116 protein-coding genes, 1 tRNA gene and 2 pseudogenes (2 of these 119 running past the window's edge) are annotated in these 115,343 nt (G+C 41.8%); 78 read left to right on the forward strand and 41 right to left on the reverse strand.

Features of this window, described 5'->3' with window-relative positions; translation table 11 throughout:
* From LQ216_RS03110 to LQ216_RS03120, 3 genes and pseudogenes are all read right to left on the reverse strand, one after another.
* Positions 1-880 (reverse strand): annotated as a pseudogene (locus LQ216_RS03110) (M20 family metallopeptidase) (it extends 323 nt beyond the left edge of the window).
* 360 nt (positions 881-1,240) lie between these two features.
* Entirely contained in the window at positions 1,241-2,635 is a 1,395-nt protein-coding gene (locus LQ216_RS03115) for a hypothetical protein (RefSeq protein WP_230126653.1), read from the reverse strand.
* 148 nt (positions 2,636-2,783) lie between these two features.
* On the reverse strand, positions 2,784-3,296 hold the full coding sequence (locus LQ216_RS03120) for an antibiotic biosynthesis monooxygenase (RefSeq protein ID WP_230126654.1): 513 nt from the start codon (positions 3,294-3,296) through the stop codon (positions 2,784-2,786).
* Positions 3,297-3,809: 513 nt separating this feature from the next.
* Between LQ216_RS03120 and hemE the strand changes: the two genes are divergently transcribed.
* From hemE to LQ216_RS03140, 4 genes are all read left to right on the forward strand, one after another.
* The gene (gene hemE, locus LQ216_RS03125) at positions 3,810-4,850 is read left to right on the forward strand and encodes a uroporphyrinogen decarboxylase (RefSeq protein WP_230126655.1); all 1,041 of its coding nucleotides are present in this window, start codon (positions 3,810-3,812) and stop codon (positions 4,848-4,850) included.
* A gap of 85 nt (positions 4,851-4,935) precedes the next feature.
* A complete protein-coding gene (gene hemH / locus LQ216_RS03130) occupies positions 4,936-5,871 on the forward strand; it encodes a ferrochelatase (RefSeq protein ID WP_230126656.1) in 936 nt (311 codons plus the stop codon).
* Positions 5,872-6,096: 225 nt separating this feature from the next.
* On the forward strand, positions 6,097-7,533 hold the full coding sequence (hemY, locus tag LQ216_RS03135; protein WP_230126657.1) for a protoporphyrinogen oxidase: 1,437 nt from the start codon (positions 6,097-6,099) through the stop codon (positions 7,531-7,533).
* A gap of 101 nt (positions 7,534-7,634) precedes the next feature.
* Positions 7,635-8,036, forward strand: a complete 402-nt coding sequence (locus tag LQ216_RS03140) for a thioesterase family protein (RefSeq protein ID WP_230126658.1) — start codon at positions 7,635-7,637, stop codon at positions 8,034-8,036.
* Between the two features lie 164 nt (positions 8,037-8,200).
* Here LQ216_RS03140 and yhfH read toward each other — a convergent pair whose 3' ends face one another.
* Entirely contained in the window at positions 8,201-8,335 is a 135-nt protein-coding gene (gene yhfH, locus LQ216_RS03145; RefSeq protein WP_230126659.1) for a protein YhfH, read from the reverse strand.
* A 172-nt stretch (positions 8,336-8,507) separates the two neighbouring features.
* On the opposite strand from yhfH, the gene LQ216_RS03150 reads away from it, so the two are divergent.
* From LQ216_RS03150 to LQ216_RS03160, 3 genes are all read left to right on the forward strand, one after another.
* Complete coding sequence (locus LQ216_RS03150; RefSeq protein WP_230126660.1) at positions 8,508-9,242, forward strand: MBL fold metallo-hydrolase; 735 nt, start codon at positions 8,508-8,510, stop codon at positions 9,240-9,242.
* Positions 9,243-9,287: 45 nt separating this feature from the next.
* A complete protein-coding gene (locus tag LQ216_RS03155) occupies positions 9,288-10,277 on the forward strand; it encodes a lipoate--protein ligase (RefSeq protein ID WP_230126661.1) in 990 nt (329 codons plus the stop codon).
* A 282-nt stretch (positions 10,278-10,559) separates the two neighbouring features.
* Complete coding sequence (locus LQ216_RS03160) at positions 10,560-12,110, forward strand: fatty acid--CoA ligase family protein (RefSeq protein ID WP_290369215.1); 1,551 nt, start codon at positions 10,560-10,562, stop codon at positions 12,108-12,110.
* A 25-nt stretch (positions 12,111-12,135) separates the two neighbouring features.
* On the opposite strand, the gene LQ216_RS03165 is transcribed toward LQ216_RS03160, so the two are convergent.
* Positions 12,136-13,131 (reverse strand): cation diffusion facilitator family transporter, encoded by a 996-nt coding sequence (locus tag LQ216_RS03165; RefSeq protein WP_230126662.1) that lies wholly within the window; start codon positions 13,129-13,131, stop codon positions 12,136-12,138.
* Between the two features lie 214 nt (positions 13,132-13,345).
* Between LQ216_RS03165 and LQ216_RS03170 the strand changes: the two genes are divergently transcribed.
* The 8 genes from LQ216_RS03170 (at position 13,346) to LQ216_RS03205 (ending at position 20,550) form a co-directional block, all read left to right on the forward strand.
* Positions 13,346-14,122, forward strand: coding sequence for an enoyl-CoA hydratase-related protein (locus tag LQ216_RS03170; RefSeq protein ID WP_230126663.1), 777 nt, complete (start codon positions 13,346-13,348; stop codon positions 14,120-14,122).
* A gap of 216 nt (positions 14,123-14,338) precedes the next feature.
* A complete protein-coding gene (locus tag LQ216_RS03175; RefSeq protein ID WP_230126875.1) occupies positions 14,339-14,881 on the forward strand; it encodes an HD domain-containing protein in 543 nt (180 codons plus the stop codon).
* 290 nt (positions 14,882-15,171) lie between these two features.
* Positions 15,172-15,903, forward strand: coding sequence for an AzlC family ABC transporter permease (locus LQ216_RS03180; RefSeq protein ID WP_230126664.1), 732 nt, complete (start codon positions 15,172-15,174; stop codon positions 15,901-15,903).
* The gene (locus LQ216_RS03185) at positions 15,896-16,201 is read left to right on the forward strand and encodes an AzlD domain-containing protein (RefSeq protein WP_230126665.1); all 306 of its coding nucleotides are present in this window, start codon (positions 15,896-15,898) and stop codon (positions 16,199-16,201) included. The genes LQ216_RS03180 and LQ216_RS03185 overlap by 8 nt, the downstream gene beginning before the upstream one ends.
* A gap of 40 nt (positions 16,202-16,241) precedes the next feature.
* Positions 16,242-16,472: a hypothetical protein gene (locus tag LQ216_RS03190; RefSeq protein WP_230126666.1), complete on the forward strand. Its 231-nt coding sequence runs from the start codon at positions 16,242-16,244 to the stop codon at positions 16,470-16,472.
* 355 nt (positions 16,473-16,827) lie between these two features.
* Positions 16,828-17,385, forward strand: coding sequence for an isochorismatase family protein (locus LQ216_RS03195; protein WP_230126667.1), 558 nt, complete (start codon positions 16,828-16,830; stop codon positions 17,383-17,385).
* A gap of 833 nt (positions 17,386-18,218) precedes the next feature.
* Entirely contained in the window at positions 18,219-19,472 is a 1,254-nt protein-coding gene (locus LQ216_RS03200) for a M48 family metallopeptidase (RefSeq protein WP_230126668.1), read from the forward strand.
* Between the two features lie 268 nt (positions 19,473-19,740).
* The gene (locus LQ216_RS03205) at positions 19,741-20,550 is read left to right on the forward strand and encodes a YitT family protein (protein ID WP_230126669.1); all 810 of its coding nucleotides are present in this window, start codon (positions 19,741-19,743) and stop codon (positions 20,548-20,550) included.
* A gap of 74 nt (positions 20,551-20,624) precedes the next feature.
* On the opposite strand, the gene LQ216_RS03210 is transcribed toward LQ216_RS03205, so the two are convergent.
* Positions 20,625-20,861, reverse strand: coding sequence for an IDEAL domain-containing protein (locus LQ216_RS03210; RefSeq protein WP_230126670.1), 237 nt, complete (start codon positions 20,859-20,861; stop codon positions 20,625-20,627).
* Positions 20,862-21,190: 329 nt separating this feature from the next.
* Between LQ216_RS03210 and LQ216_RS03215 the strand changes: the two genes are divergently transcribed.
* Positions 21,191-21,766, forward strand: coding sequence for a competence protein ComK (locus LQ216_RS03215; RefSeq protein WP_230126671.1), 576 nt, complete (start codon positions 21,191-21,193; stop codon positions 21,764-21,766).
* A 58-nt stretch (positions 21,767-21,824) separates the two neighbouring features.
* On the opposite strand, the gene LQ216_RS03220 is transcribed toward LQ216_RS03215, so the two are convergent.
* Positions 21,825-22,211 carry a hypothetical protein gene (locus LQ216_RS03220; protein WP_230126672.1) on the reverse strand — a complete coding sequence of 129 codons (387 nt, stop codon included), beginning with the start codon at positions 22,209-22,211 and terminating at the stop codon, positions 21,825-21,827.
* A 310-nt stretch (positions 22,212-22,521) separates the two neighbouring features.
* Here LQ216_RS03220 and LQ216_RS03225 point away from each other — a divergent pair, with 310 nt between their 5' ends.
* From LQ216_RS03225 to LQ216_RS03265, 9 genes are all read left to right on the forward strand, one after another.
* On the forward strand, positions 22,522-23,133 hold the full coding sequence (locus LQ216_RS03225) for a TVP38/TMEM64 family protein (protein WP_230126673.1): 612 nt from the start codon (positions 22,522-22,524) through the stop codon (positions 23,131-23,133).
* A gap of 45 nt (positions 23,134-23,178) precedes the next feature.
* Positions 23,179-23,739, forward strand: a complete 561-nt coding sequence (lepB, locus tag LQ216_RS03230; RefSeq protein ID WP_230126674.1) for a signal peptidase I — start codon at positions 23,179-23,181, stop codon at positions 23,737-23,739.
* 209 nt (positions 23,740-23,948) lie between these two features.
* Positions 23,949-27,449 carry a helicase-exonuclease AddAB subunit AddB gene (gene addB / locus LQ216_RS03235; protein ID WP_230126675.1) on the forward strand — a complete coding sequence of 1,167 codons (3,501 nt, stop codon included), beginning with the start codon at positions 23,949-23,951 and terminating at the stop codon, positions 27,447-27,449.
* The gene (gene addA / locus LQ216_RS03240) at positions 27,446-31,228 is read left to right on the forward strand and encodes a helicase-exonuclease AddAB subunit AddA (protein ID WP_230126676.1); all 3,783 of its coding nucleotides are present in this window, start codon (positions 27,446-27,448) and stop codon (positions 31,226-31,228) included. Before addB ends, addA begins: the two co-directional genes overlap by 4 nt.
* A gap of 131 nt (positions 31,229-31,359) precedes the next feature.
* Positions 31,360-32,952 carry a long-chain-fatty-acid--CoA ligase gene (locus LQ216_RS03245; protein ID WP_230126677.1) on the forward strand — a complete coding sequence of 531 codons (1,593 nt, stop codon included), beginning with the start codon at positions 31,360-31,362 and terminating at the stop codon, positions 32,950-32,952.
* A 278-nt stretch (positions 32,953-33,230) separates the two neighbouring features.
* Positions 33,231-34,430, forward strand: coding sequence for a DUF418 domain-containing protein (locus tag LQ216_RS03250; RefSeq protein ID WP_230126678.1), 1,200 nt, complete (start codon positions 33,231-33,233; stop codon positions 34,428-34,430).
* On the forward strand, positions 34,427-34,951 hold the full coding sequence (locus LQ216_RS03255) for a DNA topology modulation protein (RefSeq protein WP_230126679.1): 525 nt from the start codon (positions 34,427-34,429) through the stop codon (positions 34,949-34,951). Before LQ216_RS03250 ends, LQ216_RS03255 begins: the two co-directional genes overlap by 4 nt.
* 60 nt (positions 34,952-35,011) lie before the next feature.
* On the forward strand, positions 35,012-35,908 hold the full coding sequence (locus LQ216_RS03260) for a fumarylacetoacetate hydrolase family protein (protein ID WP_230126680.1): 897 nt from the start codon (positions 35,012-35,014) through the stop codon (positions 35,906-35,908).
* 86 nt (positions 35,909-35,994) lie between these two features.
* Positions 35,995-36,339 carry a YisL family protein gene (locus LQ216_RS03265; protein WP_230126877.1) on the forward strand — a complete coding sequence of 115 codons (345 nt, stop codon included), beginning with the start codon at positions 35,995-35,997 and terminating at the stop codon, positions 36,337-36,339.
* 346 nt (positions 36,340-36,685) lie between these two features.
* Here LQ216_RS03265 and LQ216_RS03270 read toward each other — a convergent pair whose 3' ends face one another.
* Complete coding sequence (locus LQ216_RS03270) at positions 36,686-37,258, reverse strand: DUF2777 domain-containing protein (RefSeq protein WP_230126681.1); 573 nt, start codon at positions 37,256-37,258, stop codon at positions 36,686-36,688.
* Positions 37,259-37,469: 211 nt separating this feature from the next.
* On the opposite strand from LQ216_RS03270, the gene asnB reads away from it, so the two are divergent.
* Positions 37,470-39,323, forward strand: a complete 1,854-nt coding sequence (asnB, locus tag LQ216_RS03275) for an asparagine synthase (glutamine-hydrolyzing) (protein ID WP_230126682.1) — start codon at positions 37,470-37,472, stop codon at positions 39,321-39,323.
* A gap of 27 nt (positions 39,324-39,350) precedes the next feature.
* Here the strand turns inward: asnB and LQ216_RS03280 are convergent, their stop codons facing one another.
* Positions 39,351-40,712, reverse strand: coding sequence for an MATE family efflux transporter (locus LQ216_RS03280; protein WP_230126878.1), 1,362 nt, complete (start codon positions 40,710-40,712; stop codon positions 39,351-39,353).
* Between the two features lie 239 nt (positions 40,713-40,951).
* On the opposite strand from LQ216_RS03280, the gene LQ216_RS03285 reads away from it, so the two are divergent.
* On the forward strand, positions 40,952-42,487 hold the full coding sequence (locus tag LQ216_RS03285; RefSeq protein WP_230126683.1) for an alpha-amylase family glycosyl hydrolase: 1,536 nt from the start codon (positions 40,952-40,954) through the stop codon (positions 42,485-42,487).
* Between the two features lie 70 nt (positions 42,488-42,557).
* Here the strand turns inward: LQ216_RS03285 and LQ216_RS03290 are convergent, their stop codons facing one another.
* From LQ216_RS03290 to LQ216_RS03310, 5 genes are all read right to left on the reverse strand, one after another.
* Positions 42,558-42,956: a VOC family protein gene (locus tag LQ216_RS03290; protein ID WP_230126684.1), complete on the reverse strand. Its 399-nt coding sequence runs from the start codon at positions 42,954-42,956 to the stop codon at positions 42,558-42,560.
* Between the two features lie 284 nt (positions 42,957-43,240).
* The gene (locus LQ216_RS03295; RefSeq protein ID WP_230126685.1) at positions 43,241-44,110 is read right to left on the reverse strand and encodes an SDR family oxidoreductase; all 870 of its coding nucleotides are present in this window, start codon (positions 44,108-44,110) and stop codon (positions 43,241-43,243) included.
* A 317-nt stretch (positions 44,111-44,427) separates the two neighbouring features.
* Positions 44,428-44,919, reverse strand: a complete 492-nt coding sequence (locus LQ216_RS03300; protein ID WP_230126686.1) for a YajQ family cyclic di-GMP-binding protein — start codon at positions 44,917-44,919, stop codon at positions 44,428-44,430.
* A gap of 125 nt (positions 44,920-45,044) precedes the next feature.
* Positions 45,045-45,176, reverse strand: a complete 132-nt coding sequence (locus tag LQ216_RS03305) for a DUF3941 domain-containing protein (protein ID WP_230126687.1) — start codon at positions 45,174-45,176, stop codon at positions 45,045-45,047.
* 65 nt (positions 45,177-45,241) lie between these two features.
* Positions 45,242-46,108 carry a DegV family protein gene (locus LQ216_RS03310; protein ID WP_230126688.1) on the reverse strand — a complete coding sequence of 289 codons (867 nt, stop codon included), beginning with the start codon at positions 46,106-46,108 and terminating at the stop codon, positions 45,242-45,244.
* A gap of 152 nt (positions 46,109-46,260) precedes the next feature.
* On the opposite strand from LQ216_RS03310, the gene LQ216_RS03315 reads away from it, so the two are divergent.
* Both LQ216_RS03315 and LQ216_RS03320 read left to right on the forward strand, forming a co-directional pair.
* Positions 46,261-47,103, forward strand: a complete 843-nt coding sequence (locus tag LQ216_RS03315) for a YitT family protein (RefSeq protein ID WP_230126689.1) — start codon at positions 46,261-46,263, stop codon at positions 47,101-47,103.
* Positions 47,104-47,209: 106 nt separating this feature from the next.
* A pseudogene (locus LQ216_RS03320) lies at positions 47,210-47,509 on the forward strand (general stress protein); the annotation flags it as partial.
* Positions 47,510-47,798: 289 nt separating this feature from the next.
* Here the strand turns inward: LQ216_RS03320 and LQ216_RS03325 are convergent.
* From LQ216_RS03325 to LQ216_RS03335, 3 genes are all read right to left on the reverse strand, one after another.
* Positions 47,799-48,002, reverse strand: coding sequence for a DUF3813 domain-containing protein (locus tag LQ216_RS03325; RefSeq protein WP_230126690.1), 204 nt, complete (start codon positions 48,000-48,002; stop codon positions 47,799-47,801).
* Positions 48,002-48,154 carry a hypothetical protein gene (locus LQ216_RS03330; protein WP_230126691.1) on the reverse strand — a complete coding sequence of 51 codons (153 nt, stop codon included), beginning with the start codon at positions 48,152-48,154 and terminating at the stop codon, positions 48,002-48,004. The genes LQ216_RS03325 and LQ216_RS03330 overlap by 1 nt, the downstream gene beginning before the upstream one ends.
* A gap of 118 nt (positions 48,155-48,272) precedes the next feature.
* On the reverse strand, positions 48,273-49,091 hold the full coding sequence (locus tag LQ216_RS03335) for a Cof-type HAD-IIB family hydrolase (protein WP_230126692.1): 819 nt from the start codon (positions 49,089-49,091) through the stop codon (positions 48,273-48,275).
* A gap of 179 nt (positions 49,092-49,270) precedes the next feature.
* Between LQ216_RS03335 and yjfP the strand changes: the two genes are divergently transcribed.
* The 4 genes from yjfP to LQ216_RS03355 all read left to right on the forward strand — a co-directional run bounded on the left by yjfP (position 49,271) and on the right by LQ216_RS03355 (position 51,198).
* The gene (yjfP, locus tag LQ216_RS03340; RefSeq protein ID WP_230126693.1) at positions 49,271-50,059 is read left to right on the forward strand and encodes an esterase; all 789 of its coding nucleotides are present in this window, start codon (positions 49,271-49,273) and stop codon (positions 50,057-50,059) included.
* Between the two features lie 59 nt (positions 50,060-50,118).
* The gene (locus LQ216_RS03345; protein WP_230126694.1) at positions 50,119-50,427 is read left to right on the forward strand and encodes a metal-sulfur cluster assembly factor; all 309 of its coding nucleotides are present in this window, start codon (positions 50,119-50,121) and stop codon (positions 50,425-50,427) included.
* A gap of 86 nt (positions 50,428-50,513) precedes the next feature.
* Positions 50,514-50,996 carry a hypothetical protein gene (locus tag LQ216_RS03350; RefSeq protein ID WP_230126695.1) on the forward strand — a complete coding sequence of 161 codons (483 nt, stop codon included), beginning with the start codon at positions 50,514-50,516 and terminating at the stop codon, positions 50,994-50,996.
* On the forward strand, positions 50,980-51,198 hold the full coding sequence (locus LQ216_RS03355; protein ID WP_230126696.1) for a hypothetical protein: 219 nt from the start codon (positions 50,980-50,982) through the stop codon (positions 51,196-51,198). Before LQ216_RS03350 ends, LQ216_RS03355 begins: the two co-directional genes overlap by 17 nt.
* A gap of 52 nt (positions 51,199-51,250) precedes the next feature.
* Here LQ216_RS03355 and LQ216_RS03360 read toward each other — a convergent pair whose 3' ends face one another.
* Positions 51,251-51,943 carry a Crp/Fnr family transcriptional regulator gene (locus LQ216_RS03360; protein ID WP_230126697.1) on the reverse strand — a complete coding sequence of 231 codons (693 nt, stop codon included), beginning with the start codon at positions 51,941-51,943 and terminating at the stop codon, positions 51,251-51,253.
* Between the two features lie 319 nt (positions 51,944-52,262).
* On the opposite strand from LQ216_RS03360, the gene moaA reads away from it, so the two are divergent.
* Positions 52,263-53,279, forward strand: coding sequence for a GTP 3',8-cyclase MoaA (gene moaA, locus LQ216_RS03365; protein WP_290369219.1), 1,017 nt, complete (start codon positions 52,263-52,265; stop codon positions 53,277-53,279).
* Between the two features lie 281 nt (positions 53,280-53,560).
* On the opposite strand, the gene ric is transcribed toward moaA, so the two are convergent.
* Positions 53,561-54,259 (reverse strand): iron-sulfur cluster repair di-iron protein, encoded by a 699-nt coding sequence (gene ric, locus LQ216_RS03370; RefSeq protein ID WP_230126698.1) that lies wholly within the window; start codon positions 54,257-54,259, stop codon positions 53,561-53,563.
* 542 nt (positions 54,260-54,801) lie between these two features.
* On the opposite strand from ric, the gene LQ216_RS03375 reads away from it, so the two are divergent.
* The 9 genes from LQ216_RS03375 (at position 54,802) to LQ216_RS03415 (ending at position 65,410) form a co-directional block, all read left to right on the forward strand.
* Positions 54,802-55,536, forward strand: coding sequence for a YwiC-like family protein (locus LQ216_RS03375; RefSeq protein WP_230126699.1), 735 nt, complete (start codon positions 54,802-54,804; stop codon positions 55,534-55,536).
* Positions 55,537-55,729: 193 nt separating this feature from the next.
* The gene (gene argC / locus LQ216_RS03380; protein ID WP_230126700.1) at positions 55,730-56,764 is read left to right on the forward strand and encodes an N-acetyl-gamma-glutamyl-phosphate reductase; all 1,035 of its coding nucleotides are present in this window, start codon (positions 55,730-55,732) and stop codon (positions 56,762-56,764) included.
* Between the two features lie 18 nt (positions 56,765-56,782).
* Complete coding sequence (gene argJ / locus LQ216_RS03385; RefSeq protein WP_230126701.1) at positions 56,783-58,015, forward strand: bifunctional ornithine acetyltransferase/N-acetylglutamate synthase; 1,233 nt, start codon at positions 56,783-56,785, stop codon at positions 58,013-58,015.
* An 11-nt stretch (positions 58,016-58,026) separates the two neighbouring features.
* Positions 58,027-58,800, forward strand: a complete 774-nt coding sequence (gene argB, locus LQ216_RS03390) for an acetylglutamate kinase (RefSeq protein WP_230126702.1) — start codon at positions 58,027-58,029, stop codon at positions 58,798-58,800.
* Positions 58,797-59,954 (forward strand): acetylornithine transaminase, encoded by a 1,158-nt coding sequence (locus LQ216_RS03395; RefSeq protein WP_230126703.1) that lies wholly within the window; start codon positions 58,797-58,799, stop codon positions 59,952-59,954. Before argB ends, LQ216_RS03395 begins: the two co-directional genes overlap by 4 nt.
* A 71-nt stretch (positions 59,955-60,025) precedes the next feature.
* Positions 60,026-61,108, forward strand: a complete 1,083-nt coding sequence (locus tag LQ216_RS03400; RefSeq protein ID WP_230126704.1) for a carbamoyl phosphate synthase small subunit — start codon at positions 60,026-60,028, stop codon at positions 61,106-61,108.
* Entirely contained in the window at positions 61,101-64,220 is a 3,120-nt protein-coding gene (locus LQ216_RS03405; protein WP_230126705.1) for a carbamoyl phosphate synthase large subunit, read from the forward strand. Before LQ216_RS03400 ends, LQ216_RS03405 begins: the two co-directional genes overlap by 8 nt.
* On the forward strand, positions 64,217-65,173 hold the full coding sequence (gene argF, locus LQ216_RS03410) for an ornithine carbamoyltransferase (protein WP_230126706.1): 957 nt from the start codon (positions 64,217-64,219) through the stop codon (positions 65,171-65,173). Before LQ216_RS03405 ends, argF begins: the two co-directional genes overlap by 4 nt.
* A gap of 57 nt (positions 65,174-65,230) precedes the next feature.
* A complete protein-coding gene (locus LQ216_RS03415) occupies positions 65,231-65,410 on the forward strand; it encodes a YjzC family protein (protein ID WP_117308758.1) in 180 nt (59 codons plus the stop codon).
* Between the two features lie 264 nt (positions 65,411-65,674).
* On the opposite strand, the gene LQ216_RS03420 is transcribed toward LQ216_RS03415, so the two are convergent.
* Entirely contained in the window at positions 65,675-65,863 is a 189-nt protein-coding gene (locus LQ216_RS03420) for a YjzD family protein (RefSeq protein ID WP_230126707.1), read from the reverse strand.
* A 245-nt stretch (positions 65,864-66,108) separates the two neighbouring features.
* Here LQ216_RS03420 and LQ216_RS03425 point away from each other — a divergent pair, with 245 nt between their 5' ends.
* The 4 genes from LQ216_RS03425 to LQ216_RS03440 all read left to right on the forward strand — a co-directional run bounded on the left by LQ216_RS03425 (position 66,109) and on the right by LQ216_RS03440 (position 69,044).
* The gene (locus LQ216_RS03425; protein WP_230126708.1) at positions 66,109-66,834 is read left to right on the forward strand and encodes a hydrolase; all 726 of its coding nucleotides are present in this window, start codon (positions 66,109-66,111) and stop codon (positions 66,832-66,834) included.
* Between the two features lie 82 nt (positions 66,835-66,916).
* Positions 66,917-67,723 carry a hypothetical protein gene (locus tag LQ216_RS03430; protein WP_230126709.1) on the forward strand — a complete coding sequence of 269 codons (807 nt, stop codon included), beginning with the start codon at positions 66,917-66,919 and terminating at the stop codon, positions 67,721-67,723.
* A 162-nt stretch (positions 67,724-67,885) separates the two neighbouring features.
* Positions 67,886-68,839: a BMP family ABC transporter substrate-binding protein gene (locus tag LQ216_RS03435; RefSeq protein WP_230126881.1), complete on the forward strand. Its 954-nt coding sequence runs from the start codon at positions 67,886-67,888 to the stop codon at positions 68,837-68,839.
* A gap of 19 nt (positions 68,840-68,858) precedes the next feature.
* Complete coding sequence (locus LQ216_RS03440) at positions 68,859-69,044, forward strand: ComZ family protein (protein WP_230126710.1); 186 nt, start codon at positions 68,859-68,861, stop codon at positions 69,042-69,044.
* Positions 69,045-69,155: 111 nt separating this feature from the next.
* Here LQ216_RS03440 and LQ216_RS03445 read toward each other — a convergent pair whose 3' ends face one another.
* Positions 69,156-69,377, reverse strand: coding sequence for a hypothetical protein (locus LQ216_RS03445; protein WP_230126711.1), 222 nt, complete (start codon positions 69,375-69,377; stop codon positions 69,156-69,158).
* 204 nt (positions 69,378-69,581) lie between these two features.
* Here LQ216_RS03445 and LQ216_RS03450 point away from each other — a divergent pair, with 204 nt between their 5' ends.
* The gene (locus tag LQ216_RS03450) at positions 69,582-70,514 is read left to right on the forward strand and encodes a beta-ketoacyl-ACP synthase III (RefSeq protein ID WP_230126712.1); all 933 of its coding nucleotides are present in this window, start codon (positions 69,582-69,584) and stop codon (positions 70,512-70,514) included.
* Between the two features lie 92 nt (positions 70,515-70,606).
* Positions 70,607-71,845, forward strand: coding sequence for a beta-ketoacyl-ACP synthase II (gene fabF / locus LQ216_RS03455; RefSeq protein ID WP_230126713.1), 1,239 nt, complete (start codon positions 70,607-70,609; stop codon positions 71,843-71,845).
* 105 nt (positions 71,846-71,950) lie between these two features.
* On the opposite strand, the gene LQ216_RS20320 is transcribed toward fabF, so the two are convergent.
* Positions 71,951-72,073: a hypothetical protein gene (locus LQ216_RS20320; RefSeq protein WP_290369216.1), complete on the reverse strand. Its 123-nt coding sequence runs from the start codon at positions 72,071-72,073 to the stop codon at positions 71,951-71,953.
* Between the two features lie 214 nt (positions 72,074-72,287).
* Here LQ216_RS20320 and LQ216_RS03460 point away from each other — a divergent pair, with 214 nt between their 5' ends.
* Positions 72,288-73,055 carry a DUF2268 domain-containing putative Zn-dependent protease gene (locus LQ216_RS03460; protein ID WP_230126714.1) on the forward strand — a complete coding sequence of 256 codons (768 nt, stop codon included), beginning with the start codon at positions 72,288-72,290 and terminating at the stop codon, positions 73,053-73,055.
* A 154-nt stretch (positions 73,056-73,209) separates the two neighbouring features.
* The gene (locus tag LQ216_RS03465) at positions 73,210-73,965 is read left to right on the forward strand and encodes a YjbA family protein (RefSeq protein WP_230126883.1); all 756 of its coding nucleotides are present in this window, start codon (positions 73,210-73,212) and stop codon (positions 73,963-73,965) included.
* A gap of 29 nt (positions 73,966-73,994) precedes the next feature.
* Here LQ216_RS03465 and trpS read toward each other — a convergent pair whose 3' ends face one another.
* Together trpS and LQ216_RS03475 are read right to left on the reverse strand one after the other, a co-directional pair.
* Positions 73,995-74,981 carry a tryptophan--tRNA ligase gene (gene trpS, locus LQ216_RS03470; protein ID WP_230126715.1) on the reverse strand — a complete coding sequence of 329 codons (987 nt, stop codon included), beginning with the start codon at positions 74,979-74,981 and terminating at the stop codon, positions 73,995-73,997.
* 113 nt (positions 74,982-75,094) lie between these two features.
* Complete coding sequence (locus LQ216_RS03475; RefSeq protein WP_230126716.1) at positions 75,095-75,439, reverse strand: DUF3899 domain-containing protein; 345 nt, start codon at positions 75,437-75,439, stop codon at positions 75,095-75,097.
* Between the two features lie 367 nt (positions 75,440-75,806).
* On the opposite strand from LQ216_RS03475, the gene LQ216_RS03480 reads away from it, so the two are divergent.
* The 6 genes from LQ216_RS03480 to LQ216_RS03505 all read left to right on the forward strand — a co-directional run bounded on the left by LQ216_RS03480 (position 75,807) and on the right by LQ216_RS03505 (position 83,034).
* Positions 75,807-77,513 carry a peptide ABC transporter substrate-binding protein gene (locus LQ216_RS03480; RefSeq protein WP_230126717.1) on the forward strand — a complete coding sequence of 569 codons (1,707 nt, stop codon included), beginning with the start codon at positions 75,807-75,809 and terminating at the stop codon, positions 77,511-77,513.
* A 149-nt stretch (positions 77,514-77,662) separates the two neighbouring features.
* On the forward strand, positions 77,663-78,592 hold the full coding sequence (gene opp3b / locus LQ216_RS03485; protein WP_230126718.1) for an oligopeptide ABC transporter permease: 930 nt from the start codon (positions 77,663-77,665) through the stop codon (positions 78,590-78,592).
* The gene (gene opp3C / locus LQ216_RS03490; protein WP_230126719.1) at positions 78,592-79,626 is read left to right on the forward strand and encodes an oligopeptide ABC transporter permease; all 1,035 of its coding nucleotides are present in this window, start codon (positions 78,592-78,594) and stop codon (positions 79,624-79,626) included. Before opp3b ends, opp3C begins: the two co-directional genes overlap by 1 nt.
* A gap of 17 nt (positions 79,627-79,643) precedes the next feature.
* A complete protein-coding gene (locus LQ216_RS03495; RefSeq protein ID WP_230126720.1) occupies positions 79,644-80,687 on the forward strand; it encodes an ABC transporter ATP-binding protein in 1,044 nt (347 codons plus the stop codon).
* A complete protein-coding gene (locus LQ216_RS03500) occupies positions 80,687-81,628 on the forward strand; it encodes an ATP-binding cassette domain-containing protein (RefSeq protein ID WP_290369220.1) in 942 nt (313 codons plus the stop codon). The genes LQ216_RS03495 and LQ216_RS03500 overlap by 1 nt, the downstream gene beginning before the upstream one ends.
* A gap of 200 nt (positions 81,629-81,828) precedes the next feature.
* Complete coding sequence (locus tag LQ216_RS03505) at positions 81,829-83,034, forward strand: putative glycoside hydrolase (RefSeq protein ID WP_230126723.1); 1,206 nt, start codon at positions 81,829-81,831, stop codon at positions 83,032-83,034.
* A gap of 124 nt (positions 83,035-83,158) precedes the next feature.
* Here LQ216_RS03505 and LQ216_RS03510 read toward each other — a convergent pair whose 3' ends face one another.
* Entirely contained in the window at positions 83,159-83,347 is a 189-nt protein-coding gene (locus LQ216_RS03510) for a hypothetical protein (RefSeq protein WP_230126725.1), read from the reverse strand.
* Between the two features lie 138 nt (positions 83,348-83,485).
* On the opposite strand from LQ216_RS03510, the gene LQ216_RS03515 reads away from it, so the two are divergent.
* From LQ216_RS03515 to pepF, 6 genes are all read left to right on the forward strand, one after another.
* Entirely contained in the window at positions 83,486-84,061 is a 576-nt protein-coding gene (locus LQ216_RS03515) for a GNAT family N-acetyltransferase (RefSeq protein ID WP_230126727.1), read from the forward strand.
* A gap of 506 nt (positions 84,062-84,567) precedes the next feature.
* Positions 84,568-84,963: a transcriptional regulator SpxA gene (spxA, locus tag LQ216_RS03520; protein ID WP_230126729.1), complete on the forward strand. Its 396-nt coding sequence runs from the start codon at positions 84,568-84,570 to the stop codon at positions 84,961-84,963.
* Between the two features lie 488 nt (positions 84,964-85,451).
* Positions 85,452-86,123, forward strand: a complete 672-nt coding sequence (gene mecA, locus LQ216_RS03525) for an adaptor protein MecA (protein ID WP_230126731.1) — start codon at positions 85,452-85,454, stop codon at positions 86,121-86,123.
* 159 nt (positions 86,124-86,282) lie between these two features.
* Positions 86,283-87,791 carry a cardiolipin synthase gene (gene cls / locus LQ216_RS03530; protein ID WP_230126733.1) on the forward strand — a complete coding sequence of 503 codons (1,509 nt, stop codon included), beginning with the start codon at positions 86,283-86,285 and terminating at the stop codon, positions 87,789-87,791.
* A 434-nt stretch (positions 87,792-88,225) separates the two neighbouring features.
* Positions 88,226-89,512, forward strand: a complete 1,287-nt coding sequence (locus tag LQ216_RS03535) for a competence protein CoiA family protein (RefSeq protein ID WP_230126736.1) — start codon at positions 88,226-88,228, stop codon at positions 89,510-89,512.
* Positions 89,513-89,606: 94 nt separating this feature from the next.
* Positions 89,607-91,424: an oligoendopeptidase F gene (pepF, locus tag LQ216_RS03540; RefSeq protein ID WP_230126737.1), complete on the forward strand. Its 1,818-nt coding sequence runs from the start codon at positions 89,607-89,609 to the stop codon at positions 91,422-91,424.
* A 451-nt stretch (positions 91,425-91,875) separates the two neighbouring features.
* Here the strand turns inward: pepF and LQ216_RS03545 are convergent, their stop codons facing one another.
* From LQ216_RS03545 to LQ216_RS03560, 4 genes are all read right to left on the reverse strand, one after another.
* Positions 91,876-92,742 (reverse strand): ClpXP adapter SpxH family protein, encoded by an 867-nt coding sequence (locus LQ216_RS03545; protein ID WP_230126884.1) that lies wholly within the window; start codon positions 92,740-92,742, stop codon positions 91,876-91,878.
* Between the two features lie 35 nt (positions 92,743-92,777).
* Positions 92,778-93,182 (reverse strand): globin, encoded by a 405-nt coding sequence (locus tag LQ216_RS03550; RefSeq protein WP_230126739.1) that lies wholly within the window; start codon positions 93,180-93,182, stop codon positions 92,778-92,780.
* Between the two features lie 248 nt (positions 93,183-93,430).
* Positions 93,431-94,117, reverse strand: coding sequence for a lytic transglycosylase domain-containing protein (locus tag LQ216_RS03555; RefSeq protein WP_230126741.1), 687 nt, complete (start codon positions 94,115-94,117; stop codon positions 93,431-93,433).
* A gap of 42 nt (positions 94,118-94,159) precedes the next feature.
* Positions 94,160-94,738, reverse strand: coding sequence for a CYTH domain-containing protein (locus tag LQ216_RS03560; protein ID WP_230126743.1), 579 nt, complete (start codon positions 94,736-94,738; stop codon positions 94,160-94,162).
* A gap of 140 nt (positions 94,739-94,878) precedes the next feature.
* Between LQ216_RS03560 and LQ216_RS03565 the strand changes: the two genes are divergently transcribed.
* The 4 genes from LQ216_RS03565 to LQ216_RS03580 all read left to right on the forward strand — a co-directional run bounded on the left by LQ216_RS03565 (position 94,879) and on the right by LQ216_RS03580 (position 98,089).
* Entirely contained in the window at positions 94,879-95,247 is a 369-nt protein-coding gene (locus LQ216_RS03565) for a hypothetical protein (RefSeq protein WP_230126745.1), read from the forward strand.
* A 157-nt stretch (positions 95,248-95,404) separates the two neighbouring features.
* Entirely contained in the window at positions 95,405-96,046 is a 642-nt protein-coding gene (locus LQ216_RS03570) for a GTP pyrophosphokinase family protein (RefSeq protein ID WP_230126747.1), read from the forward strand.
* A 315-nt stretch (positions 96,047-96,361) separates the two neighbouring features.
* Positions 96,362-97,156 carry an NAD kinase gene (locus tag LQ216_RS03575; RefSeq protein WP_230126749.1) on the forward strand — a complete coding sequence of 265 codons (795 nt, stop codon included), beginning with the start codon at positions 96,362-96,364 and terminating at the stop codon, positions 97,154-97,156.
* Positions 97,157-97,174: 18 nt separating this feature from the next.
* Positions 97,175-98,089: an RluA family pseudouridine synthase gene (locus LQ216_RS03580; protein WP_230126751.1), complete on the forward strand. Its 915-nt coding sequence runs from the start codon at positions 97,175-97,177 to the stop codon at positions 98,087-98,089.
* Between the two features lie 66 nt (positions 98,090-98,155).
* On the opposite strand, the gene prpE is transcribed toward LQ216_RS03580, so the two are convergent.
* Complete coding sequence (gene prpE / locus LQ216_RS03585; protein ID WP_230126753.1) at positions 98,156-98,899, reverse strand: bis(5'-nucleosyl)-tetraphosphatase PrpE; 744 nt, start codon at positions 98,897-98,899, stop codon at positions 98,156-98,158.
* Positions 98,900-99,093: 194 nt separating this feature from the next.
* Between prpE and mgtE the strand changes: the two genes are divergently transcribed.
* On the forward strand, positions 99,094-100,455 hold the full coding sequence (gene mgtE, locus LQ216_RS03590; protein WP_230126755.1) for a magnesium transporter: 1,362 nt from the start codon (positions 99,094-99,096) through the stop codon (positions 100,453-100,455).
* A gap of 60 nt (positions 100,456-100,515) precedes the next feature.
* Here the strand turns inward: mgtE and LQ216_RS03595 are convergent, their stop codons facing one another.
* A complete protein-coding gene (locus LQ216_RS03595; RefSeq protein ID WP_230126757.1) occupies positions 100,516-101,358 on the reverse strand; it encodes an ABC transporter permease subunit in 843 nt (280 codons plus the stop codon).
* Positions 101,351-102,262 carry an ABC transporter ATP-binding protein gene (locus tag LQ216_RS03600; protein ID WP_230126759.1) on the reverse strand — a complete coding sequence of 304 codons (912 nt, stop codon included), beginning with the start codon at positions 102,260-102,262 and terminating at the stop codon, positions 101,351-101,353. The genes LQ216_RS03595 and LQ216_RS03600 overlap by 8 nt, the downstream gene beginning before the upstream one ends.
* Positions 102,263-102,472: 210 nt before the next feature.
* Here LQ216_RS03600 and fabI point away from each other — a divergent pair, with 210 nt between their 5' ends.
* The 7 genes from fabI to LQ216_RS03635 all read left to right on the forward strand — a co-directional run bounded on the left by fabI (position 102,473) and on the right by LQ216_RS03635 (position 106,508).
* The gene (gene fabI, locus LQ216_RS03605; protein WP_230126761.1) at positions 102,473-103,243 is read left to right on the forward strand and encodes an enoyl-ACP reductase FabI; all 771 of its coding nucleotides are present in this window, start codon (positions 102,473-102,475) and stop codon (positions 103,241-103,243) included.
* 193 nt (positions 103,244-103,436) lie between these two features.
* The gene (locus LQ216_RS03610) at positions 103,437-104,003 is read left to right on the forward strand and encodes a hypothetical protein (RefSeq protein ID WP_230126763.1); all 567 of its coding nucleotides are present in this window, start codon (positions 103,437-103,439) and stop codon (positions 104,001-104,003) included.
* A 56-nt stretch (positions 104,004-104,059) separates the two neighbouring features.
* A complete protein-coding gene (locus LQ216_RS03615) occupies positions 104,060-104,425 on the forward strand; it encodes a DUF1360 domain-containing protein (protein WP_354958351.1) in 366 nt (121 codons plus the stop codon).
* Positions 104,426-104,946: 521 nt separating this feature from the next.
* Positions 104,947-105,438: a YhcN/YlaJ family sporulation lipoprotein gene (locus tag LQ216_RS03620; protein ID WP_230126765.1), complete on the forward strand. Its 492-nt coding sequence runs from the start codon at positions 104,947-104,949 to the stop codon at positions 105,436-105,438.
* A gap of 83 nt (positions 105,439-105,521) precedes the next feature.
* The gene (gene spoVAE / locus LQ216_RS03625; RefSeq protein ID WP_230126767.1) at positions 105,522-105,878 is read left to right on the forward strand and encodes a stage V sporulation protein AE; all 357 of its coding nucleotides are present in this window, start codon (positions 105,522-105,524) and stop codon (positions 105,876-105,878) included.
* Positions 105,879-105,986: 108 nt separating this feature from the next.
* Positions 105,987-106,115, forward strand: a complete 129-nt coding sequence (locus LQ216_RS03630; RefSeq protein WP_117307726.1) for a YjcZ family sporulation protein — start codon at positions 105,987-105,989, stop codon at positions 106,113-106,115.
* A 135-nt stretch (positions 106,116-106,250) separates the two neighbouring features.
* Positions 106,251-106,508 carry a stage VI sporulation protein F gene (locus LQ216_RS03635; protein ID WP_230126769.1) on the forward strand — a complete coding sequence of 86 codons (258 nt, stop codon included), beginning with the start codon at positions 106,251-106,253 and terminating at the stop codon, positions 106,506-106,508.
* 157 nt (positions 106,509-106,665) lie between these two features.
* On the opposite strand, the gene LQ216_RS03640 is transcribed toward LQ216_RS03635, so the two are convergent.
* A complete protein-coding gene (locus LQ216_RS03640; protein ID WP_230126771.1) occupies positions 106,666-108,918 on the reverse strand; it encodes an ATP-dependent helicase in 2,253 nt (750 codons plus the stop codon).
* 162 nt (positions 108,919-109,080) lie between these two features.
* On the opposite strand from LQ216_RS03640, the gene LQ216_RS03645 reads away from it, so the two are divergent.
* Positions 109,081-109,395 (forward strand): hypothetical protein, encoded by a 315-nt coding sequence (locus LQ216_RS03645; RefSeq protein ID WP_230126773.1) that lies wholly within the window; start codon positions 109,081-109,083, stop codon positions 109,393-109,395.
* A 32-nt stretch (positions 109,396-109,427) separates the two neighbouring features.
* On the opposite strand, the gene LQ216_RS03650 is transcribed toward LQ216_RS03645, so the two are convergent.
* The 7 genes from LQ216_RS03650 to LQ216_RS03680 form a co-directional block, all read right to left on the reverse strand.
* The gene (locus tag LQ216_RS03650; RefSeq protein WP_230126775.1) at positions 109,428-109,904 is read right to left on the reverse strand and encodes a spore coat protein; all 477 of its coding nucleotides are present in this window, start codon (positions 109,902-109,904) and stop codon (positions 109,428-109,430) included.
* Positions 109,905-109,973: 69 nt separating this feature from the next.
* The gene (locus tag LQ216_RS03655; protein ID WP_230126776.1) at positions 109,974-110,300 is read right to left on the reverse strand and encodes a hypothetical protein; all 327 of its coding nucleotides are present in this window, start codon (positions 110,298-110,300) and stop codon (positions 109,974-109,976) included.
* Between the two features lie 149 nt (positions 110,301-110,449).
* Positions 110,450-110,875, reverse strand: a complete 426-nt coding sequence (locus LQ216_RS03660; RefSeq protein WP_230126778.1) for a GNAT family N-acetyltransferase — start codon at positions 110,873-110,875, stop codon at positions 110,450-110,452.
* A 4-nt stretch (positions 110,876-110,879) separates the two neighbouring features.
* The gene (locus LQ216_RS03665) at positions 110,880-111,395 is read right to left on the reverse strand and encodes a YjcG family protein (RefSeq protein ID WP_230126780.1); all 516 of its coding nucleotides are present in this window, start codon (positions 111,393-111,395) and stop codon (positions 110,880-110,882) included.
* 88 nt (positions 111,396-111,483) lie between these two features.
* Positions 111,484-112,206 (reverse strand): alpha/beta hydrolase-fold protein, encoded by a 723-nt coding sequence (locus LQ216_RS03670; RefSeq protein ID WP_230126782.1) that lies wholly within the window; start codon positions 112,204-112,206, stop codon positions 111,484-111,486.
* Between the two features lie 119 nt (positions 112,207-112,325).
* Positions 112,326-112,538: a hypothetical protein gene (locus LQ216_RS03675; protein WP_230126888.1), complete on the reverse strand. Its 213-nt coding sequence runs from the start codon at positions 112,536-112,538 to the stop codon at positions 112,326-112,328.
* Between the two features lie 151 nt (positions 112,539-112,689).
* Positions 112,690-113,235 (reverse strand): DsbA family protein, encoded by a 546-nt coding sequence (locus LQ216_RS03680; RefSeq protein WP_290369221.1) that lies wholly within the window; start codon positions 113,233-113,235, stop codon positions 112,690-112,692.
* 229 nt (positions 113,236-113,464) lie between these two features.
* On the opposite strand from LQ216_RS03680, the gene LQ216_RS03685 reads away from it, so the two are divergent.
* A tRNA-Val gene (locus tag LQ216_RS03685) sits at positions 113,465-113,536 on the forward strand.
* 296 nt (positions 113,537-113,832) lie between these two features.
* On the opposite strand, the gene LQ216_RS03690 is transcribed toward LQ216_RS03685, so the two are convergent.
* Positions 113,833-114,549, reverse strand: coding sequence for a 3-ketoacyl-ACP reductase (locus LQ216_RS03690; RefSeq protein ID WP_230126786.1), 717 nt, complete (start codon positions 114,547-114,549; stop codon positions 113,833-113,835).
* Positions 114,550-114,833: 284 nt separating this feature from the next.
* Here LQ216_RS03690 and LQ216_RS03695 point away from each other — a divergent pair, with 284 nt between their 5' ends.
* A protein-coding gene (locus LQ216_RS03695) for a S8 family peptidase (protein WP_230126788.1) crosses the window boundary here: on the forward strand, positions 114,834-115,343 show its 5' portion. It continues 456 nt past the right edge of the window; only the first 510 of its 966 coding nucleotides appear in the window; the start codon lies at positions 114,834-114,836; the stop codon falls past the right edge of the window.

The following is a 115,343-nucleotide window of genomic DNA, read 5'->3' on the forward strand; positions in this document are numbered from 1 at the left end:
AATACTCATATTCATATGAACAGTTGGCTGCCATGCAGATGCCAGCCACTATTTTTTCAATTTCCGCTGCAATAAAATCCTGTACATCTTCTTTAAAGGTCCGAACGGTTCCAACCAGCCTTACTTTATCAGCAATGATATTGAAAGCATTTTCCGCTACAAACGAAGCTACAGTCACGACAGCGGAATCGATTGGGCTGACTCTGCGGCTGACAATTTGTTGAAGAGCAATGACGAGCTGAGATGCTGTTACAATCGCATCGTTTGTTTTATGTGGCTGAGCGCCGTGTCAGCCCCTGCCCTGGATTTGGATTTCAAATCGATCGGCTGCCGCCATGAACGGACCGAAGCGGTATTGGATTGTGCCGGTTGGGGCTGTCGCCCATAAGTGGGTCCCGAAGATTACATCAACCCCGTCAAGACAGCCATCTTCAATCATCGGCTTTGCCCCTCCAGGAGCATATTCTTCAGCATGCTGATGGATGAAAACATATTCACCTTCCAGTTCGTTCTTTAATTCATGCATGGCCTTTGCGAGCATGAGGAGGGTAGCGGTGTGGCCGTCATGTCCGCATGCGTGCATGACTCCGGGAATTGTAGATTTATATGGAACATCCTTTTCATCCTGGATCGGCAACGCGTCAAAATCGGCTCGTAACGCCACCGTTTTCCCGGGCTTTGAACCTTGGATTCTGGCAACCACACCATTCCCGCCAACTCCCGTACGGATTTCTATTCCAAGCGCGTTGTAAAATTCAGCTATATACGCTGCTGTTTTTGTCTCCTTAAATGATAATTCCGGATGCTGATGAAGGTAGCGGCGAATTGAAACCATTTCGTCAAAAGATTCTTCAAGAAGCATATATAATTGATTGATCATGACAGCAAGACCCCCTTATCGCTTAATTGTGGAAATATTGTAATAATTATAGCATATAGGGGTGAGAAGACTGACTTTTAGAGGTTTTGACGGTGAATTGTTATGAATGAAGGGGAAGTAGCCTATTTATGCTTAATTTAATAGGTTTTCAGTGTGAGTATTTTACAGTAATTTACAAATTATCAATTTGATAAATTGATTTGAACGGAAATTCGGTCCATTCAAACGAAAATAACGATGATTCAAACGAAATTTGAAGTGATTTGAACGAAACCACAGCTCATTTAAACAAAACCTTACTTTGCCGGCCGAGCAGGATGAACAGCTAGCATGTGTCCAGCGCAGCCGGCATTATTTCCATTAGATTAAAAACATCGCCACAATCGTCGTGACCACCAGCCCAATTGTTACTGGCAGGATATTTCGTCTCGCCAGTTCAAACGGATCGACATTACATATAGCTGCTGCAGGAATAAGAGCCCATGGAATAATTGTCCCTCCTCCGACCCAAATTGCGGAAATCTGCCCTAATGCTGTTAGTGTAGCAGCTCCGCCGTCCATTTCTGTTGAGAACAGGTTTGCAACCGATCCGGCAAGGGAAATCCCGGAAAATCCGGATCCATCCAACCCTGTTATTGCGCCGATAGAGGTTAAGGTCACTGCTGCAATTTCCTTGGTTAATGGGACGGAATGGGCCAAGGCCACACCGAGGTCATTGACGATCCCTTGTGAAGCTTCTGGCAAATACTCACCGATGATTTTCGTGAATCCGGCATCGCCTAAATAAAAGAAAGCCGCAATCGGGATGACAGGCCCGAATACTTTAAACCCGAACTGAAATCCTTCGATTAAATAACCCGTCGCCTTTTCCAATCCGTGATGGTTGTGGGCGGTGAGGGAGAGAATCAGCAAGATAAAGACGGAAGTGCCCCCGATCAATGCGGTAGCATCTCCACCCTGAAGATTTAACGTTAGCATCGCCGCTACATCAAGTGCAAAGGCAAGAGGTATGAGAAAGGCAAAGAATTTCTTTTTTCCTGATGATAATAGTGAGTGATCTACATCGGTGTCCGTTTCCTTTATCTCGGAGAAAGGCATATCCTGTAGTTTTCCACGTTTCATGTCCCGTTTTAAGAATAAAAAGGCCGTGACTGTCGTGACGAGCCCCATCGTTATTACAAGCGGTATGCTTGCAGTTATGACATCGCCAACTGGCAGAGAAGCGGCGTCTGCGGTTAATTTTGGAGCGGCCTGTATAATAAAATCCCCTGATAATGCAATTCCGTGGCCGAACAGGTTCATTGCCATGGCAACACCTAAAGCTGGAAGGCCGACTCGTATCGCAACCGGAAGGAGCACCGCACCTAAAAGGGCAACGGCAGGAGACGGCCAGAAAAACCAGGAAATAACCATCATTAAGATCCCGATCACCCAATAAGCGAGGGCCGGTGTGCGAATGAATTTTGCGAAAGGAGAAATCATTGCATCATTGATTCCAGTCTTGGTTAAAACGCGGCTCATGGCAACGATGATCGATATAACGAGGATTGTCGGTAACAATTCAGTAATCGCATAGATAAAACTGTTGAAAATGCCGCTGATCGAGCCCGAAAAGCTACCGGTAGCGGTAATCGCCAAGGTGAAAATCCCGATAATGCAGACCAATGTCGTATCGCGGCGCATCACCATAAAACCGATAATTAACACAATAAACAGTACGTAAATCCAATGGAGGGCCAATAATTCGACTCCCATCCCGCTTCCTCCTCTCAGATAAAAGGATAGACAAATGCCCACTCTTATTACAGAATATGACGGCTGCCAGAGTTTAGTGAGAAGAAGGAAGAGAAAAAATAAGCGGCTCATTCAGTTGAAAGAATGAGCCGCTTATTTCTTGAATATTTTATTTTTCTTCGTCAGCAGACAAGGAATACTGTGTGATATAGGAGGAGCCTGAGAAGATTTTTTTGTTGAAATCTACGTTTTCACTGGCCGGTTTTTTGTGAGCCTCTTGAAAGGAACTGGAGGTTTGCCAGTTTTTAAAGGCTATTTGGCTTTCCCACTGCGTGAAAATCACATAGGTGTCAGAATTTATCGGACGAAGCACGCGGACGGCAATGAAACCGGGTTCCTTTTCGATTAAACCCACCCTGTTTTTAAAACGGAATTCGAATGCTGGGCGATCTTCATCTGTAACAGGAATGTTATTCATGACAACAAAGCCTTCCTCTTGGATTTCTCCTTTTGAATCGATGACTTCAAATTTGCGCGGGGAATTAAAAACGGTTTTTTCGTTTGTTTCATGAAGAAGAAGGGAATTCTCGGCATTTTGCATTAAGAACATTTTTTCGTTGGGGTGCTTTTCTTTTTTGATTTTTAAAAACTCACTGGTTCCGGTTGTCAGATAGATATTCATTTTTTCACCTCTTTTATTAAATCTACAATTATATTTTACCCTATATAGTCTTAGTTTTTCCTCTTTTCCGAATAAGGTAAACCAGACTGGATAAAAAACGGCGATTTTTTGACAATTTGCGCTGTTTTCTATACATCTTTAGGAGAAAAGGCTATAGTAAAACAGAATATATTTGAAAAATATGGTCTGCATGCTATCCTATGTAAGGATATAATTATGAATTGGATTTTTTATTTAAAAGAAATTAAAATTTTAAACTTAGAAAGGTGTCTAGCTACAGCGCCTAGCCTCGACGCACAGGACGTGCTAGTGCCGACGTCGCCACAGGACGTGGCGATTTTAGTCGACCAAACCACTGTGGTGGCTGGAGAACTGCCTCCTCGCGGTTCGTCTTATGCTTGTCGGGGGCCCACAGGATGTGGATCAGAACGACGTTGCCACAGGACGTGGCGATCTTAGTCGTTCTTCCATACTGTAAGGCGCCTGCGCTTTTCTTCTGAAAGGTGGATATGAATGTCTAAGGTTTTTAACGATACATTTTTAAAGGCTGCGAGAGGGCAGGCCACTGGCCATGTGCCAGTATGGTATATGCGGCAGGCAGGGAGGTCGCAGCCGGAATACCGCGCTATAAAAGAAAAGTATTCTTTATTTGAGATTACGCACCAGCCGGAACTATGTGCATATGTGACCAGGCTTCCGGTTGAACAATATGATGTCGATGCGGCAATCCTTTATAAAGATATCATGACTCCGCTACCGGCAATCGGCGTTGATGTGGAAATTAAAACAGGGATCGGCCCTGTCATTGACAATCCGATTCGTTCCCTAAGCGATGTGGAGAAACTAGGTGAATTGTCCCCGGAAGAGGATATTCCTTATGTGCTTGAGACGATCAAATTGTTAACGACCGAGCAGTTATCCGTTCCTCTCATCGGTTTTTCCGGGGCCCCGTTCACGATTGCTTCTTATATGATTGAAGGCGGACCGTCGAAAAACTATAACAAAACGAAGGCGTTTATGTATACGGAACCAGAAGCATGGTTTGCGTTGATGGACAAGCTCGGCGATACAGTCATTACATATGTGAAATCACAAATCAAAGCGGGTGCAAAAGCGATCCAGATTTTTGATTCCTGGGTAGGCGCGTTGAATGTGGAGGATTACCGCACGTTTATCAAGCCTGTCATGAATCGGATTTTTTCTTCCTTAAGAGAAGAAAATGTCCCGTTGATAATGTTCGGTGTAGGTGCGAGCCACCTGGCACTTGAATGGAATGACCTTCCGCTCGATGTAGTCGGTCTTGATTGGAGGCTGCCGATTTCTGAGGCGCGCAAAATGGGAATTGACAAAACGGTTCAAGGAAATCTCGACCCTGCCATTTTGTTGTCTTCATGGGATGTAATTGAAGAGAGAGCAAAAAAAATTCTCGATATGGGCATGGAACAACCGGGGTATATTTTCAACCTGGGCCATGGCGTCTTCCCTGAGGTTAACCCGGAGACATTAAAGCGGCTGACTGCTTTCATTCACGAATACTCCGCAAGCAAAAGATAATTTTACCTGAGCGGACTGTTTGCAATAAAACATCCTTCTTATGCACAATAATATAGAAGAAATTCTCCAAACGAGGTGCGAGTTAATGTCAAGAAAGAAAATGGGCCTGCTTGTCATGGCTTATGGTACACCGTATAAAGAAGAAGATATCGAACGTTATTACACACATATCCGTCACGGGAGAAGACCTAGCGACGAGCAGCTACTCGATCTGAGAAACAGATATGAAGCAATCGGTGGGATTTCCCCATTGGCTAAAATAACAAAGAACCAGGCAGAAGAGCTGGAAAAACGCTTGAATGAAATGCAGGATGATATTGAGTTCAAGGCTTATCTTGGATTGAAGCATATTGAGCCGTTCGTCGAAGATGCGGTGAAACAAATGCATGAAGACGGAATTACCGAAGCTGTAAGTATTGTATTGGCTCCGCACTTTTCAACATTCAGTGTCAAGTCTTACAACGGGCGGGCACAAGAAGAAGCTGAGAAATTAGGCGGTCTGCAAATTACTTCGGTTGAAAGCTGGTATGATGAACCAAAATTTATTCAGTACTGGGTCGATCAATTAAAGGAAACGTATGCGAAGATGCCGGAAGCCGAAAGAGAAGATTCCGTCTTGATTGTTTCCGCCCACAGCCTACCGGAAAAAATCCTCCAATCCGGGGATCCGTATCCGAATCAGCTTAAGGAAACAGCCGAAATGATTGTTGAAGGCGCAGGCGTGAAAAACTACGCGATTGGCTGGCAAAGTGCTGGCCAGACACCTGAACCATGGTTGGGACCTGACGTCCAGGACTTGACAAGAGACCTGTACAAGGAAAAAGGATATAAAGCTTTCATTTATATTCCTGTCGGTTTCGTTGCCGAGCATCTGGAAGTGCTTTACGACAATGATTATGAATGCAAAGTGGTTACAGATGAAGTAGGCGCAGCTTATTACCGCCCGGATATGCCCAATGCCAACCCGGCATTTATTGATGCCCTGTCCACAATTGTCCTGAAAAAAATTGATAAACAATAATGTGAAGCCTATGTCAGTGATGAAATGATCTGATATAGGCAAATTTTTATCCCGCTTTAACGGGTAGTAAGACCCCACTTCAAGACTTGGATGGAAAACAAGGATCAGTGGGGGAACACTGCCCGTAAAAGTCCGATTGGTTCAACTAACCATCGGTTGGGGGATGAACTAAACCCCCACCGATGGAAGTTTCACTTTATAAATCAAAAAAGAAGGCGATGAACCGTGAGTCAACCAAAACAGAAGATAGCCGTTATCGGAGGAGGCATCACCGGATTAGCTTCTGCTTTTTACCTTCAGAAGAAAGCCAGGGAAGAAAATCTGCCCTACGATGTAGTATTAATCGAAGCTTCACCCCGTCTAGGCGGAAAAGTGCAAACAGCGGTCCGTGACGGTTTTGTCATTGAGAAGGGACCGGATTCATTCGTTGCCCGAAAGGCGAGTGCATCCCGGCTTGCGAAGGAAATAGGGATGGAAGATAAGCTTGCTTATAATACTGCCGGTAAATCATATGTCCTTGTAAAAGGTCACCTTCACCCAATGCCTGGAGGTTCGATTATGGGGATCCCGACTGAGATAGGCCCTTTTGTAACAACCGGTCTATTTAGCCCATTTGGCAAATTTAGGGCAGCTGCTGATTTTGTCCTTCCGCGTTCTGATAAAAAAGGAGACCAGTCACTCGGTGAATTCTTCCGCCGCCGTCTTGGCAATGAAGTGCTGGAAAACTTAATCGAGCCTTTGTTGTCCGGAATATATGCCGGTGATATCGACCGATTAAGTCTGATGTCGACATTCCCGCAATTTTATCAGGTAGAACAGGAGCATCGCAGTTTAATTGTCGGAATGAAGAAGACAACGCCGAAAGCACCAAAAAATGCATCGAAAAAAGGTAATTTCCTGACCTTTACTACCGGCCTTCAATCTTTCATAGATGCGATTGAACAGCATTTAGTCCCAGGGTCAGTCTTAAAAGGGGTTCGTGTCGAGGATATTGTTCATGAAGGTAAGCAGTATAAACTTGATTTAAACAACGGGGAAGTAATCTACACCGATGCTATCATCGCTTCTGCCCCACATCAAGCGATTTCCGCAATGTTCTCACGCTATCCGTTTTTTGCACCGCTTAAAGAAATGTCAGCAACGAGCGTCGCTACCGTGGCGATGGCGTTTGAAGCTTCAGCCATCAAACAGGATATTGATGGCACGGGCTTTGTCGTTTCGCGAAACAGTGACTATACGATTACAGCCTGTACATGGACGCATAAAAAGTGGCCGCATTCCACACCTGATGGTAAGGTTTTACTTCGTTGCTATGTCGGACGTGCCGGTGATGAAACGATCGTCGATTTGTCGGATGAGGAAATTATCAAAATCGTTCTCGAAGACTTAAACAAGACCATGTCGATTACCGACAGGCCTGATTTCTCTATCGTCACACGCTGGAAAGATTCCATGCCGCAATATACAGTGGGACATAAGCAGCGAATCGAGAGCGTGAAAAATGATGTCATGAAAGAATTGCCCGGGGTATTTCTGGCAGGTGGTTCATTTGAAGGAATTGGGCTGCCTGACTGTATTGACCAAGCTGAAAGAGCTGTAGAAGACGTTGTTCAATTCCTGAAAAAAAATCAAATCTTACGCGAAAAAGAAACTGTCCAATGATTTTTGGGCAGTTTTTTTCCATATTAGAACGAAAAAGGAAATTATTATATAATGTAATTAAGTACTAAAAAGTGGATTGAATAAAGACTGGGGGAATGATCATGTTTTTAACAACCATTCAGCCGCGCATTTCAGAAACAGACGGTGCGGGACATATCAATAATACTACGATTCCAATTTGGTTCGAGGCAGGCCGCGATGAAATTTTCAAGCTATTTACTCCGAGCATGCAATTTAAAGATTGGAAGCTGCTTCTCGTCAATATGAATATTGATTTCACACATGAAATTTTTTATGGTAGGGAAGTTATGGTTAAAACATGGATTGAACGCCTCGGAAATTCCAGCTTTACGATTAAAGAAGAAATTTATCAGGATGACATTTTGTGCGCAAAGGGATCTTCGGCATATGTCAATTATAACTTTCAACTTAAAAATTCAGAACGAATCCCGGATTACATACGTGAACAATTAAAAGGCCACTTAGAAATAATTGAAACTTAAGTCTATTCTTCTCTGAACATAGATTAGTAAAATAATTGATAAAAAAAGACCAGTCGCTCATTCAAGCGGCTGGTTTTTGAATGGATGCGCTTGTGAGATAAGGAACGCATCTTATGGAAGCATCTGCTTTTATGAAAAGCAGAAGGTGAACACGGTATTAAAAATTAATTGACTGATGAATGGAGGCAATGATCGCACTTGCTGCCATAACATTCGTGCTGTTCTTCGATTTTGTGGCCACACTCTGAACATTGCTTGGCCGGTAAGTTCTTGAAAAATTCAACACTGCTTTGAATCATATTAATCAACCTCCATTAAATTTTCTGAATATTATTAACTTAATTTCATTGTATTATAACAGATAATTTTTGTCAACATATGTTTTATAACAAATTTCAAAAAGATGAAATAATGATTACAATGATTTATGCTATGAGTAACTGATTGATACTGTATAAGGAGAGTGTAAGTATGAAGATAACGGTGATTGGGTGCTGGGGAGGATATCCGGCGAAGAATGAGGCAAGCTCCGGCTATTTAATCGAATATGAGAATTATCGGATCCTCCTGGACTGTGGCAGCGGAGTACTTTCACAGCTACAAAACCATATGAAACCGGAAGAATTGGATGCAGTTGTCTTAACGCATTACCATCCAGATCATGTAGCAGATATCGGTGTGCTGCAGCATGCTGTATTAATACAGAGCATACTCAATGGCTCGAAGACAAACATTCCGATCTATGGTCATACAATGGATGTGGCCGAGTTTGAAAAGCTTACTTATAAGGACATTACCCATGGAATGGCTTATTCGGAAGATGAACCCCTGCAAATCGGACCACTTACATTAACCTTTCTACGTACCAAGCATCCTGTTCCTTGTTTTGCGATGAGAATTGAAGCGGGAGGACAAGTTATTGTCTATACCGGAGACAGTGCCTATATGGAAGAACTTGCCGACTTCGCAAGTAATGCTAATGTGTTGCTGTGCGAGAGTAATTTTTATGGCGATATGGACGGTTCCGGCCCTGGGCATATGACCGGAAGAGAGGCTGGGAAAATAGCTGAAAAAGCGGATGTGCAGCTTTTACTCCTGACCCATCTTCCTCATTATGGTGATCATACACAGCTGAAAAAGGAAGCAGGGGAAAGCTTTAAGCGCGAAATTGCCGTCGCAAGGAACGCAATGGAGTTTCAGTTATAGAAAATTTGTGTTAAACCGGAAAGCGATTATAGGAGGAACGTTAACATGTTATTTATCGATAACAAAGGAATTACAGACCCGCAGATTAATCTGGCAATCGAAGAATATGCGTTGAAAAACCTGGACATTAATGAAACGTATTTATTATTTTATATAAATGAACCATCTATTATTATCGGGAAAAATCAAAACACGGTTGAAGAAATCAATACCGATTATGTAGAGCAGAACGGCATTAAGGTTGTCCGCCGCCTTTCCGGTGGTGGTGCTGTATACCATGACACAGGTAATCTTAATTTCAGCTTTATCACTAAGGATGATGGGGAGAGCTTTCATAACTTTCAGAAGTTCACCGAACCGGTTATCAAGGCGCTTAAAAAGCTTGGCGTAAACGCAGAACTGAGCGGCCGGAATGATATTTTGGCAGAAGGAAAGAAGATTTCCGGAAACGCACAATTTTCAACAAAAGGCCGGATGTTCAGCCACGGAACGCTGCTGTTCAATTCAGAAATGGAGCACGTAGTTTCTGCATTGAAGGTCAGAAAGGATAAGATTGAATCAAAAGGAATTAAGTCCATTAGAAGCCGAGTGACGAATATATCAGAATTTCTTAAAGAGCCGCTGATTATCGAGCAATTTAGGTCGCTGCTTTTGAGAAACATTTTTGAAGATAACGAAGAGATCCCGGAATATGTTCTCACAGAACAAGATTGGGTGAATATTCATCAGCTTTCAAAAGAGAGATATCAAAACTGGGACTGGAACTATGGAAAATCGCCGAAATTCAACCTCCAGCATTCGCATCGATTCCCTGTTGGATCGATTGATATCCGTCTTGAAGTAAACAAGGGCACCATCGAAAATTGTAAAATCTACGGTGATTTCTTTGGGGTCGGGGATGTAAATGATATCGAGGAAAAACTAAAAGGCATTCGTTATGAAAAAGAATCGATTGAAAAAACGCTTGCAAATGTGGATGTTAAACATTATTTTGGTGATGTAACAAAAGAAGAAATAGTTGGATTGATTTATTAAAAGAGGCCGCCTGTTTTGACAACAGGCGGTTAATTTATATTTGGAATTTAAATCTGTGTTCGATTATGGGGTTTTCTGTTCGTTGATTTGAAATTGTGCTCGATTATGGGGATTTTCTGCTCGATAAATGAAATTTGTGCTTGAAATCCAGAGTTTTTTCAACAACTTAGTCACAAAATGTTGCTACCTTTATTTTCTTTTAATATAATATATTTTGAATATTGTAATTTAGAAAATGAATGATTACTCATTCATAAAATTCAATAGGGGAGGTAGGAATGTTTGAATATTACAGAACAACTTCATGAAACAGCAGTGAGAATTGCTGGAAAACCAGCTTATTACTTCATGGACCAGGCAACATCTTATGGGGAATTGGATGGGGCGGTCACAAAGTTTGCAGATGGCTTACATAAGCTTGGTGTTTCAAAAGGGGATCACGTTGCATTGCTTTTAGGAAATTCACCGCATTTCATCATTGGGATGTATGGGGCTTTAAGAGCAGGTGCCACCGTTATACCGGTCAATCCGATTTATACTCCAGACGAAATTGGTTATATCCTGAATAATGGCGATGTAAAGGTGGTCATCGCATTGGATCTTCTGGTTCCGCTGTTAGAAAAATTGAATCCGATGCTGCCGAGCGTCGAGCATATGGTGATTTGCGAGACGCAGCAGGAAAAAGGCGAAGCGGATATCAGCAAGCTTTCTATTTATCCCAAAATGAAATCGTTTACAAGTATGGTTGCTACCGGAGACTTGAGTTTTACCGGTCCGGCTGTTGATGAAGAAGATACCGCGGTCATCCTGTATACCTCTGGAACAACCGGAAAACCAAAAGGGGCCATGCTGACACATAAAAATCTTTATTCTAATGCAAATGATGTTGGCGATTATTTAAAAATCACAGAAGATGACCGCGTTGTCACGACATTGCCAATGTTTCATGTGTTCTGTTTGACAGTTGTATTTAACGCACCTCTCATGAGGGGAGGTACATTGATTGTCGTTCCTAAATTCAGCCCCCAAGAGATTTTCAGGCTTGTGAAAAAATATGAAGCGACGGTGTTTGCGGGGGTACCGACCATGTATAACTTCCTCCAGCAATTCCCTGATGGAAATCCGGAAGACTTTAAGTCACTAAGACTATCTATTTCAGGAGGCGCATCACTTCCAGTTGCGTTATTGAAAGCGTTCGAGCAAAAATTCAATGTGTTTGTTTCAGAAGGGTACGGTTTATCTGAAGCATCCCCTGTAACAACCTTTAATCCACTTGACCGCCCACGAAAACCAGGTTCAATCGGGAGGAACATTCAAAACGTCGAGAACAAAGTTGTTAATGAAATGGGCGAAGAGGTTCCGATTAATGAGGTTGGTGAACTGATTGTCAAAGGGCCGAATGTAATGAAGGGGTATTATAAGCTTCCTGAAGAAACAGCTGCGACGTTGAAAAACGGCTGGCTTTACACTGGTGATTTAGCACGAATGGATGAAGAAGGCTATTTCTACATCGTCGACCGCAAAAAAGAATTGATTATTGTAGGCGGTTACAATGTCTACCCTCGTGAAGTGGAAGAAGTATTATTTGCTCATCCGGATATTGTGGAAGCTGCTGTAATTGGCGTGCCTGATCCGAATCAGGGAGAAGTGGTACAAGCATTTGCCGTGAAAAAAAACGACGCGCTTACTGAAGCGGATTTGCTGACTTATTGTCGGGATCATCTTGCAAAATACAAAGTGCCGAAGAGCATTGAGTTCATAGACGAGCTACCGAAAAATACAACAGGTAAAATTTTAAGGCGTTCACTAAAAGCTCAAGTGCTCCAGAATTAAACAATTCATTCAAAAGGCGGGAGACTCATTCTCTCGCCTTTTTTTCTTCGGTAAATTGTTGATCTTTAACAGAGCTCCACTTCGTTACTCCGTCATCTTCATCGAATTCAATCGTCACCTCGGTAACACCTTTTTCAGCCATAATCCTTTCTTCCAGCCTGTCTTTTATGTTATCCGCTTCGGCGATGGTCAAGTTCGGGTCTATTTCAATCTCTAATTCAACATGAAGGTCCTCTCCTTCTTTTAATACGGTTACCATCTGGATGTCCTTTACTCCCGAATCTTTCATCGCTATGTCGCCGATTTTTTGTTCCATATATTCATCCGCTTCTCCAAGGACACCCGCTGCATTATCAAGGAATACCTTACCGACTACAAAAAACATCATGACTCCGATTAAGATGGAGGCGATCCCTTCTGCCTCATGGAAGGGGGTGAATTTAGAAATGATAATGGCCATTATGGCGAGAAGCCCTCCAAGTGTTGCGACGATATCCTCCAAGAATACGAGTTTGGTAGCGGGTTTTCCTTTTTTAAAGCTGGCAAAACTTTTAGGAATGATTTCAAGTCCTTTGGCTTCAACTCCGGCATCATGAAGAAGCTCTTTCATCGCCTTATAGAGGACAAATGCTTCTAAGATTACTGCTGTCCCTAAGACCAACACATTGAGAAGGAATCCCTCAGATTCTACCGGATGAATGATGTGATGGTATCCTTCGATAATCGTCTCATAGGACATGATGCCGACAATCAATACAGCACCGAGGAGTACAAGATGCACTAAACGTCCGAAACCACCCGGAAAGCGATCAGTTGGTGCCTTTTTGCTCAAGGCAGAACCGGTAAAAACAAAAAATTGGTTAGCTGAATCTCCTATACTATGCATTGTTTCCGCAAACATGGCTACATTGCCCGTCAATACATAGGTGCCTCCCTTTATTACAGCAATCACGGCATTCACTAAGGCAGCTATCAAGGCCGACTTATTCCCTTGTTTTAACAAGACTAATAGATCCTTCAAAAGACTCCCCCCTTAATTGTTTTGATTAAGTCTTATATTCCCTTGTTGAATGCAGAAAAACCTCAAAAGACTACGAAACAAAGTTTATACGTTCCTTAGGATAAAGATTTATAAACTGAGGGAATTTTGCGTTTTGTGGCTTACACTTTACTGAAAACGGGAAAAGACTCAGTAAAGTAAGACAGCAAGAAAAAATTGGAAGGAAGTGGTAACCATGCCCTCCATCTTATATGAAGTACGTTCAAAAATCGCATATGTCACGCTCAATCGCGAGGAGGCATTAAACTCACTAAACTCCACAACTATTGAGCGACTCAGTAATGTTGTGAGAGATATTTCAATTAACCCACAGGTGAGTGTGGTCATTATAAGCGGTAGTGGAGATAGGGCTTTTTGTGCAGGGGCAGATATTAAGGATCCTGATTTTCAATCACCATCAAAGTTAGTACAAGCGTCAAGGAAGCTTGGCGAGTTGTTCGATGCCATTGAAGACTTGCCTCAGCCAACGATTGCGGCGATAAATGGGTATGCATTTGGGGCGGGGTTTGAATTGGCGTTGGCCTGTGACCTGCGTATAATCGTGGACCAAACGCTGCTTGGGCTTCCGGAAACAAAGCTCGGCTTAATACCTGGAGCCGGAGGAACCCAGAGACTGCCGCGGCTGATCGGAGAGTCACGGGCCTTGGAATTGATATTGTCAGCTAAAAGAATCACTTCATTGGAGGCTTATCAGTACGGGATTGTGACTAAAGTTGTTTCCAATAATGAGCTTGAGGAAGAGGCTTTTCACCTTGCGTATCTAATTTTGGATAACGCACCAATCGCCGTGCAACAAGCAAAGTTTGTTGTGAAACATGGGATGAAGACAGATCTTCGGACTGGTTTAAAGTTAGAGAAACTCGGATTTATAAAAACAGTTACGACTGAAGATAGAGAGAAAGGCTTAGCAGCATTTTTTGAGAAAACACCACCGGAATTCACCGGTCATTAAATCCGGGCAGTTTGGATAAAATAGTTGTACCTAACAAAAGACTCCTTTACCGGAGTTTTTTTGCAGCCAAGTATTGCATAAAACTTTCTTACTTGCATAAGGGCCACTACGGTTAATCTCCTCCTTACAATCGCGAATCAGCAAATTTTCTTTATTGATATGCGCATATTTTCAAGGTATCATATTTGGAAAAATATTTATTAGAGGAGAGATATGATGAGAGATGTTAGCTTGCTGGAGATTTTTAGACATCACATCACCCAAAAATATTTGAACCGATCCGGGATGGCCCACGCGCTGGCCGTTTCTTATCATGCCTTTAACATGGCAAAAGCACAGGGAGAGGATGTTGATATTGCCGCAAAAGCGGGACTGCTTCATGATATGGGGCATTTCACCTGGTATCGGAACGGCAAATGGGATTACGATCTTTATAAACAGAATGACATCCATGCAATCAAAGGTGCCGAAAGAGCCCACAAGCTCTTAATCCGCCTTGGAGAAAATCCGGTTAAAGCAAAAACGATTTCGCTTGCAATTTTGTTTCATACCGATTCTTTTCTTCCGACGAATGATATTGTTCGCACAAAGCTGCAGCAAATCGTAAAATGGGCCGATGAAAAGGATGAGGAAGAGGGCGGCCTGCATCATTATCGCAAGATCGATTTTGAAAGAGCGGAACAAAGCATCATCCGCCTTGATGAAAGGATCGATGAGGAAGAACAGAAAAAGCAGATCGACGAAGGAACCCCCACATAAACCATTATGATAACATGATGGTTACTATGTGCAGATAGTAAATGATGAACTTTTCCTATCTGCCTGTACAATGATGCTTAATGCCTCTAAAAAAGACTCGCCAATCGGAAAGTTTTGATCATCCCCTTTTAGAGAATCTTCTTTTCCCTGACAACCACACCAAGCTCTTCATTTACCTATTAACAATCCATAAGTTAAATTAAATTCTTTCGTATTTTGAAAAATTAGTTGAAAAAATGTCAGTATTTTAAGAAAATATAAGGAACGATGATTTAAAGGGGGAAAGAACGGTGGCAGTCACAGCATTAGAAGGAGAGGCTCCGCAATTCAAGCAGGGCCTTCAGGCGGGAATCAGCATTGCCATAGGTTATGCCCCTATCGCTTTGACATATGGACTTTTGGCGAAAACAACCGGTTTGACGATGACTGAAACCGTATTAATGAGCCTCATTGTATTTGCCGGAGCCTCGCAGTACATAGCACTGAATTTATTGGCACTGGGAACAGGTGCCTTTGAAATTATTCTTGCAACATTTATTGTGAATATCCGTCATTTTTTAATGTCTACGGCTCTTAATGAAAAGAGTGACGAAGAAGATAGCCTCCTGAAAAAGGCGGCATATGCATTTGGTTTAACCGATGAAACGTTTTCGGTTGCGGCAACAAGGCCGGATACGGTGACGGCGGGTTATATGTTCGGTTTGATATTGATGGCCTACTCGAGCTGGGTCATCTGCTCGGGACTTGGGCACCTCTTTGGGGCGGGTTTGCCTCAGACCCTTCAGGAAAGTATGTCCGTCGCTTTATATGCCATGTTTATCGGATTGCTTGCACCGTCGATGAAGGGTGCGAAGAAGGTTGTTTATCTGGCTGCCGTAGCAGCTTGCTTTAATAGTGTTTTTACGTTTACGGAAGCGATGAGCAGCGGCTGGTCAATCGTACTATCGACATTGATATCATCATTCTTAATTGAATTAATCGGATATACGAAGCAGAAGAAAGGGGGCCGCAGCGTTGGATAGTACAGTCATTTGGATCATCATTGGCATGGCAGTGGTAACCTATATTCCCCGGCTGCTTCCTTTTGTCTTATTTAAAGGGAAGGAAATGCCGCCTTTTTTACAAGGGGTTTTGAAAAATATTCCTCACGCCACACTGGGTGCACTGATTTTTCCCGGCATTTTGCTGATCCAGGAGGATATCACGTATGGCTTGATAGGGGCAGCGGCCGCTTTTCTGATTGCCTTTTTAGGTGCTAATGTCATTGTTGTAGTTCTTGGAGCGATAGCTGTATTGAGCGTTTATACAATGTTTGTCTAGTATTTTTAAACCATTTTATAGTGAACCAGAGGTGTAGCAAATGGATGCGAATAAAAGAATGGCTCCGAACGAATGGGGATGGCTTGGATCTTCTAAATGGGTTGTCCGATCATTACGGAATTTTGATAAGCAAATCACGAATGAGTTTGTAGAAGCATTTGATCATTTTTATAAAACGGGCAATAAAAACAAGATCGTTAAATTTACAGATCAAGTATTATCATCGTATGGCGGTCGCTTATTTAACGGATTTTTACTGGGGGAAAAATAACACATATTCCCCGGTATTTTGCTGATCCAGGGGGATCTCACTTATGTCTTGATAGGGGCAGATAGCTGTATTGTGTGTTTATACTATTTTTATGCTGCTCTAAGTTGAAAAGTATATATTGAGTGACAATAAAGTCCTTTAAATCATAATAAAGTTGTTTAAAAACGTCAGTCATGTATTCCTTTTGTGGAATAACAAAAGGAAAAAAGTTACATAGGATACTAGGTTGAAAAAGAGATTTTTATGGTTATAACAAAATAAGTTCAAAAGTTAAAGGGGGCGTTATTATGAAGAATAAAATGGAAGAAAAGTTTGGGGGCCAGGGTAAAATTTATAATGAAAAGGAGTTTTTATATTGAAACAAGCTTTACTTATAATTGATGTACAACAAGAATTAGTGGATGGCAACAATGAAGAAAAAAGTGTGTTTAATAAAGAAGCATTGTTAGATCACGTTAATTTGGTAATTAATCAAGCACTAGAATCACATGCTTTAATCGTCTTTATAAGGGATAAAGATGTTGCTGACGGCAAAGGTCAAGGATTCCAAATACACCCAAACGTAAAAGTGCCTGCCACAGCAACAATCTTTGATAAAGCGGCTACAAATTCGTTTTATGGAACGCCATTAATGGGCTTTTTAAAGGACAACGAGATTGAACATCTTGTTATCATGGGATGTAAAACAGAACACTGTATTGACACGGCGGTTAGAACTGCAACAGTTAATCATTTTGATGTTACTTTAGTTGAGGATGGGCATTCGACGACAGATTCTTCAACCTTATCGGCCGAAAAGATAATAAATCATCACAATGAAATACTTCATGGTCATTACAATGTTGACCATTTTTCCGTTGTTCGGACTACTCAAGAAGATTTGTTTCAACCGATTCATGACAATTACCGATAAATGATTTTTACAGTTTTTTAAAGATATGAAGCATATACAGCGACCCAACTTCCAGGCTTCGAAGATGAAAATGACGGAATATTAAAATCTCAGGTTTTTTTAGAATCTAAATGTTCTTTGTTGATTTCCGTAGATATTATACTCTCGTCGATTCACATGCTCATAGTATGCTAAAAACAAACTTCGGTTGCAGTAAGGTGGTATGAGTATATCCAAAAATTTTGGCTCAAGGGATTTCATATTATTCCAATGGACGGAATTTACGATAAACTCGTTCTGCTTGTCGTTGCTATAGTCATTATTTAATAAAAAAAAAAGATAAAAAATAGCGTATTTAAGCCTATTTTTCGTCTTTTTTTCCCTTTTCGGGAGTGCCGAGTTTCAGTTCAGTTCCCTCTCCTGGTTCCGAACCATTTTTGCTTTCATCATCTGCGGCCCCGCAACCTGTTAACAAAAACATAAAAAGAATAATACTAACGACCTTCACGTATACCACGGACCAATTTTATTGTAATACGATTTGTCGAGTTAACCATATAGTCTGCAACTTTGTTCTTTCCTGTTTTTAGATCCGCAACCAATTCAAAAGGCCGAGCAACCATGACCAATAATAGATTGCTCTTTTGATTAGATTGTATTTTACTTATATCCACTGTGAAATTAACTATGCCTTTATTGTTAACAGTAATAAAAGGATTTTTCAATGAGATCTGTGTTGCAGGATATCACTCGAAAGCATCCTAGACGTTTTTCTTTTTATTCTTATTTGTCGTTCTAACTTGTCTCTTTTTAACTACAATAAGTAAAGAAGGTTTGTCTAAGGGGGTACAGGTATGGCCAGAAGGTGGGCAAGTGTTGCGGTGATTATGTATTTATTGATTTGCGCTTTGATGTATTGGTTTATTTTTCAGGGTGCTGATCAATCAATCCCGGCAGCGTTGAAGGGGACAGCGGCTGACCCAGCGACATTTTTAAACGCGAGGGAATTAATGCTTACCGAGGAATACTCGGGCATTAAAAACTTTTTATTTTTTGCTTCCACACCATATGAATGGCTGTTTTATTTTTTGATTTTATTATTCGGCTTGTCACGAGCCTTTGAAAATTGGGCGTCTGTATCAAAGCGTAGAGTTCCCCAGACGGCGATTTATCTGTTTTGGTTATCGATTCTTTCATATATCGTCGTCTTTCCGTTTAATTATATAAGCTACAGCCTAAGCAAAAGATACAATATCAGTACGCAAAGCTTTACCTCGTGGATGAAGGAGGAAGTGATCGATTTTTGGCTTGGCTTTGGGACGATGATTCTCATAGTCTCGGTTTTATACTGGTTGATGAAAAAGAGTACAAAAAAATGGTGGCTGTATGCGTGGCTGCTGTCGGTTCCGTTCTCCCTGTTCATGATGTTTGTCCAGCCCGTTTTGATTGATCCACTATATAATGATTTTTATCCGCTTAAAAATAAGGAACTGGAAACGAAAATTCTTGAGATCGCCTCCAGAGCAGATATCCCCGCTGACCATGTATACGAAGTAAATATGGCAGAAAAAACAAATTCACTGAATGCCTATGTAACCGGAATTGGTTCCAATTCGCGAATCGTGTTATGGGATACCACCCTGAACAAACTGGAAGACAATGAAATTCTGTTTATAATGGCCCATGAAATGGCCCACTATGTGGAAAAGCATATTTATATCGGTATCGCCGGATATTTAATACTCTCCTTGGTTGGCCTGTGGTTGACGGCGAGATTAATGGATTACATCGTCAGGCGCTGGGGAAAGGTATTGAAAATCCCGTCAGTCAGCAGCATCAGTTCATTGCCGCTGTTCCTGCTAATAACAGCTGTGCTTCTATTTACATCCAGCCCGCTTTCGAACTACTTATCCCGCTATCAGGAATCGCGCGCCGACAAATATGCGATTGAAATGACAGGGGACAGGGAAGCCGCAATCAGCAGCTTCCAGGAACTGACCAGATCCGGGCTGAGCGAGGTAAATCCTCCGCTGATCGTGAAATGGTTTAGGTACTCACACCCGACCATGCTTGAGCGGATTTCAACGATAGAAAACCATGGAAAGTAACTTGAACCGTCAGGTGAGTATGGATAATAAACCCTACAGCTTGGATAATAAAATCTGGGTTTGGATAATAAACAGGATGATTAGGATAATAAAAATAGGCCAGTTGGATAATAAAACAAAAATACGCCTGGGTGACTCAACCAAGGCGTTTTTTTATGTAAATTAGGGATTGGGTTTATGTATTATCTGAATAAACAATTACTTTTTTTCTTCGTGAATTCTCTTTTATAATAAATAGAGTTTAAGTTCGTTTCGAAGGAGTTAGTCGATGTACAGAATACTCACGATCATTACGGGCTCCCTCATCGTTGGTGGGGCATACAATTTATTTTTGATCCCTCATAACATTTTGAGCAGTGGATTGAGCGGAATTGCCATCATGTTTGGGATACTGACACCATTAAATACGGGGATTTTGAATTTTCTGTTGAATCTGCCTCTCTTAATCCTCGGGGTATTAAAGCTGGGGAAACAATTCATCAGCTACACGATCTTATCAGTCGTTGTGTTATCGGTCAGCTTATATGTCATACCTGTTCAGGCCATTAGCACAGAACCGATTTTGTCGTCTCTGTTTGGCGGAGTTTTAACCGGTATTGGTATCGGCTTGATTTTCCGGGCGTCGGGTTCATCCGGGGGCTTCGACATCATCGCCATGCTGTTAACGAAAAAAAGGGACTTTCCGCTGGGTGCGCTCATTTCAGCAATGAACGCTGTCGTCGTTGTCTTGTCAGGCTTTGTGTTTAATTGGGATGCGGCTTTGAATACGCTTGTGGGCATTTATGCAACGGGAAAGGTTATCGATACGATCCATACGAATCATATTAAGCTGACCTTGATGATCGTCACAAAGAATGGGGAAGAGATGAAGGCGAAGCTGCTTGCCAATTTATACCGGGGAATTACCATTATGGACGGGGAGGGGGCTTATTCGGGAGAAGGGCGGAAAATCCTCATGACCGTCATCACCCGCTATCAGCTTACCGATGTGAAAACGATGATAAATGAAATAGATCCTGACGCCTTCGTGAACATTACTGAAACAACCGAGGTTATGGGCTCCTTCCACAAGGCGTAGGCTGTTCCGGAAAAAATCCTCCTGATGGTTATCAGGAGGATTTTTGCGATTAGTGGCTTGATCATCAGGTTATTTTAAGTGCCGAACATTTTGTTAACTTCATTCCATTCATTACTTAACAGGACGAATTGTTTCTTATCTTTAGCGTCCAAGGCTTCATCAATCTGCCGCCCTAGCTGTGTCTTTTTATAGGTAAGAACGGACTCGTGGATAATCATGTCAATCAGCAGTTCCTTCAGGTAGACATCTTTTTTACTTTTGTTCATCGCATAAGACTTTACCAGTTCTGAATATGATTTCTCATTTTTCATGAAACCCACCCCTGACACCTTTTTATTATTATATGGGATTTATATATATAAAATCAACGGAATATTTAAAATATTTTTACTATGTTAAATATCTCTGTTGATTTTTGAGTCATTTGCACCCTAATCGTTTCATGGATGGAGAGTATGAACCAAAAATGAAATATATCAACAATACTTTATAACATAGCCAAATTTTAATGACAGGGTCAGATAAAAAATGACAGGATGTTGGGAAAATTATAAATATTTTGTTTCCTTTGGATATTTTATGGTAGAATGAGGAATAAATTGGAAGATGAAAAGATATTATAGAAAAGGAGATCCCTTATATGAAGGATGAGAAACCGCATTTAATTGAAGAATATGAAATTACTCCTTACACCCTATTAATTAGCCCTATAACGTATGGCAGTAAAACGTATTCGCATATTGTTGAGCTTGAAGATGAATACATATCCCCTTTTAAGCCTATCGACATCATTAAAAAAAGCTGTCATTATTTCGGGGTCAGTTATGAAGGCAGGAAAGAGGGAACCCGGCAGCTGATCGGCGTTACACATAAGGCACCGATTGCGATTAACCCTACAAGCTCCATGTTTTTCTTTCCCACAACTTCTCCTTTGCGTCCCCATTGCATATGGGTCTCACTAGAACATATTGAAAGATTCAGCCGAGTGGATATGTCCCAGACATCTGTTACATTCAAAAATCATCAGCAGATGGATTTGCCTATTTCAACAAGCTCTTTTGAAAATCAATACATGAGGACCGTTTTCCTGAAAGACAAGCTAATTCAAAGAATTGAAGAAACAGAACGCAAATACTATTATCTGCATGCGAATACACTCCAACCAAAAACATCTGAGAAATCACTAAAATATAAAAAATACAGAGAAGATCACTAATGATCTGTAAGGGGGCCCTCATGGCCCTCATACGGTCATTAATCTATTGCCTTTCTCATCAGAGAAGGGCATTTTGTGTTTCATCAGGGATCAGTCTTTTATATAAAAAATACTCTAGCAGTTCCACCACCCGGTTGCGCAGCCGCAGATTGAAGTAATTGTGGCGTTCCTCGTACCCCTTGTAAATGAAACAGTAAACAGTAAATGTGTCATCCCGCTTCAGTTTACTCACTTTTATATTTTCCTGGCGTAAATATTTCCTTACATTGACCAGTTCTCTTTGGACTGTCTTAAGGGCATCCTCAATCATGTCCAGATAAGGCTGGGGCAATTTTAACGGACTTTTTTCAATAATCGTTCTGTCCCGGTTTAAGATAGTGATGACCATCGGAAGATAGATGGATTGTTCGATTATGCTGCAGTCCTGCTCGGGAATGCGGGTCATGGGCAATTCCTCCTTTCTAAATGAGAATTCTAATAATTATATGTATGAGTTTTTGAATAAAATAGGAACATTTGTTCTATAATAATTAAAAAATTCCTTAGGTGCAAGTCTGTTTCGTGAATTTCCATAAAAAAGATTATGATTGTGTGTAAAAGGGAAATGATTATATATAGCTTTTCTGTAGAAAAGAAGATTAATGCTTGTATTTTCAAGGTAACGTGATATATCTAATAATTAACGGTATTGACTAAGATAAGAGCATTTACCGTTTTCTTTATATGTATAAGACAGCCTGCCTAAGGAGATTATTATGGATTTTGACGCATTACGAGAATGGTTTACGCTTGAGAATATATTGGAGCTTATCCAGCAATACCGGTCTTTTGGACCCATTCCTGGCATATTGTTGCCTATGCTTGAAGCATTTCTGCCTTTCTTGCCGCTCGTCGTTTTTGTTTTGGCAAATGCCAGTGCTTTCGGCCTATGGTTTGGATTTTTGTTTTCGTGGATTGGAGCGGTAAGCGGCTCGATGATTGTTTTCTTTATTTTTCGCAAATACGGAAAAAAGCGGATGCTCAAATTCCTGCACAAGCATAAACAGGTTCAAAAGCTGATGAATTGGGTTGACCGCCATGGATTCGGACCATTATTTTTGTTGCTGTGTTTTCCATTTACACCCTCGGCAATCGTTAATATTGTAGCCGGGCTTTCAAAAATAAGCCCGTGGCAATATGGGTTAGCTGTTATGGCAGGGAAAATGGTGATGATTTTTACAATCAGCTTTGTCGGCTACGATATTGTTTCCCTGATTAATCAGCCGATAAGAACGGTAATTGTTTTGTTCATTATTTTTATACTCTGGTATGTGGGGAAAAGAATTGAGATAAGATTAAATAAGAGCATGAAAAGAGAGAATGGATAATTATTATCCGATCAACCAGGCTCTTTAGCATTGGAGGCTGAAAGAATGGCAGCTGAGCGAAAAAATCTCTTTCTGGAATGGTCTAAAGCCGGTGTGATTGCTTTTGTGTTATTCATTTTTATCCGAGTCTTTTTCTTTTCCAGCTATGAAGTGGATGGAAAGTCCATGCAGCCCACACTGCAGGATGGAAACAAACTTGTCGTGAATAAGATAGGCTATCAAATCCAGGATATCCGCCGTTTTGATATTATTGTTTTTCATGCAAATGATAGAGAAGACTATGTCAAAAGGGTGATCGGGCTTCCGGGAGATACAATAATTTATAAGGATGATTCGCTGTACGTAAACGGTGTGAACTATCAAGAGCCATACTTAAAACAATTCAAGCCGTTTCCCGGCCAGAATCTCACCGGCGATTTCACGCTTGGAGAATTAACAAATTCTCAAAAAGTACCAGACGGAAAATTGTTCGTCATGGGCGATAACCGGTTCGAGAGCATGGACAGCAGGCACTTCGGATTTATTTCGATCGATGAGGTCGTAGGCAAGGTCGATGTGCGATATTGGCCTTTGGACAAGTTCAATACAAATTTTAGAGGCACTTAACCCGGCTAATAGGCCGGGATTTTTTATGAAAGGAGTGCGAACGTATGATTGCGTTTCGGGTGAGGGAGCAGTAGAATATACCTATGGATATTAATAACAACCTGCCTCTATTAAAAAAATGACACGATTTCTGATATGATAGGATGTAAGGAATTCGTCCGCTAAAGCCGCTTTATCAGGCTGCAAAGCGGGATGAAGGAGGAAAAAGTATGTCACTCCGTTTTTTACTCGGAAGATCCGGGACGGGAAAAACAACAAGAATTCTTGATGAAATCCGCGGCAAGTTACAGGAAGACGCGGAAGGAAACCCGATCATTTATCTTGTTCCTGAACAAATGACGTTCTTGTCTGAATATAAATTGATTACAACACCGGGACTCGATGGTATGATCCGTTCTCAGGTGTTTAGCTTTACCCGGCTAGCGTGGCGCGTGTTGCAAGAAACCGGCGGGATGAGTCGGACCCATCTCGATAGTGTCGGGATGAACATGCTGATCCGCAAGATTATTGAAGAGAAGAAAGATGACTTGAAAATGTTCCGCCGTTCTTCTGAAAAGCAAGGCTTTATTGCCCAGCTCGAAGAAATGCTGACGGAATTTAAACGCTACTGCATCAATCCGGAAGAAATCAGGGAATTCATGGGGGACCCGGCCCTGCAGACGGATAAAGAAATAAATGGGGGACTGGAAAACAAGCTCCATGATCTTGAAATCATCTATCAGGCTTTTGAGGATGAATTGGTCGGAAAATATTTAGATTCCGAGGATTATTTTAAGCTGCTCGTTGAAAAGATGGCTGAGTCCCCTTATATCGCAGCAGCCGAGATTTACATTGACGGTTTTTACAGTCTCACGCCCCAGGAATTGCTTGTTGTTGAAGAATTAATGAGGCTGAGCAAAGGCATAACGGTGTCCTTGACGCTCGACCAGTCTTATAAACACAATCAGCCCGAAAACCTGGATCTTTTCCGGCAAACAGCCGGACTCTATCACAGTATTTATAGGGCAGCGGAACGGCTCGGGATTTCCTGTGAAGAAGACATCATCCTATCTAGCCCGAAACGATTTGCCCAAAGTCCGGCTTTACAGCATCTCGAAGCGAACTTTGCGATCCGCCCCGCCCGAACATTCCTGGAGGAAACAGCTGTCACTTTATCCCCTGCAGTGAATCGACGGTCAGAGATTGAAGGAACGGCGCGCACGATTTTAAGACTGGTCCGTGAAGAAAATTACCGCTGGAAAGACATTGCGATTTTAGTCCGTAATGGTGATTCTTACCATGATATCATCCAGACTGTTTTCCGGGATTTCCAGATTCCGATTTTCATTGATACGAAGCGTTCGATGCTGAATCATCCATTAATAGAATTGATTCGTTCCACGCTTGAGATCCTGCTTGCGAATTGGAGATATGAACCGGTTTTCCGTTCTATTAAAACAGAGCTTCTCTATCCGATTGACCAGAGTCAAAATAGCATGAGAGAGCAGGTGGACAGGCTTGAAAACTATGTGCTGTCCCGGGGAATCAAAGGTACTAAATGGACATCCAAGGAGCGCTGGGTCTACCGGAGGTTACGGGGGCTCGAGCTTGATGAACGAATACAGACGGATAAGGAGAAGCGTACAGAGGACGAACTGAATGAACTGAAGCAGCTTTTCACCGAACCGATTCTCCGCTTGTCACGCCGTCTGAAACGGGCCGGGAGCGGAAGGGAATATTGTGAAGCTCTATATTTGTACTTGGAAGAATTGCATATTCCGGAAAAACTGGATAAATGGAAATTCGAAGCGGAAGATAAAGGCGATTTGGTTTCAGCCCGCCAGCATGAACAGGTCTGGGATGCGGTAGTGAAGCTGTTGGACCAATTTGTCGAAATGCTGGGTGATGAGCCGATCAGCTTGAAACAGTTTTCGACAATTATTGAGACTGGCATAGAGTCGATGAAATTTTCGCTCGTCCCTCCGGCGATTGATCAGGTACTGGTGGCGAATCTCGACCAATCGCGTCTGGATGATATAAAGGCGGCATTTGTCATTGGGCTGACAGAGGGAGTATTACCGGGGAAAGCAAGCGCTGACGGCATCATTTCTGATAGTGACAGAGAGACGTTAGCACAGGCAGGCCTGGAGGTTGCACCAAGTTCGATAATCCGTCTGATGGATGAGGAGTTTACGGCCTATAAGGCTTTTATGACCCCATCCCATCAGCTCTATCTCTCATACCCTCTTGCTGATGAAGAAGGAAAATCACTATTACCGTCTTCATATATTAAGAGAATAAGAGAAGTGCTTCCGAATCTGAAGGAAAATGTTTATACGGGCGACCCGTCAGATTTGCCGGCATCCCTGCAGGCAGAGTATGCCGCTAATTATGATGTCGCTTTATCCTATCTAACAGCCCAGCTGCAGCTGAAAAAAAGAAATTATCCAATCCATCCGCTTTGGTGGGATGTATACAATTCATATATGGATAACGACATCATTAAACCCGAAGCGGAACGAGTGCTGTCAAGCTTATTTTATCAAAACAAGGCGAAGAAATTGTCAATGGATACGAGCACGAAAATATACGGGGAAAATATTACGACGAGCGTTTCACGTATGGAAATGTTCAACAGCTGTGCGTTTTCACATTATGCAGCCCACGGGTTGAAGCTTCAGGAACGTAAAATATACCGGCTTGATGCACCAGATATCGGAGAGATGTTTCATGGTGCGCTTAAGCTGATTTCGGATTATTTACGGGATCATAATATTTCCTGGGCATCGCTGTCAAAGAGGCAGTGCCTCCAGCTTGCAAAAGAAGCAGTGGATAGGCTTGCCCCGAAGCTCCATAATGAAATCCTGCTGAGCACAAACCGCCATCACTACTTGCGGAGAAAGCTTGAGGACGTAATTGGACGGGCATCGATGGTGCTCTGCGAGCATGCAAAAAACAGCGGCTTCTCGCCAGTTGGCCTTGAACTTGGATTCGGGAAGGACGGTCAGCTTCCACCGCTTTCCTTTACTTTGAAAAACGGGACGAAAATGGAACTAATCGGAAGAATCGACCGCGTCGATAAAGCGGAAGAAAACGACAGCGTCTACTTGAGGGTGCTTGATTATAAATCCAGTGAAAAGGATTTGAACGCCAGTGAAGTCTATTACGGGCTTGCCCTCCAGATGCTTACCTACCTCGATATCGTGATCACCCACTCGCGTTCGTTAGTAGGCAAAGAGGCCTTCCCTGCAGGCGCCCTGTATTTCCACGTTCATAATCCGGTCGTGAAAAGTAACGGAATGCTCGGACTTGATGAAATCGAAAAAGCGATTTATAAAAGCTTCAAGATGAAAGGGCTTTTGCTCGGTGATCCAAATGTGATCCAGCTCATGGACAAATCTCTTGAAACCGGCCAGTCTGAAGTGATTCCGGCCGGCTTTAAAAAGGACGGCAGCTTACAATCAAAATCAAAGATTGCGAGCATGGAAGAGTTCTCGCTTTTGAAAAATCACGTCCGGACTATATATCAGGATGCTGGAGAGTCAATCATTGGCGGAAAGGTTGATATCAAGCCTTATAAATTAAAAGATAAGATCCCGTGTACGTTTTGTTCTTTCAAATCGGTCTGCCAGTTCGATCAGACACTGGAAGATAACCAGTTTAGAATCTTAACACCAAGAAAACAGGATGATGTATTGGAGATCTTGCGGAGGGAGGCTGCTGTTGAATGAGTAAAACAATGATTCCGGCAAAGCCGGCGGATGTTACCTGGACAGAGGATCAATGGAAAGCAATCTGGGCGAAGGACCAGGATATTCTCGTAGCGGCAGCTGCTGGATCCGGGAAAACGGCCGTGCTCGTCAACCGGATTATTCAAAAAGTCCTTTCAGAAGAGGAACCGATGAACGTAGACGAATTGCTCGTCGTGACCTTTACCAATGCTTCCGCAGCGGAAATGAAGCATAGAATCGGAGAGGTGCTTGAAAAAGCAATCAATGAAAATCCGCATTCTCAGCATTTGCGAAAGCAATTGAGTCTCATTAACCGGGCCTCGATTTCGACGCTTCACTCGTTTTGCCTGGAGGTTATAAGGAAATATTATTATCTGACTGAAATCGACCCCGGGTTCCGGATTGCCGACTCTACAGAAGCAGAATTGCTCCGCGATGAAGTGATGGAAGACTTGTTCGAGGAGCATTACAGCCATAGTGATAATGAATCCTTTTTTAAGCTGGTGGATGCCTATACGAGCGACCGGAACGACGCAGCCCTGCAAACCATGGTGCGCTCGCTCCATGACTTTTCAAGGTCGCATCCCAACCCGGATCAATGGCTTGATAATCTTATTGGAATGTATGATGTCAAAGAAGATGCTCGAATCGAAGATCTTATTTTTCTCGACGCTCTCACTTTTGACATTAAACTGCAATTAGAGGCGGCAAAGGATTTATTGCAGCAGGCGATGGATCTAACGGTAGTACCGGGCGGACCTGCGCCAAGGGCTGAAAACTTCATGGACGATCTGGCAATCGTCGAGCGGCTATATCAGGCCAATCAACAGTCGTGGAGTAAGATGTACGAGGAGATGCAGTCCTGGAAATTCTCGACCGCCAAACGCTGTTCCGGAGATGATTACAACCAAGACCTCGTTGAATTAGCGACAAAACATCGTAACAAGGCAAAGAAAATGCTTGAAACATTGAGAAGCGAGCTATTCTTGAGAAAACCTGAGAGTTTTATTCGCGAGATCCGCGAGCTCAAAAACTATGCAGAAACGCTTGTCATGCTTGTTAAGCAGTTTGATGAACGTTTCTTTGCGGCAAAAGCAGAAAAGAATCTCGTTGATTTTTCAGATTTGGAGCATTATTGCCTCGACATTCTAACCGGTGAATACGCGGGGTCTGCAAGGATTCCGTCAATCGCAGCAAAAGAGTACCGCAGCCAATTTAAAGAGGTGCTCGTCGATGAGTACCAGGATACGAATCTTGTCCAGGAGTCCATTCTGAAATTGGTGACAGCGGATGGCGAAGATAGCGGGAATATGTTTATGGTTGGTGACGTAAAGCAATCGATTTACCGCTTTCGTCTGGCGGAACCAAACCTGTTTCTCGGCAAATACACACGTTTCACCCATGATGGCAATGAGACGGGCCTCCGGATCGATTTGAACCGAAATTTCCGAAGCCGGAAAGAAGTTCTGGATGGCACGAACTTTTTGTTTAAGCAGCTGATGGGAGTTACTGTGGGGGAGATTGAGTATAATGATGATGCTGAGCTAAAAAAGGGAGCATCCTATCCGGAGGAAACCTATAATCCAATCGAACTTTATCTGATTGATAACAGTAGCAATGAAGAAGAAATGCCAGCTCTTGCATCGGAGGATGAGGAAGATACATCTGATACGGTATTTGATACTGAGGAACTGGAAAACGCTCAGTTGGAAGCGAGAATGATGGGGAGACTCATCAAAAAAGCGATTCATGAAAAACAGCAAATATTCGATGCGAAAACAGGCACATACCGTTCCATCACATACCGCGATATTGTCATTCTGCTGCGTTCAATGCCGTGGGCTCCGCAGATTATGGAAGAGTTTAAGAGACAAGGCATTCCTGTGTATGCCAATTTATCAACAGGCTATTTTGAGGCGACGGAAGTAGCGATCATGGTTTCTTTGCTGAAAGTGATCGATAACCCGCAGCAGGATATCCCGCTCGTTTCCGTGCTTCGTTCACCGATTGTCGGCCTCAACGAAGAGGAATTAGCACAAATCCGGCTATTTAATTCCGAGACCTATTATGAGGCGATGGCTGATTTTTGCAGAAATGCTGATCCTGCTGAATATCCCAGATTCCATGAAAAGGTAGTATCATTCAATCGCAAACTGGCCAAGTGGAGACAACTGGCGATACAAGTTGCACTTTCAGATTTAATTTGGCAGCTCTACCGCGAGACGGGATTTTATGATTTTGCCGGCGGCATGCCGGGAGGGAAACAACGCCAGGCAAATCTGAGGGCCTTATATGATCGTGCAAGGCAATACGAAGCCAGCTCCTTCCGCGGCTTGTTCCGTTTCTTGCGCTTCATTGAAAGAATGCAGGAGCGAGGAGATGACCTCGGGGCTGCTAGAGCGCTTGGCGAGCAGGAAGATGTCGTCCGGTTGATGACGATCCACTCCTCCAAAGGGCTTGAGTTCCCTGTTGTCTTCATCGCGGGGCTATCGAAGCAATTTAATATGATGGATATCAGGAAATCCTATTTACTGGATAAAGATTTCGGCTTCGCTTCCAAATATGTTAATCCCGAGCTTCGGATCACCTATCCATCGCTACCTCAACTAGCGTTCAAAAGGAAAAAGCAGCTGGAAATGATAGCTGAGGAGATGCGTGTACTTTACGTTGCCTTAACAAGAGCAAAAGAAAAATTGTACTTGATCGGGACTGTTAAAGATGCGGAAAAAAGCCTGCAGAATTGGTTAGCGAGTTCCGCGCATGGCGATTGGCTGTTAAAGGACTATGTCCGGGCAGGTGCTAAAAGCTATATGGACTGGATAGGCCCGGCAGTGATTCGGCACCGTGACAGCAGCAGTTTAATCGACAATCAGGATACCGTGTTCCGGCGTAACGAAGAAATTTCTGCCCATCCTTCAAACTGGCTGATCCAAGTTGTTCCAAATGCGGAATTGCAAGCAGTGGAGGATGAAGAGGCGATAGAACAAGAAAAGCTTTTAGAATCCGTAAGGAATGCGGAGAGAGTAAACTCGGAATCAGAATATAAAGGAAAGATTCTCGAACAATTAAACTGGAGCTACTCCAATAAGGACGCGTCCGTTCACCGTTCCAAGCAATCGGTGTCTGAATTAAAGCGGCAGGCTGAATTCAAGGATGACCAGAGTTCGACAGAGCTGCTTCGGAAATTCAAGCGGCCGATTTTGACAAGACCGGCTTTTATGCAGGAAAAGGCGTTGACCCCTGCCGAAAAAGGAACAATCACGCATCTGATTATGCAGCATATCGATGTGGAGAAGCCTGTCACGGAAACTACCGTGGATGAAGTCGTTGAAGACTTGCTTAAGCGTGAGTTGATAACAGAGGAACAAAAAGCAGCTGTCGATACCTCAGTGGTTGTACGTTTCTTTGAAAGTGATATCGGCCGGCGGATGCAACAAGCTTCTTCCGTCAGGAGAGAAGTACCGTTTACGATGGCATTGCCGGCAAATGAAGCCTATAATGACTGGAAAAAGGGCGAAGAGCTTATTATGGTTCAGGGAATTATCGATTGTATTTTTGAAGACGAGCAGGGGACGCTTGTTCTCCTGGATTATAAAACAGATGCGATCACAGACCGGTTTGCAAATGGATTCGAGGGAGCAAGGGAGATTCTCGCGGACAGATACCGTCTACAGCTTCAACTATATACACGTGCCATTGAAAGCATTTTGAAGAAAAAGGTGAACGAACGATATTTATTTTTCTTTGACGGGGCACATTTACTTGAAATGAATGACTGATGGAAAAGGCGAAACCTCGAGGTTTCGTCTTTTTTATAGCTTACGGTGCTTAAGTTACTGTTTATTTAATAAGTGATATGCTAGTATAAAAATAATTTAGAATTTTTAAAACTTTAGCCGAGGTGAAGAATATGAATGTACCTTTAGTGTTGCCGGAATTTCTGGACAGGGCCGTATCTTTATACGGAGATAAGCAAGCTGTATTTTGCGATGAAAGGGTGTTTACATATCGGGAATTAAACGAAAGAGTCAATCAGCTTTCACACGGTTTAAGGGACCTGGGAGTAAGAAAAGGGGACAGGGTTGCCTATTTGGCACCGAACACGGTTGAAATGCTTGAGGGATTCTATGGAGTTTTCCAGCTTGGAGCCATCATGGTGCCGCTCAATATTCGTTTAACGCCTGAAGATTATTTATTTATCCTGAACCATAGTGAATCAAAGGTTCTACTTGTTGACCAGGATCTATACCACATGATTCAGCCAATTAAAGATCAACTTGAGACCGTCGAGCATATTATCGTTCATTATAAAGAGACGGATACAAATGAAACCGATTACAACGGATGGCTGGCAAGGTATTCCGGTGCCTCATTCGATCGGGCAGACCTCGATGAAAATGATGTCTGTAGCCTGCTTTACACTAGCGGCACGACAGGCAATCCGAAAGGCGTCATGCTAACACATCGCAATAACTATCTGCATGCATTAAGTACAATGCATCATTTACGGGTAAGCGACCGGGACGTTTACCTCCATGTCCTGCCGATGTTCCATGTAAACGGATGGGGCTCCCCCTTTTACTATACAGCAAATGGCGCGACCCATATTTGCCTGAAAAAAGCTACACCGGAAGCTATTTTTACAGCGTTGAAAGCTCATAAAGTATCTGTCTTGCATATGGCTCCAACGGTATTGAATTCACTGCTGCAGTATTATGAAAAAAATGCACCTGTAATGGAACAGGATGTGCGTGTCGTGATTGCGGGTTCTGCACCGCCGCCGGCTTTCGTGACAAGGGTGGAAAAAGAATTAGGCTGGGAATTCGTCCAGGTATACGGAATGACCGAATCTACCCCATTAAGTCTGGTTTCGACGATTCGCTCACAGTTTGCACATCTTCCGCTTAAGGAGCAATCCAGAATGAAAGCAAAGGCGGGGCATCCAATGATCGGTTCCATTGTAAAAGTGATGAACGAAAATGGGGAAGTGGTAGCCCATGACGGAAAAGAAATCGGTGAAGTGATTGTAAGAAGCCATGGCGTCATGAAAGGGTATTGGAAAAATGAAGAAGCGACCATGGAAACGATCAGAAACGGGTGGCTTCACACGGGAGATATGGGGACGGTGGATGAATACGGCCATATCGATATCGTCGACCGGAAGAAGGACATTATCATTAGCGGCGGGGAGAATATTTCCTCCATTGAAGTAGAAGGGGTCTTGTATGAGCACCCGGGAATCTTGGAAGCAGCTGTCATCGCTGTCCCCCATGAGAAATGGGGGGAAACACCGCATGCCTATGTGGTATTAAGAGAAAACCAAGCCATAAGCGAAGCGGAAATCATTGCTTTCTCCAGAGAGAAATTGGCTCACTTTAAAGCAATTACAGGCGTAACGTTAGTGGGTGAGCTTCCAAAAACAGCCTCCGGGAAAATCCAAAAGGTTCACCTTCGGAATGAATATTGGAACGCCAAAGGGAAAACCGAGCGATTTATCAACTAAAACATACAAAAACTGCTCTTTTTAGTAAAGGGCAGTTTTTTTTGCAGAGAAATGAAGATTCCACTTTTTTATAGCGGTTATAGAGGTTTACGAGTGGTTATGGAGAATTACGAGCCATAATTGAAATTTACGAGCGATTATCCAATTTTATGAGCGGCGCCTCAAATTTACGAGCGATGCCCTAAATTTTTTATTTACGATTTTAAAGGATCTGCCGTACTTTACGGGAATCGTCCATTTAGTATAATGATAGTAAATCGAATGGACTGGGAGTTGTGATGATGAACAATGTGCAAGAAGCCGAAAGGATTGTAAGCATAGATATTCTCAGAGGGTTTTCAATATTGGGGATCTTTCTTGTCAATATGCCAGCCTTTCATACGCCGATGTTATACATAAATCCATTGAGTTGGTGGGATAAGAATCCGGATCGAATTCTCTATATTTTAACGGATATCTTTGCCCAGGCGAGTTTTTATCCTTTATTTTCCTTTTTATTCGGCTTCGGAGCGATTTTGCTTGCTGAGAGAATAAATCAGCGGGGCCAATCCTTTCCGCTTCTCTTTTCGAGAAGGATGCTCGCACTGCTGTTGTTTGGCTGTATTCATGCCTTCCTCATCTGGCATGGGGACATCCTGATTAATTATGCATTATTTGGGTTTATTTTTATTCTTTTTTATAAGCTGAGCGGTAAATTACTGTTGATTTTAGGTGCCCTTATTTATCTCATTCCTTTCCTTATGTTAGCCATGCTTACGATAGCGGCACAAACATTTGGAATGGATGGGCTGGAGATTCCTACAGATCAGGAGGCAGTCAGGCAATCGTTGGAAGTGTATCAAAATGGGACATTCATAGAAATCATGTACCAGAGATTCAATGACTGGTATTCAGTGAATAATCTCGTGAGTGCGATTATCTTATTTTTATCGATATTCCCACTGTTTTTGCTCGGAACAGGCTTTGCGAAGTTACGGCTACTGGAACGGCCCGACGTTTACAGAACACATTTACGCATCATCATGGCTGTGTCACTTGTATTAGGCTTGCTTTTTAAGCTGATTCCTTATCTAACCGCTAATAATTATGCAACTGTCTTTTTACAAGACACATTCGGCGGGCCCATGCTGTCTTTGTTTTATATAACGGCAATTACGCTGCTGCTGCAAAGAAATCTCATTTATAAGGTTATGCTTCCTTTTTCGTATATTGGCAGACTTTCGATGAGCAATTATCTTTTTCAATCAATAATTGGGACTCTGATTTTTTACTCATACGGTTTGAGCTTCTACGGCCGAGTCTCTTTCACCACGGGTTTGGTGCTTGTAGGTGGAATTTTTGTGATCCAGATACTGGCCAGCAAATACTGGCTTAAATATTTCCTGATGGGGCCTATTGAGTATGTATGGCGGGTATTTACGTATTGGAGAAAGCCTTCGATCAGAAGGATTAAGCATGGAAAAGGGGGACAGCATTGAAGAAGATTATGATTCTGGGTTGCCCGGGAGCAGGGAAATCTACTTTGGCAAAAAGATTATCCGGAATTCTGCATATTCCTGCCATCCATCTGGATGCGCACTTTTGGCAGCCAGGCTGGATTGAGATGCCGAGGGAAAAATGGCAGGCAAAACACGAGGGTCTTATGGCGGGAGATTCATGGATTATGGATGGACATTATAGTACTACGATAGGTAACAGGTTTGTAAATGCCGATACGGTCATATATCTTGAGTTTCCGACTATCGTATGTCTGTATAGAATTATTAAGAGGAGATTTCAATACCACGGGGAGACTCGACCTGACATGGCTTCCGGATGTCCTGAAAAAATCGATTGGGAGTTTTTTAGCTATGTCGCTACTTTCAATCGGCAAAAGGCACCTATCTTAAAAGAGAGGATAGCAAGCCTGTCAGGCAAAAAAATTATGGTGTTAAAAAATAGGAGACAGATAGAAGCATTTCTGAAACAGACTAATAGATTTGCCACCAGTAAAGAGTAAATGACACGGCAATACAGAAGTATTTGCTACACAAGTGTACATAAAAGGAGTGAACGAATAATGAAGTTTGCGACAGTCCAGGTCAACGGTGAAAATAAAATTGTCATGTCAGACAAAAATGAATCAAAGTTTTTACTTCTTCATGAAGCTGCAAAAAGAATCGGAGACCCATCCCTTTCATTACCTGCAACGCTTCTGGAATGCATTCAGGAGGGGGAAAGCTTTATCGAAAAAGCCAATAAGCTTTTTCAATCAGCGGACGATGCTTCGTTGTTTATTGCTGAAGCAGATTTCGAATGGCAAGCGCCGATTCCCCGGCCGGCGAAAAACATTTTCTGTGTCGGCAAAAACTATGCGGAACATGCGATTGAACTTGGAAGCGAAGCGGACATCCCGCAACATATCATGCTTTTTTCAAAAGCACCGACAACAGTCATTGGGCATAAAACGGCGATCCCGAATCATCAGGGAGTTACGGATGAACTGGATTATGAAGGCGAGCTTGCCATTGTGATTGGCCAATCCGGCCGGGCCATTAAACAGGAAGAAGCGCTGGATTATGTGTTTGGATATACGATTATCAATGATGTGACAGCCCGTGACATGCAGGCTAAGCATAAGCAATTCTTGCTTGGTAAAAGTCTGGACGGGTCATGCCCGATGGGTCCCTTTATCGTCCATAAATCAGTGATTGATGACCCAAATCATCTTCAAATCGAAACCAAGGTGAATGGTGAAATACGCCAACAGTCCAATACAAAGCAGTTTATTTTCCCTGTGGAAGAAATTATCTCAGTGATTTCAAAAGGGATGACCCTTGAGCCAGGCGATATCATCGCCACCGGCACACCTGCGGGAGTGGGTAAAGGATTCAATCCACCTAAATTTCTTCAATCCGGCGATTCCGTCGAAATCACCGTTGAAAAAATTGGGACGCTCGTTAACAGTATCGAATAGAGCGGTTTTAAATTTTGTTTTTCCATAATTGTCTATGATATGATGTAGGAGATTATTGATTTAGGAGGAATTTTAACATGGAAGGCATGACTCATATTCATATCACGACCTGGGTAGTCGCCCTGATCCTCTTTTTTGTAGCAGTGTCTATGAATAAGGATGCAAAAGGCTTTAAAATCGTACATATGATTCTGCGCGTTTTTTATGTGTTGATCATTCTTACCGGCTTCGCATTAATTGGCAGCCAATTTGGGTATTACGCAATTAAGGCGATTGTAGGTATCATCGTCATTGGAATGATGGAAATGATCCTCGTACGTTCTAAAAAAGGAAAAAGCACAGGAGCTTTATGGGCAGTGTTTGTCGTTGCCTTTGCAGCTGTACTATATCTCGGACTATCCTTGCCGCAAGGTTTCCAACCATTTGGTTAAAAGTAAAGCACCGTCAAAATTTGACGGTGCTTTATTTAATGAGTTTCGTAGCGGGAAATTCGTTTTTGTAGTGAGTTTCCAGCAGAAAGTAGCCGGTTTGATGAGTTTTGTAGCGAGATTTTCAATTTTGTAGCCAGTTCTAAATTTCATAGCGGGAAATTCGTTTTTGTAGCGAGTTTCCAGCAGAAAGTAGCCGGTTTGATGAGTTTTGTAGCGAGAATTTTAATTTTGTAGCCAGATCTAGATTTCGTAGCGAAAATTTCATTTTTGTAGCGGGTTTTCACGAGAAAGTAGCTGTTTAGAGGGAGCTGCATCAAAATCAAAATCAGCTGCTAAAATGCGCTACTCAAGAGGGCTGTGAATTCAGTTTTTCAATCACAATTCGCTTACCCGTGTTCAGGGTGAACTCAAAGCGGTCATGCTCATTTTCCGAATAGCAAAAGTGATGCTGGACGGAACAAAGCAGGAGGCCATTATCGAAAACAAAGAAGTTGACGCCGGATTGGGTCGCGGCTTCCCTCAGGAAGGTGAGCTGGTTATAGCTGTATATGCAGTCATATACGGAGAAATCGAGTGAATTCAAGGTGGTAACAAACTGAAAGAAAGAATCATCATTCAGTTCGTCGAGCAACCTTTCAAATGAATAAATAAGTTGTTTTCGGATGCGAATCTGTTCGCCATTCTGTAATTGAATCAGCTGATTGTTATGTTTAACGGCACCATTTTCCTCGATGCAGCCTTTGCGCCAGCGGTTTCCTCTAAATACCTCGATATCATGCTCTACATAATCCTCAAAGGAAGAGGCCTCATCGGTTTCATTATCAAAGAATATCCATTGGTGATTAATGTATTCCACCGTTCCTTCTGAAAATGCCCTGGTTTGGCGGTTGAAAAGTTTATCTCTATGCTGCTGACTCATATATTAGACCCTCCAAAAAGTGGTATACCTCACCTTCTTCTTTGACAATTTCCAAGGAAAATATAACTCCTTCATTTTATTAGCGGGACAATTAACCATCTTTTTTTTTCTGCATAGGCTAATTTATACAAAAAGCTGCTTTGCTCATCTTTTCTTAAACGAGTGAGTACTGATGAATTTTTATTATCGGGTTCAGAAAGGATGATAACGTATGTGTGGGATTACGGGATGGGTCGATTTCCGGAAAAATGTTGGCAGAGAAATAGAAGTAGTGGAAAAAATGACGGAAACACTGGCGAAACGCGGTCCCGATCAATCAAATGTATGGGCCGACACTCATGTGGCTTTTGGTCACAAGCGTCTGACTGTCGTCGATCCTGAGGGCGGCAGCCAGCCAATGCTGAAGGAAGATCACGACCGCGAGTTCATACTGTGTTATAATGGCGAACTTTACAACACGGAAGATATCCGAAAAGAACTATTATTAAAAGGATATTCCTTTAAAGGCCATAGTGATACAGAAGTTTTGTTAACTTCTTACATCGAATGGAAAGAAAAGTGTGTGGATTTTTTTAATGGGATTTTTGCTTTTGCGATTTGGGATGCAAAAGAGCAGAAACTGTTCATGGCAAGAGACAGATTGGGCGTCAAACCGTTATTTTATAAGGAGCATGAAGGGGGCTTTCTTTTTGGATCAGAAATGAAAGCAATTTTAGCCCATCGGGACGTAAAGACAGAAATTAGCGGGGATGGGCTTGCTGAGATTTTTGGCTTAGGGCCGTCCCGCACTCCGGGGTCAGGGGTTTTCCGCGGGATTCAAGAATTGCGTCCCGCCCATGCTTTAACCCTATCGGCGACGCAAGGATTACGAATATGGCGCTACTGGAATGTTAAAAGTGAAGAGCATACCGACACGTTGGAGGAAACGGCAGAAAAAGTTCGTTTTCTGGTCAATGATGCAGTCACCAGACAGCTTGTTTCGGATGTACCGCTCTGTACATTTTTATCAGGTGGAGTGGATTCGAGCGCGATCACGGCGATTGCCGCAAAAAGCTATAAGGAGGCAGGTCAAGGCAGGCTTCATACGTATTCGATTGATTATCAAGACAACGATTTGTTCTTTCAGGAGAATGATTTTCAGCCGAATTCTGATGGACCGTGGATAAAGATGATGTCTGATGGCTTTCATACCGTCCATCATAGTTCGATTATTTCACAGGAAGTTCTTGGCGATTATTTAACTGAAGCGGTTCACGTAAGAGACTTGCCGGGAATGGCGGATATCGATTCCTCGCTGCTCTGGTTTTGCAAGGAAATCAAACGCGATTTCACGGTAGGCTTGTCAGGCGAATGCGCTGATGAAATATTTGGAGGCTATCCATGGTTCCACAGAAAAGATGATCTAAGCAGGAAAGGGTTTCCGTGGATGCGTTCGACAGAAGCTAGGGTGTCCCTTTTGAAGAAGGGCTGGCAGGACAAATTAAAACTGGAAGAATACGTGCAGGATAAATACGCCCAGACCGTGGCGGAAACACCGAGGCTCGAAGGGGAAACATCTGAAGCGGCAAACCGCAGGGAGTTATTTTATTTAAATATCCTTTGGTTTATGACAACGCTCTTGGACAGAAAAGACCGGATGAGTATGGGGGCGAGTCTTGAGGTGAGGGTCCCATTTGCCGATCACCGTCTTGTTGAATATGTCTGGAATATTCCATGGGAAATGAAGATGATTGGGAACATGGAAAAGGGGATTCTTCGAAAAGCCTTGGAGGGTATTTTGCCTCAGGAGGTGCTTTACCGGAAGAAGAGCCCATACCCAAAAACGCATAACCCGGCCTATACAGATAAAGTCCAATCCTGGCTGAAGGAAATCCTCACTGATCGCAATTCTGCGCTTCATGAGTTTTTTGAAAAAGAAAAGCTGCGCGATATCATCGAATCAAAAGGGGAATCCTTCGACATCCCATGGTTCGGTCAGCTCATGTCAGGGCCTCAGCTCCTTGCCCACCTGGGACAAATTCATGTTTGGTTTAAAGACTATGACATTCAAATTATCGAATCATAGTAAACAGGGACTGGCGGACAGTCCCTGTTATTCGTTTATTTTAGCTTCTGAAGGGACTATAAAACTCTTTTTCATCCAGACTTTAGATTTCCATCTCCACAGCATCAATAAGCCTCGTAACCATTCGTCGGCAGCAAAAGCGATCCAAATTCCGATCAGTCCAAGGCCAAGTTTGATTCCGAGCAAATAGGCAAGTGTGACGCTCACACCCCACATCGATAAGATTCCGACATAAACAGGGAATTTGACATCGCCGGCAGCTCGCAATGAATTAATAATCACCAAGTTAAAAGAGCGGCCGGGCTCAAGAATGATCGTCAGCAAGATTAAGATACTTCCCGTCGCTATGATGCTTTGATTACTGGTGAAAATGGATAACAATGGTTTGGAGAATAGAGAGAATATTAGCGCAAACAAAGTAGATAGGATCATGGCCAGCCTAAGACTTCTCAGGCAGCGATGATAGGCTTCTTCGTATTTCTTTCCTCCAATCATGCGGCCAATCAAGATTTCTGTCCCTTGGGCGATGGCAACAGCAAACAGATAGATGAACATCATCAGATTTTGGGCGTATACCTTGGTTGTCAACGCATTGGTACCCATGATGGTAACGAAATAGGTGATGACCATTTGAGACCCATTATAGGAAAGATGCTCTCCCGCGGAGGGCAGGCCAATAGCAAGAAGATTTTTCATATGACGGGAAGGCAGAGAAAAAATTTTTTTAAATGGCAAGCCTTCTGGGACACGTTTTACCAGCAAAAATAGAATGACAGCAAACCCGATGAACCGGCTAACTGCCGTAGATATCGCAACCCCCTCAACGCCTAAGATTGGAAGGCCAAAAGGACCATAAATGAATATGTAGTTTCCGATAATGTTTAAGATGTTCATTCCTAAGGTTACAAACATGGCGTCCCTTGTGAACCCATAGCTTCTGATTATCGAGCCTGCGGTCATGATCAAGGCCTGGATAAACAAAAAACCTCCGACGATACGTAAATAGGCATCTGCTTCATCCAATAGTTCAACCGGCAAATCCATCAGCTGGAGCAGTGGCTTGCTGAAAATGACTAGAATAACACTTAAAAGCAAACCGAAAATGAGGTTGGCTGCCAGGGAAACGACGGAGACAGCGCTTGCTTCATCTTCCCTGTTTGCCCCTAGACTTTGCGCTACGAGAACGGAAGAACCAATGGCAACAAAACCGAACATGACGATGATAAGCGACAGAATTTGATTGGCGACACCCACAGCGGCAACGGATTGATCGGAATATTGGCTCAGCATGAGTGTATCCGCGTTGCCCATCAGCATATGGAGGGAAATCTCAATGAAAATCGGCCAAGTAAGGGCGAAAAGAGTCAATTTGTTTTTTGGTTTATCCATCATGTCACACATCACCCCATTGTCATTCTGTTGGCCGAAAAACATAATCTTAGATATTAAGATTATGTTTTCCTCTGTACATTATACAACTACATAGTTATTAGTAAATCGCAATCATTTATGCCAGAAAAATTCTTTGAATTGTCACAAGTCCGTGGGAAATTCATTTTTTCGTTTGACGGTCAGGTGACAAAAGGCTAATCTTAAAGGCGTAGATAAGTATAGTAGGAGGAGCGGACATGCGAAAAAGAGTGCTGTCACTCGTTTTGGTTCCGTTTCTTCTTTTTTACGCCCTTCCCGTAGGAGCTGTTGAAAAAGAAGAACGCAAGTGGCAAGACGAGGTCATTTATTTTTTAATGATTGACCGGTTTAGCGATGGAAATCCAAGCAATGCTGAGGATGTTGACGTTAACGACCCGGATACATATAACGGTGGTGATTTCAAAGGAATTGCTGAACGGCTGGATTACCTGAAGGATATGGGGTATACGGCCATCTCGCTTACGCCAGTATTTGATAATGAAGACAGGGGCTATCATGGTTACTGGATAAACGATTATTATCAGACTGACGAGCATTTTGGAACAATCGAAGATTTTAAGAAGCTCGTAAAAGAAGCTCATAAGCGGGATATGAAAGTTATGACGGAGTTTGTTGTCAATCATGTAGGCCCAAATCATCCATGGTTGAGTGACCCTGAAAAAGAAGATTGGTTTCATGAAAAAAGGGACGTGACAAACCCTGACGACCCAGAGGATATCGAGACTGCGTGGATCGATGGTTTACCGGACCTGAACCAGAATAACCCGGAAGTCAGGAGCTATTTGCTGGATGCAGCAAAATGGTGGATGACAGAAACAGGGGTTGATGGCTACACCCTTGATGGGATGAACTATGTGCCAAAGGACTTTTGGAGTGACTTTTCAAAAGCAGTAAAATCCGAGAAAGAGGATTTTTATTTGTTGGGTGAAGTGTTGCATAATGATGCGGAAATAATCTCTGGTTATAAAAATACAGGCATAGACGGATTCCTAGATTTTCCGTTAAATGAGAATTTAAGGACTGCTTTCACGGAACCGGACCAAAGTCTCGACGGACTATTTTCCATTTATAATAGAAACGAATCATTATTTGATAAACCCGAACTGATGAGTAACTTCATGGACAATCATCAGATGGCCCGTTTCACGAACGACGCTGTTTTAAAGAAACAGCAGCCTGGAACGCGCTGGAAAATGGCGCTGTCCTACTTGTATACAGTTCCGGGAATACCGATCGTTTATTACGGCTCAGAAATTGCGATGAACGGTGATAAGGTGCCGGGAAATCGCCAGTTAATGGCATTCAAGGCGGAGAAAGAGTTAATCGATTACATTACCAAGCTGGGAGAACTCAGACAGCAGCTTCCGTCCTTAACAAGAGGAGATTTTGAACTTTTTTATGAAAAAGCGGGCATGGCCGTTTTTAAGCGAACTTACAAGGATGAAACAGTCGTTGTGGCCATAAACAATACCTCTAAATCACAGACGGTCACCCTTAATGAAGGGGTTTTAGCAAAGAATCAGGAATTGAGGGGCTTGCTTGAGAATGATCTTGTCCGGAGCAAAGGAGACAGTTATACCATCATTCTTGACCGCGAAAAGACAGAAGTGTATGCCCTTGCTGATAAATCAGGTTTGAATATTCCATATATCATAATTATGGGAGTCGTGTATGCTGCATTTATTGCATTCATCATCCTGGTATGGAAAAGGTCAAAACGCAGGAAAACATAAAGGGAGCCCTCGGGCCCTGGGTGATAGATAAGAAAGCGAAGAAAATGTGAAATCTTTCTTCGCTTTCTTATCATTGGTCTTTGGATAGATTAAGCTCCCAGGTAACGCCGTACTTATCCGTCACAACCCCATATCTTGAATTCCAGAACGTATCTTGGAGTTCCATTTTCACTTGACCTGCACGAGTTAATTCCTGATAAATCTTGTTGATTTCTTCTTCCGTTTCCAAGTCGAGCATTAGCCATATATTTGTTCCGTTTGTTAATGGACGAAATACATCTGCAAAATAAATGATACAAGACGAATTGATATGTAATTCCGCGTGAATGTATTTACCTTCGTGGCCATTGAAACCTTCGATTCCGTCTGCCAATTGGGTGTTTATGATCTCTCCGCCAAATACTTGTTGATAGTAGTCCAAAGCATCCTTGCAATTTTCCAGATAAATGTGAGGTAACAATCTTTTCATCGTTTTAACCTGCCTTTGTTTTTAGTTTTCTCAAGAATATCTTTCTATATTATTATCCAAATTACCTGCCTATTAAAAAAGCGTCAACAAAATTGTGGAAATTTCTGGATAGATGAGACGCTTTTAGTATTTAAACGAACACAGAGTTTTTTTAAATGCAAGTCATGGTGATTTAAACGAAACACATTTTCGGTATTATTTTAGCCACGCAAAAAAACCAGCCAAATCGGCTGGTCAGTGCCTGAGAAAGTACCCATCTTCTCTACACAAGCTGAAGTTCCGGGTTATCCATTCACAACGCTGCCGCCGTTCACATGGATAATCTGGCCGCTCACATAGGAGGAATCGTCGCTGCCGAGGTATACATAAGCCGGTGCGAGTTCCTCGGGCTGTCCTGCCCGTCCCATAGGACTGTCTGTGCCGAATTTGGCTACCTGGTCCTCCGGGAAGGTCGAAGGAATGAGCGGTGTCCAGATTGGTCCAGGCGCCACACCATTGACACGTATGCCGTCCTTGACGATCGAATTGGACAGAGCCCTTGTCAAGGACACGATCGCGCCTTTCGTGGAAGAGTAATCAATCAGCTGCGGGTTACCTTGATAAGCTGTGATGGAGGCGGTATTGATGATGCTGCTTCCTTTTTGCATATGAGGAAGGGATGCTTTTGTGAGATGGAACATGGAAAAGATATTCGTTCTGTAGGTTTTTTCAAGCTGTTCGGCGGTTATGTCTAAAATGCTTTTTTGTGGATGTTGCTCTGCAGCGTTGTTCACAAGAATATCTACCGTGCCGAATTCACCAACCGTTTTCGCAACAACTTCCTTACAAAAGCTTTCGTCACCAATATCACCGGAAAGAAGAAGGCATTTTTGCCCTTCCTGTTCTACTAATTCTTTCGTTGTTTGGGCGTCATCATGCTCGTCCAGGTATACGATTGTTACATTTGCGCCTTCTTTAGCATAATAAATCGCAACGGATTTCCCAATCCCGCTGTCACCTCCGGTAATAATCGCTGTCTTGCCTTCTAATTTCCCGCTTCCTTTATACTCGGATTTCACAGATTCGGGGTTTGGGCTCATTTCCGTCTCAATGCCAGGCTGACGCTCCTGGTGCTGTGCCGGAAATCCTTGTTTACTTTTCTCCTGACTGCTCAAAAAAAATCCCTCCAATTATTTGTTCTCCTCTTACATATTCCATTCATTGGAGCAAGGAAAACATGGAAAGATTTAACACCATATGTTTTTAAAAAAAGGCTCTGTTAAACGATAATGTTGTTTTTGGGAAGGGAATCTGCGAGACTCCTGCGGAAAAACGGGCTGGCAAGACCCCGCAGCGAGGTACGAGTGAGGAGGCTTGCCAGTTCGTCCGCGGAAAGCGAGTAGATTCCATGACCATTTGAAAATCAACAATGGAATTTAACAGAGCCAAAAAAAAAACAGCTGCGGCGAATCGCCATACAGCTGTTTCCAAACTAACGATAGTTTAAAAATTGTACATCAATGGATAAATCGGCTTCACGGATAGCGGCCATGATGCCCTGAAGCTCATCCCTGCTTTTTCCTGTTACGCGAATTTGATCATCTTGAATCTGGCTTTTCACCTTTAAGCCGCTGTTTTTAATGATCGTGTTGATTTTCTTGGCCTGCTCTTTATCGATTCCCTGGACGAGCTTTGCCCGCTGGCGGACGGTTCCGCCCGATGCTCCTTCAATTTTGCCGTAATCAAGGTTTCTAATCGGAACATCCCGCTTCACAAGCTTGCTGATTAGAACATCCTTCAACTGGTCCAGCTTATATTCATCATCAGAAACTAAAACCAGTTCTTCTTTATCAAGAGTAATATCACTTTTGCTGCCTTTAAAATCATAGCGGGTTTTGATCTCCTTCAATGCCATGGTCACGGCATTGGTTACCTCTGAAAAATCAACCTTCGAGACGATATCAAATGAACTTTCCTTTGCCATACTCTACCTCCAGCTGGGATTATTTTCTTTCTTTATTATAGATAATCACTGTAGGGATGACAACTGAAGCATTTTAAAATCAGAAAACAGCAGGGGCCCTTTAAGAGAGAGGGACCCCTGCTGTTTTATTTATGATCAGTTTTTTTGGAATAAGAGTGTTTGCCTGCCTGCCTGTTTTTTTCACGAAGTTCGTTTCTCCGTTCATTGAGTGCCTGATTATCTTTAGGCCTTTTATCGTCATCTGTTGTTCTGGACATGGTTATTACTCCCTTCATCAATTGTCTATTTAGTGTTCGTTAAAAGAAAAGGGAGTATGTATCCTTCATTCCTGTGGCGGCAGTTCGTTTAGAAAATATACAGCCATCGTTCCAGGGCCGACATGCGAGCCAATCGCAGAACCAATCGTATTGATGAGAAAATTGCTTGTCCCGAATTCATCCTGGATTGCTTGTTTCCATTCAAGGGCCGTTACCTCATCATCCCCATGGCTGATCCCTACAGTTTGAGTGTTTATTTCAACACCGCGTTCATGCATTAGCTCTATCACACGCTTTAGCAATTTCTTTTTGCCGCGAATTTTCTCGATGGGAATCAATTTACCTTCCTCAACATGAAGAAGCGGTTTAATGTTTAACAAGCCACCGACAAAGGCTGATGCTTTTGAAACTCGTCCGCCTCTTGCAAGATACTCAAGATCATCGACAGTAAAAAGGTGTTCCATGTGCTTGGCACGGAAGGAGATATCCTTAAGAATTTCTTCCTTTGAGGCACCTGCATTAGCCATTTGGGCCGCTTTATATACAACAAGACCATAGCCTACAGAGGCGCATTTGGAATCGATCACTTCGATGTCTAGTTCCGGGTAATCCTCTTTTACCTGGTTTAAAACCATAACAGCTGTTTGATATGTACCTGATAATTCAGAGGAGATAGCAACATAAATTCCCTGTTTCTTCTGCTGGGCAATCTCTGTAAATATCTTCAGGAAATTTTCCGGTGATACCTGGGACGTTTTCGGAGCTTTTCCTTCCCTCATTGCATCGTATATTTCTTTTGGCTGAATCGTTTTCAAATCCTCGTAGGTCTTGTCGTCTATGAGAACCTGTAAAGGAGCTAAATTAACATTATTATCTTTATAGAATGACAACGGGAGGTCACACGCGCTGTCTGAAATTATCTGTATAGTCATATTAAACACCAGCTTTCCTTTTTAAGATTTTTCTACTTATTTCTTTGTATATTAGTGTAGCATTTCGCTGAAAAAAAACAATCCATTCATGTATAGAATAATCGCTTGAGGGTATCAGGATACTATGTATGTTGAAGATAGGAGGAACAACGATGAATTTCACAGAGGTAAAAAAAGTAATTATCGTCATTATCGGCGCATTTTTGAATGCTATTGCGATGAATCTATTTTTAATTCCCGCGGATGTTTACGCAAGTGGATTTACAGGAGCAGCCCAATTGCTCTCCCGATTAATCGGATCTTTTGCACCATTCAACTTATCTACCGGAATTTTATTGTTATTATTGAACATTCCAGTCACGATCATCGCCTGGAAAAGAGTCGGGAAATCATTTACGATATACAGCTTTTTAAGCGTTGTCCTTATGTCACTCTTTCTGGAAATCATCCCGATCAAACATGTTTCGCCGGACATTTTGCTGAACGCTGTCTTTGGCGGGGTCATTGCTGCGGTGGGCGTGGGAATAACGCTCAAGTACGGAGCTTCAACAGGCGGGATGGATATTATCGCCATGCTGCTTTCACGAATGAAAGACAGGCCGGTCGGTACATATTTTTTCATGTTGAACGCCATCATCATTGTTACAGCAGGTAGTCTCTATGGATGGGAAAAGGCACTTTACACGCTTGTGACTCTATATGCCTCAACCCGGGTAATTGATGCGATTCACACTAGACATGAAAAATTGACGGCCATGATCATAACCAAGAAAAGCGAAGAACTGAAAAAAGCAATTCATGGCAAATTAGTGCGGGGGATAACGATGCTGCCTGCAAAGGGTGGCTTCTCCAATGAAAACCGGGACATTATGATGATCGTTATCACCAGGTATGAGCTGTATGATTTAGAGAGAACCATCCGGGAGGTTGATCCACAGGCATTTACAAATATTACGGAAACCGCAGCCATTTTCGGTTCATTCCGTAAGGATTAAGAAGCATTTTATGGTAATTGGGGTTTTACCGTTTAATTATCCCTAAAAAAGGCTAATTCACCAATGTATGCAAGTACAGAAAATCTTTAAGAGGAGTGATTTTAAAATGGCTAACAATAACGGTAAAATGAGCAGAGAAGAAGCGGGACGTATGGGCGGCGAAGCTACTTCGAGAAATCATGATAAAGATTTTTATCAGGAAATTGGCCAAAAAGGCGGAAAAACTACCTCTACAAATCATGACAGGGACTTCTACCAGGAGATCGGCCAAAAGGGCGGCGAAGCCACTTCCGAAAATCATGACACAGAATTCTATCAGGAAATCGGGCAGAAGGGCGGCGAAGCTACTTCTGATAAGCATGGCAAAGAATTCTATCAAGAAATTGGCAGAAAAGGCGGCGAATCCGCTTGACCGTGAATTCTTATGAGGAAATCGGTAGTTATAACGATTAATTGGACAGACAGGATGAGTCCAAAGTATACAATTGTAACCATTGGACTCATCCTCATTTTTTCGGCAAGTTTTTGGATTTATTATCGAGTTTCGCAGACTTATTTTCAAATTTTAGACTTTATTATCAACTTCCAGACATTTATTATCAACTTTTTTCATATATCGATTTCTCGACAATAATCGACACCACTTTGCACAGATAAATAAAAGAGCCGACGAAAGTTACGTCGGCCCCCATTCTTCATTTTTTCGTTGCAAAATCTTCGTCCTCAAGCTGATGCTGCAGTTCACTTAACTGAGCCTGCTCAGCAGGAGTTGAATTGGCAAAAGCTGAAGAGATCGCATTTTTGGCAACTTCCAGCTTTTCCGGCTGTTCGGAGGAATTGCCGCCATTCAAAAATTGTCCGACAAATTTTCTAGCTTGTTGAAATAGAGGATTGCCCATCAGAAGCCACCATAGCTTGCTTCAGACATGGATTGAAGCTTTTGAGCTTCCGCTTCTGCGTACGTTGTGTGATAAGGGATTTTTTCGGCATGCTTTGATACAGTATTTGAGCCTTGCTGTACAAAACGTTTCGACTTATTGCTTTTTCCCATTATTATCGCCTCCGCGCATATAAGCAATTTGACACTGAAGATAGGTGTCACTATATATTGTGGTTTTAAGCATAAAGATTTAAAAGCTTTAAAAAATGGGAATTGTAAAGCTGTTGATTTAAGCGATTTTAATATTGAATTTTTCTTCAAGAAATACAGCGATGCCGTCTTCCTGATTGGTTAATGTAGTTGTATTGGCGACACTCTTCAATTGGGAAATCGCATTCCCCATGGCCACTCCGGTCCCCGCGTAGTCAAGCATTTCGAGATCATTATCTTCATCGCCAAAGGCAATGATTCTTTCCTTGGGGATATTGAAGGATTTTGCAACCTTCTGAATGCCGACAGCCTTGTTAAGTCCTGCGCTGATGATTTCGATGACATGAAAAGGGTCAGCCCAGCGGCGATGATCGATTAATTCCGCGTGAACATCTGATAAATGCTTGCGAATCTGCGCCACTTGCTGCTCTTCAGTATGTATCAGCATACTTGTAGGAGAATCCTCAAGGAAATTTCTCAAATCACCCGTTGTTACCCTCGGATTTCCCATTTTAAAAATATCAATAAGCTTTTCATCATGGTAGTGGAAGTAAATATCATCCCGAACCTCGGCAATAATATTATGGTATTGAAATTGATCACACGCTTCGACGATTTCTTTGGCTACGGATATGTCCAATGGGGTATGGAACGTTCCCCAGCTGTTATTCAACGGGTGATGCACAAACGCGCCGTTAAAATTAACAATCGGTGTCTTCAACTCAAGCTCATGATAATATATTTCACTGGAACGATAAGGACGCCCGGTGGCAATCATCACCTCATGACCATCGTTTTTTAATTTTGTTAAAATGGCTTTGGAGCGCGGTGAAATCTCTTTTTCATCAGTTAATAATGTTCCGTCAAGATCGAGACAAATTAAATGTTTCTCTGTCATAGTCGTCACCTTCAATTTCATTGTTTATTAATGCATGAGCATAATGTTTTATTATATGCATTTAATATTACCTTGATTTTAAGGAAAGTTAAATCTTTTTCATTCTTTCAGCTTTCGAGGTATAGTTACAACTATAAGTAATTTATTAAAGTAAGTAAACTATCTGGAGGGTACCCGCATTGGTTATTATTGAGAATGAGCGCATTCAAGATATCCCAGTCCTGCATATGGCAAAACAGGAAAGCTGGAAGGAAAAACTTCCTTTAGTTATTTTTAATCATGGCTTCACAAGTGCAAAGGAGCACAATCTGCATTATGCGTATTTAATGGCTGAAAAAGGTTTTCGCGTCGTCCTTCCGGATGCCTTATATCACGGGGACAGAGCCTCCAGTTTCGATGAAAAAAAATTGATGGGTCATTTTTGGAATATCGTGATTTCGACGATCCAGGATCTACCGGTGATAAAGGAAAACTTATCAGAACGGAATCTAATCGATCCCGAGAAAGTAGGGCTTGCCGGCACGTCCATGGGCGGAATTGTCACGCTCGGTGCACTGGCCGCTTATGATTGGGTCCATACAGGGGTTAGCTTGATGGGAAATCCCGCTTACGTCTCGTATGCGAAATTGCAAATGGATACACTTAGAAAGCAAGGGATGAAAATAGAGATGTCTGATGAAGAAATTCAGAAGACACTCGATCTGCTGGCGAAATACGATCTCAGCCTTCAGAAGGAAAAAGTAGCAGGACGCCCGTTGTTGTTCTGGCATGGCGCAAAGGACGGTGTGGTTCCTTACCAAAATGCCTATGAATTATATGAATTATTACGTCCGGCATATGAACAATCTAAGGATAAGCTATCGTTTATTTTAGATAAGAAAGCGGACCATAAAGTAAGCAGAGCAGGGGTTTTACAAACGGCTGAATGGTTTGAAAAGCATTTAAGCCCAGTCGTGCAAAACGCTTAATTAGCTAATGGAATTCTGTTATGATGTAATAAGGATACATGAAAAAGGAGTGTTGAAATATGGATCAGGATCTTAAGGATAATATTTTTGGTGCTCTTGAGCAGGTAATTGACCCTGAGCTTGGGATTGATATCGTGAACCTCGGTTTAGTATATGATGCAGAGATGGATGATGAGGGTGTTACGACGATAACAATGACTTTGACAGCGATGGGCTGCCCGCTCGCAGGGACGATTGTCGACCAGGTTAAGCTTGCACTGGAGGACATTCCGGAAGTGAAAGAAACCGAAGTGGATATCGTTTGGAATCCGCCATGGTCAAAAGACCGCATGTCCCGGTATGCAAAGATCGCCCTTGGGATTAAATAAGATTGTTGATTTACAGATAAAGTCGGCAGAAAGAATGGTAAATATGATTCTTTCTGCCGGCTTTTTATTTTATATGTTTTCGTTTCATGGCAACAAAACAGAAATTTCGGCAACAGAAGTCCTCGGACTGGCAACAAAAACAGGGAAAGTGGCAACAAAATCTGAATTTCGGCAACAAAAATCAGAACAGGCAACAAAACAGAAATTCCGGCAACGAAAGTCCTCGGACTGGCAACAAAAACAGAGAAAGTGGCAACAAAATCCGAATTTCGGCAACAAAAATCAGAACAGGCAACAAAACAGAAATTCCGGCAACGAAAGTCAGCGGACTGGCAACAAAATCAAGGAAAGTGGCAACAAAATCTGAATTTCGGCAACAAAAAACGGAACAGGCAACAAAACAGAAATTCCGGCAACAAAAGTCCTCGGACTGGCAACAAAAACAGGGAAAGTGGCAACAAAATCTGAATTTCGGTAACAAAAAACGGAACAGGCAACAAAACAGAAATTTCGGCAACAGAAGTCCTCGGACTGGCAACAAAAACAGAGAAAGTGGCAACAAAATCTGAATTTCGGCAACAAAAAACGGAACAGGCAACAAAACAGAAATTTCGGCAACAGAAGTCCTCGGACTGGCAACAAAAACAGGGAAAGTGGCAACAAAATCTGAATTTCGGCAACAAAAAACGGAACAGGCAACAAAACAGAAATTCCGGCAACGAAAATGGGAACCATCGGCGGGAAGCTACGTTTCAGCATGGCGGAAAGTAGTTGTTTCAAACGAATGAGCTCAAATCCTTAACTTTAAGGGCATATGCTGCCATCATTCGATACTGCAATAAATAGCGGGGCAGTTCTCACAGCCAATTTCATTCTTTAAGTATGGAAGGTCATGGATGGTAATATGCCCTTTATTAATAGAGAGGACATGTTCCCGTTTTAAAGAATTGAGCATCCGATTGACGCTTTCCCTGGAAGAGGCGCAAAAGTTTGCGAGCTCCTGGTTAGTCAAATGCAAATCAATTAAGATTCCATCTTCTTTTTCAACCCCAAAGCTATTGGTCATTCTGATAAGCGTAGAGTATAACGCACCCTTTTTCCCATTTAAGACTAAATCACGAAATTTTGTCTGGGTCCTGCGGGAATGATCGCTCATCCATTTCATGACTTCAAGAGCAAGCGCAGGGTCTTCAAACATCCTTTGTTCCAATCTATTCTTATTTACCACGGCAATTTCTGCAGCTTCAAGGACTCTCGCACTTAATAAATATTTTGCCGACTCTGTAAAGAGTGTAAGTTCCCCGCAAATATCATTTTCTCCGCAAATGCGAAGCGACAATTCCTGTCCCTCCATCGTTATCTTGCCTATTTGCACCCTTCCTGACAAAACTACAAATAATTCGGCAGCCTCCATTCCTTCTCTATATAGGAAAGCATCCCTTTCAAGATGGATGGTTCTGTCCGCAATCTTTAACAGTTCTTTTATTTGAACGGAATGAGTTTGTTTGACAAGCACTTTTCATCATCACCTTTTGAAAATGATCGGTTATTAAATATAAACACTATACTTTTAGTGAAAAGGCATTTTCTTACTCTTATTATAAAGAATCTGCAAGAAGGAAATATGGAATAATGAGGCGATATTTTGAACTATTTTTGACGAAATCATGACAAGTGATCAAAAACTTATATAGTGATATTAGACAATCAATCATTGCTGCTGTATAAATCTGAAAGTGGCAAAACGGTGTTAAAAGTGAACGAACCATGATACAATCAGATGATATCAGTGTATTTATTTTTTGCGATATCAAATTTCTAAGGGAGTGAGCACAATCGACATAATCAAAGTTAAAGATGCTTTGGATAGACCCTTAAGAGATTTACGGATTTCTGTTATTGATCGCTGTAACTTAAGATGTCAATATTGTATGCCTGCGGAAATCTTTAACGAAAGCTTTCAATTTCTTCCCCGCAGCGAGCTTTTATCTTATGAAGAAATTGAACGGGTCTCGAGAATATTTGCAAGTCTTGGTGTTGAAAAGCTAAGAATAACCGGCGGGGAACCGCTGCTCAGAAAAAATCTTCCTCATTTGATCAAAAATCTTTCTAAGATAGATGGCATTAAAGATATCGGTTTGACGACTAATGGAGTATTCCTGAAAAGGTATGCGTCTGAATTAAAGGAAGCCGGATTACATCGCGTAAACGTCAGCCTTGATAGCATGGATGATGAGCTTTTCAAGGAAATTAACGGCAGAAAAGTCGGGACCGCCCCAGTGATTGAAGGAATGCGGGCTGCCAGGGATGCTGGACTTGGGGTTAAGGTTAATATGGTCGTTAAAAAAGGGCTGAATGAGTCGCAGATTCTGCCTATGGCCCGTTTTTGCAAGGATGAAGGATTGCAGCTGCGCTATATCGAATTCATGGATGTCGGCAGCACGAACGGCTGGCAGATGGATAATGTGGTCACCAAGAAAGAAATCTTTGATAGGCTTGCAGCTGAATTTGAGCTGGAACCGGCAGATCCTGATTATTACGGTGAGGTGGCCAAAAGATATCGGTATAAAGGGACAGATACACAGGTCGGCTTTATTACTTCCGTTTCCGAATCCTTCTGTGGTAGCTGCACCCGTGCCCGCATATCCGCTAAAGGGGACATTTATACTTGTCTTTTCAACGGTAACGGCCACGATATTAAATCGCTGCTTCGTACCAATATGACAGACGAAGAGCTTACCAAACATATTGCTTCTATTTGGAATCATCGTCGCGATCGCTATTCGGACGAGAGGGCGGAAGGCAAAAATAAAGATCAGGAAAAAATCGAGATGTCCTATATAGGCGGTTGAACCTCTGCTTTTCGCAGAGGTTTTTCTATATCTCAGGAAGAAACAATCCGAAGTTAAGAAGGAGGATTATCCCTTCCTTTTAGAAGTGGGTGACGGTACAAAACTTGATAATTAGAATGTCAGTACAAAAACTAGAACCGGCTACAAAATGAAAATTTCCGCTACAAAAGCCGAATTTTCGCTACAAAACTAGTCAACTCGGCGACAAAGTCAAAATTTCGGCTACAAAAACAAAAACGGCAAGGACAGCAATAATGATTTCTGTCCTCACCGTTAAATTATCAAGCTGAAGTATATCTTGGAAATAAGATATGGTTCTCTAAGTGGATATGCTTAAAGGTGGTATCTTCGACGCTTTCAAGACGATTGAATACCAGCCTGAATGTTCCGCAAGCATTCTGTGGCGGTGTGAAGTCGTCGGTAAGTTCCCTTAGTTCCTTTAAAATGTCACCGGATTTTTGATGTTCATTTTCAAGCTCGAGAATCGCGCGGCTAATTACATCCTTGGAGACCACCTGTGCCTGCTTGTCGAGGATAAGAGGGAAGACAATATCTTCTTCCTTTTGCATATGTTCAAGCATCTCTTCTTTTAAGGCGAAGAACAGCTCCCGGATTCTAAGTAGTTCCGGATGTCTTTCACCATGAACTTTAACTACCTTGGTTACATAAGGGCTTAATTGTTTAAATTCTTCTATCGTCGGATTATGGAACTTCGCGATAATCGTCTCAATTAGATCTGTTGATTCGGCTTGTTCCCACTCTGGCGTTTGCAGCTCTACATCTTCTTCACCTGCATATTTATCACGCAGTTGCTCCATCAGTTCTGAAGCATCCAAGCCACGACCTTCTGCCGCTGCTTTGATCGAAATGTTGCCGCCGCAGCAAAAATCAATCCGGTGTTGTTTGAACACATCGCTTGATTTAGGAAATACCGTAACAGCGTCTTTCACCAATATATCTTCAGTAAAGGGTAGATTCATGTTTGTTACCTCCTTATAATTCTTCCAATACAAACATAAACAAAATATTTGTCTAAGTACGTGATATAAATCACAAAACCCATGCATTTTTTCCCAAAGTAGAAAAGATAAGGTTCTTCATCACCAAAAGAAGTGGTTTAAGCTTTGACTATCCGTTGATTTCCGCTCCAGGCGCTCGCTTTCCGCGGGCAGTCCGGAAGCTCCTCGGCAAAGGGCAGGCCTCCGGGGTCTCCCTTGGCCTGCTTTTCCCGCAGGACGTTGAATCATCATCCATGCATAGGCACCGCACGAGAAAATGCGTATGCATTTTCGAGGAGTTCGCACCTTCCTCTCCAATCAACTTTGTTGCAAAATTGACTGAGATATTACGTTAATCAATATTAAACCACCAGTTATGGTGAAGAGCCAAAGATAAATGTACAAATTTCCATAAGTGCAACCTCAGCTCTCTAAGTAATGATTAATTGTTGTGATTTCTTTCACACAAACTTTTATTACCCTGCAGTATATTAAAAGTGAGAACTGTGAAATGGGTGATGACCATGAAATTATTTTTGCCGAAACAACACGGTGCCTGGGCCATGTTGATTATTCCATTTTGGCTGGGGGTGTTTGCATCGCAGTTTAAGTGGTTGCATATTCCGCTTTTTCTTGGCTGGGTATTTCTTTATCTTGCTACGTACCCGATGCTGCTGTTGTGTAAAAGAAAGAAGAAGCAGCAAAGGTTTTATGCTAAATGGACCGCAATCTATCTTGGAATCTCCCTGCTTTTGCTTAGTGCTCCATTAGTCAGTGAACCGGGGCTCTTCATGTTTGCTCTTATCTTTTTACCGTTTTTCCTGCTGAATGGGTATTACTCTTCTGTAAATAAAGACCGGGCATTAACGAATGATATCAGTGCCATTGCGGTTTTCTGCCTGGCCGGAGTAGCAAGCCATTTTTTTGGGGCGAGGGAAATGCATAACAATGGCTTCCATGTTGCCGCAGTTTCGTTTTTGTTTTTTCTGGGCAGCACCTTTTATGTAAAAACGATGATCAGGGAAAAAAAGAATGCTTCGTTTAAAACGATCTCTTGGGGGTATCATGGTTTGGTGGTTTTATTTTGGGCATTTACCGGTAATTGGCTCGTATTGCTCGCATTCACACCCAGCCTTGTAAGAGCCATTGCCTTTTATGGCAGAAAGCTTTCGGTGATGAAAGTGGGTATTTACGAAATTCTCAACGCGGTCATTTTTTTCCTTGTCATGGCCGTTGAGATATTTAAAGAAGCTCACTGATTGGCTAGACTCGGGAGACGGCGATTAGCAGTGTGCAAAAAAATATATACTTTCCAAATGAAAGCCGGCAAATTGTTGCCGGTTTTTTAAAAATGAAAAAATTTATAAAAATACAATTGATTTTATTTTTATTCAGTCATATAATGATAGAAATTAAGATTGACAGTGAACTTTATGAACTGGAGATGATTATTTGAAAGTTTCTATTGTAGGCGCGACCGGTTATGGAGGACTGGAGCTGATCAGGCTGCTCGAGAACCATCCCCATTTCGAGATTGCTTCCCTGCATACTTCTTCTACACCTGGACGTCAAATTTATGAAGAAAACCCGCATTTGATGCATAAGGAATATACACTCGCGAAAATTAACCCGGAAGAAATCAGAAAAAAATCAGAACTGGTCTTTCTGGCTACACCCTCTGGAATATCATCTGAGCTAGCCACGGTATTTAACGAACTGGGAATGAAAGTAATCGATCTTTCAGGTGACTTACGGCTTAAAAATTCTGAGGTATATGAAAAATGGTATCAACATTCTCCCGCACCTCCTGAGATTATCCAAAAAGCGGTTTATGGATTATCCGAGTGGAATGCCGGCGTGATCCGACAGGCACAGATTATTGCAAATCCCGGATGCTATCCAACGGCAACACTACTTGGTCTCGCTCCTTTGTACACGGAGCAATGGGCAGTTGGTTCTGATGTAATTGTCGACGCGAAATCAGGAGTATCCGGTGCCGGAAAATCACCGAATGCCGCAACCCACTACAGTGAAATGAATGAAAACTTCAAAATATATAAGGTCCATCAACACCAGCATATTCCCGAAATTGAACAACAGCTCACGCAATGGTTCGAAGGTTCGCAGCCTATTTCCTTCAGTACGCATCTGGTGCCGATGACAAGAGGCATAATGTCAACGATGTATGTGAAACTGCGAAGGCAAACTTCCACTGCAGAATTAGTAGATTTGTATAAAACTGTTTATGAAGACCATCCATTTGTCCGGATACAGCCGCAAGGCAACTTTCCATGCACGAAACAAGTATATGGATCTAATTTTTGTGATATCGGGGTTGCCTTTGATGAAAGGACCAATAAAGCGACCATCGTTTCCGTCATCGATAATCTAATGAAAGGAGCGGCCGGTCAGGCCGTTCAAAACGCCAATATATTGTTTGGCGTAGAAGAAACGGCAGGACTTAAGAATATTCCGGTGTACCCTTAAACTACTTGGAGGTTAGTCATGAAAACACTTAACCCTGTTGAAATGGTTCAACAGATTGATCAAGGAAATATTTTATCGCCACGAGGCTATAGAGCGGCAGGAGTCCATGCAGGATTACGTTATTCCAAAAAAGATATCGGAGCTATTTTATCCGACCGCCCCGCGGCTTGTGCAGCTGTTTATACCCAAAGTGTCGTTCAAGCGGCGCCACTTGATGTAACCCGGGAGAGTATTATGCTTGAGAAAACACTTCAGGGCGTGATCGTGAACAGCGCTTGTGCCAATGCCTGCACAGGCACCAAGGGTCTTGAGGATGCATATGAAATGAGAAGCGAGGCCGCCAAAAAATTCGGAGTGCCAGCCCATTATATGGCGGTTGCCTCTACAGGCGTAATCGGAGAATATATGCAAATGGATAAAATTAAGAATGGGATATCGATGCTTGCGCCCTCGGCAGCTTCGGATGCCGCTTGCGATTTCGAAACGGCGATATTAACCACTGATACGGTTACGAAGAACTGTGCCTATGAAGCCATAATCGATGGCAAGAAGGTGATGATGGGCGGTGCCGCGAAGGGATCCGGAATGATTCATCCGAATATGGCAACGATGCTTGGATTCATCACGACAGATGCTTCAATTGACTCAGCAGACCTGCAAACAGCCTTATCCGCTGTTACGGACGATACCTTTAATCAAATTACCGTTGATGGCGATACATCAACGAATGACATGGTCCTTGTTCTCGCAAACGGCGAAGCAGGGAACCAGAAGCTTTCATCTATTCATCCTGAATGGGAAATCTTTCTTAAACTATTAAAGAAGACATCTGAAGATCTCGCAAAGCAAATTGCCAAAGATGGTGAAGGCGCCACAAAGCTGATTGAAGTGAACGTGCAGGGCATGAAAACAAAGAAGGATGCTCAGGCCATGGCAAAACTAATCATTGGCTCTAGTCTGGTGAAAACGGCTGTTTATGGCTCAGACGCCAACTGGGGAAGAATCATTGCCGTAATGGGCAGAAGCGGTCTTCATTTCAATCCGGAAACGATAAATATTTCATTTGGCGACATCAACGTTTTAGATCATGGAATGCCAGTGGATTTTTCTGAAGATGAAGCTAAAGCATACCTGGAGAACAAGAATATTATCATCAATGTGTTATTGCAGGAAGGCAACGAAAAAGGCACAGCCTGGGGCTGTGATTTGACATATGACTACGTCAAAATAAATGCCAGCTACCGAACGTAAGGAGGCAATAGATGAAGATATTGGTCATAAAATGCGGCGGAAGCATTATCGATGAATTATCACCAACATTTTTTGCAAGCGTGAAAGATTTGCGGAAACGCGGTTACCAGCTTGTTTTTGTCCATGGCGGGGGTCCAGATATAAATGCGATGCTTACCAAATACGAAATTGAACCGGTGTTTGAAAACGGGCTGCGAAAAACGACGGATGAAGTTTTGAATATCGTGGAATTGGTACTGTCAGGTCAATCAAACCGAAATCTCGTTCATAAGCTCGAGATAAACGGGATTAAGGCCATTGGTTTAAATGGATCAGACACAAAGCTGTTGACAGGGGAATTCATCGATGAATCAGCACTCGGCGCAGTCGGAGAAGTTAAAAATGTGAATACAGGACTTCTGGAACTGCTTCTGGAACGTGGGATATCACCAGTGTTAACACCGATCTCCATCACTGACTCCGGACGAAAACTCAATGTAAACGCCGATATGGCAGCGGGGGCAGTCGCTAAGGCGCTAAATGCCGAAATGTGCCTGTTCGTGACTGATGTAAAAGGTGTGCTTAAGGATGGCAAAATACTTGAGGAGCTTACTGAATCAGAAATTCAAAGCTTAATCAATGAAGGCAGCATTCATGGCGGAATGATTCCAAAGGTGAAAACAGCGTTATCCGTCCTGAATAAAGGGATCAATGAAGTAATGATTGTGAGCGGAAAAGAATGCTTTTTCAATAATGAACAATTTATCGGGACAAAAATTGTCTGTGAGGAGGAGGTATATCAGTGAGCGCATTATTCCCTACTTATCAAAAGTGGAACATCGAACCTGAAACTGCGAGTGGTTCATGGTTAACGGATAAAAACGGAAAAAAATATCTCGATTTCACCTCTGGAATCGGAGTTTTGAATCTCGGACATTGCCATCCAGGGGTAATGCAGGCGGTAACGAACCAACTGGAGAAGTTTTGGCATACCTCCAATCTGTTCCAAAGCAGTGGGCAGGAAAAAACGGCGGATGCTCTGGCACAGTCCTCAAGGCTACAGCAGGTCTTTTTCTGTAATAGCGGGGCGGAGGCAAATGAGGCGGCGATCAAGCTGGCAAGGAAGGCGACTGGCAAGAGTAAAATCGTTACGTTTCATCAATCCTTCCATGGACGAACATTTGCGACGATGGCTGCTACGGGTCAGGAGAAAGTAAGGACCGGATATGGTCCAATGCTTGAGGCTTTTGAGTATGTGACCTATAACGATAGCAAACAACTGGCCGAAGCAGTCGATGAAAACACAGCTGCAGTCATGCTCGAAATCGTACAGGGTGAAGGCGGCATTCATATAGCAGAGCCTGATTTTCTAAACATGATAAAAGATGTTTGCAAGAGTTCAGGCGCGTTGATCATCGTTGACGAAATTCAAACCGGGATAGGAAGAACCGGTAAACCGTTTGCCTATCAGCATTTCGACTTTCAACCGGATATCGTGACATTAGCGAAGGGGCTTGGCAACGGACTTCCGATTGGAGCAATGATTGGGAAAAAAGAGCTAGAAGAATATTTTGGACCAGGAAGCCATGGTTCGACTTTTGGCGGCAACCCGGTCAGTGTGGCGGCTGCGGGAGCGGTTCTTCAAGAGATTCTTGATCCCCGTTTTTTGGCAGAGACGGTTGAGAAAGGACAACATTTGCTTGTCGAACTGAAAAATGCATTACATCAAGCGGAAGACGTAAAGGAAATCCGCGGACTTGGGTTAATGATTGCGATTGAATTGAAACAAGAGGCACAACCTATCCTGATTAGGCTTCAGGAACAAGGACTGCTTACCCTCACAGCAGGTCCTAACGTATTACGCCTGCTTCCGCCGTTGACAGCAGACAAAAAAGAACTCGACATTGCCGTTGATATGATCAAAAATGTAATCCATACAAAAGCAGCCATAAAGGGCTGAATTTTTATAGAAATTCATGTATAAAAATACTGAAAATTATTTAAATATTCGTCATCCAGAGAGGTGAAAGTATGAAAACCTATTTACATTTAGCAAATGGTAACACTTTTGAAGGAAAGATTATCACAAAGCCTATGAATGGGGAGATTCAGGGGGAAGTCGTCTTTTTTACTGGAATGACCGGTTATCAGGAAGTTCTGACAGATCCGTCCTATAAAGATCAGATCATTGTCTTTACCTATCCGCTCATTGGTAATTATGGAATCAATGAGGACGATTTTGAGAGCAAGAAACCGCATGTCGCGGGAGTGATTGTCTACGAAGGCAACTTGAACCATTCTCATTATCAGGCGAAATATTCTTTAAAGGATTATCTCGATAAATGGAATATCCCGCTTCTATCCGGCATCGACACCAGGACGCTTGTGAAAAATATCCGCGTAGAAGGATCGATGGAGGCTGTGATCACGAGGGAAAAACATTATGATCCAGCGGACTTGGTCATGGAAACAAAGAACGTGATTCAGAAAGTATCATCACAAAAAATCCAAAGTTTTGGAAAAGGCAGCACTCATATTGTTCTCATGGATTTTGGCTACAAAAAATCAATTCTTGAAGCGCTGCTTGAGCATGATTGTAAAGTAACCGTCGTTCCATATGAGACAGCATTGGAAAAAATAAAGCCATTAAAACCTGACGGCATTCTCCTTTCCAACGGACCTGGAGATCCAAAGCAGTTAGAGACATTATTAGGAAATATAAAAGAGATTATTTCAGCCTACCCGACTATGGCCATTTGTCTTGGACATCAGCTGACTGCACTTGCCTTTGGTGGAAATACGAAAAAAATGCTTTATGGGCATAGAGGGGCAAATCAGCCTGTCGTCGATCTGCAAACCAAGAAAGTTTATATGAGCTCTCAAAATCATAGCTATGAAGTGGATGAACCAAGTTTAAAAAACACCCCTTTGCGCGTGCGTTTCCGGAATGTGAATGACAGCACGGTAGAAGGATTGCTCCATTCGACATTGCCGATTATGACCACGCAATATCATCCAGAGGCTAATCCGGGCCCGGTTGAAAGCAGCAAACTTTTCGAAGAATTTTTACAGATGATAAACGAAAATAGCGGGAGAGTTCAAGCATATGCCTAAAGACACATCGATCCAAACCATCCTAGTCATCGGGTCAGGGCCGATAGTGATCGGCCAGGCCGCAGAATTTGATTATGCAGGCACACAGGCCTGCCTTGCTTTGAAGGAAGAGGGCTATAAGGTCATTCTTGTCAATAATAATCCCGCTACGATCATGACGGATAAGATAAATGCCGATGTGGTTTATTTCGAGCCGTTAACCTGTGACGTAGTTGCGCGTATTATCGAAAAGGAACGTCCTGATGGGTTGCTTGCCACCCTGGGCGGCCAGACTGGCTTAAACCTTGCCTACCAATTACATGAGCAGGGAATTCTGGAAGCAAATCATGTAAAGCTTTTGGGAACGCCCATCGATTCGATCAAAAAAGGTGAGGACCGAGAGCTTTTCCGACAGTTGATGTTTGAAATAAATGAACCGGTGCCTGAAAGCCAAATCGTCCACACGATAGAAGAGGCGGTTGAATTCGCCGAGATAATAGGGTTTCCTATCATCATCCGCCCTGCATATACACTAGGCGGAACAGGCGGCGGGATTACGGACAATATGGAAAACTTCAAAGAGCTTGTCCGCGGCGGCCTTCAGGAAAGCCCAATAACTCAATGCTTGATTGAAAAAAGCATTGCCGGTTATAAAGAAGTGGAGTACGAAGTAATGCGGGATGGCAACAATACATGCATTACTATTTGTAATATGGAAAACATCGATCCGGTAGGAATCCATACCGGGGACTCCGTGGTGGTCGCGCCCTCCCAGACGCTTACAGATGAAGAGTTCCATATGCTTCGTGCGGCTTCGATAAAAATCATTTCATCGCTTGGCATAATCGGGGGTTGCAACATTCAATTTGCATTAGACCCAAACAGTAAAAATTATTACTTAATCGAAGTCAATCCACGGGTAAGCCGTTCGTCTGCCCTGGCTTCCAAGGCAACGGGGTATCCAATTGCGAGAATCGCAGCAAAACTTTCGGTCGGTTATTATTTATCTGAGCTTGTTAATCCTGTAACTAAGAGCACGTACGCAAGCTTTGAGCCGGCGCTTGATTATGTGGCCGTGAAATTCCCGAGATGGCCGTTCGATAAATTCACGACAGCCAATCGCAAGCTGGGGACGCAAATGAAGGCAACCGGGGAAGTGATGGCACTCCACAGAAATTTGGAAGGTGCCATACAAAAAGCAGTCGATTCCCTTGAATTAAAAACGGTGGGCCTGCAACTTAGCGCATTAAAAGAAAAAACGGTACCGGAATTATGGGAGATGCTTTCCCAATGCTCGGATGAAAGAATCTTCGTTATTTTTGAAATGATCCGTAAAGGCGTCATTGTTCAAGAAATTCATCAGGCAACCGAGATTGATTATTTTTTCTTGCATGCATTTGCATCGATTATCGAAATGGAACAAATAGCCGCTGTTTCAAAACCGCTTTCGCTTGATGAAGAAGAATTGCGGCTCATGAAGGAAAGAGGGATATCTGACCGCTATCTGGCATTCGTTTGGAACCTGAAGGAGCATGAAGTTCGTAACTGGCGGAAAACAAAAGGTGTGCTTGCTGCTTATAAAACGGTTGATACATGTGCTGCCGAATTTGAATCACACACGAATTATTATTATTCCACTTATTTTGGTGAAAATGAACAGCAGCGATCGGAAAAGCCAAAAGTGCTCATGATTGGCAGCGGACCGATTCGGATCGGCCAGGGGATTGAGTTCGATTATTGTTCTGTCCATGGTGTGTATGCTCTTCAGCAGGAAAACGTGGAAACGATCATGATCAATAATAATCCTGAAACGGTCAGTACCGATTTCGCAACGGCAGATAGATTATACTTCGAGCCATTAACCTTGGAATACGTCTTAAATGTAATTGAGGCGGAAGGGATCACGGACGTAATTGTTCAATTCGGCGGTCAGACAGCGATAAACCTTGCACAGGGATTAGAAGAAAATGGTGTGAATTTACTCGGGACATCCTTCGACATTCTTGACCAACTCGAGGATAGAGACCGGTTCTATCAATTGCTAAGAAAACTGGACATCCCGCATGTACCTGGTACGATGGCCCATAATAAAACGGAGTTGATCCAGCATGCAGAGGAGATAGGATTCCCTGTTTTATTAAGACCATCTTACGTAATCGGAGGCCAGGGAATGGAAATCTTCCCAGATAAAGATCGTTTACTGAATCGGCTTAAAAATGGCACAGCTTATGTATATCCCGTTTTGATCGATTCTTATATTCCAGGCAGGGAAGCGGAGATCGATTTAATCGCAGATGGAAAGGATGTTTATATTCCAATCATTGCTGAACATATTGAAAAAGCAGGGGTTCATTCCGGAGACAGTATGGCGATATTTCCCGCTCAGAGCTTATCCGTTCAGGAAAAAGAGAAAATCGTCGCTTATGCAAAAGCAATAGTGACAGAACTTGATTATAAGGGCCTGATGAACATTCAGTTTGTGTTAACAAATAAAGAGGTTTACGTACTTGAAGTGAATCCCCGGGCCAGTCGAACCATTCCAATTATTAGTAAAATTACCGACTTACCGATGGTTCAGGCAGCGACAAAAATATTGCTTGGGAAATATTTTTTGTCGAATTTGTTCGAAAAAACAGGATTAAGCGAAGATATTCCATACATTGTCGTCAAATATCCAGTATTTTCAACGTTTGCCTTAAGCGGATTGGATTCGAAAATCGGACCGGAAATGAAATCGACAGGTGAAGGAATCGCGATAGGCGAGGAAAGAACGGAAGCTCTTGCCAAGGTTTTTCATTTGAATAAACCATCACATGACAAAGAAATATATCAGGCTGATTCCGTCTTTCTAGAAAAAGATATCCTGCGGGAAATGGAACAATTGGGCTATAAGGCCGTAACCGTTGAATTTGATTCATGGCTGGTATCGAAACAAGGATCAGCCGTTCTTGCATATGGAGACAGTGATAATGATAAACATGTAAGGCACATGGCTTCAAAGTACCGATTGCCTGTTTTTACAGAGGAAGAAAGCTTCAGGGCTTATTTAGAGGGGTTATCAAATAAAGAGCCGGGGATTTCCTCTTTGCAAGAATGGCTGTTAAGACATTCAAAAGGAGTGACTCATGTATGAGAGCGGCGCAATTAAAAAAGAGGAATATATTGCAGCAAAAGGACTTTCTTGCACTAGCCGATATTCCGGGTGAACAGATTATAAAGCTAATTGAACTTGCCAAAAGCATCAAAAAAAAGCATGCGATGGGTGAGGAATATCAGCCGTTAACCGGCAAAACGCTTGGAATGATTTTTGAGAAATCGTCGACGCGTACCCGTGTTTCTTTTGAAGTAGGAATGCTGCAATTGGGGGGACATGCGCTGTTTTTAAGCGGCAATGACCTTCAAATAGGAAGAGGGGAAACGGTAACGGACACCGCGAAAGTATTGTCACAGTATGTGGATGGAATTATGATACGCACGTTTGAACATAAAAAAGTAGCCGAACTTGCTTCCGCTGCGACTATTCCTGTGATTAACGGACTGACTGATACGGCCCATCCTTGTCAGGCTCTTGCTGACTTATTAACGATTCAGGAAGTGAAGGGGCGTCTGACAGGGTTGAAAATGGCTTATCTTGGTGATGGGAATAATATGGCTCATTCACTTATGATGGCATGTGCCAAAACGGGAATGGACTTTGCGATAGGCTGCCCTAAAGAATACGAGCCCGATTACAGGATTTTCGAGCAAGCGCAAAAAGAAGCCGCCTTTCACGGTTGTTCTATTGAAATTCATTCTTCTCCAGAAGCGGCGATAAAAGAAGCTGACATTGTTTATTCCGATGTTTGGACATCGATGGGTCAGGAATTAGAGAATGAGCTCCGTCTGCAGGCATTCAAGGACTATCAAATCAATGCCGAACTAATCAAGCATGCAAAAAAAGACTATATGTTCATGCACTGTCTTCCCGCCCATCGCGGGGAAGAAGTCACAAGTGAGATTATAGATGGACCGCAATCGATTATTTTTGATCAGGCAGGAAATCGACTCCATGCACAAAAGGCAATTTTAGTGGATCTTATGTCATAAATAAGATTCAGACCCAGAGGTAACAATAAGGGTAGCACGCGCAAAGGGGGGAAGACGATGGGACAAAATCATCAGTTCAGGCCGGGGCAAAAAGCTCCCAACAATGGTTTTTATGTCGAGATTGGCGAGACAGGAAGCATGGTTGTAAACCCTCAGAAAATCAAATTGAATGCGGGAGACCATTTTCCTGAAACGGCTAATCATAATCGTCTCTGGACTTATCAACGGAAGCCTTAATCACTTTGGAGTCAGACCTTCACAAAAAAGGTCTGGCTTTTGTTCCTTTCTAGCTACAGCGCCCAGCCTCGACGCACAGGGTGGCGGTCTTAGTCGTTCTTCTACTCTTGCCAGGGCGCTTGCGCTTTTCTTACTTTCTGGGATATAAAGAAAATTCGCCGATGACATAGTTGTGCTTACGCATATACGAACGTTTATACTTTTCTGTGCCAAAAAGGACATCCCAAACACTTGGGATGTCCTTTACTTACATAAAAAATGGTATTAATGATCTGTTTTTTCAATCGGATCATTCGGAAGCAAGGCAGGTACAATCATGATTAATATGGTTGCCCCAACCCCTAAAATCGTGGCCGTTGTAAAATCGTATGAAGTCCCGATCATATTGGAAACCACATAAGTAAGCATATGAACTAATATCAGCGTCCAGAAAAACGTCATAAAGTATCGCATTGAATTCACCTCGTTCCACTACAATCGTTGTTTATTTTACCACACCTAGTTTACTTATAGCATTTATTTTAAATAAATTATTTGAAAAAATCTAGACAATTGCTCCTATAGAATATTATAAATGAGTTAAGCAATTTTTCAAAATAAAGCCGGAAATAGGCGTTATATGATAGGCATATAAACTTTCTGAATTCCTCGCCAGACATATAGTAATACAGGCAATTTCCCAAAAAGGAGCAGTACTTATGGAACAGCGAACATTTCAAAGTGAAGGCCAATGGAATATCGTCTATTACCCGATGAAGCCCAGCGGTTTTTCGGTGCTTATCATTGGAGACCAAAACCATTTTGTTGAGGAAGAAAATAGTTATTGGCTCCAGCATCCGGGAAGATTACAGATTTTAGACCTTTTAAAAGAATATGGCTATATGGTTTTCTCGTCCAATTTTTACAAAAGCGGATGGGGGAGTCAGAAGGCTGTGGAATTGGCGAAAAAAATATATTTTATCATGATGAAGAATGAAATATTAAATAGCAAAATCCATATCTTGGCTGAAGGGACGGGAGCTCTTACCGCAGTGAAGCTGATGGATGACATGAAGGAGCAAATCAGATCGGTTGTTTTAGTTAACCCATGTTTATCATTAAAAGCGTATCTAAAGAAAGAAAAGGAAAATAAATTTTTTTATAAAACACAGCTTAAAGAAATTTCAAGAGCGTTCGGTATGAAAGAAGAGAGGTGCGAGCAACTCATTATATCTTCTGAGGAGACATGGCCGAATAAAGAAATTCCCTTGAAAATCATTCAAGTCGTCGAAAGCATGGAAAAGGGTCAGACGGATCTATACAGAAGGCTTGAGCAGCAATCCGAAAGAGCGGAAACAGATATCACGTATTTGCTACCGGAAAAGAGATACAAAATCCCTTTGCAAATTCAACAATTCTTTAAGAAATATGAATCTTCTTTATAGTAATAGATATATTTCCATGATTGCCTGCATACGATACAGCATGCGTACGGCAGTATAACAAACAAGGTCGGGGGGCTTAATCATGGAATTATCCATTGTTTTAGGAGCCTATCAGTTTATCGGGTTTCATGTGTGTAAGTATTTGCTGGATCAGGGCATTGAGGTGCTCGGTGTCGATTGGACCGAGGATTCTCCCGACTCCGATCCTATAATAGAAGAAAAGCAAATGGAGATAGGAAGAAATTCCAATTTTACTTATCTGCAGCTAAATCAGCTGGAAGCTAATGCAGGAACAAGTAAGACAACACTCTTTATCAGCTGGTATGATGTCATCAAAGCCAGAAATAGTATGGATAAGGGTGTAAAAAACACGATTCAAAATTTGATAAACAAGTTCCATGAACGGGCTGAAAGGCCCCGCATTGTTTTGTTATATCCGCTTGGCTGCGGGGATGAAGAAAAAATCTCTACAGCGGATCAAATCATTTATCTTCCAACCATCTATGGGCCATGGCAACATGAAAACATGGTATTCGAGCAAGGAATACGAAGCAATAGTGCAGCTAAATTAAAATCAGCCCTTGAAGATGAATATACGCTTGACGCGATATATATAAACGACCTCCTCGACTCTTTTGAAAACATGCTCAGTCAAGCTGAAAAGAAGATCATAGCGCGCAGCTCCCTAGAAGATCAATGGGCTCTCGCAGCAAGGGAGCTATTTGACACCCCTATGATCGATGAAGTGGCTCCTGGACAGATTGGAACAAAAGAGGCGACAGGTTATGTGTACCACGTGAAAAATAATATGACCCCAAAGCAAGGAATAGAACGGCAAAAGCAGCATCATAAACGCCAGGAGCTTCTCAGACGATGGGAGAGTCGCTAAAAAATATTCCTTTTCATTTAATTATCAAAAAAGTAAAATGAAAGAGGACAATATTACTAGGGATTTTGGACTAATCTGGTTATTTATAAACGATTCATCTTTGAAATATAGCTATTTTCTATGAACAGGAGTGTTTGCTGTTACTATAAGGAGTTGCATATGATGGTTAAGAAAATAGGTATCATCTTTTATATTTTCATACTGCTTTTGGCCGGGTGTGATCAACCGATAGGTGGGGGAAATCTTAAAAAAGTCGGACTGCTTGTTCCTGAAACGATAAATGATCAAGTATGGGGAACAAAGGGCTATAAAGGATTATTGAATATACAGTCGCGTTTTGATGTCGATGTCTATTACAAAGAAGGCATGAATTCTAAGCTCATTGTTGAGCAAGCAGTTAAGGATTTTCACGAAAAGGGAATAAACTTGATCATTGGTCATGGAAGTGATTATGCAGCTTATTTTAATGAGTTGGCTAAGGATTATGAGGATATCCATTTTGTAAGTTTTAACGGAGATGCGGGCGAACCTAATACAACGAGTCTGAAATTCAAAGCACATGCCATGGGTTTTTTTGGTGGAATGGTAGCTGCCGAAATGTCCAAAACAAACAAGGTCGGAGTCCTTGCTGCGTTTGACTGGCAGCCTGAAGTTAAAGGTTTTATAGAGGGTGCGAAATATCAGAAAAAAGATATTGAAGTGGATACTCAGTATGTCGGTGACTGGGATTCCGAGGAGAAGGCGTTAATCTTGTTTGATGAAATGACGGCTGGTGGCGCAGATGTTTTGTATCCCGCGGGAGACGGGTATAATGTACCTGTAATCGAAAACATTAAAGAAAAGGGGTTATTTGCCATCGGTTATGTATCGGATCAATCAGATTTAGGAGAGTCCACAGTCCTGACAAGCACGATCCAGCATGTAGATGTGCTATATGAACTGGCAGCCGAGAGGTCTAATGAAGGGGAACTCAAATCAGGGAATTTATACTTTGATTTCCAAGACAAAGTCATAACGATGGGAAAATACAGCCCGCTCGTAGATAAAGATTTTACACGGAAAGTGGATGAACATATACAGAACTATATCGAAACCGGCAAACTGCCAAACGAATAATCGAAAAGGAGCAGATAAGATGGAGCAAGATAAGAATATGGAATTCTTGGCAATAGCCATGAAATATTTTCCGGAAGCAAAAGCAAAATTAGAAGCAGCAGGCATTTCATTTTCAATGGAGATGGCAGAGCCCTTCATGGACTTATTCCAAAAAGTAATGTACGAAGCCTATGAACTAGGCAAAAAGGAAGCACAAGAAAGTTAAAAATTCGGGAGCTGGGGATTGGGGTTAGTCGTAAAACAAGTTAATTCTTTCCTTTCTGCCAATAAAAAAGCTGGCTTAGCATGATTTAGCCAGCTTTTTTCTATTTCCGGATTATTTATCCTTAGTTATCCATTTGGCCAGCAATGGGTTGAGTTTGCTTAGGCCGGGTTTGATTTGATCGTAGACATTCATGAGGACATCGATATTTTCCATGAGTTTTTCATAATCGATATTGCTTGTTTCGGTTTCAAGATTTGGTTCCTCTTCTTCCTTTGCTTCAGCTCTTCTTCCGAACATTAGTTGTGTAAACCGGTCTCCGTTTTTCTGTTCCACTTGTCATGTGCACCACCTTAGGTTTCCGCTTCCTTTATCTAATTTACTGTATGAATGGAAATCATTCCTTGGATAGGCCCTTGTCTTTCTCGGAAGAAATAATTGTTTTCTATTGCAAGACGGTGAAGTTTTCTATAAAATTAGTACCAGGTAATAATAATTGATAATAATTTCAAATGAAAATAAAAATAAAGGGGTGTCCATATGAATGCTGGCATTTTAGGAATTGGCCGCTACTTACCTGAAAAGATTTTAACTAACCTCGATTTGGAAAAAATAGTCGATACTTCTGATGAATGGATCAGGACGAGAACGGGAATTGAGGAAAGAAGAATAGCAAGTGATGATATCGATACATCTGACATGGCTTACGCGGCGGCGCTAAAAGCCATTCAGGGATCAGGAATTTCAGCAGAGGATATTGACTTGATTTTAGTGGCTACGGTTACTCCGGATCAGCCGTTTCCCTCTGTTTCCTGTATGCTTCAAGAAAAATTGGGCGCAAAAAAGGCTGCCGCCATGGACATCAGTGCAGCATGTGCCGGATTCATGTATGGGATGGTAACCGCGGGTCAATTTATCCAAACAGGAGCTTATAAGCATGTATTAATAGTAGGAGTTGAAAAACTCTCGAAGGTTACAAACTGGGAAGATCGCAATACAGCCGTACTTTTCGGTGATGGGGCAGGAGCAGCGGTTATGGGACCGGTTTCCGATGGCCGGGGAATTCTTTCCTTCGAATTAGGGGCTGATGGTACAGGAGGCAAACATTTATATCAGCATAAACACATTGTCATGAACGGTCGCGAAGTGTTTAAATTCGCGGTGCGCCAAATGGGGGAATCCAGTGTCAATGTCCTCGAGAAAGCCGGTCTGTCAAGAGAAGATGTCGATTTACTCATCCCGCATCAGGCGAACATACGGATTATGGAAGCCGCAAGGGAACGACTAAACCTCCCGATTGAAAAAATGTCAAATACGGTTTATAAATACGGAAATACCTCTGCATCTTCCATCCCGATTGCAATCGTTGAGGAATTAGAAGCAGGAAAAATTAAAGATGACGACGTATTAGTTATGGTCGGTTTTGGCGGAGGCCTAACGTGGGGAGCGATTGCTCTTCGTTGGGGAAGGTAATCATAAAAAGTAAGAATTATTCATTTTATAAGATAAAGATAACGCGAATGTCTCTGTTTGGTTAGGCATTTTGAAAGGAGAATTATTTTTCTATGAATAAACGCCGGGTAGTTGTAACAGGAATCGGATCAGTCACTCCATTAGGAAATGATGCAGAAACAACATGGTCGAATATTCTCGCTGGTAAGTCAGGAATCGGGCCATTAACCCGCTTGAACGCGGATGAATATCCCGCGAAGGTAGCAGCGGAGGTAAAAGATTTTAGCATTGAAGAATATATAGACCGGAAAGATGCCAGAAAGATGGATCGTTTTACACATTATGCCGTCGCGGCTTCTATGATGGCGGTCAAAAATGCAAAGCTTGAAATCACCGAAGAAAATGCGCCAAGGGTAGGCGTGTGGATCGGTTCGGGGATTGGCGGAATGGAAACCTTTGAAAACCAGCATGAAACGTTTTTAAACAGAGGGTATAAAAGGGTAAGCCCTTTCTTCGTACCAATGATGATTCCGGATATGGCTGCCGGGCAGGTTTCGATTATGCTTGGTGCTAGAGGAGTGAACTCCTGTACAGTGACAGCTTGTGCTTCCGGTACGAATTCCATTGGTGATGCGTTTAAAGTTATCCAACGAGGCGATGCGGATGCCATGATTACCGGCGGAACCGAAGCCCCAATTACATCCATGGCGGTGGCAGGTTTCTGTGCCAATACTGCATTATCGACTAATCCCGACCCGCAGACGGCAAGCCGTCCTTTCGATTTAAACAGAGACGGCTTTGTGATAGGAGAAGGAGCAGGAATCATCGTGCTTGAAGACTTGGAGCATGCGTTAAACCGCGGCGCTGATATTATTTGTGAAATCGTCGGTTACGGGTCTACAGGTGATGCTTATCATATTACCGCCCCGGCACCTGAAGGGGAAGGCGGAGCGCGTGCGATGAAAATGGCGATTAACGATGCCGGCCTCAGCCCGGAGGAAATTCAATATGTGAATGCCCATGGAACCAGCACCGCTTATAATGATAAATATGAAACGATAGCCGTGAAAGAAGTGTTTGGCGACCATGCCCGTAAGCTTGCGATGAGTTCAACTAAATCGATGACAGGCCATTTGCTTGGAGCGGCCGGAGGAGTGGAAGCTGTTTTCACGATCCAGTCGATCCGTGACGGAGTGATGCCGCCAACGATGAATTTGGAAACGGCTGACCCCGACTGTGATTTGGATTATGTACCAAATGAAGCAAGAAAAGCTGAAATAAAGGCGGCAATGAGCAATTCTCTTGGTTTTGGCGGGCACAATGCAACGATTGTGTTCAAAAAATACGAATAAAGTACGGAAGGTGCACCCGATTTTGACGGTGCACCTTTTTATATTCAAATATCCGAACCATAAGAAAAGGCAGCAGTTAGCGAGACTGCTACCTTTCCTAGTTACTTAATTTTTTCGGGATTGAGTATTAAACGATTGAAACTGGCTCATTAACTTTTGTCGATTTTTCTTGTCCTTTAAAAAATATGCGGCTCCTACTGCCAATCCGCCCATAAGTAATTTTCTCATCGTTTTCCCTCCTTATAAATTAGCTTATAAAGATTACTTCCCTTGATGAAGTACAGATAAACGACTATATAAAAGGAACTTTTATCCAAATGCTATCCAACAACTCAGCACCTGTTATTAAGGCTTCCCTCCTGAGGTTATTTCAATTCGGCAGCCGTCTCGTACTGGTCGCGTTTGCATAGTATATTGTAACAGAAAAATTTGGAGTGATGGGATGACGGTCATTAATACAAGGGAATGGTTGGAGAACGATTTGGCCAATCCTATAGAAATGCTAAAAAAATGTAATGAGTCTTATACGAAAGCAGAATTGGAACAGTATTATGAATACTTGAAAAGATTCGGTATGTATACGCCTTCTGCTAAAATACGACAAGATCTGGATCGCTTAATTGACAAAGATATCTGGGGTAAAACAAAACAAATCTTTTCAAAATATAAGGGCCTATGGAAGGGTACAGATATTCCGGTCTATATCTTTCCCTATAAAGGATCAGGTCGCTTGCTTCGGACGCAGGATAATAAATCCGGTTTGGCTTTTAAAGACAGACTGTTTCTTTTTATACATTCCACCATTAGCGATAAAGAGCTTGAAGCGGTTTTTGTGCATGAATATCACCATGTTTGCCGGCTTAACTTGCTGAAGAAATCCCCTGCGAAATATACTTTGCTCGACTCCATCATTTTGGAGGGCCTGGCCGAATATGCCGTTTCAAAGCATGTAGGCAAGGATTATTTGGCGAAATGGACGTCATTATATGGAGAAAGCGAATTACTTAATTATTATGAGCGTTATTTGAAAAAAAAGCTTCAAACTAAGCGTTCTGATGAGCTTCATGACCAATTGTTGCTCGGGATGAAGCCTTTTCCATCCATGCTTGGTTATTGTGCAGGGTATTACATGGTAAAGAATGCTGGATTAATCCCAATTAAAAAAACTTTTACGATTTCCTCTGAAGTATTTCTGGAAAAAATGGAGTAAGCCTTATCGAATAATTGGTAAGGCTTACACAAAAAATGTCACCTATCTAAATTATTGGTATTTTTAACCCATCCATATGCAATAAAGGAATAATTTCTCTAAGCTCTGCCTATACTGATGGACAAATAGATTTATGTAAGCGAGGGGTTAGATGATGTTATATCTTCACGATGTATGGGTGAATTGGTTTGAAGGGGAAGAAAACGGCTATAATATTTGCCATTTCCATGAATGGAGAAAAGATGACGGCATTGAACTGTTAGATCAAGTACCGTTATTTAAAATTTCGGCCCCGTTATTCAACTACATAGAAAATGACTTATCGGAATTGCCTAAAGCACTTCTGAATGATGTCTATCAAAAAGCGTATTCAAGAAAAAACCACGAGAGAGTTCAATTGGATTATTGTTTTATCGTAACAGATGGTTCCGGAATCCTGGCGGTCGATACAATCGGTTACCATATCCCGATTCGAAAAAGCAGACTAATCCCCAGGCAGGAACAGATTGTATATGATATGGTCGATAATCATCCGGAAATGGAATACACGTTTTCAGAATCAGAGTCAACGGCTAAAGAGCATCATATTTTATCTCCTGACCCGGCTTTCATGAATGGATTGACAAGAAGGGAACGCCAGCTTAAGCAGCTATTGTTCATGGCGCTCGATCAGCTTTTCACAGCAAACAACACGGCTGAAATTCGCTATTGGTACACGGAATGGGCCCCGGAGAAATATGAATATATTCAGGCATTGGAATTCGAAAACGCATGGCATGAACTATATGAAGAAATACAGGAAGGTTGGTCGGACAAGCATTCGATCCTGTGTGAAAACTTGGTTAAGGGGCAACCATTTTTTGAAAAACTATGGGAAATGGAGATAGGTGACAGCCCGTCCATGACATAAGAAAAAACGGGATCCGCAATGGTCCCGTTTTAGCGTTTTCTTCCCAGTCCGATGCTGTTATACATTTTGCGAAGCATATTATTCGCGACCACATTCGCTTTTTCTGCGCCCTGATCCAAAATATCATCAAGCTCCTTTGATTCCAATAACTCATAGTATCTTTCCTGAATCGGCTTGATTTCTTCTAAGACAACCTCGGCTAAACCCGATTTGAAATCGCCATAGCCCTTTCCTTCATACATCGCTTCGATTTCCTGGACGCTCTTCTTGCTGAAAATAGAATAGATGGATAGAAGGTTGGAAACTCCTGGTTTATTTTCTTTGTCATATTTGACAATACCCTCTGAGTCCGTCACGGCGCTCTTGATTTTCTTCTCAATCTGTTTAGGATCATCCAGCAGTGTAATCGTTGCTTTTTTGTTCGGGTCGGATTTGCTCATCTTCTTTTCCGGCTCCTGCAAGGACATAATCCGCGCTCCAACCTTTGGAAGGCTGATTTCGGGAACCGTGAAAATCTCGTTATATTTTTTATTGAAACGTTCTGCCAAATCCCTTGTAAGCTCGATATGTTGCTTTTGGTCTTCCCCTACAGGAACAACATCTGTTTCATATAGAAGGATATCAGCGGCCATAAGCGGCGGATAGGTGAGAAGTCCAGAAGATACGCCTTCTTTACCGGTGGATTTATCCTTGAACTGGGTCATCCTTTCTAGCTCTCCGATATAGGCGTTACATTGCATGATCCATCCTGCTTGCGCGTGAGCGGGAACTTCTGATTGGATAAAGATTGTATTTTTTTCGGGATCAATCCCGATTGCCAAATAAAGCGCAGCTAAACTTTTGACATTCTTTCTTAGCTCCAGGCGATCCTGGGAGACTGTGATGGCATGCTGATCGACAATGCAGAAAAAACACTCGTATTCATGCTGCAGGTCGATAAATTGTTTCATAGCCCCGAGATAATTTCCCAATGTAACGGAGCCTGTAGGCTGAATGCCTGAGAATATCCTTTTCACGTACCAAGTCACTCCTTAACCATTTTTCATAATTGTATTTTTGTAAAATTTTATGGGATAAACCCATTATAACCTTTAAGCTTAACTATAAGCATAAACAATTTTTCAGGAAATCATAAGTAATAGATAAATAAAGCTCCCAGTACGAATAACAACAGAATAAGGCCGACGACGACCAAGGAGTTATATGGGAAGGAAACCAGCTCTGAAAGCGGAGTTTTTTCCTCCTTTTTCTGCCGACTTTCGCTTGATTCAAATACAGTCCGAAAACTGTAGAAAATAGCATCAAAGAAGCCTCTTTGAACAACTATCGTGAAAAGAGAGAGCATAAGCAGCCCGCCTGCGATATAAAAAGTGATGTTGATAAAATAAAGCAGCGTAATTTCTCCATAAGAGATAAAGGATATAGAAAAAACTAATCCAAGGGCGATTGCAGTCCAAATAAAAATTTTTTTCATTATAAGACCTCACTTGCTATTTATGTAAGAAGTAGTATATCAAAAAGAGGAGGAAAAGATATATTCTGAATTCCAACGAGTTATTCTAATATAAGGATTTATGATTATTTTCCACACCAAACCATAATATATCGAAAATCGACAAACTTTGGCAACGAATTAAACCAAGCAATTTTAGTTTAATTTGCTGGTTTAAAGTGCTAAAATATTAAGGAATATTAACGAAATGTAAAAAACAAGAGCTCGAATGTCCTATTTCCATAATTTTCGGTAAACTTTTTTGAAAAAACTTATATACAAAATTCTAAAAACTTGTATATAATAATCTTTGTAAGAATTTTTAATAAAAAAAAGGGGTGTCTCGAATTTGAAAAAGTCAAAATTTTCTTTGCTTTTGATTCTTACACTTGTGTTCAGCTTATTCTTAGCTGCATGTAGCGGTGGAGATGACGAAGCAGGTGGCGAGAAAGATGGAGCCAAAGACGATGGCAAAGCTAAAGTTGCTGCTACTCAGGAATTGAAGATTCTTGATTCTTCGGAAATTCCAACAATGGATACAGCATTGGCTGAAGGTTCAACAAGCTTTGACTATATCAATAACGTAGGTGAAGGCTTATACCGTCTTGACTTGGAAAATAAGCCAGTTCCGGCAATGGCTGAAGGTGAGCCTGAAATGAATGAAGACAAAACTGTCTTTACTTTCAAGCTTAGAGATGCTAAATGGTCAAACGGAGATCCTGTAACTGCTAATGATTTCGTATTTGCATGGCAGAGAGCAATCGATCCTAAGACTGCTTCTCCATACGGACCGTATATGATGGGCGGAAAGATCAAAGGCGCCCAAGAAATCACGGATGCTGCAGCGGCTAAAAAGTCTTACGATGTTAAGTCACTAGGTGTAGTAGCTAAAGATGACAAGACATTGGAAGTTACTTTAGATAAGCCAATCCCATATTGGGAAGATTTATTCGCTTTCCCGACTTTCTATCCACAACAAGAGAAATTTGTTACTGAAAAAGGGAAAGATTACGCAAGCAATAAGGACAACTTATTATACAATGGGCCGTTCGTAATGACTAAATGGGATGGACCTACTGGTACTGAGTGGGTTCTTGAAAAGAACGAAAACTATTGGGATAAAGATAGCGTAAAATTAACAAAACTTACTTTTAACGTAGTTAAAGACTCTAATGCTCAAGCTACTGCTTTCGAAGCTGGTGAGGTAGATAGAACATGGAAGCTTTCTTCTGATCTTGTACCTCAATACGAAGGCGATGAGCGCTTGGTTAATGAATTAGAAAAAACGACTTTTTGGTTGAAAATGAACCAGAAAAATAATGAGGCACTACAGAATGTAAACATCCGCCGTGCAATCGCACAAGGATTTAACAAAGAAGATTTCGTTAACAGCATTCTAAACAATGGTTCACTTGTAGCTAACGGTCAAATGCCTAAAGAATTCGTAACGGATCCTGCAAGCGGCAAAGACTGGCGTGAAGTGAACGGCGACTTAATCAAGTTCGACGCAGAAGCTGCTAAAGAATCTTGGGAAAAAGGCTTAAAAGAACTTGGCAAAAAAGAACTTACTATTCGTTACCTTGGTGGGGACACAGAAACTGCTAAGAAAACGTCTGAGTACATGAAAAACCAATTGGAAACTAACCTTCCAGGTTTGACAATAAAAGTTGAAAATGTTCCGTTCGCAGTTCGTCTTGAGCGCGATAATAGTCAAGATTATGATCTCCAGGAAGCTGGATGGGGCCCGGATTACCGTGACCCAATGTCCTTCTCTGACTTGTTCGTAACTGGCGGAGGAAGCAACAGAATGGATTATTCCAATAAGGAATATGATGCGTTGATCAAAAAGGCTCGTACTGAACTTGGTGACCAACCCGAAGAATACTACAAGACATTGTTAGAGGCTGAAAAAATCCTTATCGAGGAAGATGTTGCGGTCGCACCGATCTATCAGCGTAACTCTGCAACGCTTACAGCAACAAAGATTAAGGACATCGCGGCTTACGATTACGGTCCAGACTACTCTTTCAAATGGGCTTATGTAACCGAAGAATAAAAATTATTGGCGGATTTTCGTTTCTAAATATATAATATTTTAGAAGTTGAAAAGAGAGTATATTTCACAGATATACTCTCTTTTTCCCTGTAGTAAAATTATTCAGACTAAAGGGAAAATTAAATTTTTCGCAATAGGAGGTGCACAAAATGGCTAAATATTTGGCTGAACGGGTTTTATATATGATCATTACATTGTTTATCATCGCTTCTGCAACTTTCTTTCTGATGAAGCTCATCCCAGGATCCCCATTTGCCAATGCTAATAAATTAACCCCTGCACAGCTGGAAATCATGAACGAAAATTACGGCCTTAATCAGCCAGTGCCGGTTCAATATGCCAAATACATGGGTAATCTCGTGCAAGGGGATCTCGGTATTGCCTTCCAATTTGGGAATACCCCAGTTAGTGATTTGCTTGTCAGCAGATTAGGACCTTCCTTGCAGCTTGGTTTGCAAGCTATGATCTTAGGTGCAATTGTAGGAATATTATTAGGAGTCATAGCGGCTTTAAAGCAGAATACATGGATTGATTACGGAGCCACATTCGTAGCCGTAATCGGGAAAGCCATCCCTAGCTTCGTTTTTGCCGGTTTGCTACAATATTTCATTGCCTTTAAATTAGGCTGGTTTCCGGTTATTTTCTGGAAGGGACCGGAATATACCGTACTTCCAACAATCGCCCTTTCGATGTTTTCACTTGCAACATCAGCCCGATTTATGAGGACTGAAATGATTGAAATATTAAGTTCGGATTATATTACGCTGGCAAAAGCAAAAGGTGCAAGCTTTTTTGAAATTGCGTTTAAGCATGCGTTACGAAATGCTTTGATACCAGTTATAACAGTGCTTGGACCTTTAACGGCTGCATTGATGACCGGGTCTTTAGTTGTAGAAGAGATTTTCGGTATCCCTGGAATTGGGGAACAAATGGTCAAGTCAATTGCGGTTAATGATTATAATGTTATTATGGGTACCAACCTGGTATATGCTACTTTATTTGTTGTAATCGTTTTGATTGTGGACATATTGTATGGTGTCATTGATCCACGAATTCGAGTTGTGGGAGGGAAGAAATAATGGCACAACTTAATGAAAAAATATCTCCTGAAAAATTCAAGCCGGCCATTATTGATTCCGCGAAGAGTGAAGAAATTAACAAGCCTAGCTTAAGTTTCTGGAAAGATTCATGGTTGCGCGTCCGTAAAAATAAAGCTGCGGTAGCCAGCCTGGTGATTATGATATTAATGATCATAATGGCATTTCTTGGCCCGGCTATCAGCGACAAGGATAGTGAATTCCAACAGGTTTCCCAAAATAATCTGCCACCCAAAATTCAAGGATTGGAAAGTGTTGGCTGGCTTCCTTTCGATGGAATGAAAACTTTGAATAGCGGTAAAGTTGTCGATGCCTATGAACAGAAAAATGTACCAGATGACGTATATTATTGGTTCGGTACCGACGCACTGGGACGGGATTTATTTACCCGTGTCTGGGAAGGTACACAGGTTTCTTTAACCATCGCTTTACTGGCGGCTTTAATAGATTTGGTAATAGGGGTCGCATATGGTGCAATCTCCGGATACTACGGCGGACGTACTGATAATGTCATGCAGCGGATTGCCGAGGTGTTAATGGGAATACCGAACCTGGTTATCGTGATCCTCATGATTCTTGTTCTGGAACCGGGTATCGTTTCAATTGCTGTTGCCATGAGTGTTACCGGCTGGGTAACAATGTCGCGTGTAGTCCGCGGACAGGTTTTAAAATTGAAAGAACAGGAATTTGTACTCGCATCCCGAACATTGGGGAATTCCCATGCAAAGATCATTACTAAACATTTATTACCCAACCTGGCGGGTGTAATAATCATAAATACGATGTTTTCGATTCCGAATGCGATATTCTTTGAAGCATTTCTAAGCTTTATTGGATTAGGGCTTCAGCCGCCGGATGCTTCTCTTGGTACACTTATTGATGACGGGTTCAAAGTATTGCGCCTGCATCCGCACGAAATGATCATTCCTGCGATCGTGATCAGTATTATAATGGTATCATTCAATATGCTTGCTGATGGATTAAGAGATGCCCTCGATCCAAAAATGCGAGATTAAGAGGTAGGTGAAGATAATTGGAGAATATATTACAAGTTAAGGACTTAAACATCTCTTTTCACACTTTTGGTGGGGAAGTTCAAGCGATACGTGGTGTGGACTTTGAACTGAAAAAAGGAGAAACGTTAGCGATCGTTGGAGAATCGGGCTCTGGTAAATCAGTAACAACCAAGTCGATTATGAGACTTTTGCCTCCTGGAAACTCAGAAATTAAAAATGGCGAGATTTTATTTGATGGAAAAGACCTCACAAATCTATCTGACAGACAGATGCAAAAAATTCGCGGCAAAGACATTTCTATGATATTCCAGGATCCTATGACATCCTTGAATCCTACTATTAAAATAGGAAAACAAATCATGGAGCCGATCATTAAGCATCAAAATGCAAGCAAAGCAACCGCAAAGGAAAGAGCAATGGACTTGCTACGCCTCGTAGGAATTCCGCAGCCTGAAAGTCGCTTTGAGCAATATCCGCACCAGTTTTCCGGCGGGATGAGACAAAGGGTTGTTATTGCGATTGCATTGGCTTGTAATCCGAAAATATTGATTGCAGACGAGCCGACGACGGCACTTGATGTAACCATCCAGGCACAAATTTTGGAATTGATGAAGGATTTACAGAAAAAGATTGATACATCCATCATCTTCATTACCCATGACCTTGGAGTTGTGGCGAATGTTGCTGATCGAGTTGCCGTGATGTATGGCGGGAAAATCGTTGAAGTCGGTACGGTTGATGAAGTATTCTACAATCCTAAGCATCCGTATACATGGGGATTGATCAGTTCTATGCCAAGCCTGGATGCGCGAGATGAAGAACTTTACGTAATCCCAGGAACTCCTCCTAATTTGCTTAACCCACCTAAAGGGGATGCTTTTGCTCCTCGCAATGAATACGCGATGCAAATTGATTTAGAGGAACAGCCTCCGATGTTCAAGGTTTCAGACACCCATTATGCAGCAACGTGGCTTTTGCATCCGGACGCCCCGAAGGTTGAACCGCCTGAAGCTGTTAAGAGACGGATGAAGAAGTTCCTTGCAGATCAGGAGGGAATATGATGGAACAACGTGAAAAATTAGTAGAAATACGGAATTTAAAACAGTATTTTAATGTTGGCAAACCAAACATGGTAAAGGCGGTTGACGATATCTCTTTTGATATTTATAAAGGAGAAACACTCGGTCTTGTTGGTGAGTCCGGCTGCGGAAAGTCCACCACCGGACGAACGATCATTCGTCTTTATGATGCTACAGATGGTGAAGTCATTTTTGACGGCGTCGATGTGCATGGAAAGAAATCGAAAAAAGAGCTGAAGGCTTTCAACCGTAATATGCAAATGATTTTTCAGGATCCGTCGGCTTCTTTGAATTCGCGAATGAAGGTGTCTGATATCATCGCTGAAGGCATTGACATTCACGGTCTCGCTAAAACAAAAGAAGAACGGATGGAGATGGTCTACGACTTATTGGAAACAGTAGGTTTAAACCGTGAGCATGCGAACCGGTATCCGCATGAATTTTCCGGTGGCCAGCGCCAACGTATTGGAATTGCGCGTGCATTGGCCGTTCAGCCAGAATTCATCATTGCTGACGAGCCCATTTCTGCTTTGGATGTATCCATCCAGGCACAGGTAGTCAATTTGATGAGAAACCTTCAAAAGGAAAAAGGACTAACATACTTGTTCATCGCCCATGATTTGTCGATGGTTAAGTATATCAGCGACCGGATCGGGGTTATGTATTTTGGTAAACTTGTAGAGCTGGCACCGAGCGACGAGCTGTATAAAACTCCTATACATCCTTACACTCAATCACTGTTATCTGCCATTCCACTTCCTGATCCGGAAAGTGAAAGGACAAGAAAGCGGAAGGTATACAATGCCAATATTCATGATTATGCAGAAGGTGAAGATGTTAGAATGCGTGAAGTGAAGCCGGGGCATTTCGTATATTGTTCAGAAAAGGAATTACAACAATACCAGGCAATACATGTTAAATAACCAATAACGACCTCTTTAAGGGGTCGTTTTTTTTTTGCTGCCCATAGCCATCTAAAATAAAACAGGAGTAAAACTTGTGATACGTGGTAAAGGGTGAATGATTGGCTATTTCTAAGTATTTCCTCAAAAAATAGCCTACTTCTTTCCGCAAGCTAGATTATAATAGAAGACGGGACTACAAGTTTGAGAGGAGCGGCAACATGAATGTATTCAAGAAGTGGGCAATAACCGGCATTGCGATAGCAACTGTATTTCAAGCATACGGATATTCGGTTCAAGCTGAGGAAACAATTACTTCCAAAGAACATCATAAGAATGAAGTGGCGCTATCAACAAAAAATATACCGGAGGGGATGGCCCGGTTTGTCTATGATTCTGGTCTGACGTTTACATATCCGGATGCAGTACGCGGTATTTATGTTACGGGACATTCAGCGGGAGGCGAGAATTTTAATAGACTTGTGCAATTGCTTGATAAGACCGATTTAAATTCTATGGTCATTGATATTAAGGACGACTGGGGAAATGTAACCTACCGGCCGGAAGATCCAAATTCTCCATATGCGGGAATTGGTAAGAACTACATAAAAAATCCAGTTGAAATGCTTAAAGTACTGGAAAAGAAAGAAATCTACCCAATCGCGAGGATTGTTGTTTTTAAGGATTCCCTGTTACCGAAGGAAAGGCCTGAACTTTCTTATATGGACGGTAGCGCAGTCTGGAAAAATGGAAGAGACGAGTCTTTCGTTAATCCATTTATGAAGGAAGTATGGGATTATAATGTTGGAATTGCAATTGAGGCAGCGAAAATGGGTTTTCAGGAAATTCAATTCGACTATGTCCGCTTCCCGGAAGGATTTGAAAAGAGGGACAGCACCTTAAAATATAGCATGGGTGAATATAAGGACCTAAAGATGGACAATACCCAAAAAAGGGTACAAGCTGTGACGGACTTTGTCGCCTATGCACATGAGAAATTACAGCCATACGGAGTAAAAGTGTCAGTAGACATTTTTGGTTATTCGGCAACTCTTCCGGAAGCACCGGGAATCGGGCAAAACTTTTCAAAGATATCTGAAAATGTGGATGTCATCTCTTCCATGATTTATCCGAGCCATTGGACTTCATATTTCGGCGTTGCAAAACCTGACCTTGAACCATATAAAGTGGTGTCTGAATATGCGAAATTGGAGAAGCAAAAATTGGCTGAGCTAAAAACTCCCCCTATATCGAGGCCGTGGCTGCAGGATTTTACTGCTTCCTATTTAGGTTCTGGAAACTACAAAAAATATGGTAAAGCAGAAGTGGAAGCTCAAATAAAAGCGTTGAAAGATAATGGAATCAATGAATATCTGCTTTGGAATGCAGGCAACCATTACACGCAGAATGTAGATTTTACGCCGTAGTATTTACCTAAAAAAAGATACCCTATTTTTACATACGATGCTCTAACAACGTCGTCTTAAAAATAGGGTATCCAATTAGGATTTAGTTGACTTTTCGCTCAGATGATGTAAACTGCACAGTATCTTATTTTTTCTTTTTCCCGCCAACGTTGTTCCATCCGGACTGAATTCCTGCCGAATGGTCTGAAATATCAGAATGACGTTTTCCACCAAATAATTTTTCTCCGATGCCGTTCGTTAACACACCATTTATTGCTGTAATACCGATGATGAGGACAGCAACCACTGTTAAATCGAATATATAACCGGCCATGATAACCTCCCAATACGCGCTGTAACACTTGCACCCTACAGGCGAATTTTTCATCCTTATCTATATTTTAGTTGATATGTCGCCGCTTTTAAAGTGAAACTTTTCCTTTTGGCCGGGTACAACGAGAGGAGCCCTATTATGAATTGGTATGAAAAGCTAAATCAATATTTTCCGATTGAAGAAATGAAATCAAAGAAGCATATGGAAACCCTTTTGAAAGAAAAGGGTGATATATATCATAAGGATGAAGGACCGAATCATGTGCTGATGTATGTAGAAGACGATCGCTTCGTCTTTGTGGACTATCTATTTGTTTCCGGAAATTCACGCGGGCAAGGTCTTGGGCAGAAACTTATGAACAAACTTAAAAAGAAAGGCAAGCCGATATTATTAGAGGTTGAACCTGCAACCGAACAGGATGCCGATACTAGAAAAAGGCTCCGTTTTTATAAACGGGAAGGTTTTAACCACGCTTCGTCGATTTCTTATAAACGCCGCTCTTTGGCCACCAATGAAATTAATGAAATGGAAATTCTTTTCTGGGCAAATGACTCTGTAGATGAAAAGCACATATACGGTTGTATGAAAAAAACGTATGAACGAATACACACATATAAAGACAAATTTTTTTACGGTAAGAAATATCAACCTGTAGAAGAAGTATTAAAAATAAATGACCGAAAAGATGATCACGATATATTAAAGGCGGTATAGGATTAAGGAGTGAAGGGGAATTTATCCTTCGCTCTTTTTCATGCCATTAATCCTAATTTTTCCGAAGAGCAGAAAAAAAAACTATTTTTTTTCGAAGAAAAGGGATATATTTAATATTTGAGGAGTTCTATTTAAAAAAAACATTTAATTTTTTGTTTAAAATGATTTCACCCTGGGTACATAAGAAATAGGATTATTTATTAAATCAATGAATGTAAGTAAAATGTGAATGGTACGGTTAATTGAGAAAATAGGTAGATTTTTTCAATCAGAGATCAATGAAAAGGAATTCTTAAAACGGCATCAACATTGATTTATAAAGGGAAAAATCATGAAAAAATCAAGGTTTTTAACATTTTTCAAAAAAAGTATTCAATTTACTAGTTTTAGTGTATAATAATTTGTAGAGATTACTTATTTAAAGTTATTTTAATCTAGAGTGGAAAGTAATGTTTGATTTCCCAGCATAGATCGTCGATTCTATATTTAGGGAGTGTGAATGTTTCATGGTAACATTGTATACATCACCGAGCTGTACATCATGCCGGAAAGCAAAGGCTTGGTTGGAAGAGCATCATATTGGATACTCAGAAAGAAATATATTCTCCGAACCACTATCCATCGATGAGATCAAAGAAATTCTCCGAATGACTGAAGATGGAACGGATGAGATTATTTCTACAAGGTCAAAAACATTTCAAAAGCTTCATGTTAATTTAGAAGATTTGCCTCTGCAAGAACTATATAAACTGATCAAAGATAATCCGGGCATGCTAAGAAGACCGATTATCCTTGATGAAAAAAGGCTACAGGTAGGTTATAACGAAGATGAAATTCGCCGATTCCTGCCACGCAAAGTCCGTACATTCCAGCTTAGAGAAGCGCAAAAAATGGTTAATTAAATGAATATGTAAGGCCCTGTCAGGTTTTCCTGGCAGGGCTGTTTACTTTTTCTCCCCTGAAGGTTATGTTAAAACAGGATTGGGTTGAAAAAGCGATGATTGGCTCATTTCAGCTTTACGGAAAAGACCTTTGGAATCTTCTTTCAACATATCATCCAGTAGCCTTTAGAAACTAACTTCCTAACCGATATATATATAAGGAAATACAGCTTTTCCCATTATTGAAAATAGTGTCTTCAAAGTTGCAGACTCGTGAATTTTTTTGTAAAATGAATGAAATATTAGGCAAACGATTGTTTTTAAAATGAGACATGTTTTTCATTTCCCTTATCGATTGTTTTGTCATAAAATAAAAGAAAAATAGAATATTTTTTCCCGAAAGGCTGTGATTACAAATCCGGCTTCATGGGTAAATATATTAGAAAGAGCTACTGTTAGCTCGGGGGTAATTATCCCTTCCAAACGTCAACAGAAGGGAGAGAACTATCATGGAAATAGAACGTATTAATGACGATACCGTAAAGTTTTACATTTCTTATATAGATATTGAAGAACGCGGCTTTGACCGGGAAGAAATCTGGTACAGCCGTGAACGCAGTGAAGAGCTTTTCTGGGAAATGATGGACGAGGTGCATCAAGAAGAAGAATTCATGATTGAAGGCCCATTATGGATTCAGGTTCAGGCACTTGAAAAAGGGCTGGAGGTTCTCGTGACGAAAGCACAGTTAAGTAAAGATGGCCAAAAGCTGGAATTGCCGATTTCGGAAGAAAAGCTGAAAGATCTGCCGGTGGACGAGAAGATTGAATCGCTTCTGGATCAGCACTTTCATGGAAAACAGCAGGAATCCAATCTGCTTCAATTCGAGGATGGCATTTTAGAATTTGTCACCGAGTTTGACGATTTCGATGATTTAATCGCGTTAAGCACTCGATATGGCTTGGATGAGCTAACCAGTAAACTGTTTGCCTACGGCAATAAATACTATTTGTACATTGAGTTCTCTGAAGAAGAAATTGATGAAGACGAAATAGATAACGTTTTAAGCATCCTTCTTGAATATAGTGAGGAATCACCGACTACAGTGCATATGCTTGAAGAATATGGCAAAGTCGTAATGGAAAGCGATGTTTTTGAAACCGTAAATAAATATTTTGCATAATGATAGGCCGATTTCATACAGGAATCGGCTTTTTTATGATATAAAATTTTATATAAGAAGAATTTTTTTGCTGAGGGATTGTCCTTTTGACTAAAAGAATAGTAAGGACTCATTAAGGGTATATACGTAAGAGGATAGATAGACAGGCAGGTGGAATGTATGAAAACTGGAATTCGTGTATTGTTACTGGTTATCATTTTAAGTGGTTTGTGGTTTTTATTTAGGGAAACATCGAGAGGAGACATTCTCGGTTTCTTCAGTATTTTGCTCACATTATCACTAGTAATTATCGGGGTTATTATTTTCCTTGAAAACAGGCACCCGTCCCAAACGATTACCTGGCTGGTCGTGTTTGGGGCTTTCCCCTTATTTGGCTTCATCTTGTATTTCCTCTTTGGCAGGAACTACAGGAAAGAGAGAATGTATCGTAAAAAGTATTTCCTGGACAAAGAAGCGTATTTAAGAATCAATGGCGAGCATGATGGCAATAGCGATAGAATGCTGGAGATGGGGGACCATCAGCAAAAGCTGTTCAAGCTGGCACAGAGAATTGGCAACAGCCCGATTTCGTTTGGAACCGAAACGAAAATATTGACGAATGGCAACGAGACATTTTCTCATATTCTGGAGGAGCTTAAAAAAGCAAATCATCATATACATATGGAGTATTACATTGTCCGCCATGATAATATCGGTATGGATATAAAGAAGGTTTTAATCGCCAAAGCGAAGCAAGGAGTAAAAGTGCGCTTTTTGTACGACTCTGTGGGATCGTGGCAGCTTTCAAGGGAATATATTCAGGATCTAAAAAATGCAGGGGTCGAGATGGTCGAATTCGGCCCGGTAAGGCTTCCTTTCTTAAACAATAAATTTAACTTTAGGAATCATCGGAAAATAATTGTCATTGATGGATCTGTGGCGTTTATGGGCGGCTTAAACATAGGTGATGAATACTTGGGCCGCGATGAACACTTCGGGTTTTGGCGCGATACACATCTCATGCTAAAGGGAGAAGCCGTCCGGACATTACAGCTCATTTTTTTACAGGATTGGTATTACAGCACCGATCACAGTTTCTTGACTGATGAATATTTGTCACCAATTCCGATTGTCCATAATCATGGCGGGGTTCAAATGATTGCAGGAGGGCCCGATAATGAATGGACGGTGATCAAAAACATCTTTTTCTCGATGATTTCATCGGCGAAAGAATCTGTTTGGATTGCATCACCGTACTTCATACCCGATGAAGATATTTTCCAGGCACTGAAAATTGCCGCGCTTAGCGGCCTGGATGTAAGGCTCCTCGTTCCGAAAAATCCGGATAAACGAATTGTCTTTCATGCGTCGCGTTCCTATTTTCCGGAGTTGCTGGAAGCAGGTGTGAGGGTATTCGAATATAAAAATGGTTTTATGCACAGCAAGATTGTCATTGTAGATAATGAATTGGCTTCGATCGGGACTTCAAATATGGACATGCGTAGCTTTCATCTGAATTTTGAAGTGAATGCGTTTTTATATAAAACAAGAAGTACTCAAAAGCTGGTGAATGATTATTTGCAAGACATTATGGAATCCAGGGAACTGCATCTCGAAACATTTTCAAAGCGAAATATCGGCTTAAAAGTGATCGAATCGACATGCAGACTGTTGTCTCCGCTTTTATAACAATTGCTGGATCTGAGTCCTTTAAGGAACTCAGGTCTTTTTGATTTTTAGTTCAACGAGCAGAAATTTTAATAATCGAGCACAAATTCAAATAATCGAGCAGAAATTAAAATGATCGAGCAGAAATTCAAGTAATCGAAGTAATCGAGCACAAATCCAAATAATCGAGCACAAATCCAAATAATCGAGCACAAATCAAAATAATCGAGCAGAAATTCAAGTAATTGAACAGAAATCAAAACAATCGAGCAGAAAGTCCGGATACTGGCAACAAAACAGGAAAAGATGCAACAAAATCAAAATTCCGGCAACGAAATTTCAATAATCAGGCAGCAATCAACTTTAATGGACTCCATTCCTGAATTTGTCGGATATTCATCTGAAATGCCGCTCTCAAAAAAATCCAACTTCACACAATAGGGAGAACATTTATTTTGGCAGAAATTAAGGCTCGCCAAATTTGTTATTTAGCAGGAAATAAAGTGGCTCAACCAGAATATATACAGATAGAAAGGGGGTCAGCGATGCTGACTGCAAAAAATAAAAATGGAGCTTATGTAACATTGCATAATATTAGAACGAAAGGAAAACTGTTGGAAATGAGAAAGGAGGACACCTTTTACTGTCCTTGCTGCGAGAACGAAGTAATGATAAAAGCCGGAAAGATAAAAATCCCCCATTTTGCCCATATCCGCAATAACTCCTGCCATGCATCCTCTGAGCCTGAATCTGATTATCATCTTTTAGGAAAAACAAATCTATACCTTTGGCTGAAATCAAAACAGTATCTGGTTTTCCTCGAAGCATATATTCCCGAAATTCGGCAAAGAGCTGATATCCTCGTCATTGTAAAATCACAGAAATATGCCATCGAATTTCAGTGCTCCTCCATTCCTGAAGAGGATTTTATCTCCAGAACAAATTCCTATCGTGCCCAGGGCATCATCCCAATCTGGATTCTTGCCGACAAAAATATCAAAAAGATCAAACCAAATGAGTTTTCCCTGCGTAATTTTGATTGGCTGTTTCTCACAGACCGACTGGACTCGCCTTCAATTGTTACCTACTGTCCGTTTAAAGACCAGATTACTAAGCTTGAGAAAATTCTCCCTTTTTCTCCCCGAACTGTTTTTGCTAATCAATGTCATGAGACACTTTCCTCTGCTTCTTTCCAATCGCTTTTTCATGCTTCATCACGGAAACTGCCTTATCTCCGCCAGTGGAGGGAGAAAAGAATATCATGGTCTTTCCAAAGCTCAAGAACAGCAAGGGTAACTGATTCTTTCTTCCGATTTCTTTATGTAAATCAAATCTCTCCGGTTACACTACCACCCGAAGTGGGGATACCTGTTGCCGGAATGCAAGTGATTCATACAGCGGCCGTCCAGTGGCAAGCTTATGTTTTTATTGATATGCTCTTTCGAAGAGAAGCAGGCGAGACTCTGTCCATGGATGAATGTATCCGCTCTTTCGAAAAAAGAATAAGAAACGGGGATATCCGCTTAAGAAAACTGCCGCTGCTTGGTACGAAGGACTACCTGCTTCCAATGATAAGCTATGTGTCATTTTTCAAAAAAACAGGGTATATAGAAGAGTATAAAACCGGATACTTTAAAGTAATGAAAAAAGTTAGGGTCGCTAAAACATATGACCAATGGGTGGAATGGGAGAAAAATTTTTATTACAGACACCAAGAGCTGCTGCAAGCGGACAAAGAATGATAAATAGCATGTCAAAGTCAGAAAAAACAGCAGGATTTTTTACGATGAAACAGAATTAGTATAGATAGAACTTTTTGAAATGGAGGATTCGTTTATGGCACAGGAAACGGAAATAAAAAAGCTTCCAGCTAGAGATGAGATAACGGTTGAAGAGACATGGAGACTGGAAGATATTTTTGCTACGGAAGAAGACTGGGAAAGTGAATGGAAAGGGATAAAAGAGGACTTGGCAAAAGCCGAATCTTTTAAAGGCACGTTAGGTGATAGTGCCGATAAATTGTTTACCGCACTTCAGTTCCAGGATGAAGTTTTTGAAAGGCTTGGCAGAGTTTATACCTATTCGCACATGCGTTATGATCAGGATACGACAAACTCCTTTTATCAAGGCATGGACGACCGTGCCAAAAACCTATATTCCCAAGCCGCAAGCGCATTCTCTTATGTGGTTCCAGAACTGCTTGGCATCGATGAAAGCAGGGTCCAGCAGTTCCTGCAGGAGAAAGAGGAACTTAAGCTTTATGAACACTCATTAGAAGAAATTAACAAACAAAGGCCGCATGTGCTAACGGCTGAGCAGGAAGCATTGCTGGCGCAAGCATCCGAGGTGTTGGGTGCTTCCAGCAATACGTTCGGGATGTTGAATAACGCCGACCTTGTATTTCCAACCATAAAGGATGAAGACGGTAATGAAGTGGAGATTACGCATGGCCGTTATATTCGCTTTCTTGAAAGTGAAGACCGCAGGGTTCGGGAAGAAGCGTTCAAAGGTGTATACGCCACTTACGGGCAGTTTAAAAACACATTTGCGAGCACCCTTTCCGGTGCTGTCAAGAACCACAATTTTAACGCGAGCGTGCGTAAATATGAGTCAGCGCGCCATTCGGCATTGAGCAATAATAATATCCCGGAGAGCGTCTATGATAATTTAGTGAATACTGTGAATGAAAACCTCCATTTGCTTCATCGCTATGTTGATTTAAGAAAGAAAGTGCTCGGACTTGAAGAGGTTCACATGTATGACCTTTATACTCCATTGGTAAAGGAAGTAAAGATGGAAGTGCCCTATGAAGAGGCGAAAGAGTATCTTTTAAAAGGCTTGGCGCCGCTCGGGGAGGATTATTTGGATGTCTTAAAAGAAGGCTTCGCAAACCGCTGGGTTGACGTTCAAGAGAATAAAGGAAAACGAAGCGGCGCTTATTCATCCGGTACATACGGAACAAACCCGTATATATTAATGAACTGGCAGAGTAACGTCAATAACCTGTTTACGTTGGCGCATGAATTCGGGCACTCTGTCCACAGCTACTATACAAGAAAAACGCAACCTTACCCATACGGCAACTATTCCATTTTTGTTGCGGAGGTTGCTTCCACATGCAACGAAAATCTGCTTAATGATTATTTGCTGAAAACGATCGATGACGAAAAGAAGCGGATTTATCTGTTGAACCATTACTTAGAGGGATTCAGGGGAACTCTATTCCGCCAGACGATGTTTGCGGAATTTGAGCATCTCATCCATGAGAAATCGCAAAAAGGTGAAGCATTAACCGCTGATATGCTCACAAAAGAGTATTATGAGTTAAATAAGAAGTATTTTGGAAGCGATATTGTCATCGATGAGGAAATTGGTCTGGAATGGTCTAGAATTCCGCATTTCTACTACAATTATTATGTATATCAATACGCAACCGGAATCTCTGCGGCTACGGCATTAAGCAAACAGATTCTCGAAGAAGGGCAACCGGCAGTGGATCGCTATATTGAGTTCTTGAAGTCGGGAAGCTCCGATTATCCGATTGAAGTATTGAAAAAAGCCGGAGTGGACATGACAGAAGCGGATCCGATTAGGGAAGCGCTTAAAGTATTTGATGAAAAGCTAACAGAATTGGAAACATTATTACAGCAGTAATTGAAAAAAGTTGCGGAACCTTTTATCGGTTAAAAACCTTTAAAACGGTTCCGCTGATTAAAAATATAAAAAAAATAGAATAATGTAAAAAACAGAAGCGGCGAGCTAATATAGATAGGGATGATTTTCATTAATCCAAGCAGTTGGAGAAATAGCATCCCAGCTAAAAATAACAAAGAAAAGACAAACTTCGCTATCATTTCGTCATTCCCTCCTGTATAGGTCTTTATTCTATATATATGGGTAAAGACAAACCTTATTCGGAAAATTTGACAATATTGTGAAGAAAAGCACAACCCCCTTGAAAGAAGGAGCGGATGTTTGATATATTACAAGTGAAGTTGTTCACATATAAACATATACCCCCTTTGTTTAACGTGAAAAATTTCCCCATCCCCTTTGTTCGTAAGAATGAAAAAGCCTTGCAATTAGTTAATTTGCAAGGCTTTTTCTATTTCTGGATATCATCGCTAATTCCGGTGTACTTCCAAAATGTACCGTGCTTTGCAGGAATCATTTCGACTATTTGCTTTAATAAGAGTTTTTTCATTTCACGTTCGACTTCATTTTTAGACATATTATAAACGACTTCGATTTCTCTCGTAGCGATAACTTTGAAGGATTGGACAAAAGATTCAAGAGATGGAGGGCTCTTTGGTTCGGGAAGACCTTTTAACATATCATCAAGGATATTTACATATACGTCATAAGGGTAAAAACCAGAAATTTTGATTCCTTCTTCCTCGATATTCTGATTAAAAAAGACCAGGGTCGGAATCTCACTTACCTCCATTTCGGAGGTGATTTTCAAATCGCATTGAAAGCCTTTAGCAGCACTTTCGGATGTAATATCATTTATAAATTCATCAACATCGAGACCAACATCACGAGCGCATTCCATCAGGATACCCATGCTCGTAATGTCTTGCTTTTCCAGAAATAATAACTCCTGAAGTTTTCTTAGAAAAAGAATCGCAAGCCTGCGTCCCTGCAGTTCCGCTGCCTTTATCGCTATAGAGGCGCTATACGGGGAAGCGATCGGAGTTTCCATCCACAAGCTTCCGTCACAGGACATTCCTGATCTGGAGGCTGTCCTTTCCCACGCTTGAGCAATATTTTCGAAATTCTTGTTTTTTCCTCTATTAAGAGAGGCCAGTTTTCCGCTTAACACATGCTTTAAACTGAACAATTGACCATATTCGATTTGTAATTTTTTTATAATAGGTTCTAAAGCCCAGCATTCGGGACATAAAGGATCGATAAATACATAAATTTCAATGGGCTTTTTACAAGCGCCATGGAGGGATTGAGATTTTATCCAATCTGTAACGTTGAAAACCGGTTTTTGAGAACTCACAAGCCTTCTCCTTTCCAGTCTTTTTCAGGTGTGTTGATCATATGTTGCGCGGTCAGGTAAAGACGGTGATAGAAAAACTCCCTAATTTCTCCTTCCAGGCCGACTTCGTCCATTGCTTCTCTCATGCACGATAGCCATGCTTCAGCCCGGCTGGGTGTAACTTCAAAGGGGTTATGGCGTGCTCTTAACATCGGGTGACCGTGTTCATTCGTATATAATTGAGGACCGCCAAGATATTGGGTCATAAATTGTTTTTGCTTTCTGGCGGTTTCTGTTAAATCATCCGGAAAAATCGGAATCAGCTCCGGGTGTTTGCTTACATTGGAGTAAAAGACATCGATTAGCTCATGCAGGCGCCCTTCTCCTATTGCGTCATATGGCGTAGGGTTTCCATCTTTCATGCTGATTACTCCTTTAGATAGATTATGCTTATTTTATCAATCACCTTCGGATTTCTCAAATCAAACGCTTGTTAACAATAAGAATGAAGGAGCAGAAGCTTATAACTAAAGGTTTTAACTATATGTAAGCGATTTCAATTTCTTTTTTAAAAAAGGCTGGCTCATTTTAAAGAACCTACCTACCGGATTGCATGGTAGGTTGACTCCTGAGAAAGAAAACCTTCCTAGCTTGAGACAGCCATTTTATATTAACTAAAATACGTATCCGTAACTTTTCTTACATAATTTTGGGTTTCTTTAAACGGTGGTATTCCTCCGTGTTTATCCACATTGCCCGGACCGGCATTATAAGCGGCAAGTGCAAGGTTTATGTTCCCATCATAGCGGTCAAGCATCTGTCGGAGATATTTGCTTCCACCCATGACATTTTCAAACGGATCCAGTATATTCTTTACGCCCAGGCCTCTCGCGGTTGAAGGCATTAATTGCATTAATCCCGTAGCGCCAGCGTGGCTCTTTGCATCAGGATTAAAGTTGGATTCCTGCTTAATCACTGATTTAATGAGTTTCTCAGGCAAATTATACAGTTCAGCCGCCTTTTTAATGATATCTTCAAAACCTGCTGAAGAAGAATGATTACCTGCAGATAAGGTTGCGGGCGCCTGAGCAGGAGTAAAGCTTAAGGGAAATGGGACATCGGTCATGCTTTTAATCGGCATGCTATCAAACAGATTGTCTAGAGTATTTTTATTGGTGAGAATATCGACAAGTCCCCCGAGAGTTTGGGAAATGGAATGATCCCCGTCCTGGCCGATAGCGGCAACCAGCATTTCCTGAAAAAGGTTTTCGGGCTGCTGCTCGGTCGTGTTTTGTGAACCGGTTAATCCTTGTAAAGCCTGGAGATCCATCAGCATGTTAACATCCTGTAATTTCAATTTATTATTCACCTCAAGAGTTAGTTTGAATGTTTATCTAATTCACTTGTTTACCATCGCATTATACAGTCTTCTAATTTTATTTTCGGTTGTTCTGGCGGGAATGTTAAGGTTTTTTAGCAAATTTTTAAAAATTTCCTGGCCTTCCCTCTTGTTGCTTACTTCATATTCTACCTCATAATCCTCTTTATTTAAGTAAGTGCTGTGGTCAAGTACAAGCAATCCTTCTTTATATGGAAGCTCTGCCCGGCTTGTTTGAAGCGTGCCAAAATATTGAATGCTTTTCGGGGATATATCCATCGTTTCTATCAGTCTGACAATTCCGCTTTCCGACAACGAAGTTCCTTTTAACATGCTATCTGCCTGTTTCTTTGTCAGCTCTAGATTCGTCTCGAGTAATCCGTCTTTTGCCGGCTGCTTAAGCGTTAACTCATATCTCTCATTTTTTTCGCGAATTCTTAAAGCTGACTTTTGATCCTTTAGTTCAAAAAGCGGTGTATCAAAATAGTGATTAAGCTGGGTTGTAAAATCTGTCTCGGAAACATTGAAATGTTCCATCAGCTTGTCAAATTCATCCCTATATAATAAATTTTTGAATTCAATCTCGATGTGCTGATCCACAGAAATCATCCTTTCCTTAAATCTTCGATTCGTCCATATTATTTATTATGTCCTGAACGTATCTCAACAGCAAACTTGAATTTTTAGGAATCACACCCGGAATGTGATAAAATAAAGTCGTGAAATTGGGAGGTTGAATTATGAAAGAGAGAATTACAATCAATGAAGCTGACATCATCAATAACGAACTGGTGCTAAAAACGGGTGAGTTCGTTGATTTATCCAAACTGACACCAAAAGAGCAGTTGTTGGTTGATTCTGATGGTATTGCTTTTATATACATCACAGAAAATCATGAGGATTATACATATATTTCATTGCCGGAAATCATCTGGCCAGCATTAAAGGAAGCCTGGTCAAGGAAATTACCGGCCATATTTACCTCGGATAATAAAAAGCTTGAATTGACAGGGATATTTGAAGAACTTGCTTATTTAATCGACAATATCCAGGGGAACGGAAATTATGGGGAAGAATTTGTTTCGAAAGTAGAAGAGACTTTTCTTTAAAATGAAAGTATAACTTTTCAACTTTGAAAGATGGCTAGCTACGACGTATTGGCCGTGATTTTTGCGCTGACGTCGTCACATGTAGTGGCGGACTTAGTCGTTCTGCTTGCGTTTTTTTAGTTGAAAACTGAAAAGCTTTGGGGACAGGGGTGCAGCCATGGAACATTGGAATGATTTTTTGGCTCCTTATATACAGGCTATTGAGGAGTTGAAGCTGAAATTAAAAGGGATGAGAACTCAATTCGAGCGTGAGCAAATACATTCGCCGATTGAGTTTGTCACTGGAAGAGTAAAGCCGATTGTCAGCATTCTGGATAAAGCCGTTCAAAAGAATATCCCATTGGATAGCTTAGGTGCGGAGATGCAAGATATTGCCGGAATTCGGATGATGTGCCAGTTTGTTGATGATATCAAGAGAGTAGTAGAGCTGTTGCGTGTAAGAAATGATTTTGAAATAGTCGAGGAAAGAGATTATATTTCCCACAATAAAGCAAGTGGTTATCGATCCTACCATATGGTGATCCGCTATCCAGTACAGACCATCCATGGTGAAAAGAAAATTCTTGTAGAAATACAGATTCGAACACTGGCGATGAATTTCTGGGCAACCATTGAGCATTCTTTAAACTATAAATACAAAGGGGACTTTCCTGAGGACATTCGAATTCGCCTCAAAAGGGCAGCAGAAGCAGCCTCATTACTTGATGAAGAAATGTCACAAATCCGATTGGAAATTCAGGAAGCGCAGCGGATTTTTTCAAGAAAGAAAGAAACTTACGGGGAATCTAAACGGAATTAGGCATCCGAAACCAGGGATTTATGATCCAAACTCAGATTTTATTATCCAAGTTGAGGATTTATTATCCAAACTCAGGTTACATGATCAGCCCTTTCAAAAAATCATGGTAATGAAGCCAATTAGGCGGCCGGGGCAAAGCAGACTATTAATTTATTAGCCATCATAGCATTTTCTTATTTTATTTAACCCGTCTCCTTTCCGATTGACTATGTATTCATCGCTGAGATTCCCATCGAACCACGATTCGAACTAATGACCAATAATGCTTTTTAATATAGTATCCGCTATAAAAATCTAGTGAACAGGGTGAGAACAATGAAATTTGCGATAACCTCAAAGGGAGATGCCAAATCGAATACGCTTATGCACAAAATGCGCACATCTCTTCAGGATTTTAAACTGGAGTATGATGAAAACCAGCCGGACATCGTTGTTTCAATAGGTGGAGACGGGACTTTGCTATACGCGTTCCACCGTTATAAAAACCGTCTGGATAAAACGGCTTTTGTCGGTGTTCATACGGGTCACCTTGGTTTTTACGCAGATTGGACACCGGACGAAATAGAAAAGCTTGTTCTCGCATTGGCTAAAACGCCGTTTCAGGTCGTGGAATATCCACTTTTGGAAGTGATTGTCCGCTATCAACACGGAGGAAGAGAGTCCAGATTCCTTGCCTTAAATGAATCGACCGTAAAAAGTGTGGATAGTACCCTTGTCATGGACGTTGAGATACGCGGTCAGCATTTCGAAACCTTCCGTGGAGACGGCCTTTGTGTTTCAACTCCTTCCGGAAGTACGGCATACAATAAAGCATTGGGTGGTGCTATTATCCATCCGTCCTTTGATGCGATCCAGCTTGCCGAAATGGCTTCAATCAATAACCGGGTTTTCCGTACGGTAGGCTCGCCATTATTACTGCCGGGACACCATACGTGCATGCTGAGACCCGTCAACAACGTAAACTTTCAAATAACGATAGATCATTTGTCCCTGCTTCATGAAGATGTTAAGTCGATGCAGTTTCGGGTAGCGGATGAAAAAATCCGTTTTGCCAGATTCCGGCCGTTTCCTTTTTGGAAAAGAGTCCATGATTCTTTCATATCAGATTAAGGAGTTACTGATGCCCACATGTCAAACAGGAACCTGCAAAAACCTTTTCGGCTCGAATGGATGACCGAAAATAACGATGACGGTAAGCTTCTGAGAACTTTCCTTGCGGAACAACATATTTCGAAACGGACATTGAAAGCGATCAAATTCGACGGTGGAAAAATAAAAGTGAACGAAAAAGAGGTAACCGTACGGCATCTTCTTAATGCCGGAGACAAAATAGAGGTGATCTTCCCACCGGAAGAAGCAAACAGTCGTCTTACTGCTGAAAATATCCCCCTCCAGATTAAATATGAAGATGACTATGTTCTTGTAGCGGTCAAACCGGCTCACATGAATACAATCCCTTCCAGAGAACACCCGGTAGGGAGCCTTGCCAACGCTTTGGCCGGCTATTATAAGAAAAAAGAATTACTATCTACCATCCATATTGTAACAAGGCTTGACCGTGACACTTCAGGCCTTGTTTTAATTGCCAAGCATCGACATGTGCACCACCTGTTAAGTGAACAACAGAAGCAGGGCCTGGTGAAGCGACGATATACAGCAGTTGTGGAAGGCATTATTCAAGAAGAGAATGGGAAAATAGAGGAGCCGATTGGCCGAAGATCAACGAGCATTATTGAACGGGAAGTTAGGATTGACGGGCAATATGCTTGTACGCTTTTTGAGGTGGTCGCCAGATTAAAAGGATATACCCATATTGAGCTTCAGCTGTTGACCGGACGTACGCATCAAATCCGGGTCCATTTATCACATTATGGTTTCCCGCTTGCGGGCGATGATTTATATGAAGGGGGCAGGAAAGATATTTCCAGACAGGCCTTGCATTGCAGCAGTGTAACGTTCTTTCATCCTTTTTTAAACAGGAGCCTTACATTTGAAGAACAACTCCCGGCTGATATGCTTAAGCTCATTAATCAATCGCAGTAGCCCGGTTTGCTGCATACAATTAAGTATAGAAAATATCTTTTTTTTAAGTATAGGACACTCAAAGTTTTAATCGAAAGTGGAGCGGAACTTTTCAGAAATATAAGGCATGGCTGAAGGTACGTCTATCAGTTCCATTTCCGGATAGCGTAAGGCGGTTAATTTCCCGCCAAACACACAGCCAGTATCGATGTTGTATGTATGGTTCACTCTACGCGCTTCCTTAACCGGAGTGTGTCCATAGATGATCCATGCATCACCCGAATATTCCCCGGCCCAGTCGAGCCTAACCGGGGTACCGTCTGGGTGTTTAGCTCCGGTGATGTCTCCATAAAGAACAAAAGTCTGTATCTTATTGTTGTTCTTTCCAATGTAGTCAGCTCGAATGCCTGCATGGGCAATGATTAATTTTCCATCGTCGGCCGTCTGATAAAGCGGAGACTGCTCATAGAGGTCGAGAAATTTTTTTCTTATTTTCTTTTGTTCACGGACGGGCAGGGCTTCATATTCGGCAACAGTCGTTTCAAGCCCGTGTTTGATTTGCACCTTGTTTCCCTGGAAATACCGGTACAGTTTATTGCAGTGGTTGCCGGGTGAGTAAAGGGCGAGCTTTTGGATGATAACGAGCTCATATACCGCTTCAACCACTTTAAGAGAAGCCGGTCCCCTGTCGGTCAGATCTCCGACAAATGCGAGAATTCTCCCCGTGGGATGAACCGGTATACCGCTATCCCAGGCGTAGCCGATTTTTTCTGTCAATTCCTTGAATTCCCCGAAACAGCCGTGAATATCACCTATAATATCTATCTGCATTTATTAACACCCTCTGGATAGTTTCTTGAAAAATGGAGCTAATAGTATCATACCCTGAAGGGGAAATTAAATAACAATAAGGAACGGACTTGAACTCCAGTTGCTAACTTCAAGATGTTTTGCATACGTCCTTTTGGTACAAATAATAATAGTTCAACGCTTCATGAGATTTGCGTGGGAGGAGGAACGGAAAAATGACGGATTCCGTGGAAAATATAAATACAGGTTTACTAATCCGAGCCTTAGAAGATGGGGACATAGATTCCTTCCGAAATGAATTTATGGAGTTGCACGCTTACGACCAGGCACAGTTTTACACAAGCCTTGAGGATAATCTTCGTTCGAAGGTTTACCTTTATCTATCGCCGGAAGAAATGGCAGCTCTATTTGAAAATATCGAAATTGAAGAACAAGAATATGAAAACCTGCTTGCGGAAATGGCACCTGTTTATGTGGCGGAAATGCTCTCTCATATGTATGTCGATGATGCGGTGGATGTTTTAAATGAGCTGGATAAGGAACAGGCTGTCAGTTACTTGACGATCATGGATGACGAAGCTGCACAGGACATAAAAGAACTTTTAAACTATGAAGAATATACGGCCGGAAGCATCATGACCACGGAATTTATCGCGATTTCCGCCAACCAAACCGTCCGTTCGGCGATGTATATTCTCAAAAAAGAAGCGCCACAGGCTGAAACGATTTATTACGTATATGTGATCGATGATGACCGAAAGCTATTAGGTGTCATATCGCTTCGTGATCTAATTATTGCCGATGATGAAACGATGATTTACGACATTATGTTTGATCGTATCGTGGCCGTACCGGTAACTGAGGATCAAGAAGAGGTTGCGAAAAAAATGAGGGATTATAATTTTCTGGCTGTACCGGTGGTTGACTTTCAGGAGCATCTGGTGGGGATCATTACGGTCGATGACATTATGGATGTTATGGAGGAAGAGGCATCTGATGATTACTCAAAGCTTGCAGGTATCTCAGATTTGGACCGGGTGGATAAGAACCCCTTTGCCGCAGCTAAAAAACGGCTGCCCTGGCTTGTGATTCTTTTGTTTCTAGGAATGATGACCGCCAGTTTGATCGGCAGGTTCGAGGAGACATTGAGCCAAAAAGCCATTCTGGCCGTTTTTGTTCCCTTGATTGCAGGCATGGCGGGGAATACCGGGACACAGGCACTGGCGGTTGCCGTCCGGGGAATCGCAACGGGTGACCTGGAGGAAGAAAGCAAGTGGAAACTCATTATGAGGGAAGCGGGCACTGGCTTAATCACAGGGACAATCTGCGGAACGCTGGTGATCTTCATCGTTTTCTTCTGGCAGCATGACTGGGTCCTTGGATTCTTGGTAGGCGCCTCAATTTTTGCCACACTAATCATTGCGACTATAGCCGGCTCTCTTGTCCCGCTTCTTATGCATAAAATGAAAGTGGATCCTGCTGTCGCATCTGGACCATTCATCACGACTATCAACGATATTATTAGTATTTTAATCTATTTTGGGATGGCAACCTTGTTCATGGGCTATTTGTCATAACGACAAAGAAAAATCGACGGCTCTGACTATCTTCATATCTCCTGATTATTTTGAAGCTTCCTAATGGATTTGACTTTCAAAGAGAGAATTCCTTTGATTAAAGCGAGTTATGATTTTTAACAGAATTGCATTGCCGAGAAACAAGCCTGCTCCGATTAAGAACAATACAGACGGGCTTAAGAAAAATAAGCCGCTTACCTGACTGATGATGACGCCTACCACCGGAAGTATCATGATTCCGCCAAACTGCTGGGCCTCCTGAAAGGATTTCACTTTAGCCGAAACCAGTACGTTTAGCAGGATGTTAAAGATGACAATGGCCGGAATAACCCAAAGCATCAATAACAGCCAAACTGGGTTCAAAAAGAGAATGCTTTTGAAAAGCGGATAGGCTAGCAAGTTCACAACGACTGCGCTTACTATAAACGTAGAATACGTAATGATTAACGTTGGTATGAGCGATGCCATTACTTTCCCTACAAACAGGTCATACACCGATATTGGGGCAAATAACAGGCTTTCCAGCGTTTTTCTTTCCTTTTCTCCAGCAAAGCTGCTAGATGCGGTGACCATGGAATTTATGATTGCAGCTATTAAGAAAAATGGAATCAGCATAAAATGCAAGAAAAAATAGACAAATTTAGCACCTAAAGTGGGCAATCCAGAAAGGGTACTTCGCATCTCTTCCACTGGGAAATGATCAATCACTGCCTGTATTGGTTTTTCAATGTCATCGGTTGATTGATTCAATGCATCAGTATGAATGCCGAGATACGTGATGACGGATGGAACGGCAATACATAGCACAAAAGACAAAATGACCATTGGTACCCAGACTTTTTTTGATGAAAGTACTGATTTAATATCTTTTGTGGCAATTGTTTTTATGATTTGTTTATTCATCGCGTTCACCTACAATCTTAAAATATAACGATTCCAGACTTCTATTGGTTATTTCGCTAGAGTGAATCCAGGTTTCCTGAAGAATCTGCCTTAGTAACGGCGCGATCTCCCTTTTAGAAGGTAAAAGAAATTCAACCTGGAGCGGTCCTTTTCGTTCATAGGAATAACCCATATACGTTTTGCCCTGGGCAGTAAGCCCTGTTTCCACCAGTAACCGGATCGAACCCAGGTATTTATCTTCAAGTTCGTTTTTAGTGCCAGCTTCAATAATTTGGCCTTTGTTTAAAACCAAATAGGAATCGCAAATATTCTCCAGCTGATGGAGTACGTGCGAACAAATAAGGATCGTCACGTTTTCTTCTTTGTTAAGCTTATTTAAGTAAAAGATGACCGAGTTTATCCCATCAGGGTCCAATCCATTTGTCGGTTCATCCAGGAATAATAGTTTCGGCTGATGCAGCAAAGCCTTGGCAACAGATAGCCTTTTTTTCATCCCGGTGGAAAACGTGCCGACAAGCTGGTCCTTGACGCTCAGTAAATCAAATTGATCCAGAAGATAGATTATGCGCTTGTCATCATAATTGCCGTATATCTTTGCAAAGAACACGAGGTTCTCCCAAGCACTCATATCATGATACAAGGATGCGCTCTCGGTTACGATTCCCGCTCTTTTCCTAATTTCATCACCCTCTTCTATCGGATTAAATCCCATTACGGCAATTTCGCCCCCGCTCGCAGCAATTACTCCATTTAACAAGCGTATAATCGTTGTCTTTCCTGCTCCATTTGGGCCGAGGAGCCCGGTAATGCTTCCTTCTCTAATCGAAAATGACACCCCGTTAATAATTAGATGCCTTTTTATTTCTTTGTTTACGTTGCGTACATCGATTATATAATGGTTCAATCCAAATCCCTCCAAAAAACAAGTCAATCAAATGTAAGATGTTTAAATACAATAATTCGCTTGAAAAAATAAAATCCCTTTTAGTCAGTCAGATTATGTAGAACTAATAATGTCATGTTTCGAAAAATGTTTTATTCGTCACGATTGTTTGATATACTCTAATTAGTACTAGGTACTAATAACTTGTATAAAACAGGAGGCATATAAGCCATGACTCTCTCTTTACATGGAAAAACGTATGTTGTAATGGGTGTTGCCAATAAACGAAGCATTGCCTGGGGAATCGCTCGTTCCTTGCACGAGGCCGGTGCAAAATTGATTTTTACATATGCAGGTGAACGGCTTGAAAAAAACGTGAGGGAACTGGCTGAATCTTTAGGAACTTCATCGCTTGTATTGCCTTGTGATGTGACAGACGATGAAGATATTAATAAGTGCTTTGCGGTTATTAAGGAAGAAGTCGGTACCATTCACGGCATCGCTCATTGCATTGCTTTCGCCAATAAGGAAGAACTCGAGGGGGACTATATGAATACAACCCGCGACGGTTTCTTGCTTGCACACAACATTAGTTCTTATTCATTGACTGCGGTGGCAAAGACTGCAAAGGAATTGATGTCCGAAGGCGGCAGTATCGTCACCTTGACGTATCTTGGCGGCGAACGCGTCCTGCCGAATTATAATGTGATGGGGGTTGCAAAAGCCTCATTGGATGCGAGTGTGAGATACTTGGCAAACGACCTGGGCAAGCAGGGAATCCGGGTGAATTCCATTTCTGCCGGGCCGATCCGCACCTTGTCAGCGAAAGGTGTCAGCGACTTTAATTCCATTTTGAAAAAAATTGAAGAGAGTGCCCCTCTTCGCCGTATCACAACACCTGAAGAGGTTGGCGACACAGCTGTTTTCCTATTCAGCGACATGTCCCGTGGGATTACAGGAGAAAACATCCATGTTGATTCCGGTTATCATGTAATCGGTTAAAATGTACTGTCTGACAGAATACGTTTATGAACGAAGCTTGTCCTATTCGGGCAAGCTTTTTTATGTTTTGCGCTGGAGGAAAAAAAGGACACATCATAAAATGATAAATTGCCCATATATATTATATAAAGTCTGTTTATTTTTAATCTCAATGGATTTTTCGAAAATTATGTACTAAAGAAAGGAGCGTAAAATGGACGATAATACTAAACAAAAGGCTAAGCCACTTTTATATATTGTCCAACCGGAAATGCCGCCGCAGGATGCGCCACAAATGCAGCAGGTACATCGTTCAAAGGGCCATCAAAAAAAGAGAGAAGGCGTACCGGGTGAGGAGTCATTATTTTCAGATAGGGAGCAGAATGATGAAAATGAAGAACAGCGAAAAGAAGCTGACGAAGAACGAAAATTAGAGCAATTGAAACAGGAATACGGCGTGTATGAGGCGTTAAAGGAAATTGAGGATGAAATCGCCGCGGTTAAAAAAGTAACAATGCAAGAGGAAGAGGATTTCTCTTCATTGAATAGCAATCATATGTACAGTAACACACCCGAAGGACGAGATGCTTTGCTTTTAAAACTGAATGAGCTCTCGCAGTACCCCGCTAATGCACAAAAGCCACTCTGTGAAGCAGTTGTAAAAGGGAAAATCCTTAGCCTTCAAGTGCTCGGTAAACATGAAGACTCTATCAAAGTAAAATCCGGTCCTACCGTATTTGACCTTGATATTTCCGAAATACAGCATTTTAGGTTGGTATGATCCGTCTTTTTTACAGAAATATGCCTAGAATAAACCAAACTAAGCGGAGGATAGGCATGATGCTGGAAAACATCGATTTGACCATGATTATATTGCTCGGCCTGGCAGCATTCCGGCTGACCAGGCTTATTGTCTATGATAGAATTACGGAATTTATCAGAAGGCCGTTTTTTAAAGAGATAGAAGAAACAGAAGAAGACGGCACGGTAGAAATCTATTTTACCCCAAAGGAAGAAGGAGTCAAAGGTTGGATCGGAGAGCTTTTGAGCTGTCATTGGTGTACCGGTATTTGGGTGAGCATGCTGCTGGGAGGCTTATATCTATACCAAACCCCATTTAGTGATTATGTGATCATTGTTCTCGCAATAGCAGCGATTGGCTCTATCATTGAGACAATAATCAGCGGGTTGATAGGCAGTTGAAAGAACCATAGCATAAGGTGTCTTCATATACTATATAAGTTGAATTAAGCAGTCCACCAATTTATTTTTGACTCATTCATGTGAAACATGAGTTTCACATGCCTTTCAGCATAGCTGATAGGTCGCTCCAACTGCATAAGGTCGAGGAGAAAGCGAGCTTTCTCTCGACCTTATGCAGTTGGAGCTTAAATGAGCCAAAAATCAACGATATTATTTATCAACGCGCAATTCTTTAGTTAAACTTTCTTAATGGTACTAAAAGGAGGATTTGCTATGAATAAACAACAGCCGGGATATCCATACCCAAGACCCTTAGCCAAAGGCAAACCTGTTAAAGTGAAGAAAGGCTGCGGATGCCAAATAAGCAAATAAAAACAGCTCAAAAACAGCTAAGTTTAAAAAAGTGTGTAAACCTTATCTTTCAAAGGATAAGGTTTTTTTCTGGGAAAAATTTCATTCATAAAAAAGGTAGAAAGTCGAAAAATAATAAACAGAACAAACATTAATGAGGACGTGAGAACATGCCAAATAAAAGGCATAGTACAGCGTATTATCTTATCTTTTCCCTAACCCTTCTGTTTATTATCACAGGATGTACAGGTAACAGAGACGATCAGAAAGAGGGTATGGCCCTTATCCAGAAGACGGATCCTCCTGCCATGGACATCAGAAGCGTTACATATCAAAAAGATGGAGTACCGGAAAAGGTGAAAAATGAGGTGGCGAGAATTGACGGCATTTACGATGTTGTTGCCGTGCAAAACGGCAAAGATATTCTGGTCGCTTATAAGGTGAATCATATGCACAGGTTTCAAATGAAAAAGATTGAAAAGAATGTAAATGACCGCCTGAAGAAGAAGTTTAAGGGGTATAAATTTACCGTCTCCAGTGATTATAAGATCTTTCTGGAAACAGTGAGATTAAATAATATGCTCAGAGAAAAAGATGTCCCTGAAAAGAAGGCGAAGGAAAAATTTCAAAAAATAGTGAAGCTGCAAAAAGAATTAACGTAAAGGCAAGAACGATTAGCTGTTTGGGCGACAATGAACAGCAGTCATTCTTTTAGCAAGTCAAATCTTGAAGGGTGGAATGTTGAATGCTCCCAATGTTTTTTTGGGCGTTTGTTGTCGGAGGGATCATTTGTGTAATCGGCCAGCTTATGTTCGATGTAGCAAAGCTGACCCCGGCTCATACACTTAGTACCTTTGTAGTTGCCGGGGCGATACTAGACGGTTTTGGGCTTTATGAACCGCTGATGGATTTTGCTGGAGCGGGTGCAACCGTCCCGATTACCTCTTTTGGAAATTCCCTTGTCCATGGCGCGATGCAGGAGGCAGGGAAGCATGGGCTAGTGGGAGTTCTCACCGGGATGTTTGAAGTTACTAGTTCAGGTATATCTTCTGCGATAATATTCGGATTTATTGGAGCCTTGGTATTTAAGCCCAAAGGATAGGGACTTGTACCGTAAATTGGGTTCACTGTATGGGATGCTGCCTATACATCAGTCACTAGCCTTACATATGTTAAAGTAACCTAAGCGAAAAAGCGAGGTGAAATAAAAATGTACGGATATGGATGTAGTGGATATGGATACGAAGACGCCGGATATGATAAAGGCCACGGGTACGGTTTTGTTTTAATTGTAGTCTTGTTTATCTTGTTAATTATTGTCGGTGCGGCTTATTGCTAATCTTGAAAATGGAATGGGTTTAACCCGTTCCGTTTTTTTATGGATTATAGAAGTCCAGATGTTCATAATGTCCTAATTTCCTCACAATAAATATTCCTTTACATAGGATAGTAATACAGTGAAGGAGGGCTAAAAGTGGACAATAATTTCTTTAAAAACATGGAAGGCAAAACAGGCGTAAATATGAAGGATGTATTTGAATTGGCAAATTCGTTGCAAGGTGCAAATTTTAAAGATGAAAAGACGGTTCGAAACGTGATTAAACGTGTTTCCAGAATTGCCAATAAACCCGTGAACAAAGAAATGGAAGATAAAATCGTCAAGTCCATCGTGAAAGATGGCAATAAGCTCGATTTCAGCACGATTGCTAATATGCTTAATAAAAAGAAGTGATCAGATTGATTTAAAAAGGGGCCAACAAAAAGCTCATCCAAACGTGCTTTTCGTCGGCCCTTTTTTTTTAGCAGATTGAAAAACGATCCTGGTTATAATCAATTCAACAAATCGGGCAATCAGTCTGTGAAACCCGCTGATCATCCAAAGCCCTGATTTATAGCTTTAGAAACCGTGAAGGATAAGCTGTTTTTCCTCGTCTCGTTTGCGGTATAGAAAAGTAGAGACCGAGACTTGCGCGGGTTGCCGCGACATACAGCAGCCTCCGCTCTTCTTCCAATGGCTCAAGCTCACCCTTGCGGTAGGAATCTAAGGCGAAATCATGCGGAATGCTCCCATCGACGGTAGATAATACATACACTGTTTTGTACTCGAGTCCTTTTGAACGGTGAATCGTTGTAAGCTGAATAGCATCGGTTACGTGCTTGGAAAGCTGTTTCACTTCCTTATTCATTCCGATCATATGGTCAACGTGATCGAGAAATTCACCGATGGTTTCAAAGCGTTTAGCGGCAACCTTGATATCCCGGATGTCGTCCGAGCCCTTCTCGATATTACCTTCATTGCCCCGCTTTTTTACAAAGTCTTGATAGCCAAGATCCTTTTCAATGATTTCCAGGGCGACGGGCGGCCTGACATTCTTCAGTGATCGAATCTTTGCAGGGAGAGCCTTCAGCTTTCTCTCCTGAAAAGCATGTCCTGTTTTAATAAAGGAAAAGGCATCGATAAAATCACAATCCTGTAAAATGGTTAGTGCCTTCATCTCTTGGAGGACGCTTTGCTTTAAAAAAAGCGAGGATAACACATCGGCTGCAGCTTTTGAATTCTGCGGCTGCATACTTAAACGCAAAAAAGAAAGCATTCCTTTAACAATCCGCCGTTCATAGAAAGATTCGGCATCCTGTTCAATCATAAAAGGTAAAGAACCGGCTGCGAGTCTTTCGAATACTGCGCGTGACATAGAATGGGTTCGATAGAGAATCGCAAAATCGCCGGGTCTTGCTCCCTGGGATAATTTCTCCTTAATGTCAGTCACGATCATCGTGGCTTCCAATTCTTCGTCATATGGATAAAACATAAAGGCAGGTTCACTGAAATTGTGCTGAGCGCTCATCGTTTTGTCTATCCGGTTTTGATTGTTTGCAATGATCCGGTTTGCTGTAGCGACAATTTCATGTGCGGAACGGTAGTTTTCCGTAAGTTTAACCACTTTTGTACCGGGAAAATCTTTTTCAAAATCAAGAATAAAGGACGGGTTACTTCCACGGAAAGAATAGATGGCCTGGTCATCATCCCCGACAACACAAATATTTTTCGAGTCAGACGAAAGGAGTTTCACCAGTTCATATTGAACTTTATTAATATCCTGGAATTCATCGACATGAATATATTGAAACCGCTGCCTGTACCTCTCCAAGATTGCTGGGCTAGACTTTAAAAATAAATAACAGCCGACAAGCATATCATCAAAGTCATACATCCTTGTTTTTTCTTTAGATTCTTCATATTTTTTGTATAAATAAGCACATGATTTTTCCCAATCATCAACCGGTTTAATATCTTTCGGAAAAACGAGCGAGTTTTTCCATAGCCCGATTCTTTGAAGGGCATGATCATAAGCAAACTCTTTTTCATCCAGTCCGTATTCACGTCCGGCCGCTTTTATGATTTTTTCCTTTTCCCAGTCCCACTTTATTAGAAGGTCTCGCTGCCATTTTTCCGGCTCATGAAACATCAATATTTTGTAAAAGATGCTGTGGAAGGTTCCGCTGACCAGCTGATTTACGTCTGATACAGAGATTTTAGGATAAGACAGCAGCCTTTCTTTCATTTCTTTAGCGGCTTTCGCCGTAAACGTAACGAGCATAATGTCTTTCGGGTCGACTTTTTTCTCTGCAATCATATATGCGGTGCGTACCGTCAATACTCTTGTTTTGCCGCTCCCGGCACCAGATAAGACGAGCAGAGGGCCATCGATGCTGGTAGCAGCTGTCATTTGCTGTTTATCAAGCGTTATCCCATGTTCTTTGAGAAGTGCGAAATATGCACCTTCGTTTGTGTATGACGTAGGCATCTTTTCCGTGAACGATGGATTTCCCTTTATCGGTTTGCTTTTAATAAAAGATATGCCCGAAGAAGCACCGATATTTCTCTGTTTCGGCAGCCTGAAACCGGAACTTACAGAGTTCTCCATTACTTTCTCGGATTCAAGTTGCCACTCACAGTTTGAAGAGGGAAGAGCGTGATCAAAATACGGGGGTTCATGGATGCCTAGATGTAATTTCATATGGCTCCCACAAATCGGACAAGAAAGTTCTCCGCGCCGGCCTTGTTCATATAAGGCCTGAAGCCGTTCAGCAGATACAGCTTCAAGACGGATTATCTCTTTTCCTGATTTAGCTGCATTCATTGATATGACCTCAAATTCTATTTAATATTCAAGCAGTATTCATCATACCAAAACATATTCGAAACCAAAAGAGTCTAAATGATGTGTTTATGTAAAAAAAAAATGGGTATATATCTAATAAAGAAGGCTTTCGATACATAAAGTGTCGGCAAAGGGGTGAATATGATGGGATACATTCTTCCAGTGACTCAATATGAGTATATACAGTACGCAAATCGCACGGTGGGCGCTGAAAAGCAACCGGACAAGTTTGTACAAGGTGTTATGCCAATCAGACCGATTACATTTATTCAGAGCATGGATAAGGAAACAGAAAATGTAGAAAAAGGCGAATCGTTACAGAATAGAAAGCCTATGAACGCAGCTTCCGCTTATTTTTCTGTGCCATCATTGAAAAGCAAGATCCCTGAGCACATTATCACTCAAGCGACGGCCGAATTAACCGGTAAAGGCGGAAATATTAATGTCAAAATATAAAGAAAAGGACACATTTCGTGTCCTTTTCTTTTTTATAGAATATCTAGTTCTACGATAAGAGCAAGCAATAGTTGAAGCAATAGCTGGATATTGACGGCGACTTGCGCATCAGTTGTTCTGATATCAATATCTCTGGAGTTTTCGACAATTGTTTTTTGGCGTGTGATTTGCGTAATCTTGGAAGACTGAAGCAAATCCTGGGTGACTTTATCGGCTCTGTCTCCATCTGCGATTGAAATGCTGATCACTACTGCGATAGCTGCTTGAAGGGCTGCCTGTAAAGAAAGGGCCGCTTTCACGTCAGTAGAGTTGATCTCTACGTTGCAGGAATCTTTAATATAAATGAGCTCTTCAGACAATTGATACTCGGAACTTTTTTGCGTCGCATCCTGTTCGATTTCGTTGTCGTCGTCTTTGCAATAATTGCTCATCGGGTGTCTGGAGTCTGGATCCAATGCAGACCATCTGCTTTCATATTTTTCATTGCTTTTATAAACATCTTGATTCATAATGATCCTCCTTTTTGATTATTCACTTATAAAGTATGCAGGTCAGGCAACTATGTTTGGACGGATGCATCACTCCAAACGTCTATTTTTTCTTCTTTGCGCTAAGTTGAGTTCCGAAAATGCTTCTTGCTCGAGGCTTTCATCTGATTCAGTATCTCTGACATTGTACATATTGGTCCCCGGGTTTACATCAGCTTCTGTTATTGTGTTTCGATTGCCCATCAGTGCTGCTGATTGCTTCTGTAGAAGTTCGATTGTGCTTCTCAATTTATCCCTTTCCTCTTCAGAAAGATTGAACTTCCCTTTACTGATGCCATGCTTTTTCAGTGTACGGGACACCATTAATTCCATTAGCCGTCTCTGGGATTCTTCCATGTCGAATTCATTATTGTTCACGTTACCCCTCCTTTGTGATTCTTATAATAGTTTATGAGCACAAAGGCGAATTGCTCATAGGACAATAGTGGATTTTTATAGTTGCCGGAGGTGAAAGGAGAAAAAAACCGGACCGCTTCATGTTTTTGTACATGAAGCGTCCGGTTTAATTAGATTTCTTTTATCATCATTTTGTGTGGAATGCCCGCATCAAGGAATTCATCAGAAACCGTCAAATAACCAAGGCTTTCATAGAAGGGAATCGCGTGTGTCTGTGCATTCAGCTTCAATTTCTTGATGTCTGTTGAAATAGCGAATTCTTCGATGGCTTTCATGATCAGGACACCAGCACCTTTTTGGCGCGATGAAGAGATGACGCAAATTCGCTCAACCTTGCCTATACCGTCTAACATGCGAAAACGGCCGGCTCCGATCGGGTAATGCATGTCGTCATACAAAACAAAATGGGTTGCGTCCTGTTCGTATTGGTCAATTTCTTCCCGTGCTGGAACATGTTGTTCGTCGATGAAGACCTTTGTACGAACGAAATAAGCATCCTTACGTTCTTGCTCAGTTTTTGCAATGATTACGTTCATTTTTCTATTCCTTTCCTAATATGAATGTTTCATGGACGGACCACGAACCATTTTCAAGCTGATACAGAAGATGGAAACGATCCACTTCCTCTGAATGTGTGACATCAAGCATTCTTGACTGGCCGAACACATCGGAGTGTTCATCGTCTGAAAGCTGCTGTCCAATCGTAATGTGCGGGACAAAAGCATATTCATTTATACTCTTGAAGAAATCTTTACTATGAAGAGTTTCGTGTAATTTTTTCAGTTCAGGAGTTAGTTCAACTTTGAAATAAATGGTATTATTAACAGGCTGGAAAGAGCTGACTTTAAGGACGTTTAAGGTAAACGGCTTTGAATCTGAAGAGATTTGCGAAAGCTTTTCCGCGACATTTTTGATTTCAGTATCACTGGCTTCAAATGCCCCTTTAATTGTAATATGCGGAGGGATGAGTGCGTAATGCGGATCATACCGTTTTCGATAGGAATTTGCTTTGTCCTGGAGATTTTTTGATGGGAAAATAGCCACTCCATATTTCATTTTGGTACCTCCTCGTATAAAAAGTGAATGGTCTAACATGTGCAGTTATATAATTATAACAAAGTTTGGATGGAATAATTAACCTGACTTAAAAAATTTCCTTGAGTGCCCGTTTTAAATCAGGCTGCCAGTATTTCCACGTATGATTTCCGTCGAATTCATCGTAAAAATAAGAAAATCCTTTTTGTTTAAATATCTCGCTGATTCTGCGGTTCGGCTCGATAAAGTTCTTCTTTGTTCCCTCTGTCGTCGGCACCTCGGTTTCCTGTTTGCCGATGACATGATACAGTTCAATGAGGTGAGGGTGCTCAAAGTCCTTAACCGCTTGCAGGGCGGCATCGTTTATATAAGGAGATTGCAGAATGCATTTGCCGAATGTATGTGGATATTGTAAAGCCGTCAATAGGGAAACGGTCGCGCCAAGAGAGTCCCCGATTAAAGCCCGTCCCATTCCCATTTGATACGTGGGAAACTCTTTATCGAGAAACGGAACCAGCTCATGGGCGAGAAAGCGTATGTAGGCAGAATGCTTTTCACCAGAAGGATGATATTTGCTCCTGCGGTCGTGGACATCCCGGTAAGGAATACCGACAATGATTAGATTTTCGATTTCCTGCAGGTGATGCAATTCGTCAGCGACCCTTCCGATCCGACCAAGTTGAAAGTAATCCCGGCCATCCTGGGCAATAGCCACAGAATATTTATAGAGGGGAGAGAAATTTGCAGGAAGATAAATCAATAATTCAAATTCTTCCCCCAACTCCTTGCTCGTAAACGCATATTCTTTAATGGTTCCTTTAGGTATACTCATCGTCTCACACTCCTTATATGAATGTCGTATCGATTACGAACATAATTCTAGCATAAATAGGTGTGACTTTTCCTGTTAGAAGATTAATGAGAAAGTAAATATTAAAGCGAAGGTCACCATTATCCCAATTGTTTATAGCGGGGCTGAATCAGGCGAGCGGATAGAATGTTGGGAATTTTAAAGGTGCGTTTCATTTGCCGAAGAAAGCAGAAAGCCCGAATATATTCACCCTCTATTTCAAGGACGGAAATCCTTCGCTGTGAAATCGTTTCTTTTTCGGAAAGATAAATAATTTCCAATGGTGTTCCTTCTTCCAAGCTAAGCAGCAGCATCGTTTTCACATTCATAAACCTCCATTTCTCTGAATCTTAATTATATTATATGCGAACAAACGTTCTTTATGCAAATAAAAAGGAAACGAATGTTCTTATTTTTTGAAAAGGCACCATCCATAAAAATGGATAGTGCCTTAGGATCTCTATTTTAGTTTGCTGCTTCTTCATCCAGAATTCTTTCCAATGCTTCTTGCGTATGCAAGCCCTGGACGCGGCGGTTACCGATGAAAAAGGTCGGCACTGCTGTAATTTGGGCATCGTAATAGGCATGCTTCAGTGCCTGCTTATGATGCATTTCATATTTGCGTTCGGATAATGCTTTCTTGAACTCATCCCTGTTCAATCCTATTGAAGCAGCGGTATCGGAGAGAACATCAATGCTTGCGATATCCTTGCCTTGCTCCCAGAATTCCTTCAGGACAGTCTCCACATATTCATTTCCCTTGCCATTTTCCTTGGCGAAACGAAAACCTTCATGCGCCAGGTGAGTATGAGGGGTCGGATCCGTTTCTGGCATAATCATTTTCACGCCAAAACGTTCAGCCAGAGGGGCGATGGATTGTGTCCAGCCCTGCTGAAATTTTTCGCTTTTCGGAGATAATGTTTCAGCCGGATACGGACGTAGCTCAAACGGCATCCATTCGATCTCAACATCTCGTCCTTTCATTGCATCCTTAAGCGGAGCCTCCGCTATATAACAGAACGGTCAAACATAATCAGAATAGATTCGAACTTTCAACGTCATTTTATATTCCTCCTTATTTTCACTGTTTAGTTTATCAATATACAGTTGGGAAATACGAATGAAATGCTTGGACTGATAAAGGAATTAAAAAGAAGGGGAAAATATCATTAATGAGGTTGACTTTTTTCGGACAAAACATATAATTAGATATGTGCTTTAAGAAGACTATCCTTATTACGATCCGATAGTTCAGCGGGAGAATACATCCTTGACAGGGATGGGGTCGGGGGTTCGAATCCCTCTCGGGTCATACCATTAGAGGTACATTCCTTGATAGAGGAGTGTACCTCTTTTTTTGTTTCATCAAATTTTTAGGCAGGCAACTATATAGCGACTAAGGCATATAGAAAGTAATAACAACCTTGTTTATACAGTTGAAGAAAGGGATTGTTGAAGGATATTGATAGTGAAAGTCTAGTAAGAAGCAAGCAACAAGGAATAAATAAATATAAGGAGCAGCCGGTATCGGCTTGCTCCTTTTTAAATATCCAAAGGAAAAGAATTACCCTTAGTGGCGTCGATCGGTCTCCGGGCTTGCTGGATTTCTTAAGGATTTGTAGACCACATGCCTGCTGTTTTTACAAAGACCCGCGGATTCAGCTTTAGCTGGGCTACCATGAATTCAGCAAGGTCTTCGGGTTGCATGACTTTTTCGGGATTGCCGTCGGTCAGATTTGTCTCAATCGCTAAATCGGTTGCCACTGTACTTGGAGTGAGGGCACTGACGCGGATGTTGTGCTTGCGCACTTCCAGCATTAATGATTCGGTCAGCCCAAGAACAGCGAATTTGGATGCGCTGTATGCGCTTGTCACGGCAGCACCTCTTTGGCCGGCAGATGAAGAAATGTTAATGATGTCGCCTGCTTTTTGCTCAATCATTCCTGGCAATACCGCACGGGTTACATTATATACTCCCATCAGGTTGACTTTGATTATATTTTCCCATTCTTCGGGAGTGAGTTCCATAAATCCGCCAAATTTAGCAATTCCGGCATTGTTAATTAAGATATCGATCGTCCCGAGGTCTGATTTGATATGCTCAACTGCATGACTGACAGCATCAAGATCGGCCACATCGGCAGAAGCTGCTGAAACATCAACATCATATTGCGCCAAATCAGCAGTCACCTTTTCAAGATTGGACATATTCAAACCAATCAATCCAACGTTTACGCCTTCTTGGGCCAGTGCAATAGCTGCAGCCCGGCCGATTCCCCTGCCGGCTCCTGTGATTAAGGCAGTTTTTCCTTTTAATGAACGCATGTAATCACTCCTATATAATATTTGCGAAACCATCATTTATTTCATTCCACTGTAATAATTTACCCCAAGTGACCTGGTTATTGCACGAAATAAGATTGCCGAAAATGACAAGTTTCTTTATAAAAGAAGAACTTTCAGCTACGTAAACGGGTCCCCGCTACAAAAACCAAAATCCCGCTACTAAAAATAGACCAAGGTTTATAGCAAAAGCTTGTCTCCCTTCATAGCATATATAAACCTGCATCAATATTTCTAGATTCAGATTATGAAGGGAGAAGATAGTATTGCCAAAAGTTCATTTAATACCCTTCCAGATAGAAGCAATAGCAGAAAATACTTTTGAAGTGCCCCCGGGTATAAAAATGATTCGTGCACGTTCTGTTTGGAGAGAAGGGTTTAAAGGTGAAAACATTGTAGTAGCCGTAATAGATACTGGCTGCGAGCAAGGTCATATGGATTTAGCTGGTCAAATAATTGGTGGTTATAATTTTACGGACGATTTTAATGGTGACCCTGCCAACTTTGCCGATAATAACGGTCATGGAACTCATGTCTGTGGTACCGTTGCTGCTGCAGAAAATGGTGATGGTGTTGTAGGTGTAGCACCAAAAGCGAGGTTGCTGGTGCTTAAGGTGTTAACCGGAGCAGGAGAAGGAACAACAGAAAACATTGCTTCAGCTGTTAATTATGCCGTCAGATGGACAGGCCCTAATGGAGAGAAAGTACGGGTTATCTCTATGTCCTTAGGCGGACCGGATGATGATCTGGCTTTACATTCTGCGATTAGCAATGCG

This window comes from Bacillus sp. CECT 9360 (genome assembly GCF_918741275.1).
In the GTDB taxonomy this organism is placed as follows: Bacteria; Bacillota; Bacilli; order Bacillales; family DSM-1321; genus Peribacillus.

Excerpts from the sequence above, each read along its gene's own strand:
- LQ216_RS03115 (WP_230126653.1), bottom strand. The coding sequence starts at position 2,635 with ATGGGAGTCGAATTATTGGCCCTCCATTGGATTTACGTACTGTTTATT.
- LQ216_RS03120 (WP_230126654.1), bottom strand. The coding sequence starts at position 3,296 with ATGAATATCTATCTGACAACCGGAACCAGTGAGTTTTTAAAAATCAAA.
- hemE (WP_230126655.1), top strand. The coding sequence starts at position 3,810 with ATGTCTAAGGTTTTTAACGATACATTTTTAAAGGCTGCGAGAGGGCAG.
- hemH (WP_230126656.1), top strand. The coding sequence starts at position 4,936 with ATGTCAAGAAAGAAAATGGGCCTGCTTGTCATGGCTTATGGTACACCG.
- LQ216_RS03140 (WP_230126658.1), top strand. The coding sequence starts at position 7,635 with ATGTTTTTAACAACCATTCAGCCGCGCATTTCAGAAACAGACGGTGCG.
- yhfH (WP_230126659.1), bottom strand. The coding sequence starts at position 8,335 with ATGATTCAAAGCAGTGTTGAATTTTTCAAGAACTTACCGGCCAAGCAA.
- LQ216_RS03150 (WP_230126660.1), top strand. The coding sequence starts at position 8,508 with ATGAAGATAACGGTGATTGGGTGCTGGGGAGGATATCCGGCGAAGAAT.
- LQ216_RS03155 (WP_230126661.1), top strand. The coding sequence starts at position 9,288 with ATGTTATTTATCGATAACAAAGGAATTACAGACCCGCAGATTAATCTG.
- LQ216_RS03170 (WP_230126663.1), top strand. The coding sequence starts at position 13,346 with ATGCCCTCCATCTTATATGAAGTACGTTCAAAAATCGCATATGTCACG.
- LQ216_RS03175 (WP_230126875.1), top strand. The coding sequence starts at position 14,339 with ATGAGAGATGTTAGCTTGCTGGAGATTTTTAGACATCACATCACCCAA.
- LQ216_RS03190 (WP_230126666.1), top strand. The coding sequence starts at position 16,242 with ATGGATGCGAATAAAAGAATGGCTCCGAACGAATGGGGATGGCTTGGA.
- LQ216_RS03200 (WP_230126668.1), top strand. The coding sequence starts at position 18,219 with ATGGCCAGAAGGTGGGCAAGTGTTGCGGTGATTATGTATTTATTGATT.
- LQ216_RS03205 (WP_230126669.1), top strand. The coding sequence starts at position 19,741 with ATGTACAGAATACTCACGATCATTACGGGCTCCCTCATCGTTGGTGGG.
- LQ216_RS03210 (WP_230126670.1), bottom strand. The coding sequence starts at position 20,861 with ATGAAAAATGAGAAATCATATTCAGAACTGGTAAAGTCTTATGCGATG.
- LQ216_RS03215 (WP_230126671.1), top strand. The coding sequence starts at position 21,191 with ATGAAGGATGAGAAACCGCATTTAATTGAAGAATATGAAATTACTCCT.
- LQ216_RS03220 (WP_230126672.1), bottom strand. The coding sequence starts at position 22,211 with ATGACCCGCATTCCCGAGCAGGACTGCAGCATAATCGAACAATCCATC.
- LQ216_RS03225 (WP_230126673.1), top strand. The coding sequence starts at position 22,522 with ATGGATTTTGACGCATTACGAGAATGGTTTACGCTTGAGAATATATTG.
- lepB (WP_230126674.1), top strand. The coding sequence starts at position 23,179 with ATGGCAGCTGAGCGAAAAAATCTCTTTCTGGAATGGTCTAAAGCCGGT.
- addB (WP_230126675.1), top strand. The coding sequence starts at position 23,949 with ATGTCACTCCGTTTTTTACTCGGAAGATCCGGGACGGGAAAAACAACA.
- addA (WP_230126676.1), top strand. The coding sequence starts at position 27,446 with ATGAGTAAAACAATGATTCCGGCAAAGCCGGCGGATGTTACCTGGACA.
- LQ216_RS03245 (WP_230126677.1), top strand. The coding sequence starts at position 31,360 with ATGAATGTACCTTTAGTGTTGCCGGAATTTCTGGACAGGGCCGTATCT.
- LQ216_RS03250 (WP_230126678.1), top strand. The coding sequence starts at position 33,231 with ATGATGAACAATGTGCAAGAAGCCGAAAGGATTGTAAGCATAGATATT.
- LQ216_RS03260 (WP_230126680.1), top strand. The coding sequence starts at position 35,012 with ATGAAGTTTGCGACAGTCCAGGTCAACGGTGAAAATAAAATTGTCATG.
- LQ216_RS03265 (WP_230126877.1), top strand. The coding sequence starts at position 35,995 with ATGACTCATATTCATATCACGACCTGGGTAGTCGCCCTGATCCTCTTT.
- LQ216_RS03270 (WP_230126681.1), bottom strand. The coding sequence starts at position 37,258 with ATGAGTCAGCAGCATAGAGATAAACTTTTCAACCGCCAAACCAGGGCA.
- asnB (WP_230126682.1), top strand. The coding sequence starts at position 37,470 with ATGTGTGGGATTACGGGATGGGTCGATTTCCGGAAAAATGTTGGCAGA.
- LQ216_RS03280 (WP_230126878.1), bottom strand. The coding sequence starts at position 40,712 with ATGGATAAACCAAAAAACAAATTGACTCTTTTCGCCCTTACTTGGCCG.
- LQ216_RS03285 (WP_230126683.1), top strand. The coding sequence starts at position 40,952 with ATGCGAAAAAGAGTGCTGTCACTCGTTTTGGTTCCGTTTCTTCTTTTT.
- LQ216_RS03290 (WP_230126684.1), bottom strand. The coding sequence starts at position 42,956 with ATGAAAAGATTGTTACCTCACATTTATCTGGAAAATTGCAAGGATGCT.
- LQ216_RS03300 (WP_230126686.1), bottom strand. The coding sequence starts at position 44,919 with ATGGCAAAGGAAAGTTCATTTGATATCGTCTCGAAGGTTGATTTTTCA.
- LQ216_RS03305 (WP_230126687.1), bottom strand. The coding sequence starts at position 45,176 with ATGTCCAGAACAACAGATGACGATAAAAGGCCTAAAGATAATCAGGCA.
- LQ216_RS03310 (WP_230126688.1), bottom strand. The coding sequence starts at position 46,108 with ATGACTATACAGATAATTTCAGACAGCGCGTGTGACCTCCCGTTGTCA.
- LQ216_RS03315 (WP_230126689.1), top strand. The coding sequence starts at position 46,261 with ATGAATTTCACAGAGGTAAAAAAAGTAATTATCGTCATTATCGGCGCA.
- LQ216_RS03325 (WP_230126690.1), bottom strand. The coding sequence starts at position 48,002 with ATGGGCAATCCTCTATTTCAACAAGCTAGAAAATTTGTCGGACAATTT.
- LQ216_RS03330 (WP_230126691.1), bottom strand. The coding sequence starts at position 48,154 with ATGGGAAAAAGCAATAAGTCGAAACGTTTTGTACAGCAAGGCTCAAAT.
- LQ216_RS03335 (WP_230126692.1), bottom strand. The coding sequence starts at position 49,091 with ATGACAGAGAAACATTTAATTTGTCTCGATCTTGACGGAACATTATTA.
- LQ216_RS03345 (WP_230126694.1), top strand. The coding sequence starts at position 50,119 with ATGGATCAGGATCTTAAGGATAATATTTTTGGTGCTCTTGAGCAGGTA.
- LQ216_RS03350 (WP_230126695.1), top strand. The coding sequence starts at position 50,514 with ATGGCAACAAAACAGAAATTTCGGCAACAGAAGTCCTCGGACTGGCAA.
- ric (WP_230126698.1), bottom strand. The coding sequence starts at position 54,259 with ATGAATCTACCCTTTACTGAAGATATATTGGTGAAAGACGCTGTTACG.
- LQ216_RS03375 (WP_230126699.1), top strand. The coding sequence starts at position 54,802 with ATGAAATTATTTTTGCCGAAACAACACGGTGCCTGGGCCATGTTGATT.
- argJ (WP_230126701.1), top strand. The coding sequence starts at position 56,783 with ATGAAAACACTTAACCCTGTTGAAATGGTTCAACAGATTGATCAAGGA.
- argB (WP_230126702.1), top strand. The coding sequence starts at position 58,027 with ATGAAGATATTGGTCATAAAATGCGGCGGAAGCATTATCGATGAATTA.
- LQ216_RS03400 (WP_230126704.1), top strand. The coding sequence starts at position 60,026 with ATGAAAACCTATTTACATTTAGCAAATGGTAACACTTTTGAAGGAAAG.
- LQ216_RS03405 (WP_230126705.1), top strand. The coding sequence starts at position 61,101 with ATGCCTAAAGACACATCGATCCAAACCATCCTAGTCATCGGGTCAGGG.
- argF (WP_230126706.1), top strand. The coding sequence starts at position 64,217 with ATGAGAGCGGCGCAATTAAAAAAGAGGAATATATTGCAGCAAAAGGAC.
- LQ216_RS03415 (WP_117308758.1), top strand. The coding sequence starts at position 65,231 with ATGGGACAAAATCATCAGTTCAGGCCGGGGCAAAAAGCTCCCAACAAT.
- LQ216_RS03420 (WP_230126707.1), bottom strand. The coding sequence starts at position 65,863 with ATGCGATACTTTATGACGTTTTTCTGGACGCTGATATTAGTTCATATG.
- LQ216_RS03425 (WP_230126708.1), top strand. The coding sequence starts at position 66,109 with ATGGAACAGCGAACATTTCAAAGTGAAGGCCAATGGAATATCGTCTAT.
- LQ216_RS03430 (WP_230126709.1), top strand. The coding sequence starts at position 66,917 with ATGGAATTATCCATTGTTTTAGGAGCCTATCAGTTTATCGGGTTTCAT.
- LQ216_RS03435 (WP_230126881.1), top strand. The coding sequence starts at position 67,886 with ATGGTTAAGAAAATAGGTATCATCTTTTATATTTTCATACTGCTTTTG.
- LQ216_RS03440 (WP_230126710.1), top strand. The coding sequence starts at position 68,859 with ATGGAGCAAGATAAGAATATGGAATTCTTGGCAATAGCCATGAAATAT.
- LQ216_RS03450 (WP_230126712.1), top strand. The coding sequence starts at position 69,582 with ATGAATGCTGGCATTTTAGGAATTGGCCGCTACTTACCTGAAAAGATT.
- fabF (WP_230126713.1), top strand. The coding sequence starts at position 70,607 with ATGAATAAACGCCGGGTAGTTGTAACAGGAATCGGATCAGTCACTCCA.
- LQ216_RS20320 (WP_290369216.1), bottom strand. The coding sequence starts at position 72,073 with ATGAGAAAATTACTTATGGGCGGATTGGCAGTAGGAGCCGCATATTTT.
- LQ216_RS03460 (WP_230126714.1), top strand. The coding sequence starts at position 72,288 with ATGACGGTCATTAATACAAGGGAATGGTTGGAGAACGATTTGGCCAAT.
- LQ216_RS03465 (WP_230126883.1), top strand. The coding sequence starts at position 73,210 with ATGTTATATCTTCACGATGTATGGGTGAATTGGTTTGAAGGGGAAGAA.
- LQ216_RS03475 (WP_230126716.1), bottom strand. The coding sequence starts at position 75,439 with ATGAAAAAAATTTTTATTTGGACTGCAATCGCCCTTGGATTAGTTTTT.
- opp3b (WP_230126718.1), top strand. The coding sequence starts at position 77,663 with ATGGCTAAATATTTGGCTGAACGGGTTTTATATATGATCATTACATTG.
- opp3C (WP_230126719.1), top strand. The coding sequence starts at position 78,592 with ATGGCACAACTTAATGAAAAAATATCTCCTGAAAAATTCAAGCCGGCC.
- LQ216_RS03500 (WP_290369220.1), top strand. The coding sequence starts at position 80,687 with ATGGAACAACGTGAAAAATTAGTAGAAATACGGAATTTAAAACAGTAT.
- LQ216_RS03505 (WP_230126723.1), top strand. The coding sequence starts at position 81,829 with ATGAATGTATTCAAGAAGTGGGCAATAACCGGCATTGCGATAGCAACT.
- LQ216_RS03510 (WP_230126725.1), bottom strand. The coding sequence starts at position 83,347 with ATGGCCGGTTATATATTCGATTTAACAGTGGTTGCTGTCCTCATCATC.
- LQ216_RS03515 (WP_230126727.1), top strand. The coding sequence starts at position 83,486 with ATGAATTGGTATGAAAAGCTAAATCAATATTTTCCGATTGAAGAAATG.
- spxA (WP_230126729.1), top strand. The coding sequence starts at position 84,568 with ATGGTAACATTGTATACATCACCGAGCTGTACATCATGCCGGAAAGCA.
- mecA (WP_230126731.1), top strand. The coding sequence starts at position 85,452 with ATGGAAATAGAACGTATTAATGACGATACCGTAAAGTTTTACATTTCT.
- cls (WP_230126733.1), top strand. The coding sequence starts at position 86,283 with ATGAAAACTGGAATTCGTGTATTGTTACTGGTTATCATTTTAAGTGGT.
- pepF (WP_230126737.1), top strand. The coding sequence starts at position 89,607 with ATGGCACAGGAAACGGAAATAAAAAAGCTTCCAGCTAGAGATGAGATA.
- LQ216_RS03550 (WP_230126739.1), bottom strand. The coding sequence starts at position 93,182 with ATGAAAGATGGAAACCCTACGCCATATGACGCAATAGGAGAAGGGCGC.
- LQ216_RS03565 (WP_230126745.1), top strand. The coding sequence starts at position 94,879 with ATGAAAGAGAGAATTACAATCAATGAAGCTGACATCATCAATAACGAA.
- LQ216_RS03570 (WP_230126747.1), top strand. The coding sequence starts at position 95,405 with ATGGAACATTGGAATGATTTTTTGGCTCCTTATATACAGGCTATTGAG.
- LQ216_RS03575 (WP_230126749.1), top strand. The coding sequence starts at position 96,362 with ATGAAATTTGCGATAACCTCAAAGGGAGATGCCAAATCGAATACGCTT.
- LQ216_RS03580 (WP_230126751.1), top strand. The coding sequence starts at position 97,175 with ATGTCAAACAGGAACCTGCAAAAACCTTTTCGGCTCGAATGGATGACC.
- prpE (WP_230126753.1), bottom strand. The coding sequence starts at position 98,899 with ATGCAGATAGATATTATAGGTGATATTCACGGCTGTTTCGGGGAATTC.
- mgtE (WP_230126755.1), top strand. The coding sequence starts at position 99,094 with ATGACGGATTCCGTGGAAAATATAAATACAGGTTTACTAATCCGAGCC.
- LQ216_RS03595 (WP_230126757.1), bottom strand. The coding sequence starts at position 101,358 with ATGAATAAACAAATCATAAAAACAATTGCCACAAAAGATATTAAATCA.
- fabI (WP_230126761.1), top strand. The coding sequence starts at position 102,473 with ATGACTCTCTCTTTACATGGAAAAACGTATGTTGTAATGGGTGTTGCC.
- LQ216_RS03610 (WP_230126763.1), top strand. The coding sequence starts at position 103,437 with ATGGACGATAATACTAAACAAAAGGCTAAGCCACTTTTATATATTGTC.
- LQ216_RS03615 (WP_354958351.1), top strand. The coding sequence starts at position 104,060 with ATGATGCTGGAAAACATCGATTTGACCATGATTATATTGCTCGGCCTG.
- LQ216_RS03620 (WP_230126765.1), top strand. The coding sequence starts at position 104,947 with ATGCCAAATAAAAGGCATAGTACAGCGTATTATCTTATCTTTTCCCTA.
- spoVAE (WP_230126767.1), top strand. The coding sequence starts at position 105,522 with ATGCTCCCAATGTTTTTTTGGGCGTTTGTTGTCGGAGGGATCATTTGT.
- LQ216_RS03630 (WP_117307726.1), top strand. The coding sequence starts at position 105,987 with ATGTACGGATATGGATGTAGTGGATATGGATACGAAGACGCCGGATAT.
- LQ216_RS03640 (WP_230126771.1), bottom strand. The coding sequence starts at position 108,918 with ATGAATGCAGCTAAATCAGGAAAAGAGATAATCCGTCTTGAAGCTGTA.
- LQ216_RS03645 (WP_230126773.1), top strand. The coding sequence starts at position 109,081 with ATGATGGGATACATTCTTCCAGTGACTCAATATGAGTATATACAGTAC.
- LQ216_RS03650 (WP_230126775.1), bottom strand. The coding sequence starts at position 109,904 with ATGAATCAAGATGTTTATAAAAGCAATGAAAAATATGAAAGCAGATGG.
- LQ216_RS03660 (WP_230126778.1), bottom strand. The coding sequence starts at position 110,875 with ATGAACGTAATCATTGCAAAAACTGAGCAAGAACGTAAGGATGCTTAT.
- LQ216_RS03665 (WP_230126780.1), bottom strand. The coding sequence starts at position 111,395 with ATGAAATATGGAGTGGCTATTTTCCCATCAAAAAATCTCCAGGACAAA.
- LQ216_RS03670 (WP_230126782.1), bottom strand. The coding sequence starts at position 112,206 with ATGAGTATACCTAAAGGAACCATTAAAGAATATGCGTTTACGAGCAAG.
- LQ216_RS03675 (WP_230126888.1), bottom strand. The coding sequence starts at position 112,538 with ATGCTGCTGCTTAGCTTGGAAGAAGGAACACCATTGGAAATTATTTAT.
- LQ216_RS03690 (WP_230126786.1), bottom strand. The coding sequence starts at position 114,549 with ATGCGTTCATTAAAAGGAAAAACTGCCTTAATCACAGGAGCCGGCAGG.